This window comes from Lysinibacillus cavernae, assembly GCF_009724685.1.
Lineage (GTDB): Bacteria > Bacillota > Bacilli > Bacillales_A > Planococcaceae > Lysinibacillus > Lysinibacillus cavernae.
The window spans coordinates 1-115,343 of record NZ_WMEF01000008.1; the positions used below are offsets into that span (position 1 = coordinate 1).

The 115,343-nt window shown below is 37.7% G+C and carries 103 protein-coding genes, 1 other RNA gene, 2 pseudogenes and 2 riboswitches (1 of these 108 running past the window's edge); of the genes and pseudogenes, 83 read left to right on the plus strand and 23 right to left on the minus strand.

Translation table 11 applies throughout. The features are described from left to right. The 4 genes from GJU32_RS23205 to GJU32_RS15320 form a co-directional block, all read left to right on the plus strand. Positions 1-2,662, plus strand: a 2,662-nt coding sequence (locus GJU32_RS23205) for a toxin Cry1Ac domain D-VI-related protein (protein ID WP_230875061.1), incomplete at its 5' end; no start/stop codon positions are given. Positions 2,663-3,737: 1,075 nt separating this feature from the next. Further along, a complete protein-coding gene (locus GJU32_RS15310) occupies positions 3,738-5,270 on the plus strand; it encodes a BglG family transcription antiterminator (RefSeq protein ID WP_155592829.1) in 1,533 nt (510 codons plus the stop codon). A 1,390-nt stretch (positions 5,271-6,660) separates the two neighbouring features. After that, a complete protein-coding gene (locus GJU32_RS15315) occupies positions 6,661-7,206 on the plus strand; it encodes a helix-turn-helix domain-containing protein (protein WP_155592830.1) in 546 nt (181 codons plus the stop codon). After that, on the plus strand, positions 7,194-8,225 hold the full coding sequence (locus GJU32_RS15320; protein ID WP_196426717.1) for a BglG family transcription antiterminator: 1,032 nt from the start codon (positions 7,194-7,196) through the stop codon (positions 8,223-8,225). Before GJU32_RS15315 ends, GJU32_RS15320 begins: the two co-directional genes overlap by 13 nt. Before the next feature lie 229 nt (positions 8,226-8,454). On the opposite strand, the gene GJU32_RS23420 is transcribed toward GJU32_RS15320, so the two are convergent. The 3 genes from GJU32_RS23420 to GJU32_RS15330 form a co-directional block, all read right to left on the minus strand. Beyond that, entirely contained in the window at positions 8,455-8,601 is a 147-nt protein-coding gene (locus tag GJU32_RS23420) for a hypothetical protein (protein ID WP_230875062.1), read from the minus strand. Between the two features lie 68 nt (positions 8,602-8,669). Beyond that, complete coding sequence (locus GJU32_RS15325) at positions 8,670-9,437, minus strand: YibE/F family protein (RefSeq protein ID WP_155592832.1); 768 nt, start codon at positions 9,435-9,437, stop codon at positions 8,670-8,672. Next, positions 9,434-10,558: a YibE/F family protein gene (locus GJU32_RS15330; protein WP_155592833.1), complete on the minus strand. Its 1,125-nt coding sequence runs from the start codon at positions 10,556-10,558 to the stop codon at positions 9,434-9,436. Before GJU32_RS15330 ends, GJU32_RS15325 begins: the two co-directional genes overlap by 4 nt. A gap of 204 nt (positions 10,559-10,762) precedes the next feature. On the opposite strand from GJU32_RS15330, the gene GJU32_RS23210 reads away from it, so the two are divergent. The 12 genes and pseudogenes from GJU32_RS23210 (at position 10,763) to GJU32_RS15385 (ending at position 21,783) form a co-directional block, all read left to right on the plus strand. Next, on the plus strand, positions 10,763-10,936 hold the full coding sequence (locus GJU32_RS23210; protein ID WP_196426718.1) for a hypothetical protein: 174 nt from the start codon (positions 10,763-10,765) through the stop codon (positions 10,934-10,936). Between the two features lie 245 nt (positions 10,937-11,181). Continuing rightward, on the plus strand, positions 11,182-12,807 hold the full coding sequence (locus tag GJU32_RS15335; protein WP_155592834.1) for an ABC-F family ATP-binding cassette domain-containing protein: 1,626 nt from the start codon (positions 11,182-11,184) through the stop codon (positions 12,805-12,807). Between the two features lie 125 nt (positions 12,808-12,932). After that, positions 12,933-13,058, plus strand: a riboswitch (FMN riboswitch). A 121-nt stretch (positions 13,059-13,179) separates the two neighbouring features. Further along, positions 13,180-13,305, plus strand: a riboswitch (FMN riboswitch). A gap of 207 nt (positions 13,306-13,512) precedes the next feature. Further along, positions 13,513-14,151, plus strand: coding sequence for a riboflavin synthase (ribE, locus tag GJU32_RS15340; protein WP_155592835.1), 639 nt, complete (start codon positions 13,513-13,515; stop codon positions 14,149-14,151). A 26-nt stretch (positions 14,152-14,177) separates the two neighbouring features. Then, positions 14,178-14,771 (plus strand): annotated as a pseudogene (ribB, locus tag GJU32_RS15345) (3,4-dihydroxy-2-butanone-4-phosphate synthase); the annotation flags it as partial. 51 nt (positions 14,772-14,822) lie between these two features. Next, on the plus strand, positions 14,823-15,290 hold the full coding sequence (ribH, locus tag GJU32_RS15350) for a 6,7-dimethyl-8-ribityllumazine synthase (RefSeq protein ID WP_155592837.1): 468 nt from the start codon (positions 14,823-14,825) through the stop codon (positions 15,288-15,290). A 152-nt stretch (positions 15,291-15,442) separates the two neighbouring features. Beyond that, positions 15,443-16,885, plus strand: coding sequence for a spore germination protein (locus GJU32_RS15355; protein ID WP_155592838.1), 1,443 nt, complete (start codon positions 15,443-15,445; stop codon positions 16,883-16,885). Between the two features lie 323 nt (positions 16,886-17,208). Beyond that, positions 17,209-18,516 (plus strand): Spo0B domain-containing protein, encoded by a 1,308-nt coding sequence (locus GJU32_RS15360; protein ID WP_155592839.1) that lies wholly within the window; start codon positions 17,209-17,211, stop codon positions 18,514-18,516. A gap of 95 nt (positions 18,517-18,611) precedes the next feature. Continuing rightward, positions 18,612-19,160 (plus strand): histidine phosphatase family protein, encoded by a 549-nt coding sequence (locus tag GJU32_RS15365; protein ID WP_155592840.1) that lies wholly within the window; start codon positions 18,612-18,614, stop codon positions 19,158-19,160. A 13-nt stretch (positions 19,161-19,173) separates the two neighbouring features. After that, complete coding sequence (locus GJU32_RS15370; RefSeq protein WP_155592841.1) at positions 19,174-20,019, plus strand: GNAT family N-acetyltransferase; 846 nt, start codon at positions 19,174-19,176, stop codon at positions 20,017-20,019. Positions 20,020-20,089: 70 nt separating this feature from the next. Further along, positions 20,090-20,311, plus strand: a complete 222-nt coding sequence (locus GJU32_RS15375; RefSeq protein ID WP_155592842.1) for a DUF2829 domain-containing protein — start codon at positions 20,090-20,092, stop codon at positions 20,309-20,311. Positions 20,312-20,367: 56 nt separating this feature from the next. Continuing rightward, entirely contained in the window at positions 20,368-21,123 is a 756-nt protein-coding gene (locus GJU32_RS15380; RefSeq protein ID WP_155592843.1) for a 3-oxoacyl-ACP reductase, read from the plus strand. Positions 21,124-21,273: 150 nt separating this feature from the next. Next, complete coding sequence (locus GJU32_RS15385; protein ID WP_155592844.1) at positions 21,274-21,783, plus strand: QueT transporter family protein; 510 nt, start codon at positions 21,274-21,276, stop codon at positions 21,781-21,783. 175 nt (positions 21,784-21,958) lie between these two features. Here the strand turns inward: GJU32_RS15385 and GJU32_RS15390 are convergent, their stop codons facing one another. Together GJU32_RS15390 and GJU32_RS23845 are read right to left on the minus strand one after the other, a co-directional pair. Then, positions 21,959-24,334 carry a copper amine oxidase N-terminal domain-containing protein gene (locus GJU32_RS15390; protein WP_230875070.1) on the minus strand — a complete coding sequence of 792 codons (2,376 nt, stop codon included), beginning with the start codon at positions 24,332-24,334 and terminating at the stop codon, positions 21,959-21,961. Positions 24,335-24,652: 318 nt separating this feature from the next. Continuing rightward, positions 24,653-25,060 (minus strand): annotated as a pseudogene (locus GJU32_RS23845) (copper amine oxidase N-terminal domain-containing protein); the annotation flags it as partial. 145 nt (positions 25,061-25,205) lie between these two features. Between GJU32_RS23845 and GJU32_RS15395 the strand changes: the two are divergent. Further along, positions 25,206-25,373 (plus strand): QueT transporter family protein, encoded by a 168-nt coding sequence (locus tag GJU32_RS15395; RefSeq protein ID WP_230875063.1) that lies wholly within the window; start codon positions 25,206-25,208, stop codon positions 25,371-25,373. 42 nt (positions 25,374-25,415) lie between these two features. Here GJU32_RS15395 and GJU32_RS15400 read toward each other — a convergent pair whose 3' ends face one another. Both GJU32_RS15400 and GJU32_RS15405 read right to left on the minus strand, forming a co-directional pair. Then, positions 25,416-26,759, minus strand: a complete 1,344-nt coding sequence (locus tag GJU32_RS15400) for a TldD/PmbA family protein (RefSeq protein ID WP_155592846.1) — start codon at positions 26,757-26,759, stop codon at positions 25,416-25,418. Positions 26,760-26,762: 3 nt separating this feature from the next. Next, positions 26,763-28,151 carry a TldD/PmbA family protein gene (locus GJU32_RS15405; protein ID WP_155592847.1) on the minus strand — a complete coding sequence of 463 codons (1,389 nt, stop codon included), beginning with the start codon at positions 28,149-28,151 and terminating at the stop codon, positions 26,763-26,765. 182 nt (positions 28,152-28,333) lie between these two features. Here GJU32_RS15405 and GJU32_RS15410 point away from each other — a divergent pair, with 182 nt between their 5' ends. The 5 genes from GJU32_RS15410 (at position 28,334) to GJU32_RS15425 (ending at position 32,030) form a co-directional block, all read left to right on the plus strand. Further along, entirely contained in the window at positions 28,334-28,558 is a 225-nt protein-coding gene (locus GJU32_RS15410) for a transcriptional regulator SplA domain-containing protein (protein WP_155592848.1), read from the plus strand. Positions 28,559-28,568: 10 nt separating this feature from the next. Next, positions 28,569-29,597 (plus strand): spore photoproduct lyase, encoded by a 1,029-nt coding sequence (splB, locus tag GJU32_RS15415; protein WP_155592849.1) that lies wholly within the window; start codon positions 28,569-28,571, stop codon positions 29,595-29,597. 165 nt (positions 29,598-29,762) lie between these two features. Continuing rightward, positions 29,763-30,434 carry an arginine deiminase family protein gene (locus tag GJU32_RS15420; protein WP_230875064.1) on the plus strand — a complete coding sequence of 224 codons (672 nt, stop codon included), beginning with the start codon at positions 29,763-29,765 and terminating at the stop codon, positions 30,432-30,434. A 15-nt stretch (positions 30,435-30,449) separates the two neighbouring features. Beyond that, a complete protein-coding gene (locus GJU32_RS23430; RefSeq protein ID WP_230875065.1) occupies positions 30,450-30,698 on the plus strand; it encodes an arginine deiminase family protein in 249 nt (82 codons plus the stop codon). 15 nt (positions 30,699-30,713) lie between these two features. Then, positions 30,714-32,030 carry an amino acid permease gene (locus GJU32_RS15425; RefSeq protein WP_155592850.1) on the plus strand — a complete coding sequence of 439 codons (1,317 nt, stop codon included), beginning with the start codon at positions 30,714-30,716 and terminating at the stop codon, positions 32,028-32,030. Between the two features lie 6 nt (positions 32,031-32,036). On the opposite strand, the gene GJU32_RS15430 is transcribed toward GJU32_RS15425, so the two are convergent. Both GJU32_RS15430 and GJU32_RS15435 read right to left on the minus strand, forming a co-directional pair. Beyond that, the gene (locus GJU32_RS15430) at positions 32,037-32,783 is read right to left on the minus strand and encodes a YqcI/YcgG family protein (RefSeq protein ID WP_155592851.1); all 747 of its coding nucleotides are present in this window, start codon (positions 32,781-32,783) and stop codon (positions 32,037-32,039) included. Between the two features lie 239 nt (positions 32,784-33,022). After that, complete coding sequence (locus GJU32_RS15435) at positions 33,023-33,460, minus strand: MarR family winged helix-turn-helix transcriptional regulator (protein ID WP_155592852.1); 438 nt, start codon at positions 33,458-33,460, stop codon at positions 33,023-33,025. A 119-nt stretch (positions 33,461-33,579) separates the two neighbouring features. Between GJU32_RS15435 and GJU32_RS15440 the strand changes: the two genes are divergently transcribed. After that, the gene (locus tag GJU32_RS15440) at positions 33,580-34,167 is read left to right on the plus strand and encodes an NAD(P)H-dependent oxidoreductase (RefSeq protein ID WP_155592853.1); all 588 of its coding nucleotides are present in this window, start codon (positions 33,580-33,582) and stop codon (positions 34,165-34,167) included. A 24-nt stretch (positions 34,168-34,191) separates the two neighbouring features. On the opposite strand, the gene GJU32_RS15445 is transcribed toward GJU32_RS15440, so the two are convergent. From GJU32_RS15445 to GJU32_RS15460, 4 genes are all read right to left on the minus strand, one after another. Then, positions 34,192-35,265, minus strand: coding sequence for a sensor histidine kinase (locus GJU32_RS15445; protein ID WP_155592854.1), 1,074 nt, complete (start codon positions 35,263-35,265; stop codon positions 34,192-34,194). After that, positions 35,262-35,939, minus strand: a complete 678-nt coding sequence (locus GJU32_RS15450; protein ID WP_155592855.1) for a response regulator transcription factor — start codon at positions 35,937-35,939, stop codon at positions 35,262-35,264. The genes GJU32_RS15445 and GJU32_RS15450 overlap by 4 nt, the downstream gene beginning before the upstream one ends. A gap of 17 nt (positions 35,940-35,956) precedes the next feature. Continuing rightward, positions 35,957-37,711: an ABC transporter ATP-binding protein gene (locus GJU32_RS15455; RefSeq protein ID WP_155592856.1), complete on the minus strand. Its 1,755-nt coding sequence runs from the start codon at positions 37,709-37,711 to the stop codon at positions 35,957-35,959. Between the two features lie 134 nt (positions 37,712-37,845). Further along, positions 37,846-39,564, minus strand: a complete 1,719-nt coding sequence (locus tag GJU32_RS15460; RefSeq protein ID WP_155592857.1) for a PucR family transcriptional regulator — start codon at positions 39,562-39,564, stop codon at positions 37,846-37,848. 208 nt (positions 39,565-39,772) lie between these two features. Between GJU32_RS15460 and GJU32_RS15465 the strand changes: the two genes are divergently transcribed. The 9 genes from GJU32_RS15465 to GJU32_RS15505 all read left to right on the plus strand — a co-directional run bounded on the left by GJU32_RS15465 (position 39,773) and on the right by GJU32_RS15505 (position 49,418). Beyond that, positions 39,773-40,390, plus strand: coding sequence for an ankyrin repeat domain-containing protein (locus GJU32_RS15465; protein ID WP_230875067.1), 618 nt, complete (start codon positions 39,773-39,775; stop codon positions 40,388-40,390). A gap of 31 nt (positions 40,391-40,421) precedes the next feature. Next, a complete protein-coding gene (locus tag GJU32_RS15470; protein WP_155592858.1) occupies positions 40,422-41,306 on the plus strand; it encodes an oxamate carbamoyltransferase subunit AllH family protein in 885 nt (294 codons plus the stop codon). After that, positions 41,303-42,856 carry an acyl-CoA synthetase FdrA gene (fdrA, locus tag GJU32_RS15475; protein ID WP_155592859.1) on the plus strand — a complete coding sequence of 518 codons (1,554 nt, stop codon included), beginning with the start codon at positions 41,303-41,305 and terminating at the stop codon, positions 42,854-42,856. The genes GJU32_RS15470 and fdrA overlap by 4 nt, the downstream gene beginning before the upstream one ends. Continuing rightward, complete coding sequence (locus GJU32_RS15480; protein WP_155592860.1) at positions 42,849-44,276, plus strand: YlbE family protein; 1,428 nt, start codon at positions 42,849-42,851, stop codon at positions 44,274-44,276. The genes fdrA and GJU32_RS15480 overlap by 8 nt, the downstream gene beginning before the upstream one ends. Before the next feature lie 29 nt (positions 44,277-44,305). After that, the gene (locus GJU32_RS15485) at positions 44,306-45,784 is read left to right on the plus strand and encodes a cytosine permease (protein ID WP_155592861.1); all 1,479 of its coding nucleotides are present in this window, start codon (positions 44,306-44,308) and stop codon (positions 45,782-45,784) included. A 2-nt stretch (positions 45,785-45,786) separates the two neighbouring features. Continuing rightward, positions 45,787-46,737 (plus strand): carbamate kinase, encoded by a 951-nt coding sequence (arcC, locus tag GJU32_RS15490; RefSeq protein WP_155592862.1) that lies wholly within the window; start codon positions 45,787-45,789, stop codon positions 46,735-46,737. 18 nt (positions 46,738-46,755) lie between these two features. Then, on the plus strand, positions 46,756-47,217 hold the full coding sequence (locus GJU32_RS15495) for a nucleoside deaminase (RefSeq protein WP_155592863.1): 462 nt from the start codon (positions 46,756-46,758) through the stop codon (positions 47,215-47,217). Between the two features lie 229 nt (positions 47,218-47,446). Beyond that, positions 47,447-48,682: a Zn-dependent hydrolase gene (locus GJU32_RS15500; RefSeq protein WP_155592864.1), complete on the plus strand. Its 1,236-nt coding sequence runs from the start codon at positions 47,447-47,449 to the stop codon at positions 48,680-48,682. A 262-nt stretch (positions 48,683-48,944) separates the two neighbouring features. After that, positions 48,945-49,418, plus strand: a complete 474-nt coding sequence (locus tag GJU32_RS15505) for a hypothetical protein (RefSeq protein WP_155592865.1) — start codon at positions 48,945-48,947, stop codon at positions 49,416-49,418. 224 nt (positions 49,419-49,642) lie between these two features. On the opposite strand, the gene GJU32_RS15510 is transcribed toward GJU32_RS15505, so the two are convergent. Next, positions 49,643-50,845: an MFS transporter gene (locus tag GJU32_RS15510; protein WP_155592866.1), complete on the minus strand. Its 1,203-nt coding sequence runs from the start codon at positions 50,843-50,845 to the stop codon at positions 49,643-49,645. Between the two features lie 136 nt (positions 50,846-50,981). Here GJU32_RS15510 and GJU32_RS15515 point away from each other — a divergent pair, with 136 nt between their 5' ends. Beyond that, entirely contained in the window at positions 50,982-51,860 is an 879-nt protein-coding gene (locus tag GJU32_RS15515; protein WP_155592867.1) for a LysR family transcriptional regulator, read from the plus strand. A gap of 211 nt (positions 51,861-52,071) precedes the next feature. Then, positions 52,072-53,322, plus strand: a complete 1,251-nt coding sequence (locus GJU32_RS15520; protein ID WP_155592868.1) for an MFS transporter — start codon at positions 52,072-52,074, stop codon at positions 53,320-53,322. A 49-nt stretch (positions 53,323-53,371) separates the two neighbouring features. Here GJU32_RS15520 and GJU32_RS15525 read toward each other — a convergent pair whose 3' ends face one another. Further along, positions 53,372-55,207 carry a multicopper oxidase family protein gene (locus GJU32_RS15525; RefSeq protein WP_155593012.1) on the minus strand — a complete coding sequence of 612 codons (1,836 nt, stop codon included), beginning with the start codon at positions 55,205-55,207 and terminating at the stop codon, positions 53,372-53,374. A 329-nt stretch (positions 55,208-55,536) separates the two neighbouring features. On the opposite strand from GJU32_RS15525, the gene GJU32_RS15530 reads away from it, so the two are divergent. From GJU32_RS15530 to GJU32_RS15560, 7 genes are all read left to right on the plus strand, one after another. Next, entirely contained in the window at positions 55,537-56,961 is a 1,425-nt protein-coding gene (locus GJU32_RS15530) for a tetratricopeptide repeat-containing diguanylate cyclase (protein ID WP_155592869.1), read from the plus strand. A gap of 274 nt (positions 56,962-57,235) precedes the next feature. Continuing rightward, on the plus strand, positions 57,236-57,718 hold the full coding sequence (locus tag GJU32_RS15535) for a cell wall elongation regulator TseB-like domain-containing protein (protein WP_155592870.1): 483 nt from the start codon (positions 57,236-57,238) through the stop codon (positions 57,716-57,718). A gap of 16 nt (positions 57,719-57,734) precedes the next feature. Continuing rightward, positions 57,735-58,928, plus strand: a complete 1,194-nt coding sequence (locus tag GJU32_RS15540) for a pyridoxal phosphate-dependent aminotransferase (protein WP_155592871.1) — start codon at positions 57,735-57,737, stop codon at positions 58,926-58,928. Between the two features lie 28 nt (positions 58,929-58,956). Then, positions 58,957-60,252 (plus strand): asparagine--tRNA ligase, encoded by a 1,296-nt coding sequence (gene asnS / locus GJU32_RS15545; RefSeq protein ID WP_155592872.1) that lies wholly within the window; start codon positions 58,957-58,959, stop codon positions 60,250-60,252. A gap of 76 nt (positions 60,253-60,328) precedes the next feature. After that, positions 60,329-61,057, plus strand: a complete 729-nt coding sequence (locus tag GJU32_RS15550) for a DnaD domain-containing protein (RefSeq protein ID WP_155592873.1) — start codon at positions 60,329-60,331, stop codon at positions 61,055-61,057. A 12-nt stretch (positions 61,058-61,069) separates the two neighbouring features. Further along, positions 61,070-61,732 carry an endonuclease III gene (gene nth / locus GJU32_RS15555; RefSeq protein ID WP_155592874.1) on the plus strand — a complete coding sequence of 221 codons (663 nt, stop codon included), beginning with the start codon at positions 61,070-61,072 and terminating at the stop codon, positions 61,730-61,732. Then, positions 61,729-62,043 (plus strand): YpoC family protein, encoded by a 315-nt coding sequence (locus GJU32_RS15560; RefSeq protein WP_155592875.1) that lies wholly within the window; start codon positions 61,729-61,731, stop codon positions 62,041-62,043. Before nth ends, GJU32_RS15560 begins: the two co-directional genes overlap by 4 nt. A gap of 485 nt (positions 62,044-62,528) precedes the next feature. Here the strand turns inward: GJU32_RS15560 and GJU32_RS15565 are convergent, their stop codons facing one another. Both GJU32_RS15565 and recU read right to left on the minus strand, forming a co-directional pair. Further along, complete coding sequence (locus GJU32_RS15565) at positions 62,529-65,216, minus strand: penicillin-binding protein 1A (RefSeq protein ID WP_155592876.1); 2,688 nt, start codon at positions 65,214-65,216, stop codon at positions 62,529-62,531. Between the two features lie 2 nt (positions 65,217-65,218). Next, on the minus strand, positions 65,219-65,863 hold the full coding sequence (gene recU, locus GJU32_RS15570) for a Holliday junction resolvase RecU (protein WP_155592877.1): 645 nt from the start codon (positions 65,861-65,863) through the stop codon (positions 65,219-65,221). A 380-nt stretch (positions 65,864-66,243) separates the two neighbouring features. On the opposite strand from recU, the gene GJU32_RS15575 reads away from it, so the two are divergent. From GJU32_RS15575 to GJU32_RS15720, 30 genes are all read left to right on the plus strand, one after another. Further along, on the plus strand, positions 66,244-66,438 hold the full coding sequence (locus tag GJU32_RS15575; RefSeq protein ID WP_155592878.1) for an endonuclease: 195 nt from the start codon (positions 66,244-66,246) through the stop codon (positions 66,436-66,438). 212 nt (positions 66,439-66,650) lie between these two features. After that, a complete protein-coding gene (locus GJU32_RS15580; RefSeq protein WP_155592879.1) occupies positions 66,651-67,034 on the plus strand; it encodes a YppE family protein in 384 nt (127 codons plus the stop codon). After that, on the plus strand, positions 67,009-69,273 hold the full coding sequence (locus tag GJU32_RS15585) for a DEAD/DEAH box helicase (protein WP_155592880.1): 2,265 nt from the start codon (positions 67,009-67,011) through the stop codon (positions 69,271-69,273). The genes GJU32_RS15580 and GJU32_RS15585 overlap by 26 nt, the downstream gene beginning before the upstream one ends. Positions 69,274-69,401: 128 nt before the next feature. Beyond that, positions 69,402-70,976: a helix-turn-helix domain-containing protein gene (locus GJU32_RS15590; protein ID WP_155592881.1), complete on the plus strand. Its 1,575-nt coding sequence runs from the start codon at positions 69,402-69,404 to the stop codon at positions 70,974-70,976. 99 nt (positions 70,977-71,075) lie between these two features. Beyond that, entirely contained in the window at positions 71,076-72,044 is a 969-nt protein-coding gene (locus tag GJU32_RS15595; RefSeq protein WP_155592882.1) for an ABC transporter substrate-binding protein, read from the plus strand. A 29-nt stretch (positions 72,045-72,073) separates the two neighbouring features. Next, entirely contained in the window at positions 72,074-73,132 is a 1,059-nt protein-coding gene (locus GJU32_RS15600; RefSeq protein ID WP_155592883.1) for a serine hydrolase domain-containing protein, read from the plus strand. A gap of 212 nt (positions 73,133-73,344) precedes the next feature. After that, on the plus strand, positions 73,345-74,592 hold the full coding sequence (locus GJU32_RS15605) for a ribonuclease H-like domain-containing protein (protein ID WP_155592884.1): 1,248 nt from the start codon (positions 73,345-73,347) through the stop codon (positions 74,590-74,592). A 121-nt stretch (positions 74,593-74,713) separates the two neighbouring features. Then, positions 74,714-75,010, plus strand: a complete 297-nt coding sequence (gene gpsB, locus GJU32_RS15610) for a cell division regulator GpsB (RefSeq protein WP_155592885.1) — start codon at positions 74,714-74,716, stop codon at positions 75,008-75,010. A 60-nt stretch (positions 75,011-75,070) separates the two neighbouring features. Further along, positions 75,071-75,450: RNase P RNA component class B (rnpB, locus tag GJU32_RS15615), an RNA gene on the plus strand. Between the two features lie 472 nt (positions 75,451-75,922). Continuing rightward, positions 75,923-77,668, plus strand: a complete 1,746-nt coding sequence (locus tag GJU32_RS15620) for a GGDEF domain-containing phosphodiesterase (RefSeq protein ID WP_155592886.1) — start codon at positions 75,923-75,925, stop codon at positions 77,666-77,668. A gap of 3 nt (positions 77,669-77,671) precedes the next feature. Beyond that, positions 77,672-78,808, plus strand: coding sequence for a THUMP domain-containing class I SAM-dependent RNA methyltransferase (locus GJU32_RS15625; RefSeq protein ID WP_155592887.1), 1,137 nt, complete (start codon positions 77,672-77,674; stop codon positions 78,806-78,808). 85 nt (positions 78,809-78,893) lie between these two features. Continuing rightward, positions 78,894-80,801, plus strand: a complete 1,908-nt coding sequence (locus GJU32_RS15630) for an ATP-dependent DNA helicase (protein ID WP_155592888.1) — start codon at positions 78,894-78,896, stop codon at positions 80,799-80,801. Positions 80,802-81,082: 281 nt separating this feature from the next. Further along, a complete protein-coding gene (locus GJU32_RS15635) occupies positions 81,083-82,489 on the plus strand; it encodes a sensor histidine kinase (protein WP_230875068.1) in 1,407 nt (468 codons plus the stop codon). Next, a complete protein-coding gene (locus GJU32_RS15640; RefSeq protein ID WP_155592890.1) occupies positions 82,482-83,060 on the plus strand; it encodes an ANTAR domain-containing response regulator in 579 nt (192 codons plus the stop codon). The genes GJU32_RS15635 and GJU32_RS15640 overlap by 8 nt, the downstream gene beginning before the upstream one ends. An 83-nt stretch (positions 83,061-83,143) precedes the next feature. Then, positions 83,144-84,388, plus strand: coding sequence for an ethanolamine utilization protein EutH (gene eutH, locus GJU32_RS15645; RefSeq protein WP_155592891.1), 1,245 nt, complete (start codon positions 83,144-83,146; stop codon positions 84,386-84,388). A 26-nt stretch (positions 84,389-84,414) separates the two neighbouring features. Next, complete coding sequence (eutS, locus tag GJU32_RS15650) at positions 84,415-84,756, plus strand: ethanolamine utilization microcompartment protein EutS (protein WP_155592892.1); 342 nt, start codon at positions 84,415-84,417, stop codon at positions 84,754-84,756. A gap of 10 nt (positions 84,757-84,766) precedes the next feature. Then, the gene (locus tag GJU32_RS15655; RefSeq protein ID WP_155592893.1) at positions 84,767-85,267 is read left to right on the plus strand and encodes a EutP/PduV family microcompartment system protein; all 501 of its coding nucleotides are present in this window, start codon (positions 84,767-84,769) and stop codon (positions 85,265-85,267) included. Positions 85,268-85,284: 17 nt separating this feature from the next. Beyond that, positions 85,285-86,709 (plus strand): ethanolamine ammonia-lyase reactivating factor EutA, encoded by a 1,425-nt coding sequence (locus GJU32_RS15660; protein WP_155592894.1) that lies wholly within the window; start codon positions 85,285-85,287, stop codon positions 86,707-86,709. An 11-nt stretch (positions 86,710-86,720) separates the two neighbouring features. Next, positions 86,721-88,085, plus strand: a complete 1,365-nt coding sequence (locus tag GJU32_RS15665) for an ethanolamine ammonia-lyase subunit EutB (protein WP_155592895.1) — start codon at positions 86,721-86,723, stop codon at positions 88,083-88,085. A 9-nt stretch (positions 88,086-88,094) separates the two neighbouring features. Next, positions 88,095-89,111, plus strand: a complete 1,017-nt coding sequence (gene eutC, locus GJU32_RS15670) for an ethanolamine ammonia-lyase subunit EutC (protein ID WP_155592896.1) — start codon at positions 88,095-88,097, stop codon at positions 89,109-89,111. Between the two features lie 11 nt (positions 89,112-89,122). Continuing rightward, positions 89,123-89,773, plus strand: coding sequence for an ethanolamine utilization microcompartment protein EutL (gene eutL, locus GJU32_RS15675; protein WP_155592897.1), 651 nt, complete (start codon positions 89,123-89,125; stop codon positions 89,771-89,773). Between the two features lie 15 nt (positions 89,774-89,788). Continuing rightward, entirely contained in the window at positions 89,789-91,279 is a 1,491-nt protein-coding gene (locus GJU32_RS15680; RefSeq protein WP_155592898.1) for an aldehyde dehydrogenase family protein, read from the plus strand. Positions 91,280-91,295: 16 nt separating this feature from the next. Beyond that, on the plus strand, positions 91,296-91,574 hold the full coding sequence (locus GJU32_RS15685; RefSeq protein ID WP_004269321.1) for a BMC domain-containing protein: 279 nt from the start codon (positions 91,296-91,298) through the stop codon (positions 91,572-91,574). Positions 91,575-91,663: 89 nt separating this feature from the next. Further along, positions 91,664-92,254 (plus strand): phosphate propanoyltransferase, encoded by a 591-nt coding sequence (locus tag GJU32_RS15690; protein ID WP_155592899.1) that lies wholly within the window; start codon positions 91,664-91,666, stop codon positions 92,252-92,254. 12 nt (positions 92,255-92,266) lie between these two features. Beyond that, the gene (pduL, locus tag GJU32_RS15695) at positions 92,267-93,136 is read left to right on the plus strand and encodes a phosphate propanoyltransferase (RefSeq protein WP_155592900.1); all 870 of its coding nucleotides are present in this window, start codon (positions 92,267-92,269) and stop codon (positions 93,134-93,136) included. 36 nt (positions 93,137-93,172) lie between these two features. After that, positions 93,173-93,457, plus strand: a complete 285-nt coding sequence (locus GJU32_RS15700) for a EutN/CcmL family microcompartment protein (RefSeq protein WP_053593749.1) — start codon at positions 93,173-93,175, stop codon at positions 93,455-93,457. Then, positions 93,450-93,818: a BMC domain-containing protein gene (locus GJU32_RS15705; protein WP_155592901.1), complete on the plus strand. Its 369-nt coding sequence runs from the start codon at positions 93,450-93,452 to the stop codon at positions 93,816-93,818. Before GJU32_RS15700 ends, GJU32_RS15705 begins: the two co-directional genes overlap by 8 nt. Then, the gene (mdh, locus tag GJU32_RS15710) at positions 93,818-94,765 is read left to right on the plus strand and encodes a malate dehydrogenase (RefSeq protein WP_155592902.1); all 948 of its coding nucleotides are present in this window, start codon (positions 93,818-93,820) and stop codon (positions 94,763-94,765) included. The genes GJU32_RS15705 and mdh overlap by 1 nt, the downstream gene beginning before the upstream one ends. A 275-nt stretch (positions 94,766-95,040) precedes the next feature. Next, positions 95,041-96,135: a helix-turn-helix transcriptional regulator gene (locus GJU32_RS15715; RefSeq protein WP_155592903.1), complete on the plus strand. Its 1,095-nt coding sequence runs from the start codon at positions 95,041-95,043 to the stop codon at positions 96,133-96,135. A 76-nt stretch (positions 96,136-96,211) separates the two neighbouring features. Then, positions 96,212-97,708, plus strand: a complete 1,497-nt coding sequence (locus tag GJU32_RS15720; RefSeq protein ID WP_155592904.1) for a carboxypeptidase M32 — start codon at positions 96,212-96,214, stop codon at positions 97,706-97,708. A gap of 57 nt (positions 97,709-97,765) precedes the next feature. On the opposite strand, the gene GJU32_RS15725 is transcribed toward GJU32_RS15720, so the two are convergent. From GJU32_RS15725 to GJU32_RS15735, 4 genes are all read right to left on the minus strand, one after another. Continuing rightward, on the minus strand, positions 97,766-99,427 hold the full coding sequence (locus GJU32_RS15725; protein WP_155592905.1) for a b(o/a)3-type cytochrome-c oxidase subunit 1: 1,662 nt from the start codon (positions 99,425-99,427) through the stop codon (positions 97,766-97,768). Continuing rightward, positions 99,414-99,905 carry a cupredoxin domain-containing protein gene (locus tag GJU32_RS15730; protein ID WP_155592906.1) on the minus strand — a complete coding sequence of 164 codons (492 nt, stop codon included), beginning with the start codon at positions 99,903-99,905 and terminating at the stop codon, positions 99,414-99,416. Before GJU32_RS15730 ends, GJU32_RS15725 begins: the two co-directional genes overlap by 14 nt. A gap of 24 nt (positions 99,906-99,929) precedes the next feature. After that, complete coding sequence (locus tag GJU32_RS23620; protein WP_009370491.1) at positions 99,930-100,052, minus strand: hypothetical protein; 123 nt, start codon at positions 100,050-100,052, stop codon at positions 99,930-99,932. 333 nt (positions 100,053-100,385) lie between these two features. Next, the gene (locus GJU32_RS15735) at positions 100,386-100,844 is read right to left on the minus strand and encodes a chemotaxis protein CheX (RefSeq protein ID WP_155592907.1); all 459 of its coding nucleotides are present in this window, start codon (positions 100,842-100,844) and stop codon (positions 100,386-100,388) included. Between the two features lie 529 nt (positions 100,845-101,373). On the opposite strand from GJU32_RS15735, the gene GJU32_RS15740 reads away from it, so the two are divergent. From GJU32_RS15740 to GJU32_RS15790, 11 genes are all read left to right on the plus strand, one after another. Next, entirely contained in the window at positions 101,374-102,387 is a 1,014-nt protein-coding gene (locus tag GJU32_RS15740) for an ABC transporter ATP-binding protein (protein WP_196426720.1), read from the plus strand. Then, complete coding sequence (locus GJU32_RS15745) at positions 102,362-103,339, plus strand: ABC transporter ATP-binding protein (RefSeq protein ID WP_155592908.1); 978 nt, start codon at positions 102,362-102,364, stop codon at positions 103,337-103,339. Before GJU32_RS15740 ends, GJU32_RS15745 begins: the two co-directional genes overlap by 26 nt. After that, entirely contained in the window at positions 103,336-104,127 is a 792-nt protein-coding gene (locus GJU32_RS15750; protein ID WP_155592909.1) for an IclR family transcriptional regulator, read from the plus strand. The genes GJU32_RS15745 and GJU32_RS15750 overlap by 4 nt, the downstream gene beginning before the upstream one ends. Before the next feature lie 31 nt (positions 104,128-104,158). Next, the gene (locus tag GJU32_RS15755) at positions 104,159-105,739 is read left to right on the plus strand and encodes an ABC transporter substrate-binding protein (protein ID WP_155592910.1); all 1,581 of its coding nucleotides are present in this window, start codon (positions 104,159-104,161) and stop codon (positions 105,737-105,739) included. A gap of 68 nt (positions 105,740-105,807) precedes the next feature. Further along, positions 105,808-106,740 carry a nickel ABC transporter permease gene (gene nikB / locus GJU32_RS15760; protein WP_155592911.1) on the plus strand — a complete coding sequence of 311 codons (933 nt, stop codon included), beginning with the start codon at positions 105,808-105,810 and terminating at the stop codon, positions 106,738-106,740. Continuing rightward, positions 106,740-107,654, plus strand: a complete 915-nt coding sequence (locus GJU32_RS15765; protein ID WP_155592912.1) for an ABC transporter permease — start codon at positions 106,740-106,742, stop codon at positions 107,652-107,654. Before nikB ends, GJU32_RS15765 begins: the two co-directional genes overlap by 1 nt. An 8-nt stretch (positions 107,655-107,662) precedes the next feature. Further along, a complete protein-coding gene (locus tag GJU32_RS15770) occupies positions 107,663-110,488 on the plus strand; it encodes a M14 family metallopeptidase (protein WP_155592913.1) in 2,826 nt (941 codons plus the stop codon). A gap of 5 nt (positions 110,489-110,493) precedes the next feature. Continuing rightward, complete coding sequence (locus GJU32_RS15775) at positions 110,494-111,108, plus strand: pyroglutamyl-peptidase I (RefSeq protein WP_155592914.1); 615 nt, start codon at positions 110,494-110,496, stop codon at positions 111,106-111,108. Further along, the gene (gene pxpB, locus GJU32_RS15780) at positions 111,092-111,781 is read left to right on the plus strand and encodes a 5-oxoprolinase subunit PxpB (protein ID WP_155592915.1); all 690 of its coding nucleotides are present in this window, start codon (positions 111,092-111,094) and stop codon (positions 111,779-111,781) included. Before GJU32_RS15775 ends, pxpB begins: the two co-directional genes overlap by 17 nt. 3 nt (positions 111,782-111,784) lie before the next feature. After that, the gene (locus GJU32_RS15785; protein WP_155592916.1) at positions 111,785-112,648 is read left to right on the plus strand and encodes a 5-oxoprolinase subunit C family protein; all 864 of its coding nucleotides are present in this window, start codon (positions 111,785-111,787) and stop codon (positions 112,646-112,648) included. Next, complete coding sequence (locus GJU32_RS15790; protein ID WP_196426721.1) at positions 112,645-113,388, plus strand: 5-oxoprolinase subunit PxpA; 744 nt, start codon at positions 112,645-112,647, stop codon at positions 113,386-113,388. Before GJU32_RS15785 ends, GJU32_RS15790 begins: the two co-directional genes overlap by 4 nt. 40 nt (positions 113,389-113,428) lie before the next feature. Here the strand turns inward: GJU32_RS15790 and GJU32_RS15795 are convergent, their stop codons facing one another. Together GJU32_RS15795 and GJU32_RS15800 are read right to left on the minus strand one after the other, a co-directional pair. Next, positions 113,429-113,749, minus strand: a complete 321-nt coding sequence (locus GJU32_RS15795) for a DUF4183 domain-containing protein (protein WP_155592918.1) — start codon at positions 113,747-113,749, stop codon at positions 113,429-113,431. 24 nt (positions 113,750-113,773) lie between these two features. Continuing rightward, entirely contained in the window at positions 113,774-114,199 is a 426-nt protein-coding gene (locus GJU32_RS15800) for a DUF4183 domain-containing protein (RefSeq protein WP_155592919.1), read from the minus strand. 264 nt (positions 114,200-114,463) lie between these two features. Between GJU32_RS15800 and GJU32_RS15805 the strand changes: the two genes are divergently transcribed. Beyond that, on the plus strand, positions 114,464-115,343 hold the start of the coding sequence (locus GJU32_RS15805) for a dynamin family protein (protein WP_155592920.1). Its footprint extends 2,732 nt past the window's final position; only the first 880 of its 3,612 coding nucleotides appear in the window; the start codon lies at positions 114,464-114,466; its stop codon lies off the right edge, out of view.

Here is a 115,343-nt window from a genome sequence, read left to right on the forward strand (position 1 = left end):
GAATCAAGCAGCGATTGATGAGGCACAAGAGGCAATTGACAAACTGCCAGCAGGTCCAGAAAAAGATCGTCTACAAGGTTTAGTGGAAGCTGCACAAGATTTACTGAATCAACAAGGACAAGGGGAACAAGACTTAGCGGATGCGAAAAACAAAGCAGAAGATCTATTCACAGATGGCAGCTTTAACAAACTAAAAGATACAGCGAATCAAGCAGCGATTGATGAGGCACAAGAGGCAATTGACAAACTGCCAGCAGGTCCAGAAAAAGACCGTCTACAAGGTTTAGTAGGAGCTGCGCAAGATTTACTGAATCAACAAGGACAAGGGGAACAAGACTTAGCGGATGCGAAAAACAAAGCAGAAGATCTATTCACAGATGGCAGCTTTAACAAACTAAAAGATACAGCGAATCAAGCAGCGATTGATGAGGCACAAGAGGCAATTGACAAACTGCCAGCAGGTCCAGAAAAAGATCGTCTACAAGGTTTAGTGGAAGCTGCACAAGATTTACTGAATCAACAAGGACAAGGTGAACTAGACTTAGCAGACGCGAAAAACAAAGCAGAAGGTCTGTTCACAGATGACAACTTCAACAAGCTGAAAGATACAACCAATCAGACAGCGATTGATGAGGCACAAGAAGCAATTAACAAATTGCCAGCAGGTCCAGAAAAAGACCGCCTACAAGGCTTAGTAGAAGCTGCGCAAGACTTACTGAATCAACAAGGACAAGGGGAACAAGACTTAGCAGATGCGAAAAACAAAGCAGAAGGTCTGTTTACAGATGGTAGCTTTAACAAGCTGAAAGATACAACAAATCAAGCAGCGATTGATGAAACACAAGAAGCAATTGACAAACTACCAGCAGGTCCAGAAAAAGATCGCTTACAAGGCTTAGTGGATAACGCAAAAGACTTATTTGATGCTTCTCAACTTGCACTGACGGTAGATCCACTTAGTGTTGGCCAAACCACAGTTTATGGTAAGTATTCACCAGGAATAGTTAAGGTTAATATCTACCTGAATGATGAATTTGTTCGTAATCGTCCTGTGAATGGAGATGGTACATTTAGCGGACATGTATCTAACACGTTGAAAGCTGGAGATGTTGTACGTTTGGTTCCAGTTGATGCGAAAGGTCATCAAGGAACAGCTGTTGAAGTTATTGTAGGTGGAAATGTTGGAGCTCCAACACTAAATCCTTATATTGAAGGCGACATGTACTTGACAGGAACAGTGGCTAAGGATACTTCTTATGTAAGAGTGTATGTCAATGGTGTACATTTGCGTAAACGTAATGTAGAAGCAAACGGTGTAGATATTTTGGTGAATGTGAGTGATTCTGGAGCGAAGGTTGGGGATATCATTAAGGTTGTCCCTTACAACAGCAAAGATGTAGCAGGTCAAGAAACAACAATCGTTGTTCAAGCCTCGGAAAAAGACTCAGCAGATGCGAAAAACAAAGCAGAAGGTCTGTTCACAGATGGTAGCTTTAACAAGCTGAAAGATACAACAAATCAAGCAGCGATTGATGAAACACAAGAAGCAATTGACAAACTACCAGCAGGTCCAGAAAAAGATCGCTTACAAGGCTTAGTGGATAACGCAAAAGACTTATTTGATGCTTCTCAACTTGCACTGACGGTAGATCCACTTAGTGTTGGCCAAACCACAGTTTATGGTAAGTATTCACCAGGAATAGTTAAGGTTAATATCTACCTGAATGATGAATTTGTTCGTAATCGTCCTGTGAATGGAGATGGTACATTTAGCGGACATGTATCTAACACGTTGAAAGCTGGAGATGTTGTACGTTTGGTTCCAGTTGATGCGAAAGGTCATCAAGGAACAGCTGTTGAAGTTATTGTAGGTGGAAATGTTGGAGCTCCAACACTAAATCCTTATATTGAAGGCGACATGTACTTGACAGGAACAGTGGCTAAGGATACTTCTTATGTAAGAGTGTATGTCAATGGTGTACATTTGCGTAAACGTAATGTAGAAGCAAACGGTGTAGATATTTTGGTGAATGTGAGTGATTCTGGAGCGAAGGTTGGGGATATCATTAAGGTTGTCCCTTACAACAGCAAAGATGTAGCAGGTCAAGAAACAACACTTGTTGTTCAAGCCTCTCTAGTTGTTGAAACAAAAGATTACCTTGAAGGAGATGAGCAAATTTTCGGTCAAACAGTTACTTTAGCAGACAAAATTGATATCTATGTAAACGGTAAATTCCTCCGTACTCGTGCGGTTGACAAAGTAACAGGTGAGTACTTTGGCAGTATGCGTTCAACGGTAGACGGATTGCCTAAAGCGGGTGACATCATTAAAATTGTTGCCCGTACAGACAAAGGGGTTGTACTCGCTCAAGTTGAGATTACAGTAGGAGAAAAGAAGGGACAAGGAGCTCCAACTGCACAACCATTTACTGAAGGTCAAACCACTATTACTGGTACAGTTCCACAAAATGCTCAAAAACTGAGAATTTACCACGGAATAGACTTTAAGGATGTATTAATCCGTGGTGTGATTGATAAAGTAAATCAAACGTATTCAGTGTATATAGCTGATTTAAAACTAAAATCTGGTGATCAAGTGAAAATTGTTACATTGAACGAGCTTGGCCGTGAAAGTGCACCTTTCATACTTACAGTTAAATAATAGAGAAAATGTGAAATGAACATCACAAAACTCGGTTGAAGAATAAGAGAGTAGCATATGATGTGGCTCTCTTTTTCTTATCCTATAAGTAGGTTATTAAAATGAGTGATAATATGAAAAAAACGTTTAATCAGGTCTATCTCGATATAGAAAAGTTGATTTATTTATCCTATCGACGCCGAAATAAATGGAATTATAATGAAATTGAAAAAACACGAAAAAACATAATTGAGAATATTAAAGCGATTGAGTTAATAACCAAAGAAGCATCTAACCTAAAAGTTAGGAGGGATAATATTATAGAATACTTCGAAAAATAAAACCACTTTAGAATGGTCAACTTACTTGTAAGACTTGAAGGTCTTTCGCAGTTTTAAATTCACTTGTACAGAGGTACATATAAAAGTCAGTTGTACATTGAATTGAACGATTCGTTGAAATGCTAGGGTGAATTTGTAGTGTCGTATGAGATAGTTAATGGGATGAATTATATTTATTAAACTTGAAACATTACAACTGGCTATGAATGAATACCAGTTTTACAGTTATTGAACAAAACAACAATGATTAAAAGGCTTAAGCCTGTTGAAATTCTAGGCTTAAGCCTTTTAAAGTTTTTTATTACGATAACGGAAAGTGATTCCATTGGACCATTATTAATGGATTTTCCTCTATGTATCATCTTATTATCTGTTCTTCTTACAATCACTTCAACTATGCTTATCTATTTAAAGCTATATTTCCACTCCATTCATTCATACACTTCCATCCAAATAAAAACATCAGAGAGATTTCTTCAGCCAAAAGGTTGAGGATGTATGTCATTTCTTTCGAATAGATTTTTTGTCACCAAATACCCCTTTAAATAAAATAATCTTTTCTTTACACAATTTCCTATTTACTAATCATATTACCAATAATGAAATGATTTATTACCAATAATGAAATGTATAGTGATTAAAATTATGTCATCTTTATCTTTATTAGGCATGATATCTTAGAGCTTCAATTCAATTCTAATAACGTTTTTACTTTTGTAGATATAAAGTCTAATGTGAAGGGAAGGAGATTTTCTATGAATAGATTTAATGATCGTCATTCAGATCTTCTGTATCATTTATTTTATGAGGGCACTTGGTGTAGTTTAAACGACCTATCAAGTAAAATTGGTTACTCAAAAAGTACATTGTGGCGAGACTTGTTACTTATGGAATCTAATCTCCCTAATGATTGGAAAATTGAAAAAAATGAAATGAATGGTGTCAGATTAATAAAACCACAAAACGGTACTTTAGAGCAATTATGGTCTCATCACAGAAGTGAAAACACATACTTTCAAACACTAGAATTAATTCTTTTTAATAATGGCGTAACGATAAATGAAATTATTCAGCAGGTACACATTAGTCGCTCAACTGCATATCGACAGCTAGAGAAAATAGGAGAGGTAGTGAAAAGCGCTGGCGTTCAATTATCAAACCATCCATATAAAATTATTGGTGAAGAAAAAAAAATCAGACGATTTATGATGCAATATGTGGAGTATATGTCTGGAAATATATATGATTATATTACTTCCTTTGATTTTGATGAATTTCACAACACACTATTAAAATTATTAAAAGAGCATTCAATGACTTTACATGTAGGTGCAATACAAAAACTAGGGATTTTCCTACATATATCTAATACTCGCATAAGGCATGAATGTTTCGTGACATTCTCAAAAACGGTTATAGAGGATTATGAAAACTCGAAGGCTTTTAAGATATCCAAACGTTTATTTAAGTTTATGGGGAAAATTACAAACAGAGATAATCAGATTCATGAAGTTTTAATTTTTTCATTATATTTAATGAGTGAAGAAATGCACTTAAATCGATCGCAAGAATTACGAAATTTTAGATTAAGCCTGGACTTGACTAATGGTAAATCACTAAAGCAATTTCTCAAAGTACTATCAAAAAATGTTGGTTTTGATATCTCGCAGGACGATACCTTTATGTATAATTTCGCTCAAACTATGCGAGGTATATCCTATGACATACATTTAAATACCGATACACGACTAAACAATATTCTACATTTTGTACCATATTTTGAAAAGAATCCTTTATATATCCTTATTGAAGAAATAGCAACAACTAGTTTTGAACCATTAATTGCATCATTAGAAAGTGTAGAAATACTGGAAATCTTTATGTTAGTTCAAGCAATGCTTCTCCGGAAAAAGAATCAAATTGTAATAGAGGCAGCATTAGTATGTCGTTCATATGTAGAGAAAGATTATATAAAAGAAGTATTAAAACGTAGCTTTGGCAATCGGCTGAACATTAATGTAATGGATTTTTCTGAAATTGACCTATTCTTCAGCAACAATGATCTTGACATTGTAATAACTACAGATTCTGGTCAATTATTGGATAATGGACACATTCCGATTTATAAAGTTTCCTCATTCCCTACACCTTCTGAACTAAAAGAAATTAAAGAATTTACGCACAATTTCTTTGTTGAAAGGTATAATCTAAATAAAGAATTTCTGCATCCTTTTGAGGAGGAAGACGATAACGATTATAGCGAACACCTGTATTTGAATTATATGTAGTGTGTCCACACCTTCGATTAAAAGCTTTGAAACATATTTTCCTAAATGCATAAACAATGCTCGTCACAATCTTTATTCAAAGATTATTAAAATTTCAGCTATCATACTGCGATTTGTAAGTTCTTTATGATCTAAAAAACTTAAGTTTGTAATGAATAGGTATCTAAATTTTATAGTTAATAGTCTGCGGTAGCAGTGAAGGATGTTGATGCTAGATGGCTTGTTTCATTGATGCAATAGCTACCCTTTATTACCTTCATAACATGCTAGATGAATACTTAGAATCCCTCCAAAAATAAATAGGTAAAATGGAAGATGAATTAAAAGCTTATCAATAAAACATTAGCATGGCCCGAAGGTCGTGCTTTTTCTTAAGGAATGAAAGCAAATGAGGAGAATCAATTTTGAAAATTCTACAAATTGTATGTTGATTTTTAAAAAAATTGCTGTATTTTTAATGGAAAATAACATAAATGGTAAAATATATATTAATAACAATGTTTTACCTCTAACAAAATCCTTCAATAAATATTATTATTTTCTTTGGCAAGTATTTTTTAGTGAATCCACGCGTGAAATAACTGCAATAATTTACTTTATCCCTCTGAAAACTAAAAAACTGTCCTTTCTTCATAAAATAACTTATTCATCGAACAGCAGGTAAAGAGGCTATTTAATATACACTGCCTTTGTATGAGGAAAATAGATTTTTAATTTACACAATATAAATGATGACATAGATTCGGAAAAATCGGTACTTAGGGCTCGAAATGTTATATTTAACGAGATAGTTTTGTATCGTTTTTGGAAATTGATGTCTCAAAATTGAATCACCGACCTTTAGCTTAGGTGATAATTTTATTGTAGTAGAGTGTTGAACTCTTTTAAACGTTTTATTAAATAATTGGAATTGAAATCGGTTATAAACACGCATGTTTACAAACGTACAAAAAGATAGGCAACTGTTAATGAAAATTATTACTAAAGACTCTGCGACCAGCCAATTTATAGTATGAAACATATGTTGTATCGAAGAAATATCGTTCGTTTAGAGGACCGTTGGAAAAAGTGCATCTAACAATTTAACCCCATGTTTATCTACATAAGTTTGGCGACGGAATTGGCCGAGTGATTACAGGAACAACCAGAATAAATGCATTCAAAGACTGAAGTAATTCTAAAATACGAGCCAATAATTATCCCGATAACATAGTAATGTGAATGTTACTATTTTAAGGATTAAATCTTTGTAGCTACCTCATGATTATCTTGATAACAGTACTCCAAATTTCTAGGAAAACAAAAAGCATTGTGGATTCAATGAATAAACGTACACAGATTTTGTTATCGAAAAGAAGGGGATATATTTTATTTATGATTAAAACTAACAATGAACAATCGTACAATTAAAAAGAAAGTAAGTAACAATACTGTTATTACTTCTAAAAAATGGTACAGGGAAGGTTTTTATATGAATCGTTTTAATGAACGGCATGGCCAATTAATTTATTATTTATTTAACAAACAATCCTGGTGTAGTTTTGGAGAACTATGTAAAAATACAGGGGTTCCAAGAAGTACCATGTGGCGAGATTTAAATTTTATACAATCAGTTCTGCCTACCGGATGGAGTATTGAGCGGAATGAAATACAAGGAGTCCGTCTAATCAAACCGATGAAAGGTACGTTAGAGAGTGTGTGGACACATTTAAAGGGAAAAGATACGTACTTTCAGACATTAGAATTACTGATATTAGAGAATGGCGTATCTATTAACGATATTGCTGAGAAAATACATATTAGTCGCTCTACCGTTTATCGTCATTTGGAAAAAATAGAGAACGTAATTGAATGCGCTGGCATTCATCTTGAAAAAAATCCTTATAGGTTACAGGGAGATGAAAAAAAATTCGCCGATTCATTATGCAATATTTAGAAGGTAAAATATTGAACATGTCGGATCTTACTAATTTTAATGGAGAAGCGTTTAAAACCTCTTTAATGCATCAGCTATCTGATTCTTCCGTGGTTCTTCACATTGGTGCTATACATCGGCTTACAATGATTATGTATATTGCCAATATTCGAATTGGACACGGCTGTTTTGTGTCCTTTCCAGCACAAACAATAAAAGAATATCAGGAAACTAAATATTTTCTTGTTGCCAAAAATTTGTTTCAATTTATGGAGAAATGCCCAACGAGGACTATTCAAATGAATGAAAACCTCTTTTTTGCCTTATATTTATTGAGTGAAGAAAAACCATTAAACCGAACACAGCATCTTGGTTACATTCGTTCTCAATATAAAAAAGGTAAAAGTGACCCAATCTCCCTCTCTTTGTCAGAACTTTCTGCTTACACGAACATGGATCTATTTCAGGATGATAAGTTTGTGTATAAATACGTACAAACGATACGACGGATTACATTCAATTCACAATTTAATACGGATACCCGAGTTAATAACATGTTACCCTTCCTTCCTTATGTGGAAAAAAAACCCTTATTCAAATTCATCGAAGGTATGAAAAAAAGCTTTTCAACCTCATCTATATATCTTGGAAAATTAGAGGTATTGGAAATTTTTTTATTAGTACAAGCTGCTCTTCTGCGAAAAAAAAATCAAACGATTATCAAAACCGCTTTAATCTGTAGAACGTATATAGAAAAAGAGTATATCTCTGAAGTGTTACGTTTTCACTTTGGACAGCAGCTTCGTATTACATCCTTAGACGTTGCAGATTCTGAGATTTTACAACGAAATAATGAGTATGATTTGATCATTTCAACAATTGGGAATGGCCAATTTATCACTCATATTCCTAATCTAATAGTATCTTCTTTTCCCTCTTCTGCAGAATTAATCGAAATCAGACAGTTCATAAATCAATATTTTGTAGAACACTGGGACATCGATGAGCGAATGATATATCCTTTTGAAGAGGATTTATGATATGAATAGTGCTTATTTTTACCTATATATCAATATTTTGTACCCACACAAACTAGCACTATAAATTGCTCAGAGTAAAAGTTTAGAACAAAAATGTGCTTTGTTGTCTACAAAGTGAATAACATAAGATTATACAAGATGATACTAGTGAACTTATTTGTATTGTCATTAGCGATGTTCCTGTCCTTCAGTCAATAGCTAGCAATTGGCGGTGAACCTGGACAAACATTTACTTGCTAGAATAGAGTGATGCAGTAATATTAGCAACGGATGTTTCCTCCTCAACGATACGTGTCACACTCAACAGTGCAATAGCGACCGTATCAGGATATTCAAAGGATGAATTAAATAAGTGAGGGACGATACAACTATCCAAAAAGAGGAGATATGTATCTCCAGCACCTATCACGAAAAGTGATAGGTCTGGTATCTATGAGACGAGCGCTATTCTGTTTTTTCTCGTGTTTTTACTAAATAATAAGCATTGACGGAGGATGCAATAGGAATGATCAGTGCAATGCCGATGCCTGCACAAAAAATCGTCATCATTTCAGCACTAAAAACTTTGGAATTGACGATTTCACCAATCGAATAAGAGAGATCCTTAAACCATATCAATAAACTTAAATAGCCACCAAAGAAAGCGAAAAATAATGTATTTGTATCCGTTCCTAAAATGTCCCTTCCAATACTTAATCCAGATGTAAACAGTTTCTTTCTACTAATAGAAGGATTGCGATAAAAAATCTCATGCATGGAAGTAGCGATGGAAATGGCAACATCCATGATGGCACCGATCGTACTCATAATAATGACAGATGCACCAATCTGCACAAAATTAACACCAATATAGAGGGAAAAGATACTTATTTCTTCTGTTGATTCTTCTCCAAAGCCTTGGATCATCGATTTTTTCGTTACAAACGTAATAAAAAGCAGTAACACAACAATCGTCACCATTGTGGAGATAAACGCTGTAATGGTTTTACTGTTTGTTTTATTGATATAGAATAGGCTAATACAGCTAATGACTGTACAGGCGATGAACGTCAGGATAATTGGACTGTTTTTCGGGTTCGTCATTAAAAAGATGGTGACAAAAAGTACACCAAAATTTAGGAATAAAGAAATAAATGAGCGTACACCTTGTTTACCTCCAACAATCACCATTAAAATACATAAAATTACGGCTAATAACACAATTACATTCATGCTTTAACCCTCTTTCGATTAATGAAAAATAGAGCAGTATACTGACTAATAGGAATCGTAAGGACGACACCAATACCACCTGCTAGCGCTCTAGCCAATTCTAGAGAAAGATTTAAGGACAGTGTAAGCCCTAATGGTGACGAATTTTTCAAATAGAGAATGACCATTGGTATGGAACCACAAAGATAAGCAAAAAATAAAATACTCGTAATGGTCCCCATGATATCTCGTCCTATTTCAACACCTGAAGATTTAAGTGCCTTCACAGAAATAGTAGGATCTTGTTCATATAAAGCAAATATCGAGGAAGCCATCGTAATGGAGACGTCCATGACAGCCCCAAGTGAGCCAATAAATAACCCTGCCATAAAGATTGTGCGATAGGGGCGAGTTAAAAACTGCATTTCTTCATAACGAAGACCGTTTTCACCCGTTATCCACATCACGACGGAGCTAATGATAAGTGCAATAACAGTTCCTAATAGCGTTGATATAATGGCTGCATACGTTTTTGTATTCAATCCACTGATGAGTAACAAAGAAATGATGGTAAATAAAAGAACACAAACACCAATTATCAATAACAAGCTCAGGCTACCGTGCTCAACATACAGATCTAACGCAAATGATAAAATCAACGCATTTACAACTAAACTAACAATGGAGAACAAGCCTTGTCTTTTTCCGATAATGAGTAAGCCGAAAATAAAAATCCAAGCAATGATGATAATGGTTTGATCTCGTTTCAAGTCGAGAATGGAACCGGTTAAAACTGATGGCGTTGCTTGATTATTTATGGAGACAAAAATTTCATTGCCTACATGGTATTCTTGATCAAAAGCTCCAGATGAAGAATAGTCATTCGTCAATTGAATGGACTGCCCCTTGTACTGTCCGTTTTTTATGACTGCTGTAAGATGCTGTGTAAACAAATAATCGTCATTGTCATACATATCTGTCATCGGTTCTGATTCCGCCACATCAGCTTTGATCACTTCAGCGATAGGTCGATCATAAAATTGTTCATTATGATGAACAAATACAATCGAAATGACACTACAGAACACTAATAAGGTAGTTAAAATACCTTGTTTAACCGTAATATTTTTAAAAAATTGCAAGTAAATGACCTCCAAACTGCTGGACTGATTAGTCACCTGTAAAGGAACGAATTAATGAGAGGGAAGTTCCTTAAAAAGGATAAATGTCTTCAGTTTAATGATTTAGTTTACATTAATCAAGTTATACAAGTTGTAGTAAATTTGTATTCTATAAAAGTTTGTGTTAAATTAATTGGTACTATTATTCGAAGGGAGGGCAAAATGATGGAAACTGTATTCGCAAAGGGTTTAACTGAAAAAGAGGTAAAATCTTATAATCTTTGTGGGGATTTGCTTGCAAAGGGAGAAATCTGCCCTTTTTTAAGCAAATTTCATATCGAAACAGGTTCCAAAAGCTTTTTGCCTTCTAGACATAGCAAGTATTTACATCTGTGTTAGTAGCATGAATACGATATAGTGAGCAAAAAAGCGCCGGTTCCTGAACGGCGCTTTTTTTGCGTTTTGTGTGAGATATAGAATAGGGCCTCTACACAGAGGTTCATTATTTTCCAAGGTGCCGTTTTTATGGTGCCTTTTTTTGTTGTGGAGGAATGGAGAATGGGACATCTTATACGTCCATTTATTTCTTAAGCATGACAGCTTAGTGAAATGATGGACAAAAAAGATTAAGGAGTTTGAAAAAAATGATACTTCAATTAAATGGAATTAGTAAAAGCTATTTGGGGGACCCAATTCTCTCAAATATTTCGATGAAAATGGAAAGTGGAGATCGGATTGGGCTTATTGGTGTAAATGGAGCTGGGAAATCTACATTGCTACAGATTATTGCAGGTGATCTGCCTTATGATAAGGGAGAAATTTTCACGGGAAAAGGAGTGACGATGGGCTATTTGCGTCAAGACAGTGGATTGCAGATGAGTAATACCATTTGGACTGAAATGCTAGGGGGATTTACGGAGCTTCTAGCGGTTGAAGAGGAACTTCATGAGCTAGAATTGCAAATGGGTGAGCCGTCTTTATTAAATAATCCTGAAAAATTTGAGCAAGTAATGACGCGATACGCCGTCAAAGCAGATTGGTTTACACAACAAGGTGGCTATGACGTCGAGACAAAAATTCATAGTATTTTAAATGGAATGGGCTTTGGTGACATCTCCAAAAATACACAGATCGAAAAGCTAAGTGGGGGACAGAAAACGAGACTTGCTCTAGCAAAAATCTTATTAGAACAGCCAGATTTGTTGCTGTTAGATGAACCAACAAATCACTTGGATTTGGAGACTTTAAATTGGCTTGAACATTATTTACGTGGCTATCAAGGAGCCATACTTATTATTTCCCACGATCGTTACTTTTTAGATGCGTTAGTAAACGAGATTTATGAGATTGAGCGTACTAAAGGTACGAAGTATAGCGGTAATTACTCTAAGTATGTGGAAAGTAAAGCTAAAAATCGTCAATTGCTAGAGAAAAAATATACAAGGCAACAACAACAAATTGCCAAAATGGAGGAGTATATTCAGCGTAATATTGCTATGGCAACGTCTTCAAAAAGTGCGAAGAACAAGCGAAAACAGCTTGAACGAATTGAACGTATTGAGAAGCCGTTGAAAGATTTAAAACAAGCACAAATGGCATTTACCACAGACAAGAAATCTCATAAAGAAGTATTGAAGGTTCGAGATTTGAATATATCTTTTAAGGTGGAAAACGACAAAAAAACATTGTTGCAAGATATTTCATTCGAATTATACAGAGATGATCGGGTTGCATTAATTGGTCCAAATGGTGTTGGCAAAACAACGTTATTGAAAACGTTGTTAAAGGACATTACTCCAGATAGTGGTGTTGTCACTTGGGGCAATGGTGTGACGATTGGCTACTACGACCAAGAACAATCGACGTTACATCCCAATAATACAGTATTAAATGAAGTTTGGAATGCATTTCCATCGGTTGAAGAGGCAAACGTACGTACAGTGCTCGGTAACTTTTTGTTCACGGGTGAAGATGTTTTTAAAAAGGTATCCGCATTAAGTGGAGGCGAAAAAGCACGAGTAGCTTTAGCTAAACTTATTTTGCAGAAAGCAAATGTTTTAATTATGGATGAACCAACAAATCATCTCGATTTATTTAGTAAGGAAGTATTGGAGGAGGCACTTTTAAGGTTTGAAGGTACATTACTATGTATTTCACATGATCGTTATTTTTTAAATAAACTAGCTGACAAAATGCTAGAGCTTTCTTCGACTGGTGTGACAGTCTTTCAAGGTAATTATGATGATTATGTTCAAAAGGGAAGAAGATAAAAGGCATAACAGCCACCTCTTTGGTTATTCGTGTAGCCAAGGAGGTGGCCTCTTTTTGAAATTTTTTAGAGAGAAGGATGGATAATATAATAAAATAGTGTTATCGTAAGAACTAGCTAAATAAAATGATCCTTCGGGGTAGGGTGAAATTCCCAATCGGCGGTGATGAAGTAATTCAAAGTCCGTGAGCGCAAGCTGATTTGGTGCAAATCCAAAACCGACAGTTACAGTCTGGATGGGAGAAGGGTATAAGTGCAAGCTTTTTAAATTGATTGTAATTTAGAGGGTTTATTTGACTATGCACTTATCACATGACTTCCCATAAATATTTTTTGGGAAGTTTTTTTTATTTAGCAAACCAATTGAATAGAAGATGTTCTTCGGGGTAGGGTGAAATTCCCAATCGGCGGTGATGAAGCAATTCAAAGTCCGTGAGCGCAAGCTGATTTGGTGCAAATCCAAAACCGACAGTGATAGTCTGGATGGGAGAAGAACGAGTGAGATGACAGTCTATGGAAAAAACAGTATCCAATTAGGCTTATTTGTTGACGTCTTATACTCCCAAAACCCCTTTGTTGAAAGGGGTTTTTTTATTGAAAGCTGAAGGAGGGAGAAGACGGATAAAAGTTGAAAAGTGACAGGTAGAACAAAGGAACTGACGGATAGAAGAGAGATTTCGCTAACCAATGAAAAGCAGGTGATTGAATGTTTACAGGGCTTGTAGAGGATATTGGCACAATAAAAGCCATGCAAAGCGATAGGCACAGTATGAAAATTACGATTAACTCTTCCAAGATAGCAGAGGATGTAAAGCTTGGGGACAGTATAGCGGTCAATGGTGTTTGTTTAACGGTAACACATTTTACGGACCTGGAGCTAACGATGGATGTCATGCCTGAAACAGTCAAAGCAACAAATTTACAGCAGCTGGCAATAGGGGATCCTGTTAATTTAGAGCGAGCCATGCCTGCTAATGGACGATTCGGTGGTCATTTTGTTGCAGGACATGTAGATGGAGTAGGAAAAATTTTACGAAAGCGTCCTGTTGCCAACGCAGTTTATATTGATATCGAATTGTCAGAGGAATTAACAAGCTATTGTATTCCAAAGGGCTCCATAACGATTGATGGCACAAGCTTAACAATATTTCATGTTGAATCGAACAGTGCCACTATTTCACTCATTCCCCATACTTACAAAGAAACTGTTTTAGGTATGAAGAAGATTGGAGCAATTGTGAATATCGAAACGGATTTAGTTGGCAAGTACATTTTACAGCAACTGAAAAAAGGACATGTAACGCCTGCTATTACGAGAGATTACTTAGCACAACATGGTTTTTAATAGTACAAAATGAGGAGATGACAATAGTGCTACATGCAATTGAAGAAGCCATTGAGGATTTAAAGCAAGGCAAAATGATTGTGGTGGTGGATGATGAGGATCGGGAAAATGAGGGGGATCTTCTGGCACTTGCTGAATTCATAACACCAGCAACAATTAACTTTATGGCGACCTATGGTAGAGGGTTAATTTGTACACCCATTTCACAGCAGCTTGCTCAAAGTCTAGAGCTGCACCCGATGGTTCAATACAATACGGATAATCATCAAACAGCATTTACCGTCAGTATTGATCATGTAGTAACAACGACAGGGATAAGTGCCTTTGAACGAGCAGTCACGATACAAAAGATGATTGAACCTCAAGCAAAGCCGACTGATTTTCGTCGACCAGGCCATGTTTTTCCACTGATAGCAAAGGATAAAGGTGTCTTAGAGCGGAGAGGACATACAGAAGCGACAATTGATTTAGCAAAGCTATGTCATAGTGTGCCAGCTGGTGTTATTTGCGAAATCATGGGAGATGATGGTCAGATGTTACGTTTTGAAGAACTGAAAAAATATGCGGCTCATCACGGCTTAAAAATGATATCCATAGAGGCGTTGGTTGCTTATCTTAGACAATTATGCATAACCGAAAATAAACTATCTATTTAAAAAGGAGAAATAAAAATGGGTCAAACATTTGAAGCACAATTAATTGGGACGGATTTGAAAATTGCAGTAGTAGTAGGTCGATTTAATGAGTTTATAACAAGTAAATTATTAGACGGTGCAATGGATGGTTTAAAACGCCATGGTGTAGATGAAGCAGCAATTGATGTAGCGTGGGTTCCAGGAGCTTTTGAAGTTCCTTTTATTGCGAAACAATTAGCAGAAACGAAGAAATATGATGCCATTATTGGTTTAGGTACTGTCATTCGTGGGTCTACAACTCATTATGATTATGTTTGTAATGAGTCAGCAAAAGGTATTGCCAATGTGTCCTTAACAACAAATGTACCTGTTATTTTCGGTATTGTGACTACGGAAAATATTGAACAGGCTATTGAACGTGCAGGCACAAAATCTGGTAATAAAGGCTATGATGCGGCGATGTCTGCGATTGAGATGGGAAATCTAAAGAAAATGATTGGTTAAGGTATTTTGAATCCTTGTTATATCATTTGTTTTCTTGAATAGTTTGAACAACCATGGGAAAAATATGCTTAAGTGTATTTATTGAATGTGATCTTTTTCATAAATGTACTAATCATGAGCTGGCTCAGTAGGAGATGAGGTGTATTTCATCTATGGAACAAATGATCAATTTGAAAATGTTGAAATCACTATTTCAACGCTCTGCTGATGTGATTTTCCAACAGTATAAATTTCAACAATATACAGTACATCTGATTACTTGTGATGCGATGTTCAATGAACAAATACTTCAGACAGTGGTTGTCCAACGGGTGCAATCATTATTGAGCAGTATCTCTGACGAAATGTTAGAGGAGCAAATTGAACAGCATTTACACATTCCGTATTTACAAAAGGTTTTAACGAAAGATGATGTCATTACAAGAGTCTATAAAGGCCATGTATTATTGTATTTTGAAGAAAGTCAGTTACTTTATTCTAGTGATATTTCGAAAAGACCGAATCGAGAGCCTGGGGAAACAACATTGGAATTAGTTGTTAAAGGACCTAGAGATGACTTTATTGAAGATGTTTTTATTAACATTGCTTTATTAAGAAAGCGATTACCCACTAATTCATTTAGTGTAGAGACATTAGAAATTGGGAAACGTTCTAAAACAACAGTAGCGGTACTTTATATGGAAGACATTGTGAACTTAAACATGTTGGAACAAATCAGATTACAATTGCAACAGATTGATACAGATATTGTTGTGAATGGTGATTTGTTAATGGAAACGGTCGAAAAGACTGCCTCAATTCTTCCGAGGCATGATTATACCGGAAGGCCAGATTTTGCTATTCAGGCATTAATTAGGGGAAGAATACTAATAATGATCGATGGTGTTTCGTATGCCATCATTACACCTACGAATATTATGCTTCTCTTTAAATCAGGAGAAGATAATGATTATCCTATCATTGTCAGTTCAATGGAACGACTGCTCCGAATTGTGGGGATATTAATCAGCATGCTGTCACCAGGTTTTTGGCTTGCATTAACGACGTATCATCAAGAACAACTCCCTTTTCTTCTTTTAGCAACAGTTGTTGAATCAAGAACGGGTCTCCCATTTCCAACGATTCTCGAAATATTAATGATGTTATTTATGTTCGAATTATTTCGTGAAGCAAATTTACGGCTTCCTAGAGCGATTAGTGGCTCAATAAGTGTAGTGGGAGGATTAATTATCGGTGATGCTGCCATTAAAGCTGGCGTGACAAGCCCATCGATGATTGTCGTGATTGCCATTTCTAGTATTGCTGCTTTTACGTTAGTCAACCAATCGTTTGTGACAGCCATGAGCATTTTCCGATTAATTATTATTATAGCATCCGCCTTTTTCGGTTTATTTGGCTTCTTTATGTCATTGTTTTTTATCCTTATATACGGAGCAAATATGCGTGTCTTGGGTGTTCCTTATTTAAACTTTAGTGCAGATCTCGAAAAAGACAATATTAAAAAGTCATTATTAAGAGTATCTCCAAAAGGCTATAGAAGAAGGCCATCCTTTTTAAATCCACAGGATCGAACACGTACTTCGAGTAAAAAATAAACAAAATTCATTGTAGATCAGGTATTATAGGTACCTGATCTATTTTTTATGACCTTTGATTTAGTGAACAATTAAATTTTTAAATCGTATAGGATATGAGACATGTAATGTTATTATTAACCTTTTTAGTTTACTTTCTTGTTAAGGATATTTAAACTATTGATTACGACTTGCAATTTTAGGTATCAATAAAATAAAAATTGATTTTATGTTTTAATTTATGTAGGATATACAAGCAATATTAGCTATACAAACAAAAAATAGAGTTAATTATTATATAATGATAATATAGAATATTAATAGATGAGGAAGTCCCGTTTTATATGAAAAATCGAAAAATAAAACTAATATTAATTCTATCAACGATTTTATTATGTTTGTTTACAAGTTTAAACATCATTACATCCTATGTGAAAATTAAAAAGACCGTTGAAGAGTCAATTGCCAATCAAAGTCTAGAGGCTGCCAATTCCATTGCTTCTTCTATTGATACAGATGCGTATCAGCAATTTTTGAAGAATCCACAGAAAAATGATTATTATTGGGAAGTAAGAAATTACTTAAATGACGCAAGAATAAAACTAGGGGCATTATTTGTTTATACCCTAAAGGTAGATAATCCAGAAGTATCGAGTGCGATGATTATGGGGCTACCGAATGAAATGAAAAAGGGCTTTGATATTGGTGAAGTTTGTACTGTCCCTGCAAAGCAAGTTAAAAAAGCTTATAATGGTGAAACCTATGTCACTGAGGTGATCCATGATTCTATACATGGTTCCTATTTATCGGTTGGAGCGCCAATTAAAGATGATACTGGTAAAATTATTGGTTACCTAGGTATTGATATAAGCGCAGATATGCTAAATGGTATTAAGGGAAAAGTCATTGAAGACAACCTGTTTATTTTAATTTTCAATGGTGTATTTATTTTAATTGTTATTGCTTCTTTTTTCTTTTTACAAAGATGGTATCAAAAAGAGGTAGCGAAGGAAGTTGGCGCTACTGAGGACACCTATCAAGCAGAAATCAAAACATTGATTACTTCTGTGTCGTCATTACGTCATGATTTCACGAATCATATTCAAGTTTTACATGGCCTTTTACAATTAGAAAAAACTGAACAAGCAAAGCAATATTTGTCCTCACTTTCGAAAGAAGTGCAAGCGATAAAGTCTTTAAAATTAAATATTGATCACCCAGGTTTATCCATATTATTGCAAACGAAAAAATTAACTGCCCAAAATCATAATATTGATATGGATTTTACCATCTCTCAAGACGAATTTAATAATATTAAAACGACAGATTTAATCAAGATTTTATCTAATTTAATAGACAATGCGATTGATGCTGCTATTGAATTACCTGAGGGGCAACGAAAAATTATGATTTGTTGTAACGCAGATGAGGCACAATATGAATTTAAAATTACGAATACTGGTCCAAATATTGTAGATCCTAACCAAATTTTTAAGCAAGGATTTTCAACGAAAAAAAATGAGAGTGGTAGATTAAGAGGACAAGGATTATTTATTGTTAAAGAAATTGTCCATAAATACAATGGTCATATATCTATTGATTCATCGAACCATTTAGAAACGACTGCCATTGTTAATATTCCAATAAAATAAGTGAAAAGCTTCCTACAAAATTGTAGGGAGCTTTTTTCTATTTGTAAGGCATACATTACAAAGTATAAAGTGATATGATGAAGGAGATGAAGAAAATGGAAAAGGATCTCCTAGCGTTATTAAGAGAGGGCAGGCTCATTTTATATGCAAGGCATGGGACGGCAACAGTCGGTGTAGATCGAGCGTATATGACTTTTCAAAGTTGCAGGAATCAACGAAACTTATCGGAATATGGTCGTAGGGAGGCTGTTTATTTTGGTCAGATAATGAGATATTGGCAAATCCCTATCTTGTCATCGATTACTGCTAGCTCTTTCTGTCGAACAATTGAAACGGCTCGGCTGGCATTTCCAAATGCTGATGTACAAATTGATCCCTTCTTGTTTGAAATATTTATGTTAGGAGGGCATCCTACCACTGTTGAGCAAACAGGTATATTAAAGGCTCTTGAATCCATGCTGGAAAGAATACCGCCACAAGGAATGAATAGAATGATGGTTGGTCATAGTTTTCCCAAAAATGTAGGTCTTGGTCAAATTTCGAATATGGGGACGGTTATTGTGAAGCCTAAAGGTCCAGGAAAAGGATATGATATCGTGGGGAAATTAACTATAGAAGATTTAGCAAAATTAGATTCAATTTGAAATGAGGGAGAATATGAAGTTCAAAACAGTATCACAATGCACATTAGAGGAAGTGTTGAAAGCTTGGAACAAAGGCTTCGAAGGATATTTTGTGGAAATCAATATGACGACAGACATGTTTTTACATCGACTGGTTGGGGAGGGGCTGTCTTCTGAGCATTCCATTGTCGTTTTTGATCAAGATGAACCGATTGCGATTGTCATGAACGGCTTTCGTACCATCAATGGCAAGAAAACAGCTTGGAATGGTGGAACAGGCATCTCTCCAATCTATCGAGGTAAAGGGGTTTCACGTATATTGATGGAAGAAACCTTAGCCATCTATGAACGAGAAAATGTAGAAATTGCTACACTGGAAGCTATCAAGGAAAATCAGGTAGCGATTGCTTTGTATGAGAAATACGGCTATGTTATTTCTAATCAATTACTATTTTTAAGTGGCGAATATGAAGCAAAAGTCGAATATACAAAAGACCTTCGTGTAGAAACCATTCGCCCAGAGCAACTACCCTATTTATCTTTTTATCAGGAAGATGTTCCTTGGCAATGTAGCTGGCATAGTGTGAAGCAGGGAGAAGCCAAAGTTTTCTATAATGAAGAAAATGAAGCGCTAGGCTATATGTTATACAGAACAGTATGGGATGGAAAAGGAGAGATAGAGCGTATTCTGCTCTACCAATTAGCGTTACTAGAAAATAGCAATGTAGAGTTAGTACCACACTTTCTAGCAAGTGTCACTACATCTAAAGTCAACATTACGGCAGTGAATCTCGTCTCAAACAATCCAGCAACGAGCTATTTTCTAAAAAATGGGCTTAAGGTGACGACAGAACAGGTACAAATGAAAAAACTATCCTAAGCAAGGTTGTCAATCAAATAAAAATCCAGTATACTAATGCGATAAAGAACGGAAATAAAGGATGACGTATATGACTTTTGAAGAAATATTACCACGCTTAAAAGCAGGAGAAAAAGTGATTCGTAAAGGTTGGGGCGGTGCAGAGCTATATGTGAAGCTAGTCGGCCAAAGTCAGCATGATGGTGAGACATTGAATCCTTATTTTTTAATTAATGTACGTGGAGAGGGCTATACAATGTTTACACCCACAGTATGCGATTTATTAGCGGAAGATTGGGTAATCGTAGAATAATGATAAGAGAAGCCATCTCAATTTTGAGATGGCTTCTTTCTGTAAGGAGTAATAGGATGAAATTTGAAGAATATAACACGAAGACCGTATTTATTACTGGTGCTGCTTCAGGTATTGGACATGCTCAAGCCATTGCTTTTTTAGAAAATGGGGCGAATGTATTTGGTTTTGATTTAGAGGAGCAGGGCTTAATTCATTTACAGCAACAGTATCCTGAGCGTTTTGCCTACTTAATTGGCACTGTATGTAGTCAACAAGATGTGGAGAGGGCATATCTAGAAGCCATTTCAAGATTTAAGCAAATCGATATTTTATGTAATACAGCAGGCATTTTAGATGGTTTCGCGAAAACGCTTGATACAGATGAAGCACTGTGGGATAAAATAATGAACACGAATGTGAAGGGGACGTTCTTTGTGACAAATACAATCTTGCCACATATGGTAGAACGTGGCACTGGTATTATCGTCAATATGGCGTCGATTGCTGGGCTTGTTGCTGGTGGTGGCGGTGCTGCCTATACAGCTTCTAAGCATGCCATTGTTGGCTATACGAAGCAGCTAGACTTAGATTATTGTCGAGCAGGTATTCGCGCGAATGCCATTGCACCTGGGGCCATTCAAACACCGATGAATAAAGCTGATTTTGAAGGAGATGGGGAAATGGCTAAATGGGTAGCTGACGAAACGCCTGCAGGCCGATGGGCAAAGCCTCATGAGGTCGCTAATTTAACCCTATTTTTAGCAAGCTCAGCTGCAGATTACATTCATGGTACTGTGATGCCAATTGATGGTGGTTGGCTAACAAAATAGCATTGTTCAATTAGATATTCTTCTGCTATAATACGCAAGTAAGCAAAAATTGCTTGCACTACGGCACTTCAGATAGGGCATTTAGCTCTCTTCCTTTGGTCGTAGTTATTACTAAAATAGCAACGAGCTATTTTACAAAGGAGAATAAAATTGAATACATCTATTGTAAAAGATTCAAGCCGTATTTCTGTAAGTGAACTTACAAAGACGGCACTTGTTGCAGCTCTATACGTCGCTGTAACGGTTTTATTGTCAGTTATTAGCTTTGGCGCAGTCCAGTTACGTTTGTCAGAGATGTTTAATTATCTGGCATTGTACAATAAACGCTATGTTGTAGCGGTGACGATTGGCGTAATACTCGCAAATTTTATGTCACCAACATGGATTTTAGATGTACCGATCGGTGGGATTGCGACGTTCCTTGTTTTAATTCTTTGTAGGAATGTCACAAAAAAAATGACAAATGACATTGCAAAAATGGTTGTAACCGCATTGATTTTTGCTGTCTCCATGTTTACAGTTGCAGGACAACTAACAATCATGTATGACCTTCCTTTTTGGGCGACATGGTTCACAGTGGGCGTTGGGGAATTATTGTCTATGACTGTTGGTGGTCTGACGATTTACTTATTAAACAAAAAAATAGATTTGTCCAAATAATTTAATATATATAAAACGCATGATCATAGCATTATTCTGAATTTCGTAACTACTTGATGCAAGTCCTTTAGACCAATCACTCTAAGGATAATATGTTTGCAACACACAGCAAGAAGGGACTCCCAATGGTCCATAAAGAAACATTGGGAGTCCCGCTATAAAGAAATTCTTTGTCCTATTTGTTAATTTGATTATCTTTGGACGCCTCACCATTGGTATTATCAGGCTTTGCCAGAAGCTGCACCGAATTAATGGACGAGTTTGATAGTATATAATTTCCTTTTACCACAGCTAAAACCTTAGCAACATATTCTGTGGATGAAGTGAGTGGGTTACCAAATGCATCTAATTCTATACTTAGATCTTGACTTACATTGGAGAGGCCATTCTGATAAATTCTAGTACTATTATTATTGTTAATGGCATTACTTTCTTTGAAACCATCTGCTGCATTTTTAGGTAACATAAACACTCTATACTCCGTTACGTTTTGTCCGTTTTTGATATCGAAGCTAATTGTAATATCGGAATATTTATTTTGCTCCCCTTGAACACTCAGTTTCACATTCTCCACCGTTACAGGTGCTGAACGCTCCACTAAAGTAATAGAAGAAGATGGGAAGGATAAGTTATACATTGCCTTAGAATTTCCATCACCTATGGACAATATATACACGCGATATTCTTCACCATTCGTTATAAGTCTTCCATCCGTATCTCTACTACCAGCTCCCAAACTCATACTATATTGGCCTTTACTTAAATCGGTATAATTAGTGACTTTCATAGCTGCGTTCACATCAAAGCCATTTGCTTTTGATGCGGGTACAACAAGAATACGGTAACTACCTATATTTGATTCATCAGAAGGCTTCGAGAACGATATTTGTAAATCTCGACCATCTCCATTATCGCCAACATCGCTTACATTAATATTGCTTACCGCCTGAACAGCTTTACTTTTACTAAGTGTAATTACAGGCGAAGCAGACGATAGGGCATAGGTATTTGGAGAGTTTCCGTTGGAAACAGTCAGTACATAGACGTGATAGCTAGTTCCTTCTGTAATAAAATTACCGCGCACGTCCCTAGTTCCATCCAACGTTCTAGTTGCAGCTATATTCCCACCTTTGTTTTCAGTGATGTAATAATTGCTACTATTGGCTTGTGAAAGATTAAAGCTGCTGTAATAAGCTGTCGGTACGATTAGAATTCGATAATGATTGACATTTGATTCATTAGAAGGCTTCGTGAACGTTACTTGCACATCACGGCCATCTCCATTATCACCTATATCTGCAACATTCAGATTGGTTACAGCCTGCACATTAAAGTTCTTATTTAGCGTAATCGTAGATGTCTGCGCAGATAGAGTATTGCTTCCTATTCCATTCGCTACAGTTAAAACATAGATACGGTAGCTAGTACTTTCTTTGATCGTATTACCGCGCACATCCCGAGTATTTTCAGATAAAGCCTGCTCATACGTGGAATTTCCAGATTTGTATACAGTCGTGTAATTGCTGCTGGATACATTATTTGCTTCCGTCAGACTGAAGTTATTGTAATTTGCTGTTGGTACAACTAGAATCCGATAGTGACTAATATTTGACTCGTCCACAGCTTTATTGAAAGAGACAAAGAGGTCACGTCCGTTGCCATAATCACTTACATCGCTAGCATTGAGATTCGATACTGCACCCGCATTGCTGCTAAATAGCGTAATCGTATTGGAGGCTGAAGACAGCGTGTTATTCGCTGAGTTATTTGCTACGGCCATAACGAATACACGATAGCTAACTCCATTCTGAATGGCATAACCGTCAGTATCTCTTGCCCCTGAAGAGAGCACCTGAGTAATATTGTAGCCTGTCTTGTTTACTTGTGTGTAATAAGTGTTAGATAAACTGTTCGCCTTCGTCAATGTAAAGTTCGAATAGTTGTTAGCTCTTACTACAAAAATTCGGTAAGCGTTGATATTAGATTCATCGGACACTTTATTAAAGCTAACGCTCAAATCTCGTCCATCCCCAAAGTCATTGACATCATTCACCTGTGTAATAATCGGAGAAGACATTGTATTTTGACTAAGTGTTACTGATGATGAGGCAGACGACAGCTTATTGCCCACTGAATTCGTATTACTTACAGACAGAACGACCGCTGTATAAGGTTCGTTATTCTTAATGAAATCACCAGAAGTATCACGTGACGAGGAAGACAATGTTCCTGTCAAAATACTGCCGTTACTTCCCGATTTATTCACTGTTGTATAGTAACTGCTTGATAAATTATTTGCAGTAGTGAGGTTAAAATTGCTAGCATCCTTGGTCTTTACGATAAACACACGATAATTGGCAGTATTGTTATCATTCTGCGGACGAGTGAAGCTAACAGAGACATCGCGTCCATCGCCAAAATCGTTAATATCGCTAATTTTCACACTTGTTACCTCTGTTACTGAAGACAAATTGGTTAAGGTAATCTTTGGAGAAGAAGTCGATAGAACGCTAGAATATGAACCTTTCCCAACAGCAAGTATACGAACCACATATGGCTGATCATTTCTAATGTAGTCTCCATCCACATCTCGAGAATTCTGTGATAAAGTGACAGCAAGGTTCGAACTTGAAGTAGATACCACTGAATAATTAGAAGGGGAGACTTTCAAAGCAGATGCCAAATTAAAGCTTTTTGAAGCCTTCAAAACCATAACCCTATAATGATCGACGTATGATTCTGTAGACGATTTAGAAAAGCTAACCTCCATGTCACGCCCATCCCCCTGATCATTTACATCTCGGACGGACACATTACTAGGAGGAGAAATACTGATATTGCTTGGAGTGTCAGATTTAATAGTTACGGTCTGATTTCTTGAGTTCCAGTCAACCTCCTGACCAAGAGCTTCACTAACGAAGCGGACTGGTACCATTGTTCTGCCTCTTAATATTTGGGCAGGTACATCAAGCGTAACTGTCTGGCCATTAATAGTAGCTGTCTTCGATTTCATCTTGAGAACTACTGTTGTATCTCCTTTAATCCCTGTTACTGTTTGACTCCTTGGATCCCAATTTACATTGGCACCCAATGCCTCAAAGATTGCTCTAAGTGGCAGCATAACACGCCCTTGAATCATCGCTGGCGGCTGATCAGTCTTCAATTGAACCCCGTCCACAGTAATTGTGATGGCTTTAGCCGCTTGTGCGATTGCCGGTTGCAGCAATAGCGGTACAATAAGCATCGCTGCAAAAAATAAAGTCCATATTTTTTTCATAAATTCCACCCTTCCTCATGCTATATGACTGACGCAGCATGACAACTAATTTAACGTATCAAAGGTCTAAAAGTTTCACCATTTTACCTACTAATGAAAATTTAACCATTAATGGCTGTGTCGCTGTATTTTCTGAGTTACTGCATTGATTTTTGCTGTCTCCATGTTTACAGTTGCAGGACAACTAACAATCCTTTATGACCTTCCTTTTTGGGCGACATGGTTCACAGTGGGCGTTGGGGAATTATTGTCTATGACGGTTGGTGGTCTGACGATTTATTTATTAAATAAAAAAATTGATTTATCAAAATAAAACGAGCGAGCCTCCTTTAAAGGGAAGCTCGCTTTTATATGGTTATTCAACGGTCACAGCTAATTCTTTGACGACTAATGATGGTGAACCATGACCATTTGGTAGGAAGTAAAGATCTGAGCTAATTGCTTCAATATCTTTTAGTAGTGTAAAGAAATTACCTGCGATAGTCATTTGCTTCACTGGTGAGGCAATCTTACCATCTTGAATATGGAAACCCCTTGCTGCAACAGAGAAGTCACCTGAAATGCTATTCGTACCAGAATGAAGCCCTGATAAATGGGTAATTAGCACACCTTCCGATAAAGAGGCGATTAATGTGTCCTGTGTGTTTTGACCAGGTGCAATATAAAAATTTTGAGGGGCGATGGACAAAGAGTCTTTATAGGATTCTCTTTGTGCATGACCAGTTGTCTCACAGTCATCTTTTTTGGCTGTTTTTCGATTATGCAAGAGTGTTTGTAATGTCCCATTAGCAATGATGGCTTGTTGTTTTGTGGCAACTCCTTCACCATCAAAATTGCTACCGGACAACGCTTCAGGATGATACGGCACATTGAGGAGTGTCAATGTCTCGGCTGCGACTTGCTGACCCACTTTACCTTTTAGCAATGACTGATTTTTTTGTGCCTTATCGGCAGAGAAAATAGTCATAAAGGTACTGAGTAAGGATGCGGCAGCATCTTGCCGAAGTATGATTGGATATTTACTAGAAGGGATGGATTGCTCACCTAAATTGGCAAGAGCCTCCTCAGCAACATTCTTGGCAATGGCATCTACATCAAGAGCATGAAAATCTCTTGTCGTTTTTATATAGCTACCTGATTTTAATTCGTCACCTTCTTTGACAACAGTCGAAAGGTAGAGGACTAAGCCATTTTCCTTATGAGATAAAGCAAGATTTTTACTATTGGCTAATGTCCGCTCAGTTGAATAGGATTGTAGTATACAATAATCGAGCGTGACAATGCGTGGGTCATATGCTCGGATTTTTTCCTCAATTGCACGAAGTAATTCAATTTTTTCAGGAATACTAACGGCCTCTAGTTCCTCGTTATAAAAAGAATGTTGAGCATATTCTTGGCTACCTTCAAAAATAGAGATGTCTTCATGCTCATCGAGTATTTCTGCATTAGCTTTCACATAATCAATTAAAAAAGAAATAGAATCATCATCTACTTTTTCAGTATATGCATAGCCCATTTTCCCGTTATAAACACCTCGAAGACTAAGACCACCATCCTTGGATGTTTCGTAGCTATCTAATTCACCTTCATAAAGTGTGCATTGGAAAGAAGTTTTATGTTCATAATAGACCTCTGCTTCTGTTAATCCAGCTTGCGTTGCTTGTTGTAAAAGCTTATCTTGATACTGTGCAATGTTCATGTTTTATTCCCCCTTTGTTCCACCAACAGTTATTTCACTCACACGAATCATCGGCTGGCCTACATTGACAGGAAGACTGCCACTAAGAGAACCACACATGCCTGCTCCATGTGCGAGATTATTTCCAACTCGATCAACTAGCTGCAATGTTTTAGCGCCATTGCCAATGAGCGTTGCGCCACGCACAGGTTGTTCAATTTTGCCATCTTTGACGATATAGGCTTCCATCACTGCAAAATTATAATCACCAGTGGAAGGAGAGACTTGTCCACCACCCATATATTTTGCATAAATACCGTACTCCGTAGACGCGATGATATCTGCTGGTGTTGAAGTACCTGGTGCGATATAAGTATTGGTCATACGTGATGTTGGGTTAAATCTATAAGATTGCCTACGGGAAGAGCCTGTCGGTTGGGCGTTCATGCGCCGAGCATTAAATTTATCTATTAAGTAGCCCTTTAAAATGCCATTTTCAATTAAAACGTTTTTCCTTGTTTTTTCTCCCTCGTCATCAATATTTAGCGATCCCCATTCATTCTGAAGTGTGCCGTCATCAATATATGTAACGATTTCAGGAGCCACTCTTTCACCAATTCGATTAGCAAAGACGGAATTGTTTTTAGCAACAGCTGTTGCCTCTAAGCCATGACCACAAGCCTCGTGGAAAATGACACCACCAAATTCATTATCAATGATAACAGGGAATTTTCCGCTAGGACATTCATCTGCATGAAGCATAGTGACGGCAATACGTGCAGCTTCGCCTGCGTAGTGGTTGAGATCAAGTTGTTCAATGAATTCAAAGCCTGCATGTGCACCTGGGCCATAGAAGCCAGTTTGTACTTCAGTCCCTTCTGTAGCCGTCGCTTGCATACTAAGTCTACTGTAAACACGCGTATCCTCTACAAATTTACCTTCAGAGTTAGCAATCAGTACGTTCTGCTGTTCGTCTAAATAGCGAATGCCTACTTGGCTAATACGTGGGTCATAATTTCTAGCTATTGCATCAGCTTGCCGCATAATAGCCGTTTTACTTGTGTGCTCCACTGTATTGGGCATACGTAGGATTTGATGAATAGGTGTAATAATTTCTTTGCGGAGAGGGTGAATGATGCCTGACTCATCTCCTTTGATAGCTAGTGCTGCTCGTTTTGCAGCTGCTAGCAAGCCTTCCTCTGAAAAGTCATTCGTGTAGGTATAAATACTTTGTAGACCTGAAAAAATTCGGATGCCGATCCCGAAATCACGTCCAGCAATACTTCGTTCAATTTTTCCATCCTGCAAAAAGTATTCATTTACATATTTATCTTCAATGAAGATTTCCGAAAAATCACCACCCGTAGCTAGGGCAGCTTCAAGTACATTTTCAATAATGGATTGTTTGATCATATAATTTCCTCCTTTTCTTGATTATACCAAATTATTAAAAAATTCTGTATTGTGAAAATCTACTAGTTTGTAATGATGTAGATAAACCACACAAATTAATGTATATTACCAATATAATTTTTTATGACATATTTTTTGTACAATTTCACCAAACTAATGGAAAGACAGAGGAAGGTGAAGAGATGCAGCAACCATATAATGTAGGTGATATTGTTTATATTTTTTACCGCAATCCGCATATTCAGGATGTAACGAATATACAGGAAGCGGCAGTGGTCCATCATCCAGAGCAACCAGAGGAGCTAGCACTATTTTTATTTGAAACGTATTATCCGATTTCGAATGACATGTTGATTTTTTCAAGTGAGATGGCGGCTGAGCAAGCCTATCATCAGTATTTTCATTAAGGGGGACTAATTGATGAAGCCATTTATGCCTCAGCTCGTCTATTTTGAACCAGATGCACTCCAATATCCACTTGGTCAGGAGCTAAAAGCAAAATTTGAGCAATTGGGAATTGAAATTCGCTATACGACTTCACACAATCAAGTGAGAAATCTTCCAGGTGACAATGATTTCCAAAAGTATCGAGTAGCTAAATCGACACTAGTAGTAGGAATACGAAAAACGTTAAAGTTTGATACATCTAAGCCCTCAGCGGAATATGCCATTCCATTTGCGACAGGCTGTATGGGACATTGCCATTATTGTTATTTACAAACAACAATGGGCAGCAAACCTTATATTCGTACGTATGTGAATGTCGATGAAATTTTACAACAGGCCGATCATTACATGGCTGAACGAGCACCTGATTTTACCCGCTTTGAGGCATCTTGTACCTCCGATATTGTAGGGATAGATCATTTAACACATACATTGAAACGGGCGATTGAACATTTTGGACAAAGTGAGCTTGGTCAATTACGTTTTGTGACGAAATTTCATCACGTGGATCATTTATTGGATGCCAAGCATAATGGGAAGACAAGGTTTCGTTTTAGTGTTAATGCTGATTATGTCATTAAACATTTTGAGCCAGGTACATCTCCTTTAGTGAAGCGTATTGAGGCAGCGGGGAAAGTGGCAAGAGCTGGGTACCCACTTGGCTTTATCGTTGCTCCGATTTATCTTCATGATGGCTGGCAGGAAGGCTATTACAATATGTTTGAGCGATTGGATGCAGAATTGCCAAAGGATGTGCGAGATGATATTACGTTTGAGTTTATTCAGCACCGCTTTACAAAACCAGCCAAACGTGTGATTGAAAAAAACTATCCTATGACAAAGCTGGAACTTGACGAAACCGTGAGAAGGTATAAATGGGGGAAATATGGGATAGGTAAATACATTTATCAAAAGGAAGAAGAGGAAGATATTAAGGAGCACTTGTATGGCTATATGCAAAAATTTTTTCCTCAAGCGAAATTAGAATATTTTACGTAATGAGAGAGAGCCTTCGTCGTTCTCTCTAAATTTTTATTTGAGCTACATATGGTTCAACGAAATGACGATTCAATTCAAGGCATTGTCTTTAACTGTTCATATTGTATAATCCCCCTTTCAATGGTAACTCTAACAGAGAACGACAAGCAGAGGGGGAGAATAAAGATGGACTCATTTCAAGTAAATTGTTGGTCGGAACATGAGGAACTAAAGGTGGTAATGCTTTGTACACCTTCGATAGTAGATGTAACGAATTCAAAAATAGCCGAGCAGGTTGGGTGGAGTGAGCCTGTCAACCATCACAAGGCGATGGAAAACTTTATGGCATTGAAGACAACGCTCGAAAACGCTGGGGTAAGAGTGATAGATTATGCCGAAGAATTATTAAATGATCAGCAGCTGTTAAGTGAACAGCTCATTAATCGTTATTTTGTGCGCGATCTAGCCTGTGTTGTGGGCCAGCAAATTTTACCTGGTAATGCTGGAAGCTCGTTAAGACGCCCTGAGTATCCACATGCTCATGCTATTTTAGCCAAGTGGTTTCCTAAACAATTTATAAGCAATGCACAGCCTTGTAAATCACTTGAATGTGGGGATGTGATGCTATTAAATAAGGATGCAGTCCTCATGAATCTAGGGATGAGAACATCATTAGAGGCTGTCGAAAGCTTGAAGGAGCGCTTCTTTAAACAAGGATTTTCAGAAATTGCGGTCATTGATTTACCGAAGGGCAATGATACGCTTCATTTAGATATGAATTGTAATGTTGTGCATCATAACTTGATGATTGCTAAAAGCTTTGTGCGTTATTTTCCTGTACAGGTGTTCACAGCCTAAGGCAGTCATTTTGATATGCCAGAACCATTTTTAAAACGGCATGGCTTTGAGGTTTACTGGCTCGAAACCTATAAAACCATTCCAGACATTAACTTGATTAATCTTGATCCAGAAACTTTAGTAATCAGTAAGCAGGCGTCTAAACCGCAGTTATTGAAGCATCCGTTATTGCATAAAAAGAAACTACTGGAAGTAGACGTCACAGAGCTTGAAAAAGGTGGTGGAGGCATTCGGTGCATGACACTGCCTTTAGTAAGAAAGTAGTGAAGGGTTGATTACATGACATCAAATACAAGTAAGGGCAGGTTGTCTTGGTGGCAACTTTCGCTTCTAGGTATAGGCTGTACATTAGGAACAGGATTTTTTCTTGGGACAAGTATGGCTATTCATAAAAGTGGTCCCGCTGTTTTAATTCCTTTTTTATTAGCGGCCATTTGTACGTATATTGTTTATGATGCACTTGTCAAAATGTCTGTTGAGAATCCTGATAAAGGTTCATTTCGTACTTATGCTAAACAAGCATTTGGTAGGTGGGCGGGATTTAGTAATGGTTGGGTCTATTTAATTTCTGAGATTCTAATCATGGGAAGTCAGCTGATGGCACTCGGTATTTTTACGAAGTTTTGGTTTCCTGCATTGCCATTATGGGTTACAGCCTCCATCTATGCTGCTATAGGGCTAGTCGTGATCCTCACAGGAATGAAGGGTTTTGAAAACTTCCAAAACATCTTTGGGGCATTAAAGGCAGCAGCAATTGTGATGTTTATTATCGTAGCCGTTGTGATCATAATGAAAGGCTCGCAAGCCTCTACACTTGACTCACTATATACGAATTATGAAGCGTTTTTCTCACAAGGTATAAAAGGAATTTGGCTTGGTCTATTGTATGCCTTTTACGCTTATGGAGGTATTGAAGTAATGGGGTTAATGGTCATTGATTTAAAAAATCCAAAAGAAGCACCAAAAGCAGGAAGAATAATGTTAGTAGTTATCACCATCATTTTTTTAATGGCCATTGCACTTGCGTTAGCGCTTGTCTCTTGGAAAGACTTTACGATTAATGAAAGTCCCTTCATTACTGCCCTTCATGGTAATCACATTCCCTTTGTGGCGGATATTTTTAATGGCGTATTAATCATTGCTGGATTTTCAACAATGGTCGCGTCTCTCTATGCGGTTATTACGATTCTTATTACACTTGCAGAAGATCACGATGCACCAAAAATACTAGCGAAGAAAGGGAAGAGGAAAGTTCCTATTCCTGCCTTTATATTTTTAACTTGTGGCTTAGTCATAACAATTGTTATTGGCTTTCTCATGCCAGAAAAAATCTTTGAATATTTGATGACTGCAGCGGGTTTAATGTTGATCTATAACTGGCTCTTTATTTTAGTAACATATATGAAGCTTATGGAGTTATCCAAATGGGAGCATGTGAAAAATTGTTTGGGAATGCTGCTTATTGCTGTTACGGTATCTGGTACATTAGGAGAAAAAACAAGCAGACTCGGGTTTTTCGTGAGCCTGCTCTTTATTGTCCTAATAGGGATTGCGACCTGGATTGTTGTGAAAAGGCAAAGTAATAAGGAAGCCTAAAGGAAGTTATTTTTGTGACATCCGTAAGAACGGACATTTGGGCGGACTTTGATTATCATCGCTTAAAAAGTATTGCTTCCATTCATAACTATCTTCTTGTCCGTACCATTTTAAATCGGGATGCCCTGGGAGTGCATCATAATTGGCAATGCGTTGACGGATGAGCTTCTTTAATTTTCGCCCAAATGCAGTAGAGTCGTTCATTTCTTCAAAAATCCAGCGTGGTTGGATGGCCATGAGCAAAGTAGAAAAATGGCGACTCCTTCGCATTTTGTGAGCTGGCGTTGCACAGGAGATAAAATAGGGCTCTCCGTTAAAGCAAAACTCCCATTCATTGTGGGCAGGGTCAGTTGGTATTTCTTCAGGCCATTCGAGATCGTCGATTTTAGTTAAATGGTTGAGAATGGTCCAAAATAATTGCTGATAATCCTCGACTTTATAACTAGCTAGCATATCTTGAGGGCTATGAAAGAAAACGGTGAGTGTCGTATATTTACCAAAGGTTCGCGAGGATTCTGTGAATTCCTTTAAACATTGTGCTAGTTCATTAATGGATTGCTCCTTCCGTGGATCTTCGATAAAACTATAGCGCAAATGGTTCGATAAAAACCCCATTCTTGCAGGTACACACGGAAAGGTATTTTCTTCATCGGCAATCGTGGCGGCAAAATCCGTGTAGGCAGACTGTTGCCAAAATGGAAGTGTGTCCAAATGTTCCTCAATCCACTTCCTGTCAAATACTCCTACTTCCACTTGAGTCTCCTCCTTCTATACACCTTTATTCTATTAAAGAAAAAGCCAATGGGTTACGAAATCATCTTGAATATGTAAGGATACATTGATCGATTTTTAATCACTCGAAGGGTGGCATGAATGGTAGAGTCTTGCTTAATTTGGGTTGTCTTTAGCAAGGGGAGTGGCATATAAAATAATTACATTTGTTCAAAAATTACTGCTGCTTCAACGACATGGAACCATTGAAACAGCACATTTTAAATTTTTTGTTGAAAGACCTTTTGTTCAAGGATAAATAGGGCCTGTTGAATGTCCTTTATATCATCCTGTGTCGCATGTTGAATAAGCTGTAGAAAGCGTTCCTCGATGCATGCAAAGGCCTCCTCCATCATTTTATTTCCCTCAATGGACAAACGAATATACTGCTTTCTTCGGTCCTCTGTGTCACTAATTTTTTCAATCAGATTTCGTTCTTGTAATTTACGTAATTCACGACTTGTATTAGGTAAAGACATGTGCTGACAGTCACTTATTTCGGTCGGTGTGACGGGCTGGCTTACTTTAATATATTCAAGAATTTTATATTGAAGCGGAGTTATATTCGCAATGGTGACATTTTGTGTGAGATCATGTGTCACTTGATGGACAGTGGCTGTAAACGATACAAATTGATGAAATAAACTGCTTTTATCCAATCGGATCACCTCTTATTGTCAAGATACCAAATAACTTGTCTTAAAACAATTATCATTTGACAACAAAAAATGAATCGATTATTATTTAGTTATCAAATGATAAGTAATGGAGGCATAAAATGAAAACGTTAATTGTCTATACATATCCAAACCATAAGAGCTTAAATTATGCATTTTTACAGGAAGTAATGAAGGGGTGTCAAGAGAATCCTGCCATTGATGAGATACAGCTACTAGATTTATATGAAGAAGATTTCGATCCTCGTTTGATTTTCCATGAGCATAAACGACGTCGTGATATGTATCGTGATCAGAAATTGGAAAAATACCGACAGCAGCTTACATGGGCAGATCAACTTGTATTTGTTTATCCGATTTGGTGGGGGAGACCGCCAGCCATGCTATTAGGCTATATTGATCAATTGTTTGCGGCAAATTTTGCTTATCGAGATACTAAGGGGTTATTTCCAGAGGCACTCTTAAAAGGGAAATCGGTTGTCTGTGTGTCCACTATGAAGGGGCCAACGAATTATCCATTATTATGGTTGAATAATGCGCATAAAATCTTGATGAAGAGAGCATTGTTTAAGTTTGTTGGGATGAAAAAAGTGAAGTTTTTTGAGTTTGGTAACATGGAAAGTAAAAAGGGGAAACAGCAGCAAAAATTGAATAAAGTATATCAATATTTTAGAAAAGTAGCTTACTAATGACAATAACTCGTGCAGACGGTCTTAGTCGTTTGCACGAGTTTGAGTACTGTCGATGGGCAATGTAACCAAAAAGGCTGTAAATTCAGCTAGTTTGCTTTCAACAACAATGGTTCCCTTGTGCATATCAATGATTTTTTTGACGATGGCTAACCCTAATCCGCTACCACCATTTGCGGCTGTTCGCGATTGATCGGCCTTATAAAATCTTTCGAAAATATGCATTTGTTGTTCTTCTGTTAGGCCGATGCCAGTATCTTGAACAATGACGGTTACCGTATCTAGTTGCTTCTTCATGGACAAAGTGATGGACCCATTGTCAGTCGTAAATTTAATGCTATTCGTCAGCAAATTCATCCAAACTTGATTCATTAAATCCTCATCTGCTGTGATGCAAAAGCTGTCAAGCTGAAGATCAAAGTCCAGCTGTTTGGCTAACCAATTCGGTTCAAGCGCCAGTACAACATTGCGTATTTGTTTATCCAGTCGATAATTTTTTGGCTCGAATGGATGATGCTGTGATTCTAAGGAAGTTAGTTTGAGTAAGTTTTCACTGATTTTTGACAAGCGACTACTTTCTAATTCAATAATTTCTAAGTAATGTTGACGCTTTTCTTTAGGTAGATTGATATTTTTAAGTGCTTTTGCAAAACCATTAATAGACGTTAAGGGTGACTGGATTTCATGAGAGACGTTTGAAATGAACTCTTGACGCATTCTTTCAAGTTCACCTAATTCGATGGCCATGTGATTGATGCCATGTATTAATTGCCCGAATTGGTCTTCTTCATCTGCTTTCAAATCTAATTGTACATTAAAATCGCCTTTAGCCATACGACTCAATGCATCCACGATGGTATCCCAGTAGTTACGTTGTCGATTAAGGCCGATTAAAAATATAATCGCTGCGGAACAGGCAAAGAGCACAAATACACCAATGACTGTCCCTAATTGCAGCCAAAAACCATGAAGCTCTGTATCTAATCGACTGTAAAGCCATGTGGTCAAATGATAGGAAATAAAAGCAAAAACGGTATTAGCAATGAGAAAGAGGCAGAAGACCATTACCAACTTAAAAAAGAATCTTCTTTGTCTCATGAAGCTAGTTCCAAGCGGTAGCCAAGACCACGAATAGTGCGGATAACAAAGCCACTCATTTCTTGTGGAAAACGCTCGCGGATTCTCTTAATATGAACATCGACTGTTCGTTCATCTCCCTCATAATCATAGCCCCAAATTTCTTCGATTAAGTGCTCTCGTGAAAAGGTTTTGCCAACATAGCTTGCTAGCGTAAATAATAGCTCAAACTCCTTCAAACGAAGAAGGATGGGCTCATCATTCATATCAACCTCATGCGTATGGCGATTAAGTTTGACATTACCAGCTTCTACAACCTGAGAGAGGGAAATATGATATCTTTTTAAAATCGACTTAACACGAACAATTAGCTCGGCAGGCTCAAATGGCTTTACGAGATAATCATCTGTCCCTAGATGAAAGCCCTTGACCTTTTGAGAGGTTTCTCCTTTTGCAGTGAGCATGAGGATAGGGATATTTGTATCGAATGAACGTATTTCCTCACATAATGTCCAGCCATCCATGTTTGGCATCATAATGTCCATCACAACCATATCTACTTTTTCAGATGTTAATTGGGACAGTGCATCGACACCGTCCGTAGCTTCCATAACCTCTAGACCTTCATTTTGTAGAAATACTTTTACTAATTCTCGAATATGGGCATCATCATCTACCACTAATAGTTTGGTCATCTAAACAATTCCCTTCGTTAGATCTCTTTTATTCGTAATTGCTGCATGGCAAACTCACGATACATGGCATGCGTCTCAAAGAGTGTTTCGTGTGTGCCACAACCTGTAATATGTCCTTTTTCTACAAATAGTATTTGATCGGCATCAACTACCGTTGATAGGCGGTGAGCAATCACTAATGTAGTGCGACCTTGCATTAAATTATCTAACGCTTTTTGTACATAAATTTCTGACTTACTATCTAAACTTGATGTAGCTTCATCCAGCATTAATATTTGCGGGTTCCGTAATAGCGCTCTTGCAATGGAAATACGCTGACGTTGGCCTCCTGAAAGCTTGATGCCTCTTTCGCCTACTTCTGTGTCAAACTTATCTGAAAGCTCGTTAATAAATTGATCAGCATAAGCCATTTTAGCCACTCTTTCAAGTTCATCATCCTGCACTTCACGGTCAACACCATAGCAAATATTTTCTCGAATCGTTCCTGACAGCAGAGCACTTTCTTGAGCCACATAGCCGATTTGACTGCGCCATGAGTGAAGTGAAAATGTCTCGATTGGCGTTTCTCCTAGCGTAATACTACCGCTAGTTGGTTGGTAGTATCGTTCTAATAGAGAAAATGTGGTTGTTTTACCGCCACCGCTTGGACCTACAATGGCCGTTACTTTGCCTGGCTCTATTGTGAAGTTGATATCGGATAAAATCGGTTCTTCGCCATATGAAAAGTCAACATTTTTAACATAAATCGGCTGATCTATTTTTTCAACAGTGAAGCCTTCTTCAATATGCTCCTCTTCATGCTCAAGTAATGCACTAATACGTTCAGTGGCACCCATTGCTTTTTGAAGTTGAGTAAAGAACATTGTCAATTGTGTCATCGGCATGATGATTTGGATTAAATATAAAATAAATGCCACCATATCACCAGCTGTCAGTTCACCAGAGGAAACACGGACGCCACCATAGCCAATAATAGCGACCAGAACAGACATGAGAACGAATGAAATTAATGGTGAAATAAGCGCATGGATTTTTGCTTCTTTTAAGCCGAAGTTAAAGAGATTCGTAATGCCTTTTTTCCCACGCTCATATTCAACTTGCTCAGCATTAGAAGCCTTTACTAATCGTGTTTCAGGTAATACTTGATTTAATACAGATGTAAATTTTGCAGTCTCATCTTGCATACCCTTTGAAATCACAAACATGCGTTTACCGAGTAGCATTAAGATAACCATAGCCAATGGTACTGCAATTAGCATCACTAACGTCATTTTCCAATCTAAGAATAAGAGAATGATAATGGAACCGATGATGGAAATAACACCCGATAAACAGTTTGCTAGATGCTCAGTAATGAGCTCCTTCACGACAGCTGTATCATTTGTTACACGACTCAATGTTTCACCAGTATCGTTTTCATCATAATAGGGGATTGGTAAATGCAGCAGCTTGCGCCAAAGTTGATCCCGTAATTTTGCCACCACATGGTGACCCACACGATTTAAATAATAGATAGATAATCCACTAGCTATTGCTTGAGCGATAAAGGCAATACCAAGCAAAATGATTTGCCAATAATTAAGCGATTCTAATGAAAAGCCGTCCACTAACTGTTTTGTAAATAATGGGACGATAAAACCTACGCCCGTTGTTGCTAAACTCATAATTAAAGCTATAACTAGGAGCCAAATAGGTGGTTCAGCTCGCTTTACTAATTGTACAAAGCGTCGCCAGTCTGGTTTTTTAGTCGTATCTTTTGATGTCTCTTGCAAAGAAATAAGCCTCCTTCAATATCGTCAAACAACGTATGTCGTTCCTATGGTTTTTACTATAGCATGTGTTTATGAACTGAATATGAAATGAAATAAAAGGTGATGAGCAAATCAACATCACCTTCTAAATAGGACTAGTCTGCAAACTCATCATGATATAAAGATTTGCCGAGCAAGCGATAAATTCTTAAAGCTAATTGGATTTGTAAAAGTTCCTCATAGCCTTTTAAATCGGTCTTTAAAATCTCTTTAATTTTTTCGATACGGTAGATTAATGTATTGCGGTGAATAAACATTTCCTTGGCTGTTTCACTAATATTCATATGATTAATAAAATAATTTTCTAATGTAAGTAGGTAGCTCGTCCCGTGTAAAAGATCATGCTCAAAAACAGATCCTAAGCTTTCTAAGAAAAAGTTTTTTAATTGCACCTCGTTAATATTAGAATCCAAAAAATGATAAATGGAGTGATCCGCAAAATGAGCCACTGCTCCACGCTTCTCGAATCGTTGCATCAAGCGTAGTGCCTCGTGAGCTTCTGAAAAGCTTTTATGAACGAAACGAATATGTTTATACTCTTTCCCAATGCCAATTAAAAAGGAAGTATGACTATTATGCTGTACTAAAAATTGTAGAATATTATCTGCGTATTGTTTTGTTTCATTGATGGTCATATCTTGTTTATTGTCCTGTTGTCCCACTAACACGATGATTTGATTGTTTCGATAGAGACAAGTAATTTCACCATTAATAGTACTTGAATGTTCATAAATTAAGGTCACACATTTTTTGGCTATCTTATCCGATTCGTATTTTCTAGAAATTAAATCAAGATGGTCATTAAGACTATCGTGGGTTATAGAAATCACAATACAATAATATTTATAATTGATATTTAAACCATGAAGGTCACAAAGTGTTTGTAGCGTTTCACTGGATGTGATTTTGCCAGTCAATAGATCATCAAAAAACTCTTGTTTAATTTTTAAACGTACTCCCTCTATTTCCTTCTGTTTAATCCTTTCTAATGCCACAATCGTGGAGGCTTGCTCCAAAACAATAAAGTCAAACTCATTCAAATCACGAACAGTTTGCCAAATAACAATATAGCCGTAAATGTAATTAGCTACTGCTACCGGGAGAATTCTACATTTCACAGCTAAATCCTCTAAATGATAGATTCTTGTAATCGATTTTTGCATTTCATTGAGATCATTAGGAATGGAATCGATAAATTCCTTTGAAAACGTTGGACGATTCTTCTTTAGATTGATTCCATAGGCAAGAGGCACTGGATTTGTAGCTAAATCTGTATAATGCAATAAATTCCAATCATTATCTAAAAAGATAATTGGGTTATTAATCGTCTCAGCCAACATCGAGGAAATGGATTCAATGCCTCCTCCTTCAAGCGCAACCTTGAACAATGTATTATGCATATCCAAAGATTTTCTATTTAATAAATCATAGCGTCCAGACGCCTTTTCGTTGATGATCGAGATGACCTTAGACAAGGTGTAATTATAAGGTAACTCTATTAAGGGCAATCCATGTTGATTGGCAATATCGATCATGTTTTGAGGCGTTTTTTGTAAATAACGTCTCATTTTAATAACAAGGCCAGCACAATTTATTTTAGAGATTTCTTGAATGATTTTATTTTGTAATGCTTCATCGTCTTGGAAAATATAACCTGTTGTTAATAACAATTCATTCGGTGTCAGCCAATCAAATGCATCAGGATTTTCAATAATGTTCACAAGTGCTATTTCATTGTGAATCCCTCGTTCTCCCGCAACAATTTTAATGCCTTCAAGCGCTTTTATTTCTAATATATCTTTGATTGTTAGCAAATGATTTCACTCCTTTGCCATAATCTTATCACAAAACATTGTACATATTGCCTAAATCATCTTTATTCTTTTTGGTTTTGCTAAACAATGATATATACGGCATAAAGGAATAGAATAAAGCATGTAAGACGGGAATGTGAAAATAATAACATTCTCGCGGTTCACTTTTGTTTAGATAAAATGAACAATAGGTCGTGAAAATGGAGGTATGAAGAAATTGGAAGATACAACGATTGTGTCAGAATTTTTAGCTGCTGCTGAAGTAGGGAATATTGACGCTTTGCAAGGTTTTTTACAGCAAGGTGTGGATATTAACTCTCGAAATAAGCGCAAGCGTACAGCAATTTTGCTTGCTGCAATGAATGATCAATTAGAAACCGTAAAATTTCTAATTCAAGAAGGGGCAGATGTTGACCTTCAAGATCAAATTTGTTTAAACCCATTTTTGTTTGGATGTATTAACGGGAAGTTAGAACTTGTGAAAATTATGCTTCAAGCAGGCACAGATTTAGAACGTTTAACGCGCTTTGGTGGCGTAGGTGTTCATCCAGCAAGTGAGAAGGGATTTGTAGAAGTAGTTCGCGAACTTGTAACGACAACAGATATTAATGTTAACCATACGAATATTTGTGGTTGGACACCATTAATTGAAGCAATTCTTCTGAATGATGGCGGAGAAAAGCAACAAGAAATTGTTCGTCTTTTAGTTGAACATGGTGCAGACACACAATTAGTGGATCAATATGGCGTGACTCCATTAGCAATGGCTAGAGAAAAAGGATTCACTGAAATTGAAAAAATTCTACTAAAGGCAGGGGCAAAATAGTAGTACTCCTAAGACTAAAAGAGGTGTACATATGATACACGCTATATCTGGTGATAGCTATTTTCTTCAGCAAATAGTTGAAACGAAGTTTACGGGATCGGTTCATAGTGTTTTTAAACATGCATTAAATATTCAAAGTGGGGTAGATGGTGAAATTTTCACCCTTGCAACGCAGGCGATGGATAATGCACCTAACACACTTATCATCAATCTCGATACGTTAGCCAACCTGCACATTAGCCAAAATGATAGGGTATCGGTCATGAATGACCAACTATTAATAGAAGATAAATTACAATTAGCGACTAAGACAGCTACTCGTTGGCAATGTCAACTACCTATTTTTCCATCAGATAGTACAAGTTTAAAAATTAACGTAATTACTGTGAAACAATTTATTGATTTACATGGTAAAAGCGGAGGAATGAAAAGCAGTCATTCGCCAATTAGTGAATTTGAGGCCGAAACATCCAGAATGTTGAAGCTACGTACAAATTTACTTCGTGAGGAACTAGTAAGTCAGCGTTTTGATCAATTTCAGAAATATGCAGTTGATTTAGTTGGCTTAGGGCCAGGGCTGACACCATCAGGAGATGATTTTTTAGTAGGGTTATTTACCGTCATTCACTTAGAAAATAGCCCGTGTTCTATTTATCAACAACTATGTGAAAGCGTCATCAACATGATTAAGCCATTGACCAATGATATTAGCTATACAACATTGAAAAAGGCAGCATATGGACAAGTAAGGGAATCCATCTATTCACTCGTTCATGCCATTTTGTATGGTACGGAAGTAGATTCGATCCAGGCTCTGAAAAAGGTGCTTGCTATTGGCTCCTCATCAGGGACAGATATCGCCTTAGGGCTCATAAGTGGCTTAGAAGCCAATATAAAATTAGGAGGAAAAAGATGAGTATTAAAGTCGTAATTAAGCGAAACACATATTTTGATTCAGTGTCGTTGATGTCACTTTCAACAAAAGCAAATCAAATTGAAGGCGTTGAGCAAGCAATTATTGGTATGGGTACAGAAATGAACAAAGGAGTCATTCGTAATGTTGGTTTGATGACGCCAGAAGTGGAGGAAGCAACAGCAGGTGACTTAATGATTATTGTAAAAACTGCTAATGCGGATCAAACAGAAAGCGCTTACTTAGCGGTTGAAGAATTATTGACTAATAAAAATACAGCGCAAGCAAAAAGCGATATTAAATATGCAACGATCGATTCTGCTGCGCAAGGTATTCCTGATGCAAACTTTGCTGTTATTTCTGTAAATGGTGCATTTGCCGTTCGTGAAGCACGAAAAGCACTTGAAAATGACCTACACGTCATGTTATTCAGCGATAATGTGAGCGTTGAAGACGAAGTGGAATTAAAAACATTTGCACACGAAAAAGGCTTATTAATGATGGGACCAGATTGTGGTACGGCAATCATCGGTAATACAGGACTTTGCTTTGCAAACGCTGTAAGAAAAGGCAATATCGGTATCGTTGCAGCATCTGGTACTGGTAGCCAAGAAGTGAGTGTTCGTGTTCATGACTTCGGTGGTGGTATCACACAACTTATAGGTACTGGTGGAAGAGACTTAAGTAAAGAAGTAGGCGGCATTATGATGCTTGATGGCATCAAAGCACTTGATGCTGATGAGGCGACAAAAGTGATCGTCCTTGTTTCGAAGCCACCTGAAGCAAGTGTTGAGAAAAAAGTACTAGCGCAAATTAAAGAATGTAGCAAACCTGTTGTTGTTTACTTTATTGGTGGAAATGAAGAGGCAGTAGTGGCAGCTGGTGGACAGTTCGCGAAAACGTCTAAAGAAGCAGCACTTAAAGCGGTATTACTAGCCGGTATCGATGAAGCGGGCATTAACAAACGTGCACTTAACCTTCCATTAATTGAAGAGGTTCGCGCAAAACTATCACCAGAACAAAAATACATTCGTGGATTATTCTGTGGCGGAACATTATGTGATGAATCAATGTATATCGCTATGGAAAAATTAGACAATGTTTATAGCAATATACAAAAAAATCCAGACTTTTTATTAAAAGATATCAATGTGAGTCAAGAACATACATTCATTGATTTCGGTGATGATGATTTTACAAATGGTAAGCCACATCCAATGATCGATCCATCTTCTCGAATTGAGCGTTTCTTACAAGAAGCGAAAGATCCATCTGTTGGTGTGATCGTGATGGACTTCGTATTAGGCTTTGGTTCACATGAAGATCCAGTTGGCGTTATGCTTCCTGCAATGATTGAAGCAAAACAATTAGCAGAAAAAGAAGGCAGACATCTAGAGATTATTGGTTATGTTCTAGGAACAGATTTAGATACGCCAAGACTAGAAGATCAAGTGAAAAAATTAATTGATGCAGGTGTTACACATGCAAGCAGTAGTACAAATGCAGGATTACTCGCTAGAGAAATAGTTTTGAAAGGAGAAAATCATGAGTAAGATTAATGAACTTTTTACAAGTAAAGTGAACGTAATTAACGTAGGTATAGAACTTTTTAAAGATGATATTTTAGCACAAAATGCAACTGCTACACACTTAGAGTGGTCACCACCAGGTGGAGGGAAGCCTGAAATTATCGCAGCACTAAATAAAATTGATAAAGCAGAACTTGCTGAAAAAATTGAGGCAGCAAACCGCCTAGCAGTTGAAAAAATTGTCAATTCTCAACCAGTGCTAATTGGTTTTGACCAAGCGATTAATGTTGTACCAGGCATGACGAAAAAAACAATTTTACACGCAGGTCCACCAATTACTTGGGAAAACATGAATGGTCCGATGCAAGGTGCTGTTATGGGTGCGCTAGTATTCGAAGGATTAGCAAAAGACCTAGAAGAAGCAGCAAAGGTTGCAGCATCTGGAGAAATCACATTCTCACCATGTCATGAGCATAACGCTGTTGGATCAATGGCTGGTGTTACTTCAGCCTCTATGTTTGTGCACATTGTTGAAAATAAAACATATGGCAATCGTGCATTTACAAATTTAAGTGAGCAAATGGCAAAAGTTTTACGTATGGGTGCAAACGATGACAGTGTTATTGATCGTTTAGTATGGATGCGCGATGTATTAGGACCGATTTTACGTGACGCAATGAAACTGAACAAAGATGGTATTGATCTTCGTTTAATGCTTGCACAAGCTCTTCATATGGGTGACGAGTGTCATAATCGTAACAATGCAGGTACGAGCTTATTCATTCAAGCCTTAACACCTTATATTTTAGAAACGGATTACCCTGTTGAACAAAAACGCGCAGTATTTGATTTCGTAGCAAGCAGTGAATACTTCTCAGGTCCTACATGGATGGCATGCTGTAAATGTGCATTAGATGCTGGACACGGTATTGAACACAGTACAGTTGTTACAACAATGGCACGTAATGGTGTAGAATTCGGTGTTCGAATTAGTGGTATGGCAGGCAATACATGGTTTACTGGGCCTGCACAACAAGTTATCGGACCGATGTTTGCTGGTTATAAACCAGAAGATTCAGGTCTTGATATTGGAGATAGTGCTATTACAGAAACATACGGGATCGGTGGTTTCGCAATGGCTACTGCACCAGCAATCGTAGCTTTAGTAGGTGGAACAGTAGATGAAGCAATTGGTTACTCACGTCAAATGAAAGAAATTACAACAACAGAGAACCAAAACATTACGATTCCGTTATTAAACTTCATGGGAATTGCTACTGGTATTGATATTCGTAAAGTGATTCAAACTGGTATTCTTCCAATCATCAATACAGCAATCGCACATAAAGAGGCTGGTATTGGCATGATTGGTGCGGGTATTACTCATCCTCCAATGGAAGCTTTTGAAAAAGCATTAATCACAATTAGTGAGAAGTGGGCTTAAGCCTACTTCCTATAAGTAGGAGGAGCTACATGGAACACGCAAAAATTGAACAGTCCAGTCGAGACTATAGAGCACTTGGCTATTCGGAAGATCTTTTACCGAAAGGTCCTCAGGAAAGAGACTGGGGTATCTTTAACTACATCACAGTTTGGATGGGCGCGGTTCACAATATTATGTCTTATATGACGGTTGCAGGATTTTTTGTCTTGGGATTATCTGTTAATCAAGTTTTCTTAGCCATTATGCTATCAGCAGTGATTGTTTCGGCAGGCTACTGCTTAAATGGATATTCTGCCTCTAAATATGGTATTCCATTCGCCATATTATTAAGAGATTCATTTGGAGTGAAGGGTTCTATTATACCAGCATTATGTCGGGGATTGGTTGCTGGGGTTGTATTCTTCGGTACGACGACAGTTGTGGGCGCTCAATCTCTTAATGTGTTATTTGCTAGATTCATTCCGAACTATATGTCTATTGGTGGAGACTTCACTATTTTTGGCTTAGATGTTCCAACAATGATTTCTTACAGTATTTTATGGGTAGTTACAGTTTTACTATTTTTAGGCGGCATGGATATGTTAACTGTCTTTGGTAAATACTCATCACCAATTGTTTATATTTTCATTATTGGAGCAGCTATTTGGGCAATTAATATTGCTGGAGGAATAGGTCCAATTTTAGCGTATAAAAATACGACAACTATGGAAAGTCCATTAGTCTTTATTGCATGTGTAAGCGCATTGGTATCTAACTGGGCTGGACCAATTGTTAATATTGCAGACTATACGCACAGAGCTAAATCACCAAAAGCAATGATCTACGGCTTATCCATTGGTATGATCGGCTCGTATCTGCTATTTGCGATCACTTGTATTAGTTTAATAGCAGGGACAGAGATTGCTTTTGGGCAACCAATTTTTAATATAGTAGACGCTATCGATAAAATTCAAAATCCGTTTTCTGTCGTTGTGTTAATTTTAGCATTAAATGTAGGGGCAACAGCCTTTGTAGTTTTCGGTAATTTGTTACCATCTGGATTACAAATGACAACTTTATTCCCTAAAATATTTACTGTTAAAACAGCAGGAATTTTAACAGCAGTTATTGGAACAATCATTTTGCCTTGGAAACTAGTATCGAGTACAGAAACTTTATTCTTCTTCTATAGTTTTATAGGCTCTATGTTTGGACCAATTGCGGGTATTATGTTGTCTAGCTTCTTTATCGAACGCAAAAGACGCATGGATTTATCAACGATTTATGTGGAAAAGGGTAACAATGGTGCCTATAAATCCGGCTATAACATCATAGCATGTATCGTCCTATTGATAAGTTTCCTATTACCAATGTCAGGTGCCTTCCTGAAGGGCGTACCTTTTTTCGTGAAACTTAATGACTTTGCTTTCTTTAGCGGGTTGATCGTGTCATTTATTTTATATACGTTGTTATATAAATTTAATCATCAAGAAGTTCGAAATAGTGTAGAAAAAGAAGTAGGGGTGTAGTTGTGAATAAATTAGTAATTGTGGCAATTGGTGGAAACTCATTGGTAAAAGATAGTGGGAGTGAATCCGTTCAAAGTCAGCAAGAGGCAGTTGCTCAAACTGTGGAACATATTGCGGATATGATTCAAGAAGGCTATAAAGTCGTTGTAACACACGGTAATGGACCACAAGTTGGTTTTACATTACAAAGAAGTGAAATTGCCAATGAAATATCTGGCATGCCAGCAGTACCTTTAGTAAATTGTGTTGCAGATACACAAGGTGGAATAGGGTATTTAATTCAACAAGCGTTAATTAATGAACTCACTAAACGTCAAATTAATAAAAAAGTAGTAAGTGTGATTACACAAGTTGAAATCAATGAAAATGATCCAAACTTTATCAATCCTACAAAGCCAGTAGGTTCATTCTTTACGAAAGAGCAAGCTGATGCGATGTTAGTCGAACATCCAGATTGGAAAATGGTTGAGGATTCTGGTCGAGGTTATCGTCGCGTTGTGCCTTCACCAAAACCAATCGATATTGTGGAGAAAGATGCTATTAAATCATTGATTGACAATGATTATATAGTAATCGCTGTAGGTGGCGGTGGCATTCCCGTTATTAAAAAAGAAAATAATGTCTATGAGGGCGTAGATGCAGTTATTGACAAAGACTTTGCGACAAGTTTATTAGCGGCTCAAGTAAATGCTGATTCATTAATTATTACAACGGGCGTTCCTCGCGTGTTTATTAACTTTGGTAAGCCTGAACAGCAAGCACTTGAAGAAATTACTGTAGAAGAAACAAAGCAGCATGTTCTAGATAATCAGTTCCCACCAGGAAGTATGCTTCCAAAAATTGAAGCAAGCTTAAGTTTCTTAGAAAATGGTGGTCATAGAGTAATTATTACAAACCCTGAAAGCCTAAAAGAAGCAATCAATAATCAAGCTGGTACTCATATCATTAACTAACGTAGGAGGAATCACTGTATGGATTACATTCAATTAGCTATTGAAAAAACAAAAGAAGGTATCGATCAAAATATAGGCGGACCTTTCGGTGCAACAATTGTCAGAGGTGACGAAATCATCGCTGTTGTAGGTAATACGATGATGCGTGATACAGATCTATCTGCACATGCAGAAATAGTGGCCATTCGTGAAGCTTCTAAAAAGCTAGGAACAATGGATTTGTCTGATTGTGTTATTTACGCTACATGTGAACCATGTCCAATGTGTGTTTCAGCAATTATTTGGGCAGGTATTAAAGAAGTACATTATTGCAATACAGCAGAAGATGCTCATGAAAATGGCTTCTCTGATATGCATATACGTGATTACTTAACAGGTAAAGATACTAGTGTTCTAAACATGCACAAAATGGAGTCTAGTGAAGACTGCGACCAATTATTCGTACATTTTAACAAAAAAGTGGCGGAAAATGTAAAATAATATCCTGTAGATTTGAGTGATCATGCTTAACAAAAATAGGGCTGCTCAAACCTTTCCGCAGGAGTAAATTAGAGTAGGGATCTCGTCATGGAGAATCCCTTTTCTAATTTTAAACAAAAAATTCTGAAAATATTGGTACAATGAAATAAATGATGATGCTTTTTATTTAGCAATGGGCAAAATTAGGTCAAATTTTCATCTTCGTAATTCTTAAGAAGGAGCTGTTTACATGGTTTATAAAGAACGATACCAACAATTACTAGATAAAATGAATCAATATAATTCAGGTGAGAAAGGGATTACGAGAGTTGCTTATACGAATGAAGAACAGGCTTGTTTACATGCCTTTATTCGTTTATGTAAAGATGAAAATCTTCAAATTCATATTGACCATTGTGGAAATCTTATTGCTCGAAGAGAAGGTAGTGTCCCAGGATTGCAGCCTGTTGTCATGGGATCCCATTTAGATACTGTCTATCAAGGTGGTAAATATGATGGCGTCGTTGGCGTAACTGCTGCACTGGAAGTTATTAAGCGATTGAACGAGCGATCCGTTGTGACAAAGCATCCAATTGAAATTATTGCCTTTGCCTGTGAGGAATCATCTCGATTTGGTGTTTCAACAGTTGGAAGTAAGGCAATGGCGGGCTTGATTGATAAAGAAAAATATCGCCATTTATTAGATCGAGATGGTATTTCCATGGAACAGGCATTTGCTCATTGTGGGCTAGATTTTAGTAGTATTGATCAAGCAACAAGAGTAGAAGAGGGGTTCCATGCCTTTTTTGAATTGCATATTGAACAAGGACCATTGCTCATTAACTATGGTAAGAAAATCGGTATTGTGACGGGGGTTGCAGCACCTGTTCGCTTATTAATGAAATTAAGTGGAAAAGCGTCACATTCAGGCACGACACCTATGAATATGAGGAAAGACGCCCTTTTAGGTGCATCCGAATTGGCATTAGAATTAGAAAAAGCGGCGTTAGCAGAGCAAGATTTTGGAACAGTGGCAACGGTAGGTATGTTAGAAGTTGTGGCGGGCTCAATGAATGTTGTGCCAGGAGAAGTAGAGTTAACTGTAGATATTCGTTCATCTTCTGTAGAATCTAGAGAACGTGTACTTCAACATCTATATACATCGATTACACATGTTCAACAAACAAGACAGCTTACTATTGAATACAATGTCATTAGTTCAGAGGAGCCTGTCCTACTTTCTTCCAATCTAATGACAGAGTTTGAAACTATTTGTGTAGAAAAGAAACTCTCCTATCAATATATGCAAAGCGGTGCAGGGCATGATTCCATGAATATGACGAGACTTGGACCAGTTGGCCTTATTTTCATCCCATCTGTGGATGGCTTAAGTCATCATCCTGATGAACATACAGATCTTGAGGATATATTAATAGGGATTAATGTCTTAGAAGAAGCTGTTCTAAGGTTTGCTACTAGCATCTAGATTCTCAAAGGTTTATTGGAATGCACGCATGGCGATAAAAAATGACGATCCCATTTTCATGGAAGAGCGTGTATTAGAAAATTATGTGGTGGTCGCAAATGAAACGCTAAACTTAACATTCTTGCTGATTATAAAGAAATATTGAAAATGAATCCCTTTTTTAAAAATACTATTAATAGTAATTACATTTTAAATATAATATTGAATATTTTGTAATTTTGATGTACGCCTACGCTAAATAATAGTAGAAGAGGTGATGTAAATGAAAAAGCGATTAAGTATATTATCATTTTTAGCAATACTAGTATTTGCATTATTTTCATTTTCAACAGGTGCTTTAGCTATTAAGAAGGATACAAGTTTCGAAGATGGTAGAATTATATCAGCTTCAGATACGTTATATGAACCAGAGCCAGTACCTGGTTTTGATAGTGAAAAAAGTTATACAGATGGCGAAATTATATATGAATCAGATACGTTATATGAACCAGAACAAACAAATGCTGTTATAGATAATACAAACGAAAAAAACGCTCCATATGATTTTTATATTTATAAAGATAAAACAATTGTAGCACCATATTCATCTTTCAGCAGTATACCAGAGACTCGTTACTATGAGGAGTATACTGATGGTTATTGGTATAGAGGTACACTAAAATTAAAAAGTGTTGTAGCATCTGGAAGTGGTTGGTCTGCTACATATAGTGGGACACTTTCTGCATGGGTAGAATAATAAATCTAAATTTATTCAAAGCTCACTTATTTGGTGGGCTTTTTTATTTGCAATGCGTCTAATTAGATAGTTTTAACTTTCTGAACTTTTGAGCCAATGTTAGAAGGGAAATTCCCAAGAAACAATAAATTTCGGCATAAAAGGCAAGGAACTAATTTACGATCATTTGTAATGATAGAGAAGGGGCAGCAAACAATTCAATAAATAAAAGGACGATCTTTTTGTTAGAAAGTCGTCTTTTTCATGCGGACTAGATTGATGGGCTGTTGTTTTTGATTGCCAATTTTTATTTGAATAAGGATCATAGCCATGACGATGATGATCATACCAATAATTGCAGCTGTAAAATTCCCAGTGAAATCTCGTATTAGACCGACAAAGAAAGGACCAAGAGCAGCAAATACGAAGCCAACTGATTGCGTCATAGCGGCCAAGATACTTGCCTCGTTAATATCTTTGGCTTCATCAATTGGTAATGTTAGTCCTAATGAAAATAGGCCCCCTGCACCAATGCCAATAAGAACACTACTTAACCAAGGATTAATAGAACACAGTAACATTAATAAACCAATTAATTCTAACGATGAACAGCCTATTAGCCATACAGCTCTATGTTGAAAACGATTATTTAAAATTGGCACTAAAAACGTTGCAGGCATTTGGGCTACTGTTAACAGTGTTAGCATCATGCCCGCTTCATGCTGGCTATAGCCAATATCCTCGGCTATAGGTGGTAACCAAGCCATAATTGTATAAAACATAAAAGCCATTAAGCCAAAAAAGCCTGTTAATAGCCAAGCCTTTTGATTCGTTAACATTTGCTTTACATTCATGGCAGCACTAGCTGTATTGGACGCTGTAGCAGCGACTGATTTATGCTCGATTGGCTTCCACCAAAAGAATACAGCGATGAGGGCAAGAATAGCCCACGAGGCAGTGGAAATTTGCCAAGATTGAAAAAAATTGCTTAATGGGATGGAAAGCCCTGAGCCAAGTGAAGCACCTAGAACTAAAGCTAGCGAATAAATACCGACTACACGAGAAGGGTTTGTAAATTTCTCTTTAATATAGCCTGATAATAAAGGCCCCACAACCGCAATGCCAATGCCAGATAAAAAGGCAGTTAGTAGCATCACCCAGGCAGAATAAGCAAAGTATCTCGCAGCTGTTGCTAGTCCAATAAGAATAAGTGAGTAAGCAATGGCTCGCTCAATGCTCCACCGATTGGCAAGTTTGATAGCGAAAGGTGCAAATAAGCCCATACATAAGACAGCTAATGATGTTAGTAAACTTGCAGTAGCTGCATTCATCTGTAATGATTCGCGAATAGTTCCCAACAAAGGCGATACAGACGTGATCACGGGCCGTAAATTAAAGGACGCTAAAATAATAGCGATAATTGGTAGGATTGATCGTATTAAATTCATTTTCTAACAACTCCATTACATCTAAAGATAAAAAAATAATTAGCTTATACTTGAAGTCTATAACAACAATAATGATTGAACAATACTATTATTACTATTACAATGATAGCTATAAACTATGATGGGTGTGGTCGTTGTGGAAATACGTCATCTTCACTATTTTATGGCAGTCTGTGAGGAGCTACATTTTACAAAAGCTGCTGAGAAGCTTGGCATATCTCAGCCAACATTAAGTCAACAAGTACGCGTGCTTGAGGAAGAGTTAGATATGCCATTGTTTGATCGAATTGGCAAAAAAATTGTTATGACTGAGGCTGGAACGCTATTATTTAGCTATGCTACAGAAATGCTCAATACATTACAAAATGTCAAAGACGCCATTAAGGATTTACAAGAGCTACAGGGTGGTCAGATTAGCGTGGGCATTATGCCATCTGATTTAGACTATCGGATTACACAGCTCGTTATTGACTTTCATCAAAAATTTCCTAAAGTAAAACTAAAGATTCTCGCATCCATTGATATTATGCGGCAGGTACTTGAAAATGAAGTTGATATTGGCATCGGGACGAATGTAGAACCAGATGAGCGATTGGTGATTATTCCTTTACGAAGTGAGGAATATGTACTGACCGTTTCAAAGGGACACCCTTTGGCGGATCAAACAGCTATCAGTATTGCTGAATTAAAAGACCTTCCTATGGTGATGTATCCAGAAGGTTTTCTTGGGAGAGAGATTGTCGAAGAGGCTGTAAAAAAACATGGTTTTCAGCTCCATTCGATTCTTGAAACAAGCTCTGTCACGTCAATCATAAATCTTGTTCGTGCCAATATTGGCGTGACGGTGCAACCTTATCCTTTAGTACAACAAATGAATGATCCAAATCTGTGTATTATACGTATTTCGGATGGTGCGCCTAGCCGTAGCTTGTCTATCATTTATCGGGTAGATCGCTATGTAAGTCAGGCGACAACAGCTTTTATTGAACAAATAAAAGAATATTTCAAGTCCTAAAAGCAAAATGTCTAAAAGCCAAAGGCAAGTAAATTTTTGAACGAATTAGTTCCTTTTTTTGGAGAGTCCACATATACTATTTTTAAATCGACAGTCAGTCTATTTTTGTAGGTCAAGTTACAGAAGCTTTTGTGTTCTAAACTTGTGCCTACATTTTTTTAATAGAGAGATGACCGACTGTCGGTCTAATGATTTGGAAGGTGATCAGTAAATGGAGATGGTAGGAAAAGAAAAGGGCTTTTCGAAAGATTTTATAATAATGGTATTTGGCCAGATTATTTCTATTTTGGGCTCTGCCCTTTTACGGTTTGCTCTGTCACTTTTTGTCTTAGACATGACAGGACGGGCAGATCTTTTCGCTGTGCTTTTTGCTTTGTCCAGTATACCTATTCTAGTTACGCCATTTGGTGGTGCCATGGCAGATCGGTTTAATCGACGTAATTTAATGGTACTATTTGATTTTATCAGTAGTGTCATTGTGTTGTTTTTCTTTTTTGCGTTATTGGCAGACAATCATTCCGTGTTCGTGATTGGCATTGTCATGGTGTTACTATCACTAGTAAGTGCGCTGTACACACCAGCCGTAATGGCTAGTATTCCATTATTGGTTAGCGAACAGAAACTGGAGCAGGCCAATGGAATCGTCAACGGGGTGCAAGCATTGGCTGGCGTGACTGCACCTGTACTAGGGGGAATCTTATATGGATTACTAGGACTAAAAATTCTTGTGTTGGTGAGTGGGTTATTATTTTTCTTAACGGCTATTTTAGAAATGTTTATGACGATTCCGTTTGTACAACATGACTACGATGGACACTTAGTATCAACATTATTGAAAGATATGAAAGATGGCTTTACCTATGTTTTGAAGCAAACATTTATTTTAAAATGCATGCTACTAGCCGCTTTATTGAATTTATTGTTTACACCGCTTTTTGTCGTGGGAGTGCCGATTATTCTCCGTGTCACAATGGAAAGTAATGATTCATTGTATGGAATAGCGATGGGCGTCATTGATTTGGCAACTATTTTAGGAGCGTTAACGGTGGGCTATTTTGTTAAAAAACTCCGTATTCAAAACTTATACGTTTGGATTTTGGTGACGGCATTATTGGTCATCCCCATGGCTATTGCTGTGTTGCCTCGAATGCTACAAGTAGGCTACTATCCTTCATACTCTTTATTAATTGGCTGTAGCCTTGTGATTGCGATGATGATGACGGTCATATCTATATACGTGATTACACTTGTCCAAAAGGAAACACCGAACGAAAAATTAGGGAAGGTCATGGCCATCATGATGGCAGTATCACAATGTGTGGCACCGCTTGGGCAAATAGGATATGGCTTGTTATTTGAGGTCTTTCGTAGCAGCATTTATGTACCGGTTTTAATGATTAGTGCGGTTGTATTATTGTTAGCGCTCATAACGAACAGAATATGGCGATTTGAGGATAAATGATTGGTAAGGCAAAGAAAACTACCATTTAAACGGTAGTTTTCATTGTGAGCTAAAATCTTCTCGTTCTACGATGTCTGTGCCTATTAGTATGAGAATGCGTTGGTTTTGAGGGGAACAGCAGTGGTGGCATTTGCTGGGCATTATTTGCTACATGAACAGAAATAGATTCATCTTCTATGGAATGTGCTGGCATCTCTTCCTCATTTGAAAGATTTTGTGCAGCATTTAAAAGTGGTGCTGGTGACTCATTATGATGTGTAGTATTTGTATTGTTTGTTGGAGCAGTCGTTTCTTCCTGTTGAGTAGGGTGTTCTATTGCTGCATGTGGCTGTTGGACAGCATGGACGTCTTTCATGACAAGAATGGGCCGCATCATATCATGATCCTCATGCTCAAGGAAGTGACAATGCCACATGTAATGACCGATATGATCTTTCCAATGCATAATAATTTTCGTCATCTTTCCAGCATCAGCTTTCACTGTATCCTTCCAGCCGCGCTCATAGTCACGAGGCTCTTCTGGGGGTCCTGTGAATTCTAATTTTCCTTCACTTTCATAGAGCTCCAAATCAAAGGGTCTTCGTTCCAAAATTTTAAATTGAATAAGATGTAGATGAATGGGATGAATGAATGCTGTAGCATTAATAAAACTCCATACTTCAATACTATCTAGAGATGGTTTTTCCGTCGCTGGATCATGGAACATGCGATTGTTTAATAATAACATCGGTCGCCCAAATTCATCTGTTGTCGCTGTCAGTGGCAGCTGTCTATCGATATGTGCATGATGTGAGTGTAAATCCATGGTAACTGCAAGTCTCCCTGGAATTTCACTTGTATCTTCACATTTTAAAGGTAGTATTACTCTAAATTGCATAATGACATTCGTATGTTCATCACTGAAATCTGTATCAGTATTGATTAAGGTGATTTCCTGCCCCTCACAGCTTGAAAAATCGATAATGACATCTGTGCGCTCAGCTGGCAGCAGTTCCACAGATTGAATGGCTTGAGGTGTCGATAAAAAACCACCATCTGTACCAATTTGAATCATTGGCTGACCATTTGACAAGCTGATGACGTAGCCTCTCCGATTGGACCCATTGAGGAACCGAAATCTATATTTACGTGGTTCTACATCTAAATAGGGCCAGAGTCTTCCATTTACTACTATTGTATCTCCAACAAATCCAGGTGTGATGGAGGGATGAACAGGAACGGGAAATGGTGGTTCGTCAGGATAAAATAACGAGCCATCTTCATTAAACGATTTATCTTGAATTAAAATAGGGTATTCATAATCTCCACATGGTAAATTTGAGCGTTCTTCGAGCGTATCTCTCAGTAAATAAAATCCTGCCAAACCAGCGTATACATTTAAGCGAGTTAATGCCATAGCATGGTCATGGTACCACAATGTAGTACCAGGTTGATGATTGGTATATTCATGTATTTCTTTATTAAATTTTGGCCCAGTGTGTCGATAATCTCTTGTGTACCATGCCTCTGGATGACCATCACTCTGCCAATCCACATTGGCACCGTGTAAGTGAGTGACGGTTCTTACTTCTTGTGAATCGTTGGCAGCATGGAGCGTAAAATCCACTGGCAAAAAGTGCTGTAAGGGTAGTTGATTTTTATATTTCACGTAGATTGTTTTATCTTTAGTGGCTTCAATAGTTGGTCCTGGATAAAGCCCATTGTAACCCCAAATTAATGTTTTTGGAAAATGCTTATGAAAACGGTGCTCGCCCTCCATCATGACCAATTCGTAATAATCATTTTTTTGTTGACCTCTACAGTATTTTGGTTTAGCTATTATTGGTTTAGGCAGTTCATCTACAAATTTTGGAATGGTAGCTGGATCAGAAGGGTTAATTTGCATACTCACAACATCACGTCCCTTTTCAATACTTAAAATGGCTAATTATCTCCATCATATGGGTAAAAACAATAGGTAACTGGGACAAAAATGGAGAAAAATGTGTACAGATATAAAATTTTTAGCCGTTGTGAAATAATTTTTGAAAATAGAGGATTCAGATTATAGGTGATCCGATATAAGATTATGTACCTCATACCTAGAGATTTTTGAAACGGAGGAAATAGTTGGTATATTACTAAAAAGGCGGACGAAGTGAATAAGTATGCCTTATAATTGAGAAAACACGAAGTGAAATTGGATGATATAGGGCTTGGAGAAGTGGTGAGACAGTGAAATTAACATTAGAAGAGTTAAATAAAACGATTATGGAAATGCGCACAAAGGGGTATTTAACGGAAGCGCTAAAACTAGCTGACCAAGGTCTTTTAGTTGCATTAGAGACTAACAACTATCCAAATGTATTGGATTTATACTACCAAAAAATATTAGTTCATCATGCTTTAGGCGACACATTATGCATAGTCAGTCTTATTCATGATTATGAGGCTATTTGTCAAAAGTATGGTTCTAGCAAAGATTTAATGCATTATTATTTAGTTATGTCCTTAATTTATGATTTGGTTGGAATACGTGAAAAAACGGTGGAGATGACGAAAAAATCAATCACCTATGCACATGAACTACAGGACCCAATCATGCTAGTTCGATGTCACAATAATTTATGCTATTTAGAGGTCGAGAAGGGCTGTACGAAGGAGGCACTTCGAGCAGGGCTGTTAGCAAGAGAATATAATAAATCGTTAGCAAGGACATTACCTGATTTAGCAAAATTACACGCTATTCGTATTAATAATAATTTAGCAGATGTTTATATTTTAGAAGGTGATTTTATTACAGGGAAGGCGTTGCTTGACAGTACATTAACTTCGGACATTATTCAGCACCATAAACGTGAAAAAGTAGCGGCTTTGTTTGGCTATGGATTCTTATATGAAAAGCAGAATAAGCTTGAAGAAGCAGTGTCCTATTATAAGCAAGCCATAGAACTTGCTCAATCCTATGGTGATAAGGCAATTACAAAAAAAGTCATGCGATTACTGTTAAACGTATTGTATCAATTGGATTGGCGAGATAAAATTTTTGATGTACAGCGTGAATATATTGATCTCACTGAAAAAATGAGTGTAGATAATTTACTACAGCAAGTGATGAATTTGGAATTTAAGCGTCAAAAGGAGAAGTTGGAGAAAAAAGCTCATTATGATCCACTAACAGGCGTATTGAATCGCCATTTTTTAGATTATGAACTACCGGAATGGTTAAACGTAGCCAGTATGACGCAGTCCTATGTATGTATTACGGTTCTTGATATTGATTATTTTAAATTATTTAACGATATGCATGGTCATCTGTTTGGCGATAGGGTGTTACAGCTTTTAGCCAATGGGTTGAAGGAATTTTTACATGAGGAAGATGTGAAAATTATTCGTTATGGTGGAGATGAATTTATTCTTTGCATGAGGCATCAAGATAAAGACTATATCAAATCTCTTGTCAAAAATACACATGCCTATTTACTCACGTTAAAACTGGAACAACAACATCAAAGCTTTCCATTAAAGGTCAGTATGGGTGCTTGTGTCAATGATCAGAAAAATTATCAATTTAAAGAGCTTTTTGAGCTAGCAGATAGCTGCTTATATCAAGCGAAAGATAATGGCCGTGCCAGCTATGTCCTAAACGAACTATCATAAACTTAGTCATTCCTATTTACTTTGTTGAATAGGAATTTTTCAATGGAATGAAATTTACTAGTCCAATCATTTGAAAACGTTGTTCTAGCAACGTACAATATATGAAATTAAGAAACACTACAGCACAAAATTGTTGTATAATGTTGTGGTATGAGGAAAGAAAGCAGGTTGACAATATGGAAAGCAAAATGAATGGTTACGCAGTTATAGATACACATAAGTTTCAGCTATGTGTTATGCCAAAACAGCTCGATGTGAAACATAAGGTGAATAGATGAAAAACTGGTTGATTTTCATTTCTGTCTTTATTGTTTCGTTGTCACTTGTCATTAGCATTTTAGTACTCTGGAAAGCCGAGGCTCCGTTCCGTTCGATTGAAGAGCAGGCTGAACAGTTGGCACTCGATGCCAAGGCCCTCGCAATTGTATCGGAGTCCTACACATATAATGGCAAACATTCGTATGTTACTGTGTTCGGGGTAGACGAATACGGTGATAAAAAGGCTGTCTTTGTCCCGACGAATCTAGATGAGGATTCCATTCAGGAAGTGTTATTAGAAGATGGTATTACGGAAAAGCAAGCATTATCGGTTTTTAAAAATGAAGGAAATGTACAAAAAGTCCTCCACATGAAATTAGGCTATGAGAAGCCTGGCGCTGTTTGGGAAATTACATATCTAAACGACCATGATCAGCTCAATTATGTCTATATCATGTTTAAGGATGGCGACTGGTGGAAGCGCATTACGAATTTATAAGAGGAGTAGATCCCGGATGAAAAATTTATTAGCAACACGTGTAAAAACTTTAACACCATCTTCAACATTAGCTATTACTGCGAAAGCAAAAGCATTGAAAGAGCAAGGTATTGATGTCATTGGTCTTGGGGCTGGTGAACCAGACTTTAATACACCTCAAAATATTTTAAATGCAGCCATTGACTCAATGGAAAAAGGTTATACAAAATATACACCTGCTGGCGGTCTTCCAGTTCTGAAAAAAGCAATTATTGATAAGCTACAACGCGACAATAACCTTACTTATCAACCAAATGAAGTCATAGTTGGTGTAGGGGCAAAGCATATTCTTTATACGCTATTCCAAGTGATTTTAAACGAGGGCGATGAGGTTATTATTCCAATTCCTTATTGGGTATCTTATCCAGAACAAGTGAAATTAGCTGGCGGTGTACCTGTATATGTTGAAGGTACACGTGAACAAAGCTATAAAATTACAGCGGATCAGCTAAGAGCAGCTGTGACAGATAAAACGAAAGCGGTTATTATCAATTCACCTAGCAACCCATCAGGCATGATTTATTCTCGTGAGGAGCTAGCAGAACTTGCTGCTGTTGCAGAAGAAAAAGATATTTTAATCGTGTCAGATGAAATTTATGAGAAGCTTGTATACAATGGTATTGAGCATTTTTCAATTGCACAACTTTCTGATGCAGTGAAAGCACGTACAATCGTAGTAAATGGTGTGGCAAAATCTCATTCTATGACAGGCTGGCGTATCGGGTATGCTGCAGGTGACGCAGACATTATTAATGCAATGACTGACCTTGCATCACACTCAACATCTAACGCGACAACAACAGCACAATATGCAACTGTGGAGGCGTATAATGGACCTCAGGACGCAGTAGAAGAAATGCGTCAGGCATTTGAATCTCGTCTTGAAAAAATTTATCCACAGTTAAGTGCAATTCCGGGCTTCCATGTATTAAAACCACAGGGTGCATTCTACTTATTGCCAGATGTAGCTGAAGCTATGGCTCACACTGGCTATGATTCAGTAGATGCATTTGCTGCGGATATTTTAACTGAAGCAAACGTAGCAGTGATCCCAGGCTCTGGCTTTGGTACACCAACTACAATGCGATTATCTTATGCTACATCTTTAGACTTACTAGAAGAGGCAGTCCGTCGTATTGATTCATTTGTAAAATCAAAATGGCAAGACTAATCTTTCTAGTCGACTTTGGAGGATTTCTATGAAAAAAATTATGATTAAAGATATGCCACAGCATATCGGTGAAACTGTCAAAATTGGCACTTGGTTAGCCAACAAACGTTCTAGTGGAAAAATTGCGTTCTTACAGCTACGTGATGGTTCTGGCTTTGTCCAAGGCGTTGTAGTGAAAGAAGAAGTAGGCGAAGAAATTTTTGCTACGGCAAAAGGAATGACGCAAGAAACTTCGATGTACGTTACGGGTGAGGTGAAAGCAGACGAACGTTCAAGTTTTGGATGCGAGCTTGTTGTAACAGGTATCGAGGTACTACATGCAGCAACTGATTTCCCAATTACACCAAAAGAACATGGTCCTGAATTTTTAATGGATAATCGTCATTTATGGCTACGTTCTCGTAAGCAGCATGCTGTTATGAAAATCCGTAACGAAATTATTCGTGCAACATATGAATTTTTTAACAACAACGGTTTTACAAAAATGGACCCACCTATTTTAACTGGATCTGCGCCTGAGGGTACTTCGGAGCTATTCCATACGAAATATTTTGATGAAGATGCTTATTTATCTCAATCTGGCCAGCTTTATATGGAAGCAGCTGCTATGGCGTTAGGAAAAGTATTCTCATTTGGTCCAACTTTCCGTGCTGAAAAATCTAAAACACGTCGTCACTTAATCGAGTTTTGGATGATTGAGCCTGAGATGGCATTTGTAGAGTTTGAAGAAAACTTAGAGGTTCAAGAACAATATGTAGCGCATATCGTACAATCTGTGCTGGCAAACTGCAAATTAGATTTAGAGCGACTTGGTCGTGATACATCGACGTTGGAAAATATCAAGGCACCATTCCCTCGTATTTCTTATGATGATGCTATTAAGCTTCTACATGAGCAAGGTTTCGACGATATCGAATGGGGCGATGATTTTGGTGCGCCACATGAAACGGCTATTGCTAATACATTCGACAAACCAGTATTTATTACATGTTACCCTGTAGGCATTAAACCATTCTATATGCAACCACACCCAGAGCGCGATGACGTTGTATTATGTGCTGATTTAATTGCACCAGAAGGCTACGGTGAAATTATTGGTGGATCTGAGCGTATTCATGACTATGATTTATTAAAATCACGTCTAGAAGAGCATAACCTGTCATTAGATGCATATGCGTGGTACTTAGAGCTTCGCAAACAAGGCTCTGTTCCACATTCAGGATTTGGTCTAGGGCTAGAGCGAACTGTTGCATGGATTTCAGGCACAGAGCATATCCGTGAAACGATTCCATTCCCACGTTTACTGAACCGCTTATATCCATAAGCTATTAATTTAAAAGTCGCGTAGTGAAATATCTACGCGGCTTTTCTACTTACTTAAAGAAGGAGTCTGGAGACATATGAACGTAAATAATCATCGACTCCGTACATGGACTGAGCAGAGAATGATTCCAATTCCTCAGCTTTTTTTTCAGTTTTATAAGGAGTTAAATATGGAGGATGAAGAGGCACTAATTGTCATGCACTTATTAGCCTTTCATATGGAAGGGAATGACTTCCCAACACCTAATGATCTAAAGAAACGTCTCGCAATGTCTGACAATGACATCACATCACGTTTACAACGATTAATGCAAAAAGGCTTTCTTGAAATTACACGTGATGTGGATGCTGGTGGTAAGCTCTATGAAAAATATTCAGTGTACCCACTTTGGGAGCGTATTGTTCAGATGATTGATATGAAAGAGCAGCAAAAAACGGCAGCGACACTTCGACAAGAAGAAGGGGAGATTTTCCGTCTATTTGAAGAGGAAATGGGTCGTCTTTTATCTCCTTTAGAGCTTGAAAAAATAGGATGTTGGCTTGATGAGGACAAGCATAGCCCAGCGCTCATTAAGGAGGCGCTGAAGGAGGCTGTCTTTGCAGGGAAAATGAGTATTCGATATATTGATCGCATATTGTTAGAGTGGAAAAAGAAAAATATTACGACACCTCAAGCTGCCCAAAAACAAAGTGAACAGTTCCGTGAGAAGCAGACATTTAACAGAACACCAGCCAGAACAGCTCAGCAAGAAAGCCAATCGACCAATAAAGTTCCGTTTTATAATTGGTTAGAAGAAAGAGAATAGGGGGCATCCGGTTTGTTAACGAAAAAACAGTGGGAGCATTGTCTAGAAGAGATGGATCGAATGTTTCCTGATGCACACTGTGAGCTCGTGCATGACAATGCTTTTGAGTTGACGATTGCGACATTACTATCTGCACAATGTACAGATGTACTTGTCAATAAAGTAACCAAAACATTATTTCAAAAATATAAAATACCAGAAGATTATTTAGCCGTATCATTGGAGGAATTGCAGCAGGATATTCGCTCTATTGGTCTCTATCGTAATAAGGCGAAGAACATTCAGGCTTTATGTCAACGATTGCTGGACGAGTATGGTGGCGAAATACCTGCAACGCGTGAAGCACTCGTAACATTGCCTGGTGTAGGACGAAAAACAGCCAATGTTGTGCTTTCAGTGGCCTTTGATATTCCAGCTCTTGCAGTGGATACCCATGTAGAGCGCGTATCAAAACGTCTTGGACTATGTCGATGGAAAGATTCGGTGCTTGAAGTAGAAGAAACAATTATGAAAAAAACGCCAATGGACAACTGGTCGAAAACGCATCACCAATTAATTTTCTTTGGACGTTATCATTGTAAAGCCCAAAACCCAGGGTGCCATGCATGCCCTTTGCTCAGTGATTGTCGTGAAGGTCAAAAGCGTTTGAAGAAAGGCTTGGTGAAGGAAGCATGAATAGTGAGGCCATCGCAAAAGACAAAATAGATGCTTGGTTTGCTCAGTGGACAACTTTGCAAGCTAACATTCATGAAGCCCATAATGCCAGAAATAATACAGCAAAGGGTTTAATGGAAGAAGCGATAGCACTGTTTGAACAACTTGTACAAGCTGCTGGTGAAGAGGTGTTACCGATTAATGGCAATGAGCGACTTGCCTTTATAAAAGCTAAACCAGGTCAATACGCTTGTTACCGCCAGCTCGATGAATTATTTAAGGAAACGAAAAAGCGTACCGCGCGCTTGCGAATTCAAGCTAGTAAAAGCTAGTGTAGATGGATAGAAAGCGAAAATTGGTTGATAGAACACGAAAAGTAGCGGATAGAATGTGAAAAATGGTGGGTAGAAAGCCAAACTGCGGATTAAATGCAAGAACTGGTGGATAGAAAACCAAGAGTAGCGGATAGAATGAGAAAACTGGTGGATAGAAAGCCAAGAGTAGCGGATAGAAAGTGAAAACTGGTGGATAGAAAGCCAAACTGCGGATTAAATGCAAGAACTGGTGGATAGAAAACCAAGAGTAGCGGATAGAATGAGAAAACTGGTGGATAGAAAGCCAAGAGTAGCGGATAGAAAGTGAAAACTGGTGGATAGAAAGCCAAACTGCGGATTAAATGCAAGAACTGGTGGATAGAAAACCAAGAGTAGCGGATAGAAAGTGAAAATTGGTGGATAGAACGCCGAAACAGCAGATAGCCTCCTACCTAATATAAAAAAAACCGAGAAGCAGCTTGATGTGCTTCTCGGTTTTTTGTCTATTCTGAGCTTTGATCTTCTTCGGTTGGGTTAGTAGGTTCGGTTGGCGGTGTTGGCTGCTGATTTCCATCATTGTTGTTGCCATTGTTTCCACTATTCCCGTTATTACCATTTCCGTTGCCATTATTATTGCCGTTATTATTGTTATTACCATTGTTACCATTTTCGTTGCCATCGCCATTATTATTACCATTGTCATTGTCTTCTTGACCAGGATCTATTGGTAAATCAATTTCTGGCTCATCTGGATCTTCCGTTTCTAAATCTTCCTCAGGTGTACTTGTGATTTGGAAGGTAGTTGTACCAGGTTCACTGCGCGTACCGTCCATAATGGCTACGACAGAGATTGTGTAATTACCATCTTCAAGCGTATTGCCAACTGTTAAGCCTTTGCTCTCTGTTGTGCCAAGAATAACGGTTTCTCCACCTTCACGTGTTGCAGAAACTTCAAATGAAGTCGGTAATGGCTCATCTGTTTCAGGGTCTAGGATTGCATCATGTTCCCATGAAATGTTGATGGACTGTGCTGCTAAATCTAAGTTTGCTGATACGTTGTAAGGTGTAGATAATTCTGGTGCCTCATAAACACTTGACACCTCAGTTGGTTCCGTACCACGAACGAATAGCTCTGTTTGGCGTAATTCGCTAGGTGTATATTCACTTGCTAATTTAAGTGGTTTAGAACCTACTTCAATCGTTGCTTCAACAACCGTATTTGGCTTTTTAAAGCTTGCAGTTTCAACGTTTGCTGAAATTTCTTGCATAATCGATTTGAATAAATTTTGTGGTAATCGACGTTCTTCCCACGTTGTAATCGGATCAAAGTGTTTTTCATAGCCACTCCATATCGCAATGGAATAGTTTGTTGAATAACCAGCAAACCATGAATCTGGTACACTTGTATTCGGTAAATTATACTTGCTAAAATCCTCTGCTGAATAGTTGGTTGTACCTGTTTTACCTGCGATATCTAAGCCAGGAACATTGGCAGCAGTACCAGATGCATCAGGTTTATTGCCAACAACATCACGTAGCATGTCTGTTACCATATAAGCTGTATAATCGCTCATAGCGACTTTAGATTCAGGTGTATAGTTTTTCGATGTTTTTCCATCACGATAGACGATTTTTGTAATGGCATGTGGATCTGTATAGACCCCGTTGTTCCCGAAAGCTGCATAAGAAGCTGCCATTTGAATAGGAGAAATTGTAATAGCTCCTCCACCAATCGCATCCGATTCATAAAGATCATCCGTTTCAATTCCTAAACGTCCAACAAATTCCTTGGCTTTTTCAGTGCCAACCTCTTGTAATGCTTTAACAGCTGGTACGTTACGTGAAGCATATAAGGCTTTACGCGCAGTCATGGCACCCATATATCTGCCATCCCAGTTTGTGATTGTTTGTTTTGTACCTGTGTAATTCATTGGCTCATCCACAAGTGTTTGACCTGTAGACCAATTTAAATATTCGACTGCTGGACCGTAGTCAACTAATGGTTTCATTGTGGAACCAGGTTGGTTTTTTGTTAGGTCATCTGCGTAGTTAAATCCACGTTCAGCTCCGTAATGACGACCGCCACCAACGGCTTGAACCGCACCTGTTTTTGTATCAATAACAGCAACACCTGACTGAATTTCTTCAGTAGGGAAATTACTGTCGTCGTTCATCACATTTTCTACGACTTTTTGGGCATCCGGATCAAGTGTCGTGTAAACTTTAATTCCTTCTGCCATTGCCGATCCGTCACCGTTAGTTTCTAATTCATTAATCACAATATCTAGGAAGGCATCGTATTTTGAACCAGCAAATGATTGACGCGTTGCATCATCGGCAAGACCTGCTTGGACTTCCATTTGTTTTGCTTCTTCCATTTCAGCTTTTGAAATTTTTCCATGTTGATGCATTAAGCCTAAAACAGTATTACGACGTTTCTTTGCAAGTTCAGGGTTTTTTAATGGATTATAAGCATTAGGTCGTTGCACTAACCCTGCTAGTAATGCTTCCTCATCTAATGTTAAATCTTTTAATTCTTTACCATAGAAATATTGTGCTGCTGTTCCGAATCCATAGATACGTCCTGACATCAACATTTTATTGAAGTACATCTCAAAAATTTCTTCTTTTGAATATTTGCGCTCTAATTGAAAGGCTAGCCATGCTTCTTGTGCTTTACGCTTTAATTTCTTCTCGTTTTGTAAAAATGAGTTTTTGACAACTTGCTGTGTTAGGGTAGATGCCCCTTGTGCACCAAAGCCATCACGGAAGTTCGCAAGTATAGCGCCACCTAGACGATAAAAATCCATGCCGTGATGCTCAAAAAAGCGAACATCTTCTGTTGCCAGGATAGCGTTGACCATGTCTTCAGGTATATCTTCATATTTTATATATTTACGGTTTTCAGCACCGATTGTTGCAAATAGTTCACCGTTTTTATCGTAGAACTCTGAAGATACAGGGTCCTTCAATAATTCTTCATCAAGCTCTGGAGCCGTGCTTGCATAGTAAGCAAATAATCCAGCTCCTCCAATGAAGCCTGCCACACCAATTGCTAAAAGTGTTAAGAATATACGTTTAAACCACAACTTAGCGGATGAGGTTGGTTTATTCTTCTTTGTATTTTTAGTTTTATTTTTTTCAGCGAGAGCTTTTTGATGCTCTCCACGTGTTCGACGACGTTCAGTCATTCTTAATTCTCCTCACTTTCAGACCCGTAGCATTTTGCATCGATTAATTGCTGGATAATGGTTAAATAATCGATACGTGGATAATAACTTGTGGGAATTTCATATGCCTCTTCCTCTATTGTTGAAAAGGATATCGATTTTCGTTCGCCATTCTCCATTGCTTGCCAGGCCTTTTGTAAAACTTCGTACGGCACAATAAAATATCGTTCAAAAGCTGAAAAGCGAACGATAATAAAAGCTACACCATTTTGTTCCGTCACTTGCTGCATATGTGTCATTTGATGCTCATGAATATTTTTTAAGGGGAAACTCGTTTTGGAAGCAGTTTCCTTTGCATCAAAATCTATATAATGCCCATTCCAAACACCATTGTAGTCGGTTGTAGAGGGTGTTCGAAAATAAGCTTCACGAATAACAGCAGCACTTCGTGAAGGGTACTCTACTTTGACGATTTGCACAGGAACAGGTTTCTTATGAATGATAGCAAGTCGCCTTTTTATATAATAGTCGTTTGCTTCATTAATTTCATCTTCTAGCGTCTTCCCTCGATTACTAAAAGATAAATCTTTGTTTTTACTTTTTTTTTCTGTTTTCTGTACAGAAGCATTCGGGGTATACAATTTCCCGTTTGGATAACGAATTGTCATTTAGCCCACCCTTTATTATACTGCTTTTTCTATTCAATAGTTTACCATGTTTTAGTGGCTATTCTCTACCTCCATCAGTCATGTTATCACTACTAGAATTATAGATAACGAATGGGAAGAATGAACAAATTGCGTCGAAAAATCGCCAACTCCCTTATTACGCGAATCGTCAAAATAACAGATAAATTTAGTCATGAAATCGAATGAAAATCTGTATCCATTCAGACCTTTCATTCATGACGATTTTTTCGGTTGAAGGTTCACTATTAAAAATTTATCGAAAATCTTCTTCTTTCAGCTAACTTACGCTTATTTTGTCACGCTTGAAGGTAATTCTATACATACGAGGAATACTAAAGTAAAGCAAAGGAGGCGTTATTTTGAACAAGTTAGAACAATTAGTTGCGCAGTTAGATCTGGTCAATCAATTACTTTTCACAAGAGTATCACTTGAAAGCAATGCACAGAGTTTGCACTTTTTTATGCAGCTCAAGGCGGTTAGCCAAAAAGTAAGCTTAGCAGAAAAGAACTGGCAAGTAAAGAATGCTTGTTCGCCTACTAGTAGTGAAAAATGATAGACTTTGGTACACTTATCTCATAAGCAATTGAACTAACGCAATCACATTAAAATTGATACAAGATTTACCATGAAATTGCGGTAAATCGATATCAAGAGCAGTGATATTTACGTAGTTTAGATGGTGGACGAGGCTTACTCATCCTATACTATGTAATAACTACGAAATATATTTGCTTACGTGTAATTGATGAGAGATGAGGTGCAAAATTGTTAGTTATTCAGCAAACGACCAAATTAATAGATGAATGTGATCAATGTGTCTCACGTTTCTGGCAAATGCGTGAAGAAGACCGAACACCAGATTTTTTTCAAGAGGTGAAACCACACGCCGATGAAATTCACCAACTGTTAAAGGCATGGCAGCAAGAAGCCAATAAATGGATTCAACAAAACCGACCGAAATATATGCATACACAACAAATTGCTTCAGCGGTAGAATCGATGGAGCAATTTGTTGTGCAATCTTTTTATAAAGAAACAAGTAAAAAACGTTTTTTAGATGCGGTTCATTCTACCTCTTATACATTAACAATCTTTGAACGGTTGGTTAAGGAGGAAGAAGCAAATGCTATTGAAGAAACGGACGATTAGTGAGCTTTTAAATGAGTGGAGATATGATGAAGAATTAAAAGAGCGTATTCTACATTGGCAAACACTAGAAGGAAAACCAGCCAAATATGCACCTTTCCCGGGGAATTTACACCCATCTTTGGTGAAAGCATTACAGGCAAGAGGTATCGAGCAACTGTATACACATCAACGAGAAGCTTTTGATTTGGCACAGAGTGGTACATCCTTTACAGCTGTTACACCAACTGCATCAGGTAAATCTTATTGCTATCATTTACCGGTGCTCCAAAAAATAGTAGAGGATAAAAATGCGCGCGCGATTTATTTATTTCCAACTAAGGCATTAGCGCAGGATCAAAAAAATGATTTAAACGAACTGATCGAGCAAAGTGGCGAGGAGATTTTAAGCTATACGTATGATGGAGATACGGCTCCAGGTATTCGTCAGAAGGTTCGTAAGGCAGGGCATATTGTGATGACGAACCCTGATATGCTTCACTCAGGAATTTTGCCACATCATACAAAATGGGTATCACTCTTTGAAAATTTGCAGTATATCGTCATTGATGAATTGCATACATACAAAGGAGTATTTGGTTCACATGTCGCACATGTTATTCGGAGACTAAAGCGCATCTGTGAATTTTACGGCAGTAAACCAGTGTTCATTTGTACATCAGCAACTATTAAAAATCCTAAGGAACTTGCCGAGCTTTTGACGAATGAATCACATGCGCTTATTGCCGATTCGGGTGCACCTGTTGGCAAAAAAACGTTTCTTTTTTACAACCCACCGATTATTCACAAAACATTTGCGGTGCGTAGAAGTGCCGTTTTAGAGGTCAGTGATTTGGCCAAAAGGCTTTATACAGCTGGCATTCAATCTATTATTTTTGCCAAAAGTCGCGTGCGAGTAGAGATGATTGTAACGTATTTGAAGGAGCTTACTCGCAATAAGCTACTTGACGAGTCTGTACGTGGCTATCGAGGTGGTTACTTGCCATCTGAGCGACGTGTGATCGAAAAAGGCTTGCGTGATGGAACGATTCAAACAGTGGTGAGTACAAATGCATTAGAGTTAGGCGTTGATATTGGTCAATTACAAGCATGTATTATGACAGGTTACCCGGGAAATATTGCGAGTGCTTGGCAGCAAGCAGGACGTGCTGGAAGACGTCAGGATGAGGCATTGATTATTTATGTTGCGCAATCTTCTGCGCTGGATCAGTATGTGGTGAATCATCCATTGTTTTTACTCGGTAGTACACCAGAGGAAGCACGTATCTATCCAGAAAATATGCTGATTTTAATGGATCATTTAAAATGTGCTGCCTTCGAGCTACCTTTTTCAACAGGCGATACGTATGGAGAATATGACATACAGGAATTGTTGGAGTATTTAGCAGAGGAAGGGGTAGTTTTTAAGACGAGTGATAAATGGCATTGGATGAGTGATCGTTTCCCTGCTCATGATATTAGCTTACGTTCAGCGTCACAAGAAAATGTAGTCATTATTGATCTTACCATTCCTGCACAGACAAAGGTTATTGGTGAAATGGATCGTCATAGTGCCATGACACTCTTGCATGAGGAAGCCATTTACTTGCACCAAGGTATTCAGTTCCAAGTAGAGAAGCTTGACTGGGAGGAAAAGAAAGCTTATGTGCGTGAAGTAGATGTAGATTACTATACAGATGCCAATCTAGCAGTTGAAATGAAAGTTTTAGAGGAAGATCGTAACCGTTCATATGCAGGCGGTACAATTTGCTTTGGCGATGTTGGTTTAGTTGCACAAGCAACGATTTTTAAGAAAATTCGCTTCGGCACACATGACAATATTGGCTCAGGGCCTATACATTTACCACCAGATGAAATGCATACAAGTGCTTCGTGGCTTTCGTTCAATAGGGTGTCTCAATGGTCAGAGGCAGAATTAACGGATGCTATGGTGGGAGCTGCTTATGCGATGAACGCTTTTATCCCGATTTTTATCCAGTGTGATAGTAGTGATGTAGCAGTTGTGCCGCAAGTAAAGGCATCACACAATGAGTTACCAACGTTCTTTGTTTATGATAAGTATCCAGGTGGGATCGGTTTAAGTGAGAGAGTATTTGCACTATGGGAAGAACTGTTAAACAAAACGCTACAACATGTATCGAGCTGTCCCTGTGAATCAGGTTGTCCGTCTTGTATGGGGGCGCAAGATAGTTTAGAGCAAGGGAAGAAAAGAGTGATAGATCTTCTTCGAATGTTAAATTAAATTAAAAAATAGGGGCTTAGGGAATAAGCGAGTTCGTTCCTCAAGCCCTTTTATATTTTATAAATAGTATCATCTTATTTGCTAAAACGAGGGTTACCTACTACGCTTGTGGGAAGGAGGAAGTCGATTTGCTATTCGACCAAATGACACATTTTCTTTTTCATTTTCTTGATATTAAAATTTTATCAAGCAAGACAAAACGGCATTATCAACAAAGACTTGAGAGCCATTGCTTACTGTTTATCACAAAGGGGACTGCTAATTTGGCTTTTGGAGATCACCAACACAGGCTGCTTAAAGATAGTGTCTACCTTTGCCCTGCTCAGAGAGAGCTTATCTTAAAGGTGGATTTAGAGAAGTTAACTACAGTTTACCTTATTACCTTTAATGCTCTCCCACAAATGGAGACGAAGACTGATAGAGGAGAAGAGATAAATCTTGAACAAACAGAAGAAATCATCCGTCTTTGTAACAGTCTAATTTCATTGGTTGAGAGTCCCATCAAAGAGGACATTTTATTAAGCCAAGCACATTTTTACTTGCTTTTACATACCATCACTCAGCATCGTAAGACCTCTAATAGAGATTTGCAACATATGTTAGAAAAAACAAAACAACATATGGAGTATCATTTTCAAGAAGTAATTCAAGTGAAAGATTTAGCCCAAATGATGAATATAAGTGCAAAGTATTATATGAAACTATTTCGAAAACAGTTTGGTATTAGTGCCATCCAATATTTAATGAATATAAGAATGGAAGCGTCTAAATGGCTTTTAATAAAAGGAGGTAAAACCCTTCGAGAAATTGCAAGTGAGGTTGGGTATAAAGACGAGTTTTACTTCAGTCGTCGATTTAAACAACAAATGGGTATGTCTCCCTCTCTATTTATGAAAAGTCGTAGAAAAAACATCGCTGTTTTAGATAGTTCTTTTTTTGGCTTGCTTGCACCACTACATTATATCCCCATTGCAGCACCGCTCCATCCAACATGGCGATTTCATTACTATAAGACCTTTGGAAATCATGTACCTATTCAGCTAGCTGTAGGCAGAACGCCAGCCGTTTTAAATGAAAATATTGCGTTACTTCTACAAGAAAATCTCCAATATGATTATATATTTTGCTTAGATAATGTGACGGATGAGCAGTTGATGATATTACAAAAGAGAGGCCATGTATATCGACTTGCGTGGAGCAGTTTATCATGGCGTGAACAGTTGCTAGAGGTTGCGAAAATCCTAGATGCAGAGATCGAAGCAAGGAAATGGCTTATAGAATACGAACAAACTGTACAAGAGGCCGTTGCTAGCTTAGCGTACATTTGCCATGAGCGAAGTATGTTATTTTTGTTAGTGAGAGAGGATGAGTGCTACCTGTATCAGGATAGAAGTATTCAAGAAGTTTTGCTGAAGGACCTAGGACTAAATGTAATGATCTCTGACACGCAAGAACCTATTACAATTGGGCAATTATCTGAAATGAATCCAGATTTCATCATGGTACTTGTTTATGAAGACGAGGAATCGATGATGAAATGGGACGAGCTTCAATCAGATGAGCTGTGGCTTGAATTGAAATCAGTGCGAAATGATTCTGTCTATACACTTACTCATTTTCCATGGCGCGACTATGCTCCGTTGCCACATTTACTGATTGTAAAAGAAGTCATGCAATTGTTAACCGCAGATAGTTCATTATAAAATCCGCCTTTTCTACATGGACGCCAAAAGAACGCTTGTTTATTATTGATAATAGTTTTCATTCTCAATTGAGATTAGCGTAAAAAGGAGGCGTTCTTGATGAAAAAAACTATGGTCATTTTAAGCATCATAGTATTAACTTTAACTTTATCTGCATGTACAAAAGATAAGGAAGAATCAACATCATCTGTCTTGCAAAAAAAGGAAAGTGAAGAACAGACAACAAAAATTACTTATTTAAATAATCATTACAGCGTTCCAATAAAACCAGAGAAAATTCTCTTTTTAAATGCCTTTGAATCCATTGAGGATGCTGTGATTTTGGGCATAGAACCCTATGCAGCAAGTGCAATTGGTAGTGATGAGGAGCCATTCCCAAGTTTTTTTGGCGACGTTACGGCGAATACAATTCCTTTGTTAACAACGAGTGGCGACAGTTTGGAGTACGTTTTGCAACTTGCACCAGATTTAATTATCAGTACAGATATGGAAGATCCAAAAGTTTTAGAACAGTTAGAGAAAATCGCACCAGTAATTCCAACTTCTCATTATGGACCAGATTGGCAGGAGAATCTTGAAATGCTAGCTGAGATTACTGGAAAGACTGAAAAAGCAAAAACACTTATTGATAAATACCATCAGGATAAGCAAAATGCTATCCATTATCTCGATTCATTCCAAGACAAGGATGTAGTAGCCATACGTATTCGAGGTGGCGAAATGATGATTTACCCTAAAGACGTATTTCTCAATGATGTACTATACGGTGAATTGAATCTCCCTGTGCCAGAAGCTATTAACAAGGTGAATCAGCAAACCGTTATTACTTTGGAGGGCCTCTATCAAGCCAATCCAGACTATATTTTCATTCAGTATGATCTATATGAAAATGATATGGATGGAAGTATATTTGAGGAGCTTCAACAAAGCCAAGTTTGGAAAGGATTAAAGGCAGTCGAAAGCAATCAAGTTTTTATTAATGCCGTAGATCCATTGGTAATGGGTGGAGGGACATTGAATGGTCGAATTCGTATTTTAGAAGCAACTATGGAAGCATTAAGTAACTAAAATATGTAAAGGTGATAAGGAGCGATTGTGTGAAATTATCAGAGGAACTTGATCAACTATTTATGTCAAAATTTGAACAAGGGCTTTTCTCAGGCAATATTTTAGTAGCGAAGGAAGGTAAACCTATATATATAGGTACTTTTGGCTTGTCAAATTACCATATTGGCAAGAAGCTTTCCAAAAATTCCTTATTTGAGTTAGCTTCAGTAACGAAGCCCATGACAGCCATGGGTATTATGATTCTCGAGGAACAAGGGAAACTTAATTATGATGACGCTATCAAGAAATGGATTCCCTCATTTCCATACGAAACCATTACTTTACGGCATGCATTAACACATACATCTGGATTGCCAGATTATATGGAATTATTCGAAAGTCACTGGGATCATCGTTGTATTGCGACGAATAGAGATGTACTACGTTTACTAACGGAACATAGACCACCGCTCTATTTTGACTCAGGTGAAAAATATCAATATAGTAATACAGGTTATGTTTGCCTGGCAATGATAATTGAAAAAGTATCAGATATGTCCTATGCCTTGTTTATGTTACACCATATATTTAAACCGTCAGCAATGCAACGAACAAGGGTCATGAATCGCAGGTATCATACTGAAGATGTTGAGGATTTTGCTTTTGGCTATATCCGTGATGAGAATAGTGCATTAATCTCCTTGCCTGACGAACTTCCAGGTTATGAGTTTGTGAACTATTTAGACGGAATCCAAGGAGATGGAATGATTCATTCAACAATAATGGACTTACTCTCGTTGGATAGAGCGCTAAAAAGGGGGGATTTGCTTTGTGCATCATCTCTCGAATTGGCTATGTCCTCAATTGTGACAAAGGATGGTCAAAAGACACCATGTGGCTTCGGTTGGTTCATTGATCAATCACCAAAAACAGGTAAAAAGGTATTCCATAGTGGTGGTTGGCCAGGTTATACCACGATGTTATGCCGTTATATAGAGACTGATTACACCATTATTATCCTCAATAATGTAGAATGCCATACAGAAGATAACCTGCATGAAAGAGTATCAGATTGGTTACAGCAAATTGAAACATATATATTTTATTGAATGGGATACAGATAGAAACTCAGTGGGACTTTTTCCATTGAGTTTTTTTATCTTAATTCTGTGGATATTATGCTATAGGTCGTGATAGTTTTAGGTTAACTTCTGCTCGTCAGTGTGAAAAACTAGACGAAATGACTTTGAATGAGTCTAACAATCATGTTACTCTTGCAAGAGAGATGTCTTATACAATAAGCAGAAAATGAGTGAAATAGATGTCATACGAAAATAAAATACTACAAATGAAAAAAATGCTTGGTAAAAAAACAACGGCTCAACAAAAAGTACAACAACCAGCTTTTCAAAAACCAGCTAAACCTAGCTATACAGAGCAATGGGAAAAAGCAGGATTAACCGTTGTTGAAAATGATTTTGGCATTGTGTTTAAGCGTCAAGTGCAGTATCCATTTAGTTTTCAGCATGGACATTATCAGCTGCAATCATTCTTTGATGCCTTGAAAAAATGGCAAGGTGTCGAGTTTGACCATCCTTATGCGCTTGATATCAATGAACCGGTATTATTTTTTGATACGGAAACGACAGGTTTAAAGGGAGTTGGCACGCACATTTTTTTGCTGGGCTTTTTAGAGGTAGCAGAGGAATGTTTTTTATTGACGCAATATATTCTTGCAGATCCTGCGCATGAGGCCGCTTTCTTGTTTGAATCAAAGCTTTGGCAAAAATCGGCTACAGTGATTACTTATAATGGTAAAAGCTTTGATTGGCCGCAGCTTGAAACGCGATGGACGCTTCATCAAAAAACGTTGCCAAAATTACGATCTCAGCGACAGATTGATTTGTTGCATAGTTCGAAGCGTTTATGGAAAAATGATATGGAGCGCTTAAAATTAAAATCGGTGGAGGAAGAGAAGCTTGGCTTTTCTCGTATAGGAGATATTCCAGGTCATCTTGCACCTATTATTTATTTAGATGCCGTAAAAAGTGGCATACCAGATGCCCTTATGAAGGTGCTACTTCATAATGAGTGGGATTTATTGTCACTTATCACACTCTATAGTCATTCTACGCATTTATTGTTTGAAGAGGATCATGAGGAATCTGCGAAAACCTTTACCAATATCGGGAAATGGTATGGTGATTTAAAAGAAAGCACACAAAGCGTTAGGGTTTTAGAAAAGGTGACAATGAAATTTGATGCACTAGAAGCGGGCCATGCCCATTATTATTTAGCACTACAGCACAAAAAAAGTAAACGTTACAGCGAAGCCATTGATGCATTTGTAGCCTCTCTCCATTTTGTTGAACCAAGAACAAAGTTACATGTTCTTGAACAGCTAGCCATACTTTATGAGCATCAAATGAAAGATTATGAGCAGGCCCTTTCTTATACGCAAGAGGGCATACGTCTAATTCAAAATAATGAGCAATGGAGAGCAGAACAAAAACAAAAATGGGAAATTTCTTGGGATAAGCGACTGCACAGATTAGGAAATAAGAAATAATTTCCTGGGTAAGCGCAAGAAACGACAAGTTTAGCCTTACAATTGATGTTTTCAGACGATATAATGTGATGAAGTATGCTATAATGTATTCGTGTATGTAGTGTGAGGAAGGGCGATGTGAATGGACATTAAATTAACGTCAAAAATGATCCTTGAAAAGGAATTTAAAAAGAACTTTAAAGGCTATAATGTAGAAGAAGTCGATTCTTTTCTTGATGAAATTATTCAAGACTATGAAACGTTTGAAAAAGTGGTGGCCCAACTACGTGAAGAAAATAGACAGTTAAAAGAAGAAATTGATAGTACACCTAAGAGACAGCCGATTGCTTCAGCAGCAGCTGGTACAACTAATTTTGATATTTTAAAACGTCTTTCTAATTTAGAAAAACATGTATTTGGCAGCAAGCTATACGAATAATTTTAGTTAATTATATTGTATTTAACATAAAACTCTAGTATAATCTTTCGTATCATCATGAAATTCGGGTAATCGCTGCGGCGCTAGACGTCGTAGAGGAAAGTCCATGCTCACACGGTTCTGAGATGACCGTAGTGTTCGTGCTTACTGAAAAAATAAGGTAAGGCAGCTGATAAGGCTGACGGCGGAAGGAAAACCTAAGTCCTTGGATATGGTTGACACTTCCTGAAAGTGCCACAGTGACGAAGCTTGCTTGGAAACTTGCAAGGTGGAACGAGGTAAACCCCACGAGTGAGAAACCCAAATTATGGTAGGGGCACTCTCTAGAAGGAATTTAACGGATAGAGGGACAGAGTTTGCTCTGTAGATAGATGATTACCACCTGACCGTACGAGGCGCAAGCTGTTTGAGTACTCAGGGACAAAACATGGCTTATGGAATTTTTTGATGCTTATCTACGAAATATCAAACGCTCTCCAACTCGGTGGAGAGCTTTTATTTTGAGTTCATGTGGAAAAAGTAACCTTGTTAATCAAGTCTTGGTATGCGTGATACGTTTGAGAAAAGTTAAAGTATCGCTACCGCTTCTAAGCCGCATCTGAAAATGATTATTGTATGGATGTATCTTGATTCAGCAGATGTTTTGTACCTCACGAAACACCAGGTACTTAAAACTTGCACCTTAAGAGATGGCAAGAGTTTGCAAATTTTTCTTTCCATTCAGTGGATTCCGTACCCCTTGAATCAAGATATAGCATCAGGCAAATATCACAGATTTTGAAGATAAGCTTTTCAAACAAGCTTAAAAAATCTGAACATAATACGCCGAGGTGCAATGGATATACATACAAGTTGGCCAGGTGTAAAAGCCCTTTTGAGGGGGAGTATAGATAGATAGGATGGAGCGGAAACATGAACGGAGTAACTGGATGGGAAAGTATGGATAAATTGAAGTTGATTTCTAAATATCCTACTAACTTAATACTTAAAATCTTCGAAAATGTATCTGAAGGTATCATGATTACTGATGAATACAAAAAAATAGTAATGGTTAATCCTGCCTTTGAATTTGTTACAGGCTATACATGTGATGATGTGGTTGGAAAAACGCCAGCCGTTTTACAATCTGGTGTACATGAATTGCCGTTCTATTTAGAGATGTGGGAACAGATACGACAAGAAGGCATTTGGCAAGGTGAGATATGGAATCGTCGTAAAACTGGAGACGTATATCCTGAATGGTTAACAATTGTTTGTGTAACCAACAATGAGGGGAAGGTTACAAATTACTGTGGTATCTTCACAGATTTGTCTGAAAGAAAAATAGTAGAAAACGAATTAGAAAAGCGTTTGCTTACGGATTCATTAACAGATGTATCCAATCGTTTTGCCTATATCGAAAGAATGGATAATCTCTTAGAATCGACTTCTGCTATTTCTCATTCAGTGCAGCATGCGGTCTATTTTTTAGATTTGGATCGATTTAAACAAATTAATGATACATTAGGCCATGCTGTTGGAGATTCAATTTTAATAGAAGTAGCAAATCGTCTAAAAAAGTTACTGAAAAACAAAGATGTTATTGCACGATACGGCGGAGATGAATTCGTCATTACTTTAACAAATGTGAAGAATGTGAAGGAAGCTGCAAAATTCGCTGAGCAAATTATTAGTAGTATAGAACAACCAATGGTGATTAATGGTCAGGAAGTTTTTGTGTCTACAAGTGTCGGTATTAGTGTTTATCCAGTTGACGGTAAAAATACAGAAGAATTGATCAATTGTGCAGATAGAGCAATGACTTATTCAAAAAAGAATGAATTAAACGGCTATTCCTTTTATTTTGATGAACTGCAAACAGACGCACAACGCGTTTTATTGTTAGATTCGGAGTTAAGAAAAGCGATTGAAAACCGTGAATTTGAGCTGCATTTTCAGCCGAAAATTTCAATGGAAAATGAGCAAATTCAAGGCCTAGAGGCACTAGTTCGCTGGAATAGCGAGAGGCTTGGCTTTGTGTCTCCAGCAGAGTTTATCCCTTATGCTGAGGATACTGGTTTAATCATTCCATTAAGTGAAATCATATTGGAAAAAGCGTGTGAGGCAGTTATTCAAATGCAACAACAAGGTTGGAAAACACCTGTTGCCATTAATATATCGAGTATTCACTTTAAACAGCAAAACTTTTTAGATTCAATACAAGCAATATTAGAACGCTACAATATGCCAGCAAACAATTTTGAAATAGAAGTGACAGAACGAACAGTTATGAACAATGCAAACGAGACTGTTAGTAAGTTAGTTCGTTTGAAACAATTAGGCTTTAAAATCTCTATTGATGATTTTGGGACAGGCTATTCGTCCCTAAGCTATTTAGTTCGCTTTCCGTTAGATTGTTTAAAAATTGATCGAAGCTTTATACAGCATATAGGATCACTCGATGAAAAACAGGCAGTTGTAGATGCTATTATTCAAATGTCCCATCGCCTAAAAATGAAAGTTGTTGCAGAAGGTGTAGAACAGGCACAACAAGTGGATATACTACGTAAAATGAACTGTGATATTATCCAAGGCTATTATTACAGCAAACCATTACCATTAAACGAACTCATTGAGTTTATGGAATTTTGGGAAATTGAGCATCAAGGAAGGAAATAATGTATGGCAAATTATCAATTAGTGGCTACGTCAGCAATGGGTCTGGAGGCAATTGTGGCCCAAGAAGTGAAAGCACTCGGTTATGAAACAACCGTTGACAATGGTAAAGTATATTTTGAAGGCGATGAAACGGCTATTGCACGTACCAATTTATGGTTACGTGTCGCAGATCGTGTGAAAATTGTAGTCGGACAATTCCCAGCAAAATCATTTGAACAATTATTTGAAAGTGTTAAAGCCCTACCATGGGAAAAATATTTACCAGTAGATGCTGCTTTTCCAGTTTCGGGGAAGTCCGTTAAATCCAAATTATTTAGTGTGCCAGATTGCCAGGCCATCACAAAAAAAGCGATTGTCGAACGTATGAAACAGCATTATAAACGACTCGGCTTTTTAGATGAGTCTGGTGCAACTTACAAAATTGAGGTTTCAATTTTGAAAGACGTGGCCACACTAACTATTGATACATCTGGCGCAGGCTTACATAAGCGTGGTTATCGTCAGGTTCAGGGTGAGGCGCCGTTAAAAGAAACATTAGCAGCGGCACTTGTACAAATTTCGAAGTGGAATCCAAATCGTCCGTTTGTTGACCCGTTCTGTGGCTCTGGTACCATTGCATTGGAAGCAGCAATGTTTGGCCAAAATATAGCGCCAGGCTATAACCGTGAATTCATTTCTGAGGACTGGCCATGGATGAAAGCTGCAATCTGGGACACTGTACGTGATGAAGCAGAAAGTTTAGCGAATTATGATCAGCCACTAGAAATTTTTGGCTCTGATATTGATCATCGTATGGTCAGCATTGCACAAGAAAACGCAATGGAAGCAGGCTTTGGTGAGTTGATCACGTTTAAGCAAATGCAAGCACGTGATTTTACAACACATTTAACGGATGGTGTCATGATTGGTAACCCACCGTATGGAGAACGTATTGGTGATGTTGAAGTCGTGGAACAGGTTATCCGTGATGTAGGGAAAGTCATGAAAAATTATCCAACCTGGTCAGTATATATGCTCTCCTCCATGAAAAATTTTGAAGAATTATATGGACGTCAAGCGACGAAAAAACGAAAATTATTTAATGGTTTTATTGAAACAAATTATTATCAGTTCTGGGGTCAAAAGTCTAAAAGAGATTAACGAATAGTAACGGAAGATAAGATTTTTTCTTATCTTCCGTTTCGTCGCGTATAATAGCACCAGATAGTTAGAGGGGGAACATCAATTGCGTAAATCTTTACCATTTGCATTATCAAAGGACCTTTCCTTTTTCGAATCATTAGGAAATTGGATGGGAGATGTTCTTTACGATGAATTGCCCGAAAAGGGTTTTGAATGTCGTGATGAGCAAATCTTTATGGCTTATCAAATAGAACAAGCACTGAAAGAAAAAAATGTACTCTTTGCAGAGGCAGGAGTAGGAACTGGCAAAACGATTGCTTATTTACTACCAGCCATTTCTTATGCGCGTTACACTGGGAAACCGGCGCTTATTGCTTGTGCTGATGAAACATTAATCGACCAGCTTGTGAAAGAGGGGGGCGATATTTATAAACTCCAAAAAACGCTAGGGCTTGATATCGATGTTCGTTTAGCAAAATCAAGAGATCAATATTTATGCTTAAAACGCTTTGAGGAAGCAGAAAAAGTGGAGACGGATGAATGGATTGATGATATTGCCTTTTCAATCCCTGATGGGGTGTATGCACAGGGCTCTATGATTGCTGTACAGCCATATGGAGAACGCAGTGACTATCCAACCGTTAGTGATGAGGATTGGCAAAAGGTCAATTACAACTCCATTATGCAATGTTCTGTTTGTGAGCTACGCAATCGCTGTGGGCAAACATTACATCGTTCCCATTATCGTAAATCTTCAGATCTTGTCATTTGTTCCCAAGATTTTTTAATGGAACATTTGGCTACAAAGGAATCTCGTGAACGTGAAGGTCAGCTCGCACTACTACCTGAAGTGTCCATGATGGTGTTGGATGAAGGACATTTACTAGAATATGCTGCGCAAAAAGCGATGACGTATAAAGTACAGGCGACAACTATTGTCGCATTACTAGAGCGTTTGATGGTAGATGGCGTACGAGAACGTACTCTCTATGCGATGGAAAAATTACAAGATGATCATGAACTATTTTTTGACCAGCTTCGTGATGATATTGTGGCTTCAACGGAAGACCGTAAACGTATTAATAAATCTAAAACATTGCTGGCTTACGGCAAACAGTTGATAGCAGATGTAGAAACTTTAATGGAAGAATTCGTCTTTGAATCAGAAATGTATATGATTCCTGAATATGAATTAAATATGGCAGAAGAATATTTAGAACAATATGAGGCTTCTTTGCGTATTTTCATAGCGCAGGGGGATGCTGTGGATTGGTTAGAGGAAACAGATGGTGAAGAAACGCTCGTTATTATGCCTCGTTTAATCACAGAAGTTTTAGCGGAAAAATTATTCTCTAAAAAGCTTCCGATTGTCTTTTCATCTGCAACTTTGTCGGTCAATAAAGACTTTTCTTACATCGCATATAGCTTAGGAATTCGAGATTACCAATCATTTTCTGTGCCTTCTCCATTCGATTATGAGGAAGTCATGAAAATCTATTTACATGAACTTGCCCAACGTGATAAAACAGCGCGTGTTCAGCAATTGCTGCGTGATGGTGAGCAAACATTGATATTATTTAAATCCAAGCAAGCCATGCTAAACTTTAAAGCCGAACTACCGCTAATGGAACGAATGTATATAGCATTTGAGGGAGATCGTGAGCTTTCGGCTATTGTCCGAGATTTCCAGCAAGGAACGATCAAAACATTATGCTCATATCATTTATGGGAAGGTTTAGATTTACCTGAGGAAGCATTAACGCGTGTTATTATTTATGATTTACCGTTTCCTCCGCAAGACCCGTTATTTGATGCGAAACGTACATTTGCTGAAAATCCATTTGAGGAGGTCGAATTGCCTTTCATGCAACTTCGCTTACAGCAAGGGATGGGACGCTTAATTCGTACATCAAATGACCATGGTGATATTCACATTTTGTTAAATGAAGAAGAACAAAAACAGCGTGCAGCCTTTGAAAATATTTTAGCGGTTGTACCGGAAATTAAGTAGATAAAAGCGAGTTTGCAAATGAATGCAAGCTCGCTTTTTGGTATATTAAAATAATATTTTATTTGTAGCTAAATAATGTGAATTTAAAAAACTGTTGAATATTTCTCTTTTAAGCTATATAGTTCTTTGTAATGCAATGAAATTTGGTGAAAGAAAATATTTTTTTTATTGAAAATAATTTCACAAAAGGTTTATAATAATGACAAGAATTTTTAAGAATAGTCAAATTGTTTGATGACTATTCCTTGATAGGGGGCTTGAACCTGTCGAACATTCAATCATTGTGTAGAAAATATACAAATCTATCGGCAACGGATATTGACAAGTTAATAGAAATTGAGGCTACGCTAACGTATTATGCTGAGTTGACTGATTGTTATATGTTCATAGATTGCATGTTGGAAAATTTGCCACATGCGATTGTTGTGGCAGAGGCATTCCCGAAAAAGGAAATTGGTTTATATGAAAAATCAGTTATCGGAAAATTCGTATTTGAAAGTTTTGAACCAGCTGTATTTGCTGCGTTTAAACATAAAGAAAAATCATCTATTTCCAGAGCGATTACGCAGGAAGGCATTACGGTGGAGCAAAATGTGATCCCCATTTTTAATGAGCAACAGCATGTGATTGCTGTGTTGATTCAGGAAAAAATGGTAAAAATGCAAACGACACCAAAAGATGATTTTCAAAATATGCCTTTTGCATTAATTGAGCATATTGTAGAACCACAGTCTCAACCAATTCCAGTTGTTTCCGATTTACTCGTAGAGTCGATTATACTTACCAATCACGAAAATAAGGTGATTTACAGTAATCCTGCTGGCTATCATTTTATTTCAGAGCTATCTGGATTAGAAAACTTTTACAATGTCGCATTGGATAAAATCTTACCGTTTCTACAGGAAGTCTATGATAAAGGCGATGATGTCTTTTTCTTAGAAATTACGATTGATCGTAAATCCTTTATTGTAAAGAAAATTCCAATACGCAGTCAAAATGAGAAGGTCACACTACTCATTATTCATGATCTAACAGAGCTTAAACTGAAAGAAAATGAGCTAATGATGAAAACATTTGCGATACGAGAAATTCACCACCGCGTGAAAAATAATCTTCAGACAGTGACAAGCCTATTACGTTTGCAAATGCGAAATGAATTGTCAGCTGCGAATGCAAGTGCGTTTCAAGAGGCATTAAATCGAATATATAGTATTTCATCTGTTTATGAGCTTATTTTGGAAAATGAGGATAACGCTGAAGAGAGAGTAGACGTTATTGCATTAGCTAAAAAAATCGGTCATAAAATGATTGGAACGTCCAATACAGCAACGATTCAACTAGCCTTTCATCATGATAATTTGCAGCTATTTTGCCATTCAAAAAAAGCAGTATCCCTTGCACTCATTATTTGTGAGCTACTGCAAAATGCATTAAAGTATGCTTTTATCGGTCGTGATGAAGGAACAATCGATATTCAATTCATTCAAGAAGATTCTACCATTTCACTTCATATTTCTGACAACGGCGTTGGAATGCAAGAAGTGAAGGCATCTTTTGGTATGGAGATTATCACAAGGCTTGTAGAATATGATTTAGCTGGCTCATTTTCAATTATCCCTAGTGAAGAAGGTACACATACTCAAATTCAGTTCCCTGTAAGTGAGGAGGTATTTATCGTAAATGACTAGGAAAGTTATGATTGTCGAAGATGAATCACTGATAGCAATTGATTTAAAGTTTATGTTAGAGGATAATGGCTACGAAGTAGTAGCTCAAGCTAATAATGGCGAAACTGCCATTGAGTTAGCCTTTATACATAAACCACAGTTAATCTTAATGGACATTAAAATGCCTAAACTAGATGGTTTAAAGGCAAGTAAAATTATTGAACAACAGCTTGGTATACCCGTTCTTTTTATCTCTGCATATAGTGAAAAAGAATTGCTGCTATACATGAAGCAGGATAATATATTAGGATATGTTATGAAACCGTTTTCCGAAAAAAATGTGTTGCCAGTGCTAGAGGTTGCTTTTCATCAAATTGATAAGTTCAACCGTCTCAATGGGGAGATCTTACATACGCAAACACAATTAGATAAGCGGAAAGTCATTGAACGAGCAAAGGGCTTGCTTATGCAGGCAGAAAATATAAGTGAGGACGAGGCTTACCGCAAGATTCGCAACGAAAGTATGCAAACGCAACAGGAAATGGTGCACATCGCAAAACAAATTATTAATACCTTACAAGTCAATAGTTGAAGCAAAGGCGCTTTAAAGAGATTTCTTCTTTAAAGTGCCTTTTTTTATATAAATTTATCAATTATAAAGGGGTGATGAGTAAGATGGCAATGATAGGAACGGTTATCGTTTATATTATTATGATTTGTGCAGTTTTAGGGGCAATCGGTGCTATCCGAGACGCTGAGTATGGGATTGGGAAAGAATTTATGAATGGGATCCATACAGTTGGACATATTTTTGTCCCAGCAGCAGGGATCATGGCAGCTATACCTTACTTAACATGGTTTATTAGTCATTTTATTAGTCCGATTTTTGAGTTAATTGGTGCAGATCCTGCCATTGCAGCAACAACTATTTTAGCTTCGGACATGGGTGGTTACCAATTAGCCAATGCGTTAAAAGAGTCATATGAGGGATGGGTAATGGCTCTAGTTGTTGGATTTATGTCAGGTGCTACCATTGTATTCTCGATTCCGATGGGCCTTGCGATGTTAGATAAGCGTGATCATAAATATATGGCGCTAGGCATTATGGCTGGCGTATTAACAATTCCGATTGGTGCATTTATTTCTTCGATCATGATTGTGCTATTTAACACAGAAGTCCGTGAAGTCATTAGTACAACAGAGGCGCCTACATATGTGTTTGCCATTTCTGTTTTACAAATTTTAATTAATTTACTGCCTTTGTTTATTTTCGTTGTGTTAATCGCGTTAGGCTTAAAACTTATTCCAAACGGTATGATTACCGGCTTCATGGTATTTGGACGCGTGATGGATGCAGGGATCAAATTAGTGTTAGTGTTCTCGATTGTTGAAATTTTCACAGGCATTTTTACAAAGATATTTGGTGCATGGGGCTTCGATCCAATCATGGCTGATGAGATCGATCAATTCCGAGCATTAGAAACAGCAGGTTATATCGGTATTATGCTAGCGGGTGCATTCCCAATGGTTTATTTAATTCGAAAATATGCTTCGAAACCACTTGAAGCGGCTGGTAAAAAATTGGGCTTATCATCTGTAGGCAGTGCAGGTATTTTAGCAACAATTGCTAATATTTTAGCGATGTTCACACTTGTTCGCCATATGCCACCAAAGGATAAAGTAATAAACATTGCATTTGGCGTATGTTCAGCATTCTTGTTAGGTGACCATTTATCATTCACAGCTAATTTCCAGCCAACCATCATTTTACCTGTTATTGCTGGTAAGTTTTTAGCGGGTGTTATTGCGATTATTTTAGCGTACAAGCTTTCAGTACCAACTGCATTAAGGTTGGAGATTGAGGATCGTAAGGCAGGCATCATTAAAGAAGGCGAATATTTAACAGATCAAAAGTCTTAATCGATTAAAAAGTGAGGTGATGACGTGTGAGTGAAGAGAAAAAACGATTTATTCAGGAGTTTGTGCCGGGTAAACAGCTAACATTGAGTCACCTTATTGCTAATCCTGATCCAGAAATGTTTCAAAAGCTAGGCATTCAAGATGCGGGGGCACTTGGCATAATGACATGTACCCCAAGTGAAACAGTTATTATCGCAGGGGATTTAGCGACAAAGGCAGCCAATGTCAAATTAGGATTTTTAGATCGTTTTACAGGCAGTCTCGTTATTGTTGGTAGCGTATCAGAGGTGGAAATGGCGATGTTAGAAATTAATCGCTTTTTATCAGAGGTATTAGGTTATACACCATCAAAAATAACGAAATCATAGGATGTGTCAAATGAAAAATCGAGTAATGATAATAGGCGGTGTGCAAGCAGGAAAGTCAACATTGATGAATACTTTGTTAGGTAAAGAAAGCCAAGCCAACAAAACACAAGCACTCGTTTATGATGACTGGATTGTTGATACACCAGGTGAATATGTTGAAAACCCAATGTATTACAGAAATATCATGGCAACATCGTTGGAAGTCACCCATGTGATTTACTTGCAGGATGCCACGGCAGAGAGGAGTGTGTTCCCTCCGCAGTTCAGCTTAGGGATTCCCAAAATCCAAATTGGTGTTATTACCAAGATTGATGCACCTAACGCAAATATAGAAAGGGCTACAGCTTTATTAAAAAATGTGATGACGCAAGGCCCTATCGTGAAAACATCTTCTTGGCAAAAGCTTGGCATTGAGTTTATTGAACCATTGATACAACTCAAGACACATGAAGAAATTCGTCAATTTGTGAAGGATCGCGATAGTCCGTATCTCATGTATTGCTCGCAGTAGCGAGGGGGAGGTGTAGGGTGAAAACTGAAAAAATATTTAGTGCAGGCATTGATATTGGAACAAGTACGACAAAAATGGTGGTCAGTAGCTTTCTGTTAAAGAATGTGGCAGGTGTGACACACGTGCCAAGAATTGAAATTATTGAGAAAACGGTGTTGCATCAAAGTCCAATCATCAAAACACCTTTTATCAATAAAGACATGATTGATATGAAGAAGATAGAAGAATTTATTTTCCAACAGTATCAATTGGCACAAATCGCACCAACGGATATTTCAACAGGTGCCATTATTATTACAGGTGAATCTGCCACGAAGGAAAATGCAAGCGAGGTTGTCCATACCATTGCAGATGGCGCTGGTCATTTTTTAGTTGCTACCGCTGGTCCTGATTTAGAGGCTATCATCGCTGCTAAAGGTGCGGGTACTTTACAGCAATCAAAGAATTCAGCCAAAGTAATTGCCAACATTGATATTGGTGGAGGTACAGCGAATATGGCTGTTATGCAATTCGGAGAAGTCATTGGTACTTGTACCTTACATGTTGGTGGTAGATTGATTGAATTTAAGGATGGCAAGATTCAATCAATTTCTCCGCCACTCATGCGACTGATGGAAAAATGGTCTAATCCGTTAGCTGTTGGTGATGCGGCAGAGGATGTTCGAGTTTCTCAATGTATTGAAGAAATGGTTAGGACACTTGCTATGATCCTTCATGGACAATGTACTGATGAAGAGCATCCATTATTGCTAGGTCATTTACCGAACTGGCATAAACCAGTCGATGCCATCGTCTTCTCTGGTGGTGTGGCCTCCTGTATTTATGAAAATGAATGTACACAGCGTCAATATGATGATATCGGCGAAAAATTAGCAAAAATGCTAGTACAGCATGAGCAGTTGCAATCATTTTTATGGCTAAGACCTGAAGAAACGGCACGTGCGACAGTAACTGGAGCTGGTACACAAACGACTGAAATCAGTGGGGCAACCATTCAGGTGGATGCGGAAGTGTTACCGCTAAAAAATGTGCCTGTCTTCAACTGCCATATGGATGCAACGACGACTGACTATAACATAACGGTGAAGACAGCGGTGGAGCGAGCAGATGATTTATTTTCTATACAGAATCATCGTTCTCCATTTGCACTCTATTTTAATGAATTGCCGTATTTAAGCTTTCGGGATGTACATGCATTGTGTGAGGCCATTTTGCAACACTTGGCAACCAGATGCTCCAAGGACATTCCAATTATCATAGTCATTCAATCAGATTATGCAAAGATTATTGGACAGACCATACAAGCAATCAATCCTACAGTGCCAATCATTTGCATCGATCAAATTAAAGTGGAAACTGGTGACTACATCGACATTGGAGAGGTTCTGCCATCTGGCGTTGTTCCTGTCGTTGTGAAAACTCTTGCCTTCCATTCAAAGTAAGGAGGATGAATATGAATCTATCGGTGATATTTGGTGGAGAAAAATATAATTTTAAATCATTAAAAGATGTAATGGCTAAGGCCAATGAAGAAAAATCAGGAGATCAGCTTGCTGGTATCGCAGCTGAAACGGTTCAACAACGAATCGCAGCTAAGGCAGTGTTAAGTGAACTTTTAGTAAAAGATATCCGAGAAAATCCATTAGTGCCGCAAGAAAATGATGAGGTTTCGCGCATTATTGAAGGCGACGTTAATGAGCAAATATATGGAGAAATTAAAAACTGGAGCATCGAGCAGCTGCGTGAATATATTTTATCGAATGATACTGGTGATCGTGAGTTAAAGCGTTTAAGCAAAGGGATGAATTCCGAGGTTATTGCTGCTGTCACAAAGCTCATGTCCAATCTTGATCTTGTCCATGCAGCCAATAAAGTAGAAATTCTATCAACCTGTAATATTACGATTGGCCAAAAAGGGACGCTGTCTTCTCGATTGCAACCAAACCATCCAACAGACAATATAGATGGCATTATTGCCTCACTAAAAGAAGGTCTGTCCTATGGGATTGGGGATGCCGTTATCGGCATTAACCCTGTAGATGATTCTGTTGAAAGTGTCAAAAAGGTGCTTACGGCAACAAAAGAATTCATCAATGATTGGTCGATTCCTACACAAAACTGTGTATTGGCCCATATCACAACACAGATGAAGGCGATTAAGCAAGGCGCTCCAGCAGATATGATTTTCCAAAGTATCGCTGGTACTGAAATTGCTAACCGTTCTTTCGGGATTTCTGCAGACCTAATAAGAGAAGCAGAGGAGCTCATTAAAAAGCAAGGGACTGGTACGGGTCCAAATTTATTCTACTTTGAAACAGGTCAAGGCTCAGAGCTTTCAGCAGAAGCTCATATGGGGATTGACCAAGTGACACTTGAATCTCGCAATTATGGATTTGCAAGACATTTTAATCCCTATATTGTCAACACAGTGGTTGGTTTTATCGGCCCAGAGTATTTATACAACAATAAACAAGTCATTCGAGCAGGTCTCGAAGATCATTTCATGGGCAAAATGCATGGTATCCCTATGGGCGTAGATATTTGTTATACAAACCATATTAAGGCAGACCAAAATGATGTTGAAGATTTAAGTGTGCTGCTGACAGCTGCTGGCGTTAATTTTATTATTGCTGCACCGATGGGTGATGATGTCATGCTTAACTATCAATCAATGAGTTTCCATGATGTGGCTACATTACTCCAAACATTTGGTAAAAAACCAGCGCCAGAATATTTGGCTTGGTTAGAGAAAATGGGCATTTATGAAAATGGTCGACTTTCAGCAAGAGCTGGCGATTTATCCATTTTTGAAAGGTAGGTGAATCAAGTGAATGATCAATTAGTCTCTATGATTACACAGCTTGTCATGGAAAAGATGGAGAAGAATACAGGCAGCCAAACGCCTGAAGCAGTAGTTACTCCAATAGAGCAACCGGCAGAAACGCTTATCAAGTTTTTTGATACGACAGCAAATCGTTCTACAGAAATAACAGAACCAATGTCAACATCACAAGAATCATTAATCAAGCTGTACCAACAGGGAGTTCCTCAACAGGTAAATCCAGCTCCAGCAACATTTGAGCAACCATTTAATGTTGCTGTGACCATCAAACCATTTCAGTTTGAAGCAACACCATTAACTGAAAGTGTACAGGCTGCAAAAAAACATACACCTGCCCGCATTGGAGTTGGTAGAGCGGGGACAAGACCGAAAACAAAAACGTGGTTAAAGTTCCGCCTCGATCATGCTGCTGCTGTGGATGCCGTGTATGGTGAAGTTTCAGAAGATCTTTTACAAAAGCTCAATGTCTTTCAGGTAACAACGAAAGTAACAGATAAAGAAGAATACATTACAAGACCTGACTTAGGCCGCCGTTTATCGGACGAATCAAAGGCACTGATTCAGCAAAAATGTAAACAACAGCCGAAAGTACAGATTATTATCTCCAATGGCTTAAGTGCAAGTGCGATTGAGGAAAATGTGCAAGATGTTTACTTAGCACTTCAACAAAGTCTTAGCAATTTAAATATTGATATCGGCACAACGTTCTATATAGATAAAGGCCGTGTTGCCCTAATGGATGAAATTGGTGAGCTGCTACAGGCAGAGGTGATTGTTTACCTCATTGGTGAGCGTCCAGGTCTAGTATCAGCTGAATCAATGAGTGCGTATTTATGCTACAAACCAAAAATCGGTACTGTGGAAGCGGAGCGTATGGTGATATCGAATATCCATAAAGGTGGTATTCCACCATTAGAAGCGGGTGCTTACCTAGGAACAGTCGTGCAAAAAATCTTGCATTACCAGGCAAGTGGAGTAGATCTTGTCGCAAAAGAAGGTTAGGGGGCTGAAACATGAATCCTCAAAAAATAATGGCGCAAATTTTGGCAATGCAAACCATTCCAAGAGTCAACAGTGAATTAGCAGAGCAGTTAGATTTAAAGCCATCCCACAATAGCATTGGGCTTGTTACACTGACAATCGATGATGTTGGCTATGTTGCCTTAGACGAGGCGACGAAAAAGGCAGATGTCGATGTTGTCTATGCGAAAAGTTTCTATGCGGGAGCGGCTCATTCATCTGGCCCCTTGTCAGGTGAAGTGATTGGCATCATTGCTGGAAGCTCACCTGATGAGATTCGTAGTGGACTTGATGCCATTCAACAAAAAATTGAATTTGATACGTACTTTGAAGCGATTAATAACAATGACAATCATACTTTGTTTGCCCATACAGTGGCAAGCTGTGGTACGTATCTTGCCGAACTTGCAGATGTAAAGGTTGGCACACCACTTGCTTATTTAATCGCACCGCCTCTAGAGGCAGTTGTAGGATTAGATGCAGCATTAAAGGCGGCAGATGTAGAGTTAAAGGTTTTCTTTGGTCCTCCATCTGAAACCAATTTTGGTGGCGGCTTATTAAGTGGTAGTCAATCGTCATGCGAGGCTGCGGCACATGCTTTCAGAGAAGCTATTGAAAATGTAGCTAGAAATCCAGTGATCTAGAAAGGAGGCGGCTTTATGGCCACATTAGACAAAGACTTATTAGCGATTCAAGAAATGAGAGATGCCGTTAAACATGCTAATACAGCACAGGCTGCCTACATGCAATTTTCACAGCAACAAGTAGACAACATTGTGAAGGCTGTTGCGGATGCTGCCTTCAAAGAAGCAGACCGTTTAGCAAAAATGGCCGTGCAAGAAACGGGGATGGGTATCCCAAATCATAAAAAAATGAAAAATGAAGTGGCTTCAAGAGATGTTTATGAAGATATTAAAGAATTAAAAACGGTTGGCATTGTAGGCTATGACCGCGTAAAAAAAGTGGCAGAAATTGCGAGTCCGTTCGGTGTCATCGCTGGTATTGTACCAACGACGAATCCAACATCGACTGCCATCTTTAAAACACTCATTTCTTTAAAAACGAGAAATGGCTTAGTGCTTAGCCCTCATCCATATGCCGTGAATTGTACAAAAGAGGCTTTAGACATATGTCGAGTAGCTGCGGAACAAGCAGGTGCACCAGAGGGCTTACTACAATGTTTAACGATGTCTTCTATGGAGGCAACGCAACAGCTAATGAAGCACCCTAACATCCATTTAATTTTAGCTACGGGTGGAGGCGCATTGGTGAAGGCGGCGTATAGCTCTGGTAAGCCTGCTTATGGTGTAGGCCCAGGGAATGTACCAGCTTACATCGAAAAATCGGCTAATATTCAAAAGGCTGTACGTCAATTGGTGCAAAGTAAATCTTTCGATAATGGCACAATCTGTGCAACAGAGCAAGCCATTATTGTAGATAAGGCGATTGCAGAGCAAGTACAGGCAGAATTAAAGAAAAATGGTGCCTATCTATTAAATGCTGAAGAAAAAGCCAAAATGGAAAAATTGATTTCGCCTGTTCCAGGGAAAGTAAATCCACAGATTGTTGGCAAATCAGCTACTATCTTAGCAGATTCAGTAGGTATTACTGTACCAGAGGATACAAAAGTACTTGTTGGGTTGGAAACGATGATTGGTAAAAATATACCATTTTCTCTTGAGAAACTATCACCAATCTATGCCTTCTATACAGTAGAGAATAGTACAGAAGCAAAGCAAGTAATGATTGACCTATTAAATATTGGTGGACGTGGACATACATGTTCTATTCACACTGAAAATGCTGCATTGGCGGAGCAGTTCTCCGTTGAATTACCCGTATCACGCATTGTGGTCAATACATTATCATCAATCGGTGCAGTAGGTGGTACAACGGGCTTAGCACCATCCTTTACACTAGGCTGTGGTACATTTGGTGGCAATATTACGTCGGATAACATTACAGCAAGACATCTATTAAATATCAAACGTATGGCTTATGGCATTAAAGATGTAGAAGTACCAAAACCAGAATTTGAAGTACAGTCGGTCGTAGAGTCGGTTGTCTCACAAGAGCCTGCTCTAGACACAACAATGGTTCAACAAATTGTCGATCAAGTATTAAAACAAATCACATTACAAAATAAATAATTTGGAGGAATGACAAATGAGTACAGCATTAGGAATGGTAGAAACAAAAGGTTTAGTAGGAGCAATTGAAGCAGCAGACGCAATGGTAAAGGCTGCAAGTGTTAATTTAGTAGGAAAAGTACATGTTGGTGGCGGTATCGTGACAGTTCTTGTACGTGGAGATGTAGGTGCAGTGAAGGCAGCAACAGACGCAGGCGCAGCAGCAGCACAACGTGTAGGAGAGCTTCTTTCAGTACATGTAATCCCACGTCCACACCACGAATTAGAAATGATTTTACCAAAAGCAGAAGCGTAATTTTATCAGCAAGAGAGCTGACCAACCATAGGACAGCTCTCATCTTGTCATAATAGAAAAATAATCAATGAAATATAGAGGTGGCTAACGTGATAACAGCGACAAAAACATTTCCAGTGGCCATTTCGGCTCGTCATATCCATCTAAGTGAAGAGGATTTGCATGCACTTTTTGGTCCAAATGCAATACTAACAAAGGACTTTGATTTATCACAGCCAGGGCAATTTGCAGCGAAAGAGCGTGTCTCAATTGAGGGACCAAAAGGCGTTATTCATCATGTACGTGTACTTGGGCCAGTAAGAGCAGCAACACAAGTGGAAATTAGCCGAACAGATGCTATGAAGCTAGGGGTAACACCTCCCTTAAGGCAATCGGGTGATATTGACAACTCTACAGGCATTAAACTACTTCATCAAGATAATGAATTAGTGATCCAGCAGGGAGTCATCATTGCACAAGCACATATTCATATGACTGAAGAGGATGCCAAAACATTGGAAGTACACAATAATGAATTGGTTTCAGTGGAAGTAGTGAGTGATCGACCTGTCACTTTCCGTGGTGTAGTTGTACGTGTTTCTAATGACTTTAGTCTGGAAATGCACATTGATACAGATGAAGCAAATGCTGGTTTTATTGAACAGCAAGCACAAGGCAAATTAGTAAAAATATCATCGTAAGGAGGAGGCAAGATGCAAGAAAATTTAGTTCAAAAAATTGTGGAAGAAGTTCTGCAACAAGTCTTAAAAAATCAATCCTCCCCTCCACCTGACAGTAAAATTCCAATCGGTGTATCCGCCCGTCATGTCCATCTTGCACAAGCAGAAGTGGAGCAGCTCTTTGGTGAAAACTATCAGCTTACACCGAAGTTTGAACTATCGCAGCCAGGGCAATTTGCGGCAGAGGAAACCGTAGTGATTGCTGGGCCAAAAGGGTCTATTGAGCGAGTACGTATTCTTGGGCCGGCTCGTTCATTGTCTCAAGTGGAAGTGAGCTGGACAGATGCCATGAAATTAGGGTTAAAGCCTCCATTAAGAATTTCAGGCGATATACAGGGCTCTAGCCCTGTTACATTGATCGGTCCAAAGGGAAGTGTCGTGTTAAATGAAGGACTCATTGTTGCACAGGCACATATTCATATGTCTCCTGCGGATAGTGTGAGATTCAATGTAGTAGATGGACAGTCTGTACAAATCAAAGTAGAAGGCATTCGCCCAATTATTTTATCGAATGTGGTCATTCGCGTATCAGAGCGTTATCGGTTAGAAATGCATATTGATACAGATGAAGCAAATGCGGGGTTCATTCAACAAGGAACACTTGCGGAAATCGTTCATCATCAAGTAAGTGAACCAGCTATACCTGTGAAAGAGCAGTCGCCAGTCGTACAGAATGTAGTGCAACCATCCGTCTATCATTATGACAAAAAGCTACTTTCACAAATAGAAGTGTTAGACATCGATGCGCAAGAAATTGTTGTTCCTAAGAAAACCATTGTGACGGCATTGGCTTATGATAAGCTACGAGAGTTAAATAAAACATTAACAATCCGTTCTGAGTAATAAGAAAATCTGTGTCGTATAAAGAGGGTGAAGTTCATGCAAATGGGAAGAGTGATAGGCAGTGTATGGGCAACACGCAAGGAGGAAGGGCTGAATGGTTTAAAATTACTAATCATTCAACCAATTGACTCCAATCAACAGCCGATTCGCACAGAAATTGTTGCAGCTGATCGTATTGGAGCGGGCATTGGTGATGATGTACTCATTACAAGCGGTGGATCATCACGCTATATTATGAAAGAAAATCCGTTACCAATCGATGCAGTTGTCATTGGTATTATTGATTCTACAGAAGTGATGAGAGGTGAAGAGAATGAGTAGCGCGATTGGAATGATTGAGACAAAAGGATTAGTTGGTTCTTATGAAGCAGCTGACGCGATGATTAAATCTTCTGACGTTACAATCGTCAAGCAGGAATTCGTTGATGGTGGTATTGTGACAGTTGTCGTGAAAGGTGATGTAGGCTCTGTACAAGCAGCAGTAGAGGCTGGAAAAGCCGCTGCCATGCGTGTTGGTGAATTATTAGGCGCTCACGTAATTCCGAGACCTGATGAGGACGTATTCCAAATGATTAAAGGACCTGAGGTACCAAAGAAAAAGCCTGCCTCAGCACCAGCATCAACGCGTGCTAAAAAAACAACAGAAGCAACAACAGCGACAGATAATCGAGGTGAGGCATAATGGCATTTCGTAAAAATAAAATCGCTGTTATTGGAGCAGGTCATACTGGCGCCACGTTGAGTTTATTTTTAGCACAGAAAGAATTAGGCGATGTGGTACTTGTCGATATTCCAGAAGCAGAGAACCCGACAAAAGGGAAAGCATTGGATTTATTACAAACAGGTCCTATCGAAAAGTTCAATGTGTCAATTAAAGGAACGAGTAATTATGAAGACATTGCTGGTGCAGATATTGTGGTCATTACAGCAGGTATTCCTCGTAAACCAGGTATGAGCCGTGATGATTTAGTCACAACAAATGCCAAAATCATTCAACAAGTTTCAAGACAAATCAAACACTATGCACCAAACAGTATCGTCCTTGTTTTGAGCAATCCAGTCGATGCGATGACATACGTTTGCCAGAAGGAAACGGGCTTTGCCAAAAATCGTATTATTGGACAGTCAGGTGTGTTAGATACAGCGCGCTTCAACACATTCGTTGCCCAAGAGCTACAAATTGCACCAGAAGATGTGTCAGGCTTCGTATTAGGTGGTCATGGTGATGAAATGGTACCATTAATCCGTTATTCCTATGCAGGCGGCATACCATTAGAAAAACTAATTCCCCAAGATCGACTTCAACAAATCGTCGAACGTACACGTAAAGGCGGCGGTGAAATTGTCGGTTTGTTAGGCAATGGTAGTGCGTATTATGCACCAGCTGCAGCTTGTGCACAGATGGTTGAAATCATTATCAAAGATCAACGAAAAATTATCCCTTCTATTGCTCTATTAGAAGGGGAATACGGGTATCATGATTTGTTTTTAGGAGTACCCACTATTTTAGGTGGCAATGGTATCGAATCTGTCATTGAATTGCACCTGACAAAGGAAGAACAAGCAGCCCTTCAGCATTCAGCAGAGGCTGTTAAACAGGTGATTGCCATTTGCCAAACCATTGAATAGGGTAAACAGACTCTGTTCTTCGATAGATAGAAAGTATCCCCAACTTTCTTTCAATTGAAATGGAATGGTAGCTCAAAAAATGTTTGATTGGAAACCGAACATGACTTGAAAGCTAGTTAAAATCCTCATAATTATAAATATGAAAATCTCATTCAATAGTGAGTGTTTAAAATGTAGCAAGCTTAATAGTTTGCTACATTTTTTATTGTTCATTCACAACCTATATCAAAAAAACTCTACTCACTTCAACTATAATCAAACTAGGAGGGATGTGAATGAACAACATCATACAGGAGATGATTGATTGGATTGAAAGTCATCTCTTAGAAGGATTTTCATTAGAACATTTAGGGAAGGAGATGGGTTATTCACCTTATTACTGTTCTTTTAAATTCCATCAGATGACCGGAATGACGATCAAAAAATATATGTCACTACGAAAAATCTATCTTGCTTCTATTGCATTAAAAGATCCACATGAAAAAATAATCGACATTGCCTTTCACTATGGTTTTTCATCACAGGAATCCTTTTCGAGAGCTTTTAAAAGTACCTTTGGTATAAGTCCAAATGATTTTAGAAAGTCTCCACAACCTTTACAAACATTTGTGAAGTTGATTTTACATAATGAAAGAGGATGGTTCACTATGGATATTTCTCAAAAATTAAAAATTGATGCACTACAAGAGAAGATTTTCGAGCAATTCGATCAAGAGACATTGAATGTATTAAATGGCCAAATGATGTATGAGGAGTTTGCCAAACAGCAATTAATGGGGAATAGTGATTATGTTCCTTTCAACGAAGCCATGTGTGCAAATTCAACTACAAGCCCGATTTTCAGTGAAGCATTTAACAAAATCCGAGCGGCTGGACATCAAGTGTCGTTACAAGAGTATAGGCAGATGACATTGAATCCCTTGAAGCCGTTGTTTACAAGAAACTATAAATGTATTGTTTTATGGTTTGGGGATGATATGTTCTGTCAGATGAATTTGCTGACTGTACTTGCTTATCTGGAACAACAAGGGTATCAAGGAACAATCTATTTTCATATGGTCAATGAGACAACCTATGATGTGGAGGAGACAGAGATTGTGCTGGGAAATTATTTGGAGGTCTATCTAGAGGTTTTATTGCACCATCGTCTTCCAACGGCAACACTTATACCTGTCATGTATCAGGGCATTCAATTGTATCTTAATTATTTAAGGGAAGAAAATGATATTACTAGGTATATTAAAAAGCATCTGGATCAGTCTCAAAATGACTTACTAAAACAATTATTTTCACTATTTTCTCACTATGGGTTGGGAGATAGTCAATATATAAAAATAATTGATAAAATAAAAAAAGAATATTCTGAATAAAGTTGCTAAAAAGTCCATAATATACAAAATTTTCGAAAATATGATAAACTTATAACGTTAAAAGGAGGATGAATGCATGACTGTTCAACAATTTACGGATTATGTTAAGAAGATGCAACATTATGAGGAAGCACTCAATGTAATTTATTGGGATATGCGGACGGGCGCACCTAAAAAAGGGTTAGCACAACGTTCAGAGGTATTAGGTACATTATCAGCCTCCTTATTCGATATGCAAACGAGTGAAGAACTGGGCGAGCTTTTAACAGCTTTAGAGGCACAAAAAGCTGACCTTGACTATGTGACAAGTCGTTTAGTAGAAGAAGTAAGAAAGAATTACGATCAAAACAAAAAAATCCCAGCTGATGAGTATAAAGAATACGTGATTCTTCAATCTAAGTCGGAGACTGCATGGGAAGAAGCGAAGGCGACAAATAATTTTGCGCTATTCCTCCCATATTTAGAGGAAATCATTCAATGGCAGAAAAAATTCATTCACTATTGGGGCATTAAAAACGGATCTCCGTACAATACATTACTCGATTTATATGAACCAGAAATGACGACAGATGTTTTAGATCAAGTATTTGGTGATTTACGTGAATCCATTGTTACACTTGTCCAAAAAATAGCCAATTCATCGAATAAACCAGATACGAGCGTGTTATTCAAACATTTCCCTCGTGAAGCACAACGTGAATTATCTTTAGAAATGCTAGCTCAGCTTGGTTATGATTTTGATGCAGGACGTTTGGATGAAAGTGTCCACCCATTCATGATTGGCTTAAATTACGGAGACGCTCGTATTACAACAAAATATGATGAAAATGACTTCCGTTCAGCTATTTTTGGCACGATTCATGAGTGTGGTCACGCCATGTATGAGCAAAATATAGATGAAAAGTTAGCAGGTCTGCCGTTAGCAACAGGAACTTCGATGGGTATTCATGAGTCTCAATCATTATTTTATGAAAACTTTGTAGGCAGAAATGAGAAGTTCTGGGAGCAAAACTATGAGCGTCTACAGCACTTTTCACCAGCGCAGTTTGGCGATGTAGCATTAGCTGATTTCTTACGTGCTATTAATATGGTCGAACCATCATTCATTCGCATTGAAGCAGATGAATTAACCTATCCATTACATATCATGATTCGCTATGAAATTGAACGTGACTTGTTCAATGGAGATTTACAGGCGAAAGATCTGCCACAAGTTTGGAATGATAAATATGAGGAATATTTAGGCATTCGCCCTGAGTCTGATGCACAAGGTGTGCTACAAGATATGCACTGGTCAGGAGGCATGTTCGGTTATTTCCCTTCCTATGCTTTAGGGATGATTTATGCAGCACAGTGGAAACATACGATGGACAAGGATATCCCTAATTTCGATGAGCTTTTAGAAAAGGGAGAGCTACTACCAATTCGAGAGTGGTTAACAGATAAGGTCCATCAATATGGGGCTTTGAAAAAACCATTCGAATTACTAAAGGAAGCAACAGGGGAAGGCTTAAATGCTACGTACTTAGCAAACTATTTACAAGATAAGTACACGAAGCTCTATCAACTATAAATTGAAAAAAGCGATTTCTCGGAAATGAGAAATCGCTTTTTATGTGCATATGGATGTTTACCACAATTGATAGCCTTTGGAGCCGGCTGGTGAATTTGAAATAATATCAATAATTGGCACTGTGTAAGCAAATAAAATTAATGCCACTAGTATAACAAGCCATATTTTGAAGTTTTCTAAAATAGCTGGTGTTGGACCACTAAGCTCATGAACATCGCCTATAGGGAATTCTTGTTCACCTTTAGGTGCAAACCAAGTTAATTTCACCACGATATAAATAATTACTAGGAGGGCGATAAAGAGAATTGTTCCGCCGACAGCTTGTGCGATTTGATAAGGAATCCAATCATAGGCCTGCTGAGCGCCTCCATATTCTGAGTAATCTGAGCGACGAGGTGCACCGAAAAGACCTGCAATATGCATGGCAGAGGACATAATTGTCATACCAACAGCCCATAGGATACCTGCGAAATTGCTGAGATTATTTAAAGACTTTGTCAAAGTACGGCCTGTTAAATGTGGAATTAACCAGAATGCCGCACCGAAGTAAGTTAAAACAACAGCTGTTGCAATTGTTAAATGGAAATGTCCCGTAACCCAAATCGTATTATGGATTAATTGGTTCATTTGGTAAGAGGCATTGACAATCCCGCCTGCACCTCCAGGAATGAATGCTACCATACCGATAAAAGGAACGAAGAAACGAGCATCTTTCCATGGTAATTTTTTAAACCAACCGAACAGCCCTTTACCACCTAATTCACGACCACGTAACTCGAACATAGCAAACATCGAGAAGGCTGTCATAAGAGAAGGAACGATTACAGCGAAAGTTAATACAACTTGAATGAACTTCCAAGTACCATCAATACCAGGCTCTGTTAACTGATGGTGAATCCCAACAGGAATAGAGAAGAGTAAGAACAGCATAAATGAAAGTCTTGCTAAAGAATCAGAGAATATTTTTCCGCCAATTACTTTTGGAATAATCACGTACCAAACCATGTATGCCGGTAATAGCCAGAAGTATACAAGCGCATGGCCGAAATACCAGAAGAGGGTACGAGATAAGGCCACGTCAACACGCTCAATAAAACCTAGCGACCATGGTAACAGTTGGAATAAAACAGAAGCTGCTACACCAAGCGTTGCCACGAACCACATTAAATTATTAACAACAACCATAAACGATAATAATGGACTACTTTGTCCGCTACCTTTATGCTCTTTGCGCCACTGTACATAACGTAAAATTTGACCTACGCCGCCAACCCAAGAACCAACCACGACTAATGTAAGGCCTAAATAGAAGATCCAGTGTGCCTGTAGTGGTGCATAGAACGTATAAAGAACCGTTGCTTTATTCAATAAAACCATCGTTGCTGAAGCAGCTGTACCAATGGTCATTAACCAGAAACCAATCCAACCAAGTCTGCGTTGACCATCTGTAAATGTACCAGACGTACGGCTTACACTCGCAATTTGGAAGCCATAGATAAAGAATGTAGTTAAAATAAGACCTAGTAATACGCCGTGTACTGTTAATACTTGATAATAGCCAATGCCAGCTGGTAATGTAAATTGACCAGAACGTACAAATACTTGTAATAAACCTGCAAGACCACCTAATAACAATGAGATGAATGCCACGTAAATATGTGCCATTGCTAGCTTAGCATCTCGGCGATCTACCTTTGTCATTGAATTAGTGTGACTCATTTGAATCCACCACCTTTAGCATAGAGTGCATCATCGTATGTCCTGTACCACAGTATTCATTACATACGATTAAAAACTCGCCCACCTGATTGACTTCTGTTACATATTCCGAAATATAACCAGGCTCAAGCATCATGTTGATATTTGTACCTGCAACTGAAAAGCCGTGCATAACATCCTCGCTTGTCGCGATGAATTTCACCTTTGCACCAAGTGGAACCTCAATTTGTGGAGGGTTATAATTGAATGCTGAAGCAACTACTACAACTTCATAATCCCAATCCTTACCCTCTACTTTATGGACACCTGGATTATCAAATGGAGCTGTTTCTTTCACTTTCTCGTAATCTAGTGTTTTTTTACCATTGTTCGGGTGAGAGCCTTGATGAAATGCCCCGATACCGAGAATGATCAGGAATGCAACTAAAGTAGCAACTCCGAACACAAGCCAATACTTCTCATACTTATGTATGTGCATATGTTTCTGTCCCTTCTTCGTAGATTAAAACCGTCCAATGAACAAATCGAAGCAGTACACCCAAAGTAAAATGATGATAATACCTACTCCAAAAACTGCATAGAGTGAACCTTTCAAATTCTCATCTGACTTCTTTTTGTTTGCCATTTTTTGTCCTCCTACGCTTTTTATTGTTGTGTTTCTTACTGTCATCATATAAAAATCCATTTCATTTTGATGTGAAAAAAATCACACATCTAAGCGAATTATGTGAAGAAAGTGTGAAAAATTAGGAACAGAAAAAAACAAGCCATCTCAAAAGTCATTGAGATAGCTTGCTGATTTATTGTATTTTGTTTAATTTTAGTAAATATAATAGATTGGAAGGAAAGCGTAAACCGCTCTTATCAATCTTTCATGCGCCTGACAAATCGGATACATGAATGCTGTATGCTCATGCATACAATGTCTTATTTGGAAATAATCTTTAATCCTCGTTTTCTATTCTTCTTCCTCGATTGTTAATAGAACTGTTAGTGCACCAATGCTTGGGAGCGAAACTGGGAGAGCAAATGCTTTTTCAAAGCCATATAATTTTGTATTGCCCACCATCACTGTTGGCGGAGTGATATCAATTTCTAAGCTTTCTTGCCCAACAGCTGTACATAAATTTCCTGCAATCATGTTACCAAATTCACCTGTAAAGGATTCTAACATTTCTCCCTCTAGTGGCATACCGAACATTGTACTGCCAATCCCTCCAAACACTTCGGGAGAGGAATCAATGATGACGCGCCCCTTTACATCTCCGATTAAGCCAATTAATACGCCCATTTGCTGTTGTTGAAAGGGTTCAGAAATAATACTAGGCGACTTTACTTCTATATCCATAGGAAGAATGGATTTTAAAGCGTGGATTGTCCCGTTTAAAATAGTTTGAAAGTACTTCGAATTACTCATGGTTACCGCATCCTTTTTCCGACTTTTCTACATCTTACCATGTAAAAAGGGTAAGATGAAAGTATGTCTTGACGAATTAACGTGAAATTTATAATATATTAATGAGAATGATTTTCAAATTCAATGTAATGGTCTATATTTATGTAAAAAGGAGCGGTTAGCAATGACATTCGTATTAATTGGAGCAGCTGTAGTCATCTATATTGGAGTTGGGAAATACGTCATGAAACAGGCGACTGCACATTTAAAATAAGAAATTGTATACCATAAAGCATGGTCCGAGTAATCGGGACCATGCTTTTTTTATGTTGAAAAAACTTTTTACTATAGGTTTTTGTTAGTAGGGAGCTTTTTAATAGGTGTTCCTATTAAAAAAAACAAAAGATCCTGATTTATATGTTTTATCTAAATAATTTAATTAAATAGAATTTTTATTTTTTTCTGAAAACTATTGAAATAACCCGCTGATTTCTGATAAGATTTTAAAAAATGGAATCGCGTTTCATATATTGGAACGGAGGGGGGAGAAATGAGCTTGAATATTTTAGAAGTTAAAGATTTGAAAATAGGTATTCAACAAAATAAAAAAGATATTGCTATTGTGAATGGATTGTCATTCCATCTTGAAAAAGGAAAAACCTTGGGGATTGTAGGGGAATCAGGTTGTGGAAAAAGTATGACATCACTTTCACTTATGGGATTGTTACCTTCTGGGGTTAATTGGCAAAGTGGCGAAATTTACATAGATCAAAAACAAATTAATAAAAAAGCGAAGAAGGAGTGGCGAAAGATTCGTGGGAAAAAAATTTCCATGATATTTCAGGAACCAATGAGTTCGTTAAATCCAGTGTATAAAGTCGGTTCTCAAATAATGGAGATGATTCATAGTCACGAAAATATTTCAAAAAAAGAAGCACATGAGCGTGCAGTTGATATGCTTCGTCTCGTTGGTATACCTCGTCCCGATAAAGTAGTAAATGAGTATCCTCATCAGTTATCAGGAGGAATGCGACAACGGGTAATGATCGCCATGGCTTTAGCTTGTGGACCGGAAATATTAATAGCAGACGAGCCTACTACTGCTTTAGATGTGACTATTCAGGCTCAAATTTTAGATTTAATGAAAGATGTACAGGAAAAATTAGACATGTCCATCATTTTAATTACCCATGATCTAGGTGTAGTAGCGGAAATTTGTGAGAGAGTAATCGTGATGTATGCGGGTGAAATAGTTGAAGAGGCGAATGTGTTGGATTTATTTGATCAACCTCTCCATCCATATACAAAAGGATTACTAAACTCATTGCCGGATATTGAATCGCAACAAGAGTATCTTCCATCTATTGAAGGGGTGGTACCATCGCCATCGGATATGCCTTCTGGTTGTAGATTTTTCGATCGATGTGAATTTGCAACAGATAAATGTAAAAACAAACCTGATCTATTTACAACGTCTATTGGTACCACAGTAAGATGTTGGTTATATGAAGAGAATGAAGTGGTAGGGGGAATTGGAAATGGGCAGTCCATTGTTAGAAGTTAAACACTTAAAAAAATATTTTCCAGTAAAAGGATCACGTACAGGGAATTTAAAAGCAGTAGATGATGTTTCATTTTTTGTAAATGAAGGAGAAGTTTTAGGAATCGTGGGGGAATCAGGGTGTGGAAAGTCCACTATGGGCAAAACAATAATCCAACTTCTTACACCTACTGAAGGTGAAATTTTACTGAACGGAGAAAATATTGCAACTCTTAGTCCAAAAGAGGTACGTCAAAAACGTCGTGATATGCAAATTATTTTTCAAGATCCTTTCTCATCCCTTAATCCTCGTATGAAGGTTTTTAAAATAATTGAAGAACCGTTAGTGAATTTTGGAATTGGAACAAAGGAAGAGAGGAAACAACGCGTTAATGAGGTAGCCAAGCAGGTTGGACTCACACAAAAGCAGTTAGAACGTTTCCCACATGAATTTTCAGGTGGTCAAAGACAACGAATTGGAATTGCTAGAGCATTAGTGTCAAATCCGAAATTGATTGTTGCAGATGAACCAGTATCTGCTCTTGATGTTTCGATTCAATCTCAAGTATTAAATATAATGAAAGATTTAAAAAAGGAAATGAACCTTACGTATATTTTCATATCTCATGATCTTAGTGTAGTGCACCATTTTTGTGACCGGATAGGAGTAATGTACTTAGGTAAGTTAGTGGAAATGGCAGACAAACATGAATTATTTAATAATCCTAAACACCCTTACACAAAAGCATTACTATCTGCATTACCAAAATCTCATCCTTCAAAAGTTAAGGAACGTATTGTGCTCAGTGGGGATGTTCCAAATCCAGCAAATCCACCATCTGGTTGCACCTTCCATACACGATGTCCAAGTTGTATGGAAATATGTAAAGTGACATCTCCGAGATTACACAGTATTGGCGATAAGCATGAAGTTTCATGTTTACTTTATGAAGAGCAAATGGAGCGATTAACATGAGCAAAACATTGGAAAAAGGTATCAACATTTTAACTTTATTCACTGAAGAAAAACCATCTTGGCGGTTAGACGAATTAGCAATCGAAACGGATATTCCTAAGCCGACCCTACATAGATTTTTAAAAACATTTACAGATTTAGGTGTATTAAAACGTCCTTATGTTCAAAGTGGTGGACAGCTAGTATTGAGCGATCATTATTTACTTGGACATAAGCTTATCGAATTAGGAGCGATTGCTGCTAATTCAATTGAAATTCGTTCTTTGGCTATACCGTATATGAAGATGTTGCAACAGAAATTTGACTTAGCTGTGCAGCTAATCGTTTTGGATGAAACAGATGGCCTTTATATTGAAAAAATTGAAAGTTTAAAACCTGTTCTATTGTATACACGAGTGGGAAGAAGAGCACCACTTTATGCAGGAGCTTGTTCGCGAATACTTTTATCTTTTCAATCGGAAGAAAAAATTAGTGAGGTATTGCAAAAACCACGTAAAAAATATGCTAGTGGAACGGCTGATAGTGACCAAGAAATCCACAAATTAATTGAGTTTGGGAAAAAAAATGGCTATGCCTACAGCGTGTCAGAATTGGAAGAAGGCACTGTTTCAATAGCAGTACCGATTTTCAATAGTGACCGCAGAGTAGAATACTCGATTAGTATAGCTGGTATAGAATCACTATTACCTCAAGAAAAAATAAATACATTTTTAGAAGGACTGTGGGAAACTGCTGCTTTAATATCTGCTGAACTAGGTTATTCGATGCCATATCCTTATGGTGTATAAATAGCACAAATACAAAAGGGGATGAACAATAGTGAAAAAACAAAAATGGATAGCGCTACTACTTGTTTGCATGATGGTTTTTTTATCAGCATGTAGTGGCGGTACATCATCAAAAGACGATAGTAAAAATAATAGCAAATCTTCTGGTGAAAACCCAGCAGGAACACGTGGTAATGAATTAGTTATTCGTGTTGCAGGAGATCCGCAAAACTGGGATCCGATTGATACGTTTTTACTTGCTTGGAGTACAGTTGCAACATCGGTATTTGAAGGATTAGTAAGTCGTTCTTTAGATTTAGAAATCCAACCAGGGTTAGCAGAGTCTTGGGAATATAAAGATGATAAAACAATTGTATTCAAACTGCGACAAGGTGTTACCTTCCATAATGGGGAACCCTTTAATGCAGAAGCAGTTAAATTTACATTTGATCGTTTGCTAGGTGAAGAAGGTCAAAAAGGTCCTCAATATTCAAACTATACTTCTATTGATAATGTGGAAGTAACTGGTGAATATGAAGTGACAATGCACTTAAATGCAATTGATCCAGTCCTATTAACAAAACTATCAGGTTATGGTGCTGTTATCGTTCCTCCTAAATATATTCAAGAAAAGGGAGCTGAGAATTTTGATATGAATCCTGTTGGAACAGGTCCATTCAAAATGACTGATTATCAACGAGATAAACAAGTGGTTATTGAGCGTTATGAGGGTTATTGGAATAAAGATGCTATTAAACTAGATAAAGTAACATATAAAGTTATTCCAGAAACAGCAACAGCATTGGCAGAATTACAAACAGGAAATATTGATATTATGACACGTTTAGAAGTTTCGCAAGCTGCAACAGCAGAAGGGTCTGACTTTATTGAGTTAATGGATGTGTCGACTCCTACAGCTTACTCAATCCGTTTTGATACAGCTCAAAAACCAGTGGATGATGTCCGTGTTCGTCAAGCTATTAACTATGCCATTGATAAGGAAAGGATTGTGAAAGAAATTTTAGGTGGCTACGGTAACCTCATTAGTTCTTTCCAAAGTAATCTCTCTTTTGGCTATAACAAAGATTTAGAGCCATACCCATATGATCCTGAAAAAGCAAAAAAATTACTTGCTGAAGCTAACGTTCCCGAAGGTACTACACTTGAGTTCTTTATTCCAGGTACGGATGGGACATTTAAAGAGATTGCACAAGCAGTAGCATTTTACCTAGAAGAAGTAGGATTAAAAGTTTCTATTAATAGCGTGGAAAACACTACATTCCAATCAGAATTAATACCACAAGGAAAAGCTGGTCATATGTATAAAAATGGCTGGGGTGGTTGGACTTTAGATTTTGATAATACAGCTTATTTAATGTATCACGAAGGAGAATTTTGGAACCCATCCTATAAAAATGAAAAAGTAGAACAATTATTAGCGGCAGAACGTGCCACTATTGATAATGACGAAAGACAAAAAGTCTTTAAAGAATTAACAGAAGTATTATATGAAGATGCTGCGGAAGTTAATTTATATTCAGAGGTTGAATTATACGCAGTGAATAAACGAATAAAAGGTTTCCAACCACCACATGATGGTCGTTTTAGATTTGAAGGTGTCACTGTCGAGTAAGTAAAAAATTATGAGATAGTATGCTTGTCATACTATCTCTTTCATTTCAAATTTAGGAGGATGGAATTATGCTTTCCTATATATTAAGACGTTTATCGCATACTGTGTTGGTGATAATTGCTGTTTCATTAATTATATTTTTCTCAATTCGATTAACAGGTGACCCTGTAAGTATTATGTTTGGTGCTGGTGAACCTTCACAGCAAGCAATAGAAGAGCTGACAGCCAAACTAGGTTTGGATAAGCCAGTTTGGGAGCAATACATCATATTTATGAAAGATTTAGTAACACTCGATTTTGGTACATCGTATCGTTCAAATAGTCCAGTCCTAGAGATGTTGCTCGAACGAGCATGGCCGACAATTGCACTTGCTTTAGGTGGAATGGCAGTAGCGTTGTTAATCGCTATTCCATTAGGTATTCTATCAGCAGTTTACAAAGGAAAATCTATTGATGTTTTTAGTCGTATTTTTTCTCTATTAGGCATTTCTTTCCCTAATTTCTGGTTAGCCTTTATGTTGATTTTAATTTTTGCTGTTCAATTAAAGTGGTTGCCGGTATCTGGATTTGATGGGTTTAGTTCATTGATATTACCATCAATTGCTTTGGGTTTAATTCTATCAGGTATATTAGTTCGATTAATTCGTACGTCTATGCTTGAGGTACTTAAAATGCAATATGTCACAACAGCACGCGCGAAAGGAATAAGAGAATGGCTAGTTATCATTCGACATGCCTTCCGCAATGCTCTATTGCCAACTGTAACATTTGTTGGTTTACAGTTTGGAGGGCTATTAGGGGGTGCAGTTATTGTAGAGCAAGTTTTTTCATGGCCTGGAATTGGAAGATTAATTGTTGATTCCATTAATCAACGAGACTATCCGGTAGTACAGGGGGGAGTAATACTTTTAGCGCTTATCATGATTTTAGTTAATCTGATTGTTGATTTATGCTACTCATTGATTAACCCGAAAATTCGAACGGGAAGAGGTGATAATTAATGACACAGGTAATGGAAACAGAAACAGAAACAGAAACAATAGCAGAAAAAAAAGTTAGTAGAGTAAAAAGTGTTTTGAAATTCATTAAGAACAATCCTACAGGGATAATAGGTTTGTTATTAGTTGTAACCACTATACTATGTGCTATTTTCGCTCCTTATATTGCACCGTATGACCCAGGAGCAGCTAGCTTAGGTCATCGTCTAGATTTGCCTAAATGGTTAGACGAAACAGGTAAATCTCAATATTTGCTTGGGGGAGATCAAGTTGGACGGGATTTGCTAAGTAGAATTATTTATGGTGCGCGCATATCACTATTAGTTGGTATTTGTGGTGTATTCATTTCTTTAGTCCTTGGTACGTTTCTAGGATTAGTTTCTGGATACTTTGGAAAATGGATGGATGATTTAATTATGAGGTTAGCTGAAGTTCAAATGGGGCTACCATTTATTTTACTAGCAATTGTAATTATGAGTGTATTTGGAACAGGTATTGAAAAAATTATTATTATCCTTGGGCTTACATATTGGGTTAGTTTTGCAAGATTAATTCGAGGAGAAATTTTGGCTTTAAAGGAACAAGAATATATTCAAGCTGCAAAGGCAATTGGAGGAACGCATTTTAAAATTATCCTTAAGCATATATTACCAAATGTTGCATCCTCTATTTTAGTGTTAGCAACTATGTGTATTGCAGAGTTTATCTTGTTGGAGGCGTCACTAACATTTTTAGGGTTAGGTGTCGAACCGACAGTTCCTTCGTGGGGCGGAATGTTAGCAGATAGTCGTAATTATATGACTTCAGCTTGGTGGATTTCTGTATTCCCAGGAATAGCAATTATGTTAACTGTACTAGGTTTTAACTTATTAGGAGATTGGTTACGAGATCGCTTAGATCCAAATATGAAAGTTTAGGTGATACTGTGAACTCTATTATATTTTCAAGTTTATTTAAAAAGAATGAAACGATAAAAAAACCTTCTTTATTTATAGATTTACCTATAAATCTTGCTCCATTAGGATTAATTGATTTTTGTGCAAGGTTAGGCTTTGAGTCAAATGAAATAGATTTTGATTTATTCCAATCATCAAATCAACAGTACTCGATGGAATTTTTACAGCATAGTAGCACATTTATTTCAAAGAATGAGACCACCTTTACAGTTTATTATGAGACTGAATCATCTCTGTCAACTTTGTTAAGTACGATAGCAAGTGAGGGTGTGCCTGAAACACATATAGACAAACCATCATCTTATTATGAAAGTTTAAGTCATCTCTGGTCAGCATATGGAACTGGTGAGAAAGATGAGGCACACCCACAACAACATTTAAGTTTGAAAATTAATTTACAGCAAGAAATACAGACAAATGCCATTATAAAAGAGGTTTGTTATCTTGCATTACGGTTAGGCTTATATTCTACCTCTGTTTCATTACCGGTTGTCACAAAAGATAATCGACAGTTATCGATTGATATTAAGCAAGGAACTGTAAATTTAATGGAGTTAAATTCTAAAAACGCCATTCAAATTTGCGGTACAAAAGAAAGCTTACCGACTGTTCTGCATTCAATAGCAAAAGAAAAGCATGTCTCTGAAGGTGGCTTACTTGGTATTTGGGAATTAAACGAAAAGCAAGTGAATGCAGCAGATATATTGTATGAAACAACATGGGAAGATGAATCGGAAGCATCGTATATTATAACTGCTTTACAAGATGAACCAAATAAAATGTTGGATGCTGAAATTTATATTACAGCTTCTAAAAAAAATCGAGATGAATACTGCTTAGAATTGTATAATAAATTTTCAAATTTAAACACGATTAAAGTTCGCTCTGCATTTAAAACAGGGTTATACTGGATATTAGAGGAAGTGCTTCCATCTGTTTCTGACCATTTCGAACAAGTAAAAATAGTTTGTAAAGATGGGGCTGGTGAAAAAGGTTTAGAACAACATAATCGGTGGATCATGGAACTTTACCCAGTGGATGAATTGATTGAAATGCAATATGGCGTATCAAAAGAGCAAGTACAATTTGAACTTTCTAGCACACAGCAGCACATTTATAGTGTATATGTAGATGATGTATTAATTGCTGAACTTAATCCTTTGATTAGTGAATTGGATTATGTTGACGGTCAGAAAAAAGTCTATCCAACTACAGCTGGGTATAGATTATTTGAAAGTAGTAATCTGATTCTAGAGAATATAGTATTGTCAGATCGTGAGCGTTTCTATAAAACGTACATTAAAGAATTTCTTCCTCAGATAGTGAAGAAATTAAAAATTGATGTAAATAATGTCAATCAAGGTCAATTGTTTCCTTTATTTGATCGAATTGAAATTGACTTTACTTCCTCTGGAATTGAAGAAGATTTAAACGTTAAACAAGAAGCAAATTCGTCGTTTGAGGCGCTATACGAGGATCTATATTTTAACACACTAGATTATTTTAATGAGCTAGGTCGTCGATTAGTTAATCAGCCTTATAAAGCCCCTGGTGGCGTTATACCTTATATTCATATAGAACAAGATATATATATGCCTATCAAAAGTTTAATACGGGTATATCAATGGCAAGATAAACCGAATGTAGATCCAGTTACAAAGCGAATCTTGTTTAATCAAAAAGGGCACTTTGAAACTGTGGAAATGGATACAGGTAATCAACCCAAGATAATTGAGGTCAAAACACATTTAAAACACAAAATGAAAAATGTTTTTCAATTATTAGCTCGTTTTAAAAATTACTCTGAGGTCAAATTAAATTATGGCGATATTTCTTATAAAGGTAATGTCATTCCATTTTTCGAAGTGACTGAACCAATTACAAGTGAATATTTTTCAGGGCTTAAAAAAACGGATGAAAAACATACGATTGTATTTGAGGCTGGGCATCATCCAAACGAAGTATCTAGTACGCCTGCTGTATTAGAGCTAATGGAAGATATGATTTGTCACCATCCAGAAATTTTAAAAAAGATTAACATAATCATTATTCCATTATCAAACCCAGATGGTTATGAAATTATGGAGAGTTTAACTAAAGAACATCCAAAATGGAAGCATCATGCTGCAAGGTTTAATGCAGTTGGTTTAGAATTTGCACATGTGAAATTCCAAAAAAGCGTATTTGGTGAGGCAAATGTTTTACCCCTAATTTTAAAAAAGTGGGCACCTGATATAGTAATTGATGATCATGGAATACCTGCTCGTGAGTGGGTTCAACCTTTCGCAGGTTATGCATGTCCACCTATTTTTCCTGTTTCTTACACACTCCCAAGTGCAAAGATATATGGAATTGGTCGTTATGCTGATCACGATACGAAGGAAGTTCAGGCTAAAAATCTGGAACTTGTAGCTGAAAAAGTGAATATGATTTTTGAAGGATCCACATTTGCTCAAGAAAACGCTTACTGGCGTGATCGATACTATAAATATGGAACAAAATGGGATCCTCGAAAATACCCAATTGAGGAAATGGGAAATATCAATTTTTATCGTAGTATGGAAGTTACTCCGACATACTCATCAGTTAGTATTTTACGTTATCCGCAGTGGGTGGCTCTAGATATAATTTCCGAAGTGGCCGATGAAATCGTTTACGATGAAGAATTAGTTTCGTGTATTGAAGCACATAAATTATTTAATCAGGCCATTATAGAAGCTGCAATAGCTACTCCAGTAGATAAAAATAAACAATCTGGACGCTACATAAAAAAACGTCCGATAGAAATTAGGTGACCAACATGACAAAAATATTATTAACTGGGTTTGAGCCATTTCTTGATTATAAGATCAATCCGACGATGCAAATTGTAGAAGCATTAGATGGAATTAAGATAGATGGCTATGCTATTGTCGGACGAATTATGTCTGTAGATTTTCAACAATCGGCTGGGCAGTTGAAGCAATTTATTGAGGAAGTGAAGCCGCAAATCATTATTTCTTTAGGATTAGCAGGTGGGCGATTTAAAATAACGCCAGAGCGTATTGCCATAAATGTGAAAGATGGGGAGCCTGATAATAATGGCTACACACCTGTTGATGAAAGTATTTATGAGGATGGGGCAGATGCTTTTCTAACGAATTTACCGATTCGCAATATGGTGAATCGATTACAGGCAGAGGGGTATCCAGCAGAAATCTCCAATACAGCAGGTACCTATTTATGCAATAACATTATGTATGAGGGGCTTGTATATGCACAGCAACATGAAGGGGTTCATGCTGGCTTTATCCATATTCCAGCATCCTTTGAGCTGGCTATCCAACATGGCAAAATTCCAGGCTGGAATAGCCAAGATTTAGTGGCAGCTGTAAAGCTTTGTATTGAGGAGACAGTTCGTGCAACCAATCATTGATTTTCCTCATTCGATGTGGATTAGCCAGCATACCGTTCGCTTTGCATTCAATGACGAAATCTCCCACACAAACTTCTGTGCAGTACAAGCATTTAGTCAGTTTCTGAAAAAACAGCTACGGCACCATCTAGTAGAAAGTGTCGCAAGTTATCATACAGTTACAGCTTATGTGAAACAAAAAATAGATATTGTACCATTAAGAACACAGTGGCTGGAGATGCAAGCTTCCACAAATGAAGGAACAAATCGTCTTTTAAAAATACCCGTGTGCTATGATGAAGAATTTGCCTTAGATATTCAGCGAGTGATGGACTTTACAGGTTTATCATTTGAGGACATAAAAACAGTGCATATGTCAAAGAGCTATTATGTTTATTTAATCGGATTTTTACCTGGCTTTCCTTATTTAGGAGAGCTTGATTCAAAATTGTTTGTGCCACGCTTAAAGAAACCAAGAGTTGCTGTATCCGCGAGTTCCGTTGGTGTAGGCGGTGGCCAAACAGGGATTTATCCAGTCGATTCACCAGGAGGCTGGAATATAATCGGAAAAACACCATTAGACTTATTTGATGTAAACGGTAAAGAGCCGTTTCTATTTGCTCTCGGTGACGAAGTTCAGTTTTATGAAGTAACCAAACAACAATTTTGGGAAATGAAAAGCAAAGGAGTGTAGCGATTGAAGCCACTTCTGCTCGTAACAAAACAAGGTGTTTATGGCAGCTTACAAGACCAAGGAAGGTACGGCTATCGGTCATTTGGTATTCCGTTATCTGGACCTATGGATAAAGTATCGTTTCAAGCAGCACAGCAAATCTTACAAAATCATCCTGACCAAACGTCTTTTGAAATGTTCGTAGGTGGTTTTGAATTTGAGGCATTGTCTGATGGGATGTATGTATTAACGGGTGGACATTGTACATGCCTTGTTAATAATGACCCGATAGAAATGTGGAAAACGTTTCGATTAACGAAGGGTGATCAATTAGCCATTAAAAGTGTCCATCAAGGCTCGATTGTCTATTTAACCCCCCTTGGAGGGTTTTATACAAAAAAAGAGCTTGGTAGTAGCTCATGCCTTCCTCTTGGTAATCTTGGGACATCTATTACAAAAGGCAGCATTTTGTACGGACAGATAACATCACCTTTAACATACAATAGAGGGCTTTATGCACCCTATCGTCCAACTTTTCTCAGCACAATTTCGGTTAGAATTTTCAAAGGACCGCATTTTCACTTATTTACGGAAGAGAGTCAACGACAATTTTTGCACAATCCTTTTCAATTTATCGGTGGCAATCGCATGGGCTATTACATAAAAGGGCCTGTCTTACAGCTTCATGAAATGCAAGATATTCTGTCAGAAGCCACACAGTTTGGCACAATCCAAGTGCCGCAAAGTGGTGATCCTATCATCTTAATGGCAGATGCTCAAACGGTGGGGGGCTATCCTATTATTGCGACGGTACATGAAGGTGATTTACATAAAGTAGCACAGATGCGTACGTTTAACACAATACAATTTGCACTGGAGGAAGCGTGATGCCAATTGATATTAATTGTGATTTAGGAGAAAGTTATGATGCTTTTATCACAGGAAAAGATGAAGAACTAATAGATTATGTGACATCGATTAATATTGCATGTGGCTATCATGCAGGTAATCATACGATCATGCATCAAACTGTTCGTAGTGCGATTCGTAAAAATGTTCATATTGGTGCGCATCCAGGCTATCCTGATCGAGAGGGATTTGGTCGCCGAAACATGGAATATAATATGACAGAAATTTACGATATGATGGTCTACCAGATGGGTGCCTTGCAAGCGTATGTTCATATTGAAAAGGGCACACTCCATCATGTTAAGCCACATGGAGCGCTCTATAATCAATGTGCTAATGATAAGGAAAAAGCGTTAGCTGTCGTCAATGCAGTGTACGATTTCAATCCACAGTTAATTTTATATTGTTTATCTGGTAGTCAAATGGAGATGATTGCAAAGGAAAAGGGGCTTCAAGTGTATGAGGAAGTTTTTTCGGATCGTCGTTATAATGATGATGGCACATTAGTGAGCAGACAGGAACCGAATGCCTTAATACAAAATGAAGCTGAAATGCTTCGTCATGTAAAAGGTATATTGACGACCAATGAAGTACTATCCGTACAGCAAAAAAAAATAAAAGTTGCTGCACAAACACTATGTATTCATGGAGATGGTCTGCATGCGCTGGACTATGCTAAAAAAATTGCTGCGCTCAGACGGCAACTACAACATAATTGAAATAATGGATGCCCTAAGTTATTTAAGGCATCCATTTTGTTTAGATGATAGTTAATAATTCAACAGCTTCAAGCACAATTGGCGTACCAGCTGAAAGTGTAGCTGTAACAGTATTGAACGTTACTGCCGTTGCAGATACTGTATAGGCATCACCTTCCTGTAGAACACCATTAATATATAAATTATAGTAGCCATTTACAACTACTGGAAAAGTTGTTGCCGCTGTACCGCTATCGTTTAAAAACGTTGTTGAAGCAACTGTAGTGCCATCTGTAATGATAAGAGGTGCAGCTAAGACGTTAAAAAATCTTGTAGAAGTACCTGTTACATTGACATGAATATTTATAATGGAAAGCGCCACCTGTTTCACCTCCTTTCAGGGCTTTTATTTTGTTGTGAAGCCTAGTGATTCAATGATGATGGGCGTTCCTCTATAAAGTGTTGCATTGTAAGGTACGATCGTTAATGAGGCTGGTGTTATCGTATAAATGCCACCTTCTTGCATAACAGCATTAATATACAGATTGACGTAGCCATTTGGTGAAAAGACCGTAAACTCAGTTATGGGATCGGCATTGTCATTCCAAAAGAGGGTCGCTGGAAGAGTTACACCATTTGTTAAATCAAGATCGGCTGTTACGATATAAAAATATCTATGGATTGTTGGTAAAATGGCTCCTTCTGGGATTACTTCAGGAGGAGGATCGATAGGCATTCCGTTAGTTGCTTTTATACGTGGCCAGAAAAATCGTTCCTCGCAGTTACACTGACAACTTGTTTCAATGATTCGATGATACTTAGGATTCACCATGTGCTATCACACTCCATTCTTATAAAAATAACCTTTGTCGTGAATACTTTTACTATAAAATATGAAGAAAATAGTATGTTAACTAGTTGACCAACTATCATTTGGTGATGATTATTTCGAATAAACATGCTTTTGAGGTGCAATCTAGCAGGATGGAAACGTTGGCGTATATGCTTTTTACCGTAAATTAGTGTTATACTTTGCTAGTTGAATAAGGTAGAATACTAATTATGAATAATTAACGAAAAAGGGGTTACTGGTTTCATGAAAGATTTTGATCAACAATTGGAGGGGCTTTTAAAGCAAGCTTCCTTGCAATACATAATATATCAGCATAATGGTGATACGGAGCGCATGGATAAAACATCACTTTTTGCTCGAAAAATCCAACAAAAAGAGTATGTGATTGGCTTTGCAGGCCATTTCTCTGCAGGGAAGTCGAGCATGATTAATGCGCTGTCTGGTGAGAATTTACTTGCATCTAGTCCAATTCCTACAAGTGCAAATATCGTGAAAGTGCATAAGTCAGAGGAAGATTTTGCAATTGTCTATATGCACAATGAAAAGCCTGTAAAATTTGAGGCAGGCTATGATTTTAAAACAGTAAAAGAGCTAAGTAAGAATGGGGATTTAGTGTCGCAAATTGAAATTGGACATAGTACTTCTACACTACCAGTAGGCGTTACAGTGATGGATACGCCAGGGGTAGACTCAACGGATGATGCGCACCGAATGTCAACTGAATCTGCACTCCATATTGCCGATATCGTATTTTATACAATGGACTACAACCATGTGCAGTCGGAGTTGAATTTCCAATTTACCAAGCAATTAATGAAATATAATCCAAACGTTTATTTAATTGTTAATATGATTGATAAACATAAAGACAATGAACTGAGCTTTGAAGACTTTAAAGCAACTGTTCATAATTCCTTTGCTGCATGGGGTGTTGTGCCTAAAGGTGTATTTTTCACATCATTGAGAGAGTCTGAACATCCACATAATGATTTTGAGGCAGTAAAGAAAATCGTTATGGATAGTATGAATGATTGGCAGGAGCAGCTTGTACAAACGGCAACGAATACATTGGGTTTATTACAAAGTGAGCATGACAATTATTTAATGGAAGAAAGACAGGATC

What these genes read in the sequence shown, in the direction of transcription:
- GJU32_RS15310 (WP_155592829.1), top strand. Translation starts at nt 3,738, where the DNA reads ATGAATAGATTTAATGATCGTCATTCAGATCTTCTGTATCATTTATTT.
- GJU32_RS15315 (WP_155592830.1), top strand. Translation starts at nt 6,661, where the DNA reads ATGAACAATCGTACAATTAAAAAGAAAGTAAGTAACAATACTGTTATT.
- GJU32_RS15320 (WP_196426717.1), top strand. Translation starts at nt 7,194, where the DNA reads ATGCAATATTTAGAAGGTAAAATATTGAACATGTCGGATCTTACTAAT.
- GJU32_RS15325 (WP_155592832.1), bottom strand. Translation starts at nt 9,437, where the DNA reads ATGAATGTAATTGTGTTATTAGCCGTAATTTTATGTATTTTAATGGTG.
- GJU32_RS23210 (WP_196426718.1), top strand. Translation starts at nt 10,763, where the DNA reads ATGGAAACTGTATTCGCAAAGGGTTTAACTGAAAAAGAGGTAAAATCT.
- GJU32_RS15335 (WP_155592834.1), top strand. Translation starts at nt 11,182, where the DNA reads ATGATACTTCAATTAAATGGAATTAGTAAAAGCTATTTGGGGGACCCA.
- ribE (WP_155592835.1), top strand. Translation starts at nt 13,513, where the DNA reads ATGTTTACAGGGCTTGTAGAGGATATTGGCACAATAAAAGCCATGCAA.
- ribH (WP_155592837.1), top strand. Translation starts at nt 14,823, where the DNA reads ATGGGTCAAACATTTGAAGCACAATTAATTGGGACGGATTTGAAAATT.
- GJU32_RS15355 (WP_155592838.1), top strand. Translation starts at nt 15,443, where the DNA reads ATGGAACAAATGATCAATTTGAAAATGTTGAAATCACTATTTCAACGC.
- GJU32_RS15360 (WP_155592839.1), top strand. Translation starts at nt 17,209, where the DNA reads ATGAAAAATCGAAAAATAAAACTAATATTAATTCTATCAACGATTTTA.
- GJU32_RS15365 (WP_155592840.1), top strand. Translation starts at nt 18,612, where the DNA reads ATGGAAAAGGATCTCCTAGCGTTATTAAGAGAGGGCAGGCTCATTTTA.
- GJU32_RS15370 (WP_155592841.1), top strand. Translation starts at nt 19,174, where the DNA reads ATGAAGTTCAAAACAGTATCACAATGCACATTAGAGGAAGTGTTGAAA.
- GJU32_RS15375 (WP_155592842.1), top strand. Translation starts at nt 20,090, where the DNA reads ATGACTTTTGAAGAAATATTACCACGCTTAAAAGCAGGAGAAAAAGTG.
- GJU32_RS15380 (WP_155592843.1), top strand. Translation starts at nt 20,368, where the DNA reads ATGAAATTTGAAGAATATAACACGAAGACCGTATTTATTACTGGTGCT.
- GJU32_RS15400 (WP_155592846.1), bottom strand. Translation starts at nt 26,759, where the DNA reads ATGAACATTGCACAGTATCAAGATAAGCTTTTACAACAAGCAACGCAA.
- GJU32_RS15405 (WP_155592847.1), bottom strand. Translation starts at nt 28,151, where the DNA reads ATGATCAAACAATCCATTATTGAAAATGTACTTGAAGCTGCCCTAGCT.
- GJU32_RS15410 (WP_155592848.1), top strand. Translation starts at nt 28,334, where the DNA reads ATGCAGCAACCATATAATGTAGGTGATATTGTTTATATTTTTTACCGC.
- GJU32_RS15420 (WP_230875064.1), top strand. Translation starts at nt 29,763, where the DNA reads ATGGACTCATTTCAAGTAAATTGTTGGTCGGAACATGAGGAACTAAAG.
- GJU32_RS23430 (WP_230875065.1), top strand. Translation starts at nt 30,450, where the DNA reads ATGCCAGAACCATTTTTAAAACGGCATGGCTTTGAGGTTTACTGGCTC.
- GJU32_RS15425 (WP_155592850.1), top strand. Translation starts at nt 30,714, where the DNA reads ATGACATCAAATACAAGTAAGGGCAGGTTGTCTTGGTGGCAACTTTCG.
- GJU32_RS15440 (WP_155592853.1), top strand. Translation starts at nt 33,580, where the DNA reads ATGAAAACGTTAATTGTCTATACATATCCAAACCATAAGAGCTTAAAT.
- GJU32_RS15445 (WP_155592854.1), bottom strand. Translation starts at nt 35,265, where the DNA reads ATGAGACAAAGAAGATTCTTTTTTAAGTTGGTAATGGTCTTCTGCCTC.
- GJU32_RS15450 (WP_155592855.1), bottom strand. Translation starts at nt 35,939, where the DNA reads ATGACCAAACTATTAGTGGTAGATGATGATGCCCATATTCGAGAATTA.
- GJU32_RS15465 (WP_230875067.1), top strand. Translation starts at nt 39,773, where the DNA reads ATGAAGAAATTGGAAGATACAACGATTGTGTCAGAATTTTTAGCTGCT.
- GJU32_RS15470 (WP_155592858.1), top strand. Translation starts at nt 40,422, where the DNA reads ATGATACACGCTATATCTGGTGATAGCTATTTTCTTCAGCAAATAGTT.
- fdrA (WP_155592859.1), top strand. Translation starts at nt 41,303, where the DNA reads ATGAGTATTAAAGTCGTAATTAAGCGAAACACATATTTTGATTCAGTG.
- GJU32_RS15480 (WP_155592860.1), top strand. Translation starts at nt 42,849, where the DNA reads ATGAGTAAGATTAATGAACTTTTTACAAGTAAAGTGAACGTAATTAAC.
- GJU32_RS15485 (WP_155592861.1), top strand. Translation starts at nt 44,306, where the DNA reads ATGGAACACGCAAAAATTGAACAGTCCAGTCGAGACTATAGAGCACTT.
- GJU32_RS15495 (WP_155592863.1), top strand. Translation starts at nt 46,756, where the DNA reads ATGGATTACATTCAATTAGCTATTGAAAAAACAAAAGAAGGTATCGAT.
- GJU32_RS15500 (WP_155592864.1), top strand. Translation starts at nt 47,447, where the DNA reads ATGGTTTATAAAGAACGATACCAACAATTACTAGATAAAATGAATCAA.
- GJU32_RS15505 (WP_155592865.1), top strand. Translation starts at nt 48,945, where the DNA reads ATGAAAAAGCGATTAAGTATATTATCATTTTTAGCAATACTAGTATTT.
- GJU32_RS15510 (WP_155592866.1), bottom strand. Translation starts at nt 50,845, where the DNA reads ATGAATTTAATACGATCAATCCTACCAATTATCGCTATTATTTTAGCG.
- GJU32_RS15520 (WP_155592868.1), top strand. Translation starts at nt 52,072, where the DNA reads ATGGAGATGGTAGGAAAAGAAAAGGGCTTTTCGAAAGATTTTATAATA.
- GJU32_RS15525 (WP_155593012.1), bottom strand. Translation starts at nt 55,207, where the DNA reads ATGCAAATTAACCCTTCTGATCCAGCTACCATTCCAAAATTTGTAGAT.
- GJU32_RS15535 (WP_155592870.1), top strand. Translation starts at nt 57,236, where the DNA reads ATGAAAAACTGGTTGATTTTCATTTCTGTCTTTATTGTTTCGTTGTCA.
- GJU32_RS15540 (WP_155592871.1), top strand. Translation starts at nt 57,735, where the DNA reads ATGAAAAATTTATTAGCAACACGTGTAAAAACTTTAACACCATCTTCA.
- asnS (WP_155592872.1), top strand. Translation starts at nt 58,957, where the DNA reads ATGAAAAAAATTATGATTAAAGATATGCCACAGCATATCGGTGAAACT.
- GJU32_RS15550 (WP_155592873.1), top strand. Translation starts at nt 60,329, where the DNA reads ATGAACGTAAATAATCATCGACTCCGTACATGGACTGAGCAGAGAATG.
- GJU32_RS15560 (WP_155592875.1), top strand. Translation starts at nt 61,729, where the DNA reads ATGAATAGTGAGGCCATCGCAAAAGACAAAATAGATGCTTGGTTTGCT.
- GJU32_RS15565 (WP_155592876.1), bottom strand. Translation starts at nt 65,216, where the DNA reads ATGACTGAACGTCGTCGAACACGTGGAGAGCATCAAAAAGCTCTCGCT.
- recU (WP_155592877.1), bottom strand. Translation starts at nt 65,863, where the DNA reads ATGACAATTCGTTATCCAAACGGGAAATTGTATACCCCGAATGCTTCT.
- GJU32_RS15585 (WP_155592880.1), top strand. Translation starts at nt 67,009, where the DNA reads ATGCTATTGAAGAAACGGACGATTAGTGAGCTTTTAAATGAGTGGAGA.
- GJU32_RS15595 (WP_155592882.1), top strand. Translation starts at nt 71,076, where the DNA reads ATGAAAAAAACTATGGTCATTTTAAGCATCATAGTATTAACTTTAACT.
- GJU32_RS15605 (WP_155592884.1), top strand. Translation starts at nt 73,345, where the DNA reads ATGTCATACGAAAATAAAATACTACAAATGAAAAAAATGCTTGGTAAA.
- gpsB (WP_155592885.1), top strand. Translation starts at nt 74,714, where the DNA reads ATGGACATTAAATTAACGTCAAAAATGATCCTTGAAAAGGAATTTAAA.
- GJU32_RS15620 (WP_155592886.1), top strand. Translation starts at nt 75,923, where the DNA reads ATGAACGGAGTAACTGGATGGGAAAGTATGGATAAATTGAAGTTGATT.
- GJU32_RS15625 (WP_155592887.1), top strand. Translation starts at nt 77,672, where the DNA reads ATGGCAAATTATCAATTAGTGGCTACGTCAGCAATGGGTCTGGAGGCA.
- GJU32_RS15640 (WP_155592890.1), top strand. Translation starts at nt 82,482, where the DNA reads ATGACTAGGAAAGTTATGATTGTCGAAGATGAATCACTGATAGCAATT.
- eutH (WP_155592891.1), top strand. Translation starts at nt 83,144, where the DNA reads ATGGCAATGATAGGAACGGTTATCGTTTATATTATTATGATTTGTGCA.
- GJU32_RS15655 (WP_155592893.1), top strand. Translation starts at nt 84,767, where the DNA reads ATGAAAAATCGAGTAATGATAATAGGCGGTGTGCAAGCAGGAAAGTCA.
- GJU32_RS15665 (WP_155592895.1), top strand. Translation starts at nt 86,721, where the DNA reads ATGAATCTATCGGTGATATTTGGTGGAGAAAAATATAATTTTAAATCA.
- eutL (WP_155592897.1), top strand. Translation starts at nt 89,123, where the DNA reads ATGAATCCTCAAAAAATAATGGCGCAAATTTTGGCAATGCAAACCATT.
- GJU32_RS15680 (WP_155592898.1), top strand. Translation starts at nt 89,789, where the DNA reads ATGGCCACATTAGACAAAGACTTATTAGCGATTCAAGAAATGAGAGAT.
- GJU32_RS15685 (WP_004269321.1), top strand. Translation starts at nt 91,296, where the DNA reads ATGAGTACAGCATTAGGAATGGTAGAAACAAAAGGTTTAGTAGGAGCA.
- pduL (WP_155592900.1), top strand. Translation starts at nt 92,267, where the DNA reads ATGCAAGAAAATTTAGTTCAAAAAATTGTGGAAGAAGTTCTGCAACAA.
- GJU32_RS15700 (WP_053593749.1), top strand. Translation starts at nt 93,173, where the DNA reads ATGCAAATGGGAAGAGTGATAGGCAGTGTATGGGCAACACGCAAGGAG.
- GJU32_RS15705 (WP_155592901.1), top strand. Translation starts at nt 93,450, where the DNA reads ATGAGTAGCGCGATTGGAATGATTGAGACAAAAGGATTAGTTGGTTCT.
- mdh (WP_155592902.1), top strand. Translation starts at nt 93,818, where the DNA reads ATGGCATTTCGTAAAAATAAAATCGCTGTTATTGGAGCAGGTCATACT.
- GJU32_RS15715 (WP_155592903.1), top strand. Translation starts at nt 95,041, where the DNA reads ATGAACAACATCATACAGGAGATGATTGATTGGATTGAAAGTCATCTC.
- GJU32_RS15720 (WP_155592904.1), top strand. Translation starts at nt 96,212, where the DNA reads ATGACTGTTCAACAATTTACGGATTATGTTAAGAAGATGCAACATTAT.
- GJU32_RS15725 (WP_155592905.1), bottom strand. Translation starts at nt 99,427, where the DNA reads ATGAGTCACACTAATTCAATGACAAAGGTAGATCGCCGAGATGCTAAG.
- GJU32_RS15730 (WP_155592906.1), bottom strand. Translation starts at nt 99,905, where the DNA reads ATGCACATACATAAGTATGAGAAGTATTGGCTTGTGTTCGGAGTTGCT.
- GJU32_RS23620 (WP_009370491.1), bottom strand. Translation starts at nt 100,052, where the DNA reads ATGGCAAACAAAAAGAAGTCAGATGAGAATTTGAAAGGTTCACTCTAT.
- GJU32_RS15735 (WP_155592907.1), bottom strand. Translation starts at nt 100,844, where the DNA reads ATGAGTAATTCGAAGTACTTTCAAACTATTTTAAACGGGACAATCCAC.
- GJU32_RS15740 (WP_196426720.1), top strand. Translation starts at nt 101,374, where the DNA reads ATGAGCTTGAATATTTTAGAAGTTAAAGATTTGAAAATAGGTATTCAA.
- GJU32_RS15745 (WP_155592908.1), top strand. Translation starts at nt 102,362, where the DNA reads ATGGGCAGTCCATTGTTAGAAGTTAAACACTTAAAAAAATATTTTCCA.
- GJU32_RS15750 (WP_155592909.1), top strand. Translation starts at nt 103,336, where the DNA reads ATGAGCAAAACATTGGAAAAAGGTATCAACATTTTAACTTTATTCACT.
- nikB (WP_155592911.1), top strand. Translation starts at nt 105,808, where the DNA reads ATGCTTTCCTATATATTAAGACGTTTATCGCATACTGTGTTGGTGATA.
- GJU32_RS15765 (WP_155592912.1), top strand. Translation starts at nt 106,740, where the DNA reads ATGACACAGGTAATGGAAACAGAAACAGAAACAGAAACAATAGCAGAA.
- GJU32_RS15775 (WP_155592914.1), top strand. Translation starts at nt 110,494, where the DNA reads ATGACAAAAATATTATTAACTGGGTTTGAGCCATTTCTTGATTATAAG.
- GJU32_RS15800 (WP_155592919.1), bottom strand. Translation starts at nt 114,199, where the DNA reads ATGGTGAATCCTAAGTATCATCGAATCATTGAAACAAGTTGTCAGTGT.